Annotated in this window: 101 protein-coding genes (1 of these 101 cut by a window edge); 48 read left to right on the plus strand and 53 right to left on the minus strand. The window is 34.4% G+C overall.

Annotated elements, in window-relative coordinates; all coding sequences use genetic code 11:
* Positions 1 to 682: the 3' portion of a nucleoside triphosphate pyrophosphohydrolase gene (gene mazG / locus E0I61_RS05050; RefSeq protein WP_131996445.1), read on the plus strand. Its footprint begins 101 nt before the window's first position; only the last 682 of its 783 coding nucleotides appear in the window; its start codon lies beyond the left edge, outside the window; it ends in the stop codon at positions 680 to 682.
* 111 nt (positions 683 to 793) lie between these two features.
* Complete coding sequence (locus E0I61_RS05055) at positions 794 to 2,242, plus strand: APC family permease (protein WP_132069840.1); 1,449 nt, start codon at positions 794 to 796, stop codon at positions 2,240 to 2,242.
* Positions 2,243 to 2,386: 144 nt separating this feature from the next.
* On the opposite strand, the gene E0I61_RS05060 is transcribed toward E0I61_RS05055, so the two are convergent.
* The 7 genes from E0I61_RS05060 to E0I61_RS05090 form a co-directional block, all read right to left on the minus strand.
* Positions 2,387 to 2,863, minus strand: a complete 477-nt coding sequence (locus tag E0I61_RS05060; protein ID WP_132069842.1) for a hypothetical protein — start codon at positions 2,861 to 2,863, stop codon at positions 2,387 to 2,389.
* A gap of 102 nt (positions 2,864 to 2,965) precedes the next feature.
* Complete coding sequence (locus E0I61_RS05065) at positions 2,966 to 3,313, minus strand: hypothetical protein (protein WP_132069844.1); 348 nt, start codon at positions 3,311 to 3,313, stop codon at positions 2,966 to 2,968.
* Positions 3,314 to 3,457: 144 nt separating this feature from the next.
* A complete protein-coding gene (locus E0I61_RS05070; protein WP_132069846.1) occupies positions 3,458 to 5,482 on the minus strand; it encodes a DUF349 domain-containing protein in 2,025 nt (674 codons plus the stop codon).
* Between the two features lie 323 nt (positions 5,483 to 5,805).
* Positions 5,806 to 6,555 (minus strand): shikimate dehydrogenase family protein, encoded by a 750-nt coding sequence (locus E0I61_RS05075; protein WP_132069848.1) that lies wholly within the window; start codon positions 6,553 to 6,555, stop codon positions 5,806 to 5,808.
* A gap of 2 nt (positions 6,556 to 6,557) precedes the next feature.
* Complete coding sequence (locus tag E0I61_RS05080; RefSeq protein ID WP_131996463.1) at positions 6,558 to 7,952, minus strand: tetratricopeptide repeat protein; 1,395 nt, start codon at positions 7,950 to 7,952, stop codon at positions 6,558 to 6,560.
* 224 nt (positions 7,953 to 8,176) lie between these two features.
* A complete protein-coding gene (locus E0I61_RS05085) occupies positions 8,177 to 9,364 on the minus strand; it encodes an aspartate aminotransferase family protein (protein ID WP_132069850.1) in 1,188 nt (395 codons plus the stop codon).
* A 72-nt stretch (positions 9,365 to 9,436) separates the two neighbouring features.
* Positions 9,437 to 11,068 carry an OstA-like protein gene (locus E0I61_RS05090; RefSeq protein ID WP_131996469.1) on the minus strand — a complete coding sequence of 544 codons (1,632 nt, stop codon included), beginning with the start codon at positions 11,066 to 11,068 and terminating at the stop codon, positions 9,437 to 9,439.
* Between the two features lie 276 nt (positions 11,069 to 11,344).
* Between E0I61_RS05090 and E0I61_RS05095 the strand changes: the two genes are divergently transcribed.
* The gene (locus tag E0I61_RS05095) at positions 11,345 to 13,210 is read left to right on the plus strand and encodes an alpha-amylase family protein (RefSeq protein ID WP_132069852.1); all 1,866 of its coding nucleotides are present in this window, start codon (positions 11,345 to 11,347) and stop codon (positions 13,208 to 13,210) included.
* 83 nt (positions 13,211 to 13,293) lie between these two features.
* Here the strand turns inward: E0I61_RS05095 and E0I61_RS05100 are convergent, their stop codons facing one another.
* The 7 genes from E0I61_RS05100 to rsfS form a co-directional block, all read right to left on the minus strand.
* The gene (locus tag E0I61_RS05100) at positions 13,294 to 14,067 is read right to left on the minus strand and encodes a superoxide dismutase (protein WP_131996475.1); all 774 of its coding nucleotides are present in this window, start codon (positions 14,065 to 14,067) and stop codon (positions 13,294 to 13,296) included.
* A 92-nt stretch (positions 14,068 to 14,159) separates the two neighbouring features.
* Positions 14,160 to 14,429, minus strand: coding sequence for an acyl-CoA-binding protein (locus tag E0I61_RS05105; RefSeq protein WP_131996478.1), 270 nt, complete (start codon positions 14,427 to 14,429; stop codon positions 14,160 to 14,162).
* Between the two features lie 2 nt (positions 14,430 to 14,431).
* Positions 14,432 to 15,082 (minus strand): phosphatidylserine decarboxylase family protein, encoded by a 651-nt coding sequence (locus tag E0I61_RS05110; protein ID WP_131996481.1) that lies wholly within the window; start codon positions 15,080 to 15,082, stop codon positions 14,432 to 14,434.
* Positions 15,072 to 15,962, minus strand: a complete 891-nt coding sequence (locus E0I61_RS05115; RefSeq protein WP_132069854.1) for a phosphatidate cytidylyltransferase — start codon at positions 15,960 to 15,962, stop codon at positions 15,072 to 15,074. Before E0I61_RS05115 ends, E0I61_RS05110 begins: the two co-directional genes overlap by 11 nt.
* Position 15,963: 1 nt before the next feature.
* Complete coding sequence (locus tag E0I61_RS05120; RefSeq protein ID WP_132069856.1) at positions 15,964 to 16,566, minus strand: LUD domain-containing protein; 603 nt, start codon at positions 16,564 to 16,566, stop codon at positions 15,964 to 15,966.
* A gap of 116 nt (positions 16,567 to 16,682) precedes the next feature.
* The gene (gene ftsH, locus E0I61_RS05125; RefSeq protein ID WP_132069858.1) at positions 16,683 to 18,611 is read right to left on the minus strand and encodes an ATP-dependent zinc metalloprotease FtsH; all 1,929 of its coding nucleotides are present in this window, start codon (positions 18,609 to 18,611) and stop codon (positions 16,683 to 16,685) included.
* Positions 18,612 to 18,630: 19 nt separating this feature from the next.
* Positions 18,631 to 19,002 carry a ribosome silencing factor gene (gene rsfS / locus E0I61_RS05130; RefSeq protein WP_039109645.1) on the minus strand — a complete coding sequence of 124 codons (372 nt, stop codon included), beginning with the start codon at positions 19,000 to 19,002 and terminating at the stop codon, positions 18,631 to 18,633.
* Between the two features lie 96 nt (positions 19,003 to 19,098).
* Between rsfS and E0I61_RS05135 the strand changes: the two genes are divergently transcribed.
* From E0I61_RS05135 to E0I61_RS05185, 10 genes are all read left to right on the plus strand, one after another.
* Complete coding sequence (locus E0I61_RS05135) at positions 19,099 to 19,827, plus strand: biotin--[acetyl-CoA-carboxylase] ligase (protein WP_132069860.1); 729 nt, start codon at positions 19,099 to 19,101, stop codon at positions 19,825 to 19,827.
* A 1,780-nt stretch (positions 19,828 to 21,607) separates the two neighbouring features.
* Positions 21,608 to 22,096 (plus strand): glycoside hydrolase family 95-like protein, encoded by a 489-nt coding sequence (locus E0I61_RS05145; RefSeq protein ID WP_132069864.1) that lies wholly within the window; start codon positions 21,608 to 21,610, stop codon positions 22,094 to 22,096.
* A 280-nt stretch (positions 22,097 to 22,376) separates the two neighbouring features.
* Positions 22,377 to 22,874: a c-type cytochrome gene (locus E0I61_RS05150; RefSeq protein ID WP_131915723.1), complete on the plus strand. Its 498-nt coding sequence runs from the start codon at positions 22,377 to 22,379 to the stop codon at positions 22,872 to 22,874.
* Between the two features lie 73 nt (positions 22,875 to 22,947).
* Positions 22,948 to 24,927, plus strand: a complete 1,980-nt coding sequence (nosZ, locus tag E0I61_RS05155; RefSeq protein ID WP_132069866.1) for a Sec-dependent nitrous-oxide reductase — start codon at positions 22,948 to 22,950, stop codon at positions 24,925 to 24,927.
* A gap of 61 nt (positions 24,928 to 24,988) precedes the next feature.
* Positions 24,989 to 26,008, plus strand: a complete 1,020-nt coding sequence (locus E0I61_RS05160) for a nitrous oxide reductase accessory protein NosL (RefSeq protein WP_132069868.1) — start codon at positions 24,989 to 24,991, stop codon at positions 26,006 to 26,008.
* Between the two features lie 36 nt (positions 26,009 to 26,044).
* On the plus strand, positions 26,045 to 27,274 hold the full coding sequence (locus E0I61_RS05165) for a nitrous oxide reductase family maturation protein NosD (RefSeq protein ID WP_132069870.1): 1,230 nt from the start codon (positions 26,045 to 26,047) through the stop codon (positions 27,272 to 27,274).
* Complete coding sequence (locus E0I61_RS05170; RefSeq protein ID WP_132069872.1) at positions 27,271 to 27,984, plus strand: ABC transporter ATP-binding protein; 714 nt, start codon at positions 27,271 to 27,273, stop codon at positions 27,982 to 27,984. The genes E0I61_RS05165 and E0I61_RS05170 overlap by 4 nt, the downstream gene beginning before the upstream one ends.
* Entirely contained in the window at positions 27,977 to 28,744 is a 768-nt protein-coding gene (locus tag E0I61_RS05175; RefSeq protein WP_132069874.1) for an ABC transporter permease subunit, read from the plus strand. Before E0I61_RS05170 ends, E0I61_RS05175 begins: the two co-directional genes overlap by 8 nt.
* The gene (locus tag E0I61_RS05180; protein ID WP_132069876.1) at positions 28,744 to 29,037 is read left to right on the plus strand and encodes a cupin domain-containing protein; all 294 of its coding nucleotides are present in this window, start codon (positions 28,744 to 28,746) and stop codon (positions 29,035 to 29,037) included. The genes E0I61_RS05175 and E0I61_RS05180 overlap by 1 nt, the downstream gene beginning before the upstream one ends.
* 9 nt (positions 29,038 to 29,046) lie before the next feature.
* Positions 29,047 to 29,418 (plus strand): group III truncated hemoglobin, encoded by a 372-nt coding sequence (locus E0I61_RS05185; RefSeq protein WP_132069878.1) that lies wholly within the window; start codon positions 29,047 to 29,049, stop codon positions 29,416 to 29,418.
* A 75-nt stretch (positions 29,419 to 29,493) separates the two neighbouring features.
* On the opposite strand, the gene E0I61_RS05190 is transcribed toward E0I61_RS05185, so the two are convergent.
* The 3 genes from E0I61_RS05190 to E0I61_RS05200 all read right to left on the minus strand — a co-directional run bounded on the left by E0I61_RS05190 (position 29,494) and on the right by E0I61_RS05200 (position 31,941).
* Positions 29,494 to 30,048 carry a fasciclin domain-containing protein gene (locus E0I61_RS05190; RefSeq protein WP_132069880.1) on the minus strand — a complete coding sequence of 185 codons (555 nt, stop codon included), beginning with the start codon at positions 30,046 to 30,048 and terminating at the stop codon, positions 29,494 to 29,496.
* Positions 30,049 to 30,114: 66 nt separating this feature from the next.
* Positions 30,115 to 31,347, minus strand: coding sequence for a hypothetical protein (locus tag E0I61_RS05195; protein ID WP_132069882.1), 1,233 nt, complete (start codon positions 31,345 to 31,347; stop codon positions 30,115 to 30,117).
* Positions 31,348 to 31,941 (minus strand): Crp/Fnr family transcriptional regulator, encoded by a 594-nt coding sequence (locus E0I61_RS05200; protein WP_132069884.1) that lies wholly within the window; start codon positions 31,939 to 31,941, stop codon positions 31,348 to 31,350.
* A gap of 147 nt (positions 31,942 to 32,088) precedes the next feature.
* Here E0I61_RS05200 and E0I61_RS05205 point away from each other — a divergent pair, with 147 nt between their 5' ends.
* The 3 genes from E0I61_RS05205 (at position 32,089) to E0I61_RS05215 (ending at position 35,506) form a co-directional block, all read left to right on the plus strand.
* Entirely contained in the window at positions 32,089 to 32,463 is a 375-nt protein-coding gene (locus E0I61_RS05205; protein ID WP_235832067.1) for a hypothetical protein, read from the plus strand.
* Positions 32,464 to 32,588: 125 nt separating this feature from the next.
* A complete protein-coding gene (locus E0I61_RS05210; protein ID WP_132069886.1) occupies positions 32,589 to 33,440 on the plus strand; it encodes a hypothetical protein in 852 nt (283 codons plus the stop codon).
* Positions 33,441 to 33,508: 68 nt separating this feature from the next.
* The gene (locus tag E0I61_RS05215) at positions 33,509 to 35,506 is read left to right on the plus strand and encodes a TonB-copper family protein (RefSeq protein ID WP_132069888.1); all 1,998 of its coding nucleotides are present in this window, start codon (positions 33,509 to 33,511) and stop codon (positions 35,504 to 35,506) included.
* Here E0I61_RS05215 and nadB read toward each other — a convergent pair.
* The 4 genes from nadB to E0I61_RS05235 form a co-directional block, all read right to left on the minus strand.
* Complete coding sequence (gene nadB / locus E0I61_RS05220) at positions 35,441 to 37,060, minus strand: L-aspartate oxidase (RefSeq protein WP_132069890.1); 1,620 nt, start codon at positions 37,058 to 37,060, stop codon at positions 35,441 to 35,443. The two genes, E0I61_RS05215 and nadB, sit on opposite strands and share 66 nt — an antisense overlap.
* Positions 37,060 to 37,989, minus strand: a complete 930-nt coding sequence (nadA, locus tag E0I61_RS05225; protein ID WP_132069892.1) for a quinolinate synthase NadA — start codon at positions 37,987 to 37,989, stop codon at positions 37,060 to 37,062. The genes nadB and nadA overlap by 1 nt, the downstream gene beginning before the upstream one ends.
* Positions 37,990 to 38,151: 162 nt before the next feature.
* On the minus strand, positions 38,152 to 39,960 hold the full coding sequence (locus tag E0I61_RS05230; protein ID WP_132069894.1) for a hypothetical protein: 1,809 nt from the start codon (positions 39,958 to 39,960) through the stop codon (positions 38,152 to 38,154).
* A 102-nt stretch (positions 39,961 to 40,062) separates the two neighbouring features.
* On the minus strand, positions 40,063 to 40,743 hold the full coding sequence (locus E0I61_RS05235; protein ID WP_131996544.1) for a Crp/Fnr family transcriptional regulator: 681 nt from the start codon (positions 40,741 to 40,743) through the stop codon (positions 40,063 to 40,065).
* 112 nt (positions 40,744 to 40,855) lie between these two features.
* Between E0I61_RS05235 and E0I61_RS05240 the strand changes: the two genes are divergently transcribed.
* The 8 genes from E0I61_RS05240 to E0I61_RS05275 all read left to right on the plus strand — a co-directional run bounded on the left by E0I61_RS05240 (position 40,856) and on the right by E0I61_RS05275 (position 49,669).
* Positions 40,856 to 43,276, plus strand: coding sequence for a heavy metal translocating P-type ATPase (locus E0I61_RS05240; protein ID WP_132069896.1), 2,421 nt, complete (start codon positions 40,856 to 40,858; stop codon positions 43,274 to 43,276).
* 81 nt (positions 43,277 to 43,357) lie between these two features.
* Positions 43,358 to 43,561, plus strand: a complete 204-nt coding sequence (gene ccoS / locus E0I61_RS05245; RefSeq protein WP_131996550.1) for a cbb3-type cytochrome oxidase assembly protein CcoS — start codon at positions 43,358 to 43,360, stop codon at positions 43,559 to 43,561.
* A 28-nt stretch (positions 43,562 to 43,589) separates the two neighbouring features.
* Positions 43,590 to 45,773 carry a cytochrome-c oxidase, cbb3-type subunit I gene (ccoN, locus tag E0I61_RS05250; RefSeq protein WP_132069898.1) on the plus strand — a complete coding sequence of 728 codons (2,184 nt, stop codon included), beginning with the start codon at positions 43,590 to 43,592 and terminating at the stop codon, positions 45,771 to 45,773.
* Positions 45,774 to 45,784: 11 nt separating this feature from the next.
* On the plus strand, positions 45,785 to 45,964 hold the full coding sequence (locus E0I61_RS05255) for a cbb3-type cytochrome c oxidase subunit 3 (RefSeq protein WP_131996556.1): 180 nt from the start codon (positions 45,785 to 45,787) through the stop codon (positions 45,962 to 45,964).
* A gap of 18 nt (positions 45,965 to 45,982) precedes the next feature.
* Positions 45,983 to 46,876, plus strand: coding sequence for a cbb3-type cytochrome c oxidase N-terminal domain-containing protein (locus tag E0I61_RS05260; protein WP_132069900.1), 894 nt, complete (start codon positions 45,983 to 45,985; stop codon positions 46,874 to 46,876).
* An 83-nt stretch (positions 46,877 to 46,959) separates the two neighbouring features.
* A complete protein-coding gene (ccoG, locus tag E0I61_RS05265; protein ID WP_132069902.1) occupies positions 46,960 to 48,396 on the plus strand; it encodes a cytochrome c oxidase accessory protein CcoG in 1,437 nt (478 codons plus the stop codon).
* A gap of 40 nt (positions 48,397 to 48,436) precedes the next feature.
* The gene (locus tag E0I61_RS05270) at positions 48,437 to 48,886 is read left to right on the plus strand and encodes a FixH family protein (protein WP_131996566.1); all 450 of its coding nucleotides are present in this window, start codon (positions 48,437 to 48,439) and stop codon (positions 48,884 to 48,886) included.
* Positions 48,887 to 48,967: 81 nt separating this feature from the next.
* Positions 48,968 to 49,669, plus strand: coding sequence for a sulfite exporter TauE/SafE family protein (locus E0I61_RS05275; RefSeq protein ID WP_132069904.1), 702 nt, complete (start codon positions 48,968 to 48,970; stop codon positions 49,667 to 49,669).
* Between the two features lie 256 nt (positions 49,670 to 49,925).
* Here E0I61_RS05275 and hemN read toward each other — a convergent pair whose 3' ends face one another.
* From hemN to ric, 8 genes are all read right to left on the minus strand, one after another.
* A complete protein-coding gene (gene hemN / locus E0I61_RS05280) occupies positions 49,926 to 51,290 on the minus strand; it encodes an oxygen-independent coproporphyrinogen III oxidase (protein WP_132069906.1) in 1,365 nt (454 codons plus the stop codon).
* 283 nt (positions 51,291 to 51,573) lie between these two features.
* On the minus strand, positions 51,574 to 52,008 hold the full coding sequence (locus tag E0I61_RS05285; protein WP_131996575.1) for an RrF2 family transcriptional regulator: 435 nt from the start codon (positions 52,006 to 52,008) through the stop codon (positions 51,574 to 51,576).
* A gap of 77 nt (positions 52,009 to 52,085) precedes the next feature.
* Complete coding sequence (locus tag E0I61_RS05290; protein WP_132069908.1) at positions 52,086 to 52,550, minus strand: hemerythrin domain-containing protein; 465 nt, start codon at positions 52,548 to 52,550, stop codon at positions 52,086 to 52,088.
* Positions 52,551 to 52,561: 11 nt separating this feature from the next.
* Entirely contained in the window at positions 52,562 to 53,011 is a 450-nt protein-coding gene (locus E0I61_RS05295) for a CopD family protein (RefSeq protein ID WP_132069910.1), read from the minus strand.
* Between the two features lie 55 nt (positions 53,012 to 53,066).
* Entirely contained in the window at positions 53,067 to 53,756 is a 690-nt protein-coding gene (locus E0I61_RS05300; RefSeq protein WP_131996584.1) for an anaerobic ribonucleoside-triphosphate reductase activating protein, read from the minus strand.
* Positions 53,740 to 53,901, minus strand: coding sequence for an anaerobic ribonucleoside-triphosphate reductase (gene nrdD / locus E0I61_RS05305; RefSeq protein ID WP_131996587.1), 162 nt, complete (start codon positions 53,899 to 53,901; stop codon positions 53,740 to 53,742). Before nrdD ends, E0I61_RS05300 begins: the two co-directional genes overlap by 17 nt.
* Before the next feature lie 165 nt (positions 53,902 to 54,066).
* Positions 54,067 to 56,172: a ribonucleoside triphosphate reductase gene (locus tag E0I61_RS05310; RefSeq protein WP_132069912.1), complete on the minus strand. Its 2,106-nt coding sequence runs from the start codon at positions 56,170 to 56,172 to the stop codon at positions 54,067 to 54,069.
* A 39-nt stretch (positions 56,173 to 56,211) separates the two neighbouring features.
* Positions 56,212 to 56,943 carry an iron-sulfur cluster repair di-iron protein gene (ric, locus tag E0I61_RS05315; protein ID WP_132069914.1) on the minus strand — a complete coding sequence of 244 codons (732 nt, stop codon included), beginning with the start codon at positions 56,941 to 56,943 and terminating at the stop codon, positions 56,212 to 56,214.
* Positions 56,944 to 57,250: 307 nt separating this feature from the next.
* On the opposite strand from ric, the gene E0I61_RS05320 reads away from it, so the two are divergent.
* The 17 genes from E0I61_RS05320 to E0I61_RS16245 all read left to right on the plus strand — a co-directional run bounded on the left by E0I61_RS05320 (position 57,251) and on the right by E0I61_RS16245 (position 71,635).
* On the plus strand, positions 57,251 to 57,685 hold the full coding sequence (locus E0I61_RS05320) for a c-type cytochrome (RefSeq protein ID WP_131996596.1): 435 nt from the start codon (positions 57,251 to 57,253) through the stop codon (positions 57,683 to 57,685).
* Between the two features lie 11 nt (positions 57,686 to 57,696).
* Positions 57,697 to 59,118 carry a cbb3-type cytochrome c oxidase subunit I gene (locus tag E0I61_RS05325; protein ID WP_132069916.1) on the plus strand — a complete coding sequence of 474 codons (1,422 nt, stop codon included), beginning with the start codon at positions 57,697 to 57,699 and terminating at the stop codon, positions 59,116 to 59,118.
* A 107-nt stretch (positions 59,119 to 59,225) separates the two neighbouring features.
* Positions 59,226 to 60,005: a CbbQ/NirQ/NorQ/GpvN family protein gene (locus tag E0I61_RS05330; RefSeq protein ID WP_132069918.1), complete on the plus strand. Its 780-nt coding sequence runs from the start codon at positions 59,226 to 59,228 to the stop codon at positions 60,003 to 60,005.
* 124 nt (positions 60,006 to 60,129) lie between these two features.
* Complete coding sequence (locus E0I61_RS05335) at positions 60,130 to 61,905, plus strand: nitric oxide reductase activation protein NorD (RefSeq protein ID WP_132069920.1); 1,776 nt, start codon at positions 60,130 to 60,132, stop codon at positions 61,903 to 61,905.
* Between the two features lie 7 nt (positions 61,906 to 61,912).
* Entirely contained in the window at positions 61,913 to 62,878 is a 966-nt protein-coding gene (locus E0I61_RS05340; protein ID WP_132069922.1) for a DUF438 domain-containing protein, read from the plus strand.
* A 23-nt stretch (positions 62,879 to 62,901) separates the two neighbouring features.
* Complete coding sequence (locus E0I61_RS05345; protein WP_132069924.1) at positions 62,902 to 63,483, plus strand: cytochrome c oxidase subunit 3; 582 nt, start codon at positions 62,902 to 62,904, stop codon at positions 63,481 to 63,483.
* Positions 63,484 to 63,486: 3 nt separating this feature from the next.
* Complete coding sequence (locus E0I61_RS05350) at positions 63,487 to 63,723, plus strand: cytochrome C oxidase subunit IV family protein (RefSeq protein WP_132069926.1); 237 nt, start codon at positions 63,487 to 63,489, stop codon at positions 63,721 to 63,723.
* 109 nt (positions 63,724 to 63,832) lie between these two features.
* Positions 63,833 to 65,323, plus strand: coding sequence for a copper-containing nitrite reductase (nirK, locus tag E0I61_RS05355; RefSeq protein WP_132069928.1), 1,491 nt, complete (start codon positions 63,833 to 63,835; stop codon positions 65,321 to 65,323).
* A 52-nt stretch (positions 65,324 to 65,375) separates the two neighbouring features.
* The gene (locus E0I61_RS05360) at positions 65,376 to 65,753 is read left to right on the plus strand and encodes a c-type cytochrome (protein ID WP_131915757.1); all 378 of its coding nucleotides are present in this window, start codon (positions 65,376 to 65,378) and stop codon (positions 65,751 to 65,753) included.
* A 35-nt stretch (positions 65,754 to 65,788) separates the two neighbouring features.
* Entirely contained in the window at positions 65,789 to 66,553 is a 765-nt protein-coding gene (locus tag E0I61_RS05365; protein WP_132069930.1) for a formylglycine-generating enzyme family protein, read from the plus strand.
* Positions 66,554 to 66,571: 18 nt separating this feature from the next.
* Complete coding sequence (locus E0I61_RS05370; protein WP_235832068.1) at positions 66,572 to 67,252, plus strand: SCO family protein; 681 nt, start codon at positions 66,572 to 66,574, stop codon at positions 67,250 to 67,252.
* A 2-nt stretch (positions 67,253 to 67,254) separates the two neighbouring features.
* On the plus strand, positions 67,255 to 68,517 hold the full coding sequence (locus E0I61_RS05375; RefSeq protein WP_132069934.1) for an alginate export family protein: 1,263 nt from the start codon (positions 67,255 to 67,257) through the stop codon (positions 68,515 to 68,517).
* A 209-nt stretch (positions 68,518 to 68,726) separates the two neighbouring features.
* Positions 68,727 to 69,011, plus strand: a complete 285-nt coding sequence (locus E0I61_RS05380) for a transposase (RefSeq protein ID WP_131996626.1) — start codon at positions 68,727 to 68,729, stop codon at positions 69,009 to 69,011.
* Positions 69,012 to 70,030: 1,019 nt separating this feature from the next.
* The gene (locus E0I61_RS05390; protein ID WP_126563052.1) at positions 70,031 to 70,786 is read left to right on the plus strand and encodes a hypothetical protein; all 756 of its coding nucleotides are present in this window, start codon (positions 70,031 to 70,033) and stop codon (positions 70,784 to 70,786) included.
* Position 70,787: 1 nt separating this feature from the next.
* Positions 70,788 to 71,192 carry a DUF5675 family protein gene (locus tag E0I61_RS05395; protein ID WP_126563053.1) on the plus strand — a complete coding sequence of 135 codons (405 nt, stop codon included), beginning with the start codon at positions 70,788 to 70,790 and terminating at the stop codon, positions 71,190 to 71,192.
* A gap of 52 nt (positions 71,193 to 71,244) precedes the next feature.
* Complete coding sequence (locus E0I61_RS05400) at positions 71,245 to 71,472, plus strand: hypothetical protein (RefSeq protein WP_235832069.1); 228 nt, start codon at positions 71,245 to 71,247, stop codon at positions 71,470 to 71,472.
* On the plus strand, positions 71,459 to 71,635 hold the full coding sequence (locus E0I61_RS16245) for a hypothetical protein (protein WP_165930179.1): 177 nt from the start codon (positions 71,459 to 71,461) through the stop codon (positions 71,633 to 71,635). Before E0I61_RS05400 ends, E0I61_RS16245 begins: the two co-directional genes overlap by 14 nt.
* Positions 71,636 to 71,709: 74 nt before the next feature.
* Here the strand turns inward: E0I61_RS16245 and E0I61_RS05405 are convergent, their stop codons facing one another.
* Both E0I61_RS05405 and E0I61_RS05410 read right to left on the minus strand, forming a co-directional pair.
* Positions 71,710 to 71,889: a hypothetical protein gene (locus E0I61_RS05405; RefSeq protein ID WP_126563055.1), complete on the minus strand. Its 180-nt coding sequence runs from the start codon at positions 71,887 to 71,889 to the stop codon at positions 71,710 to 71,712.
* A gap of 29 nt (positions 71,890 to 71,918) precedes the next feature.
* On the minus strand, positions 71,919 to 72,341 hold the full coding sequence (locus tag E0I61_RS05410) for a DUF6943 family protein (protein WP_126768728.1): 423 nt from the start codon (positions 72,339 to 72,341) through the stop codon (positions 71,919 to 71,921).
* A 361-nt stretch (positions 72,342 to 72,702) separates the two neighbouring features.
* On the opposite strand from E0I61_RS05410, the gene E0I61_RS16250 reads away from it, so the two are divergent.
* On the plus strand, positions 72,703 to 72,858 hold the full coding sequence (locus tag E0I61_RS16250; RefSeq protein ID WP_165930180.1) for a hypothetical protein: 156 nt from the start codon (positions 72,703 to 72,705) through the stop codon (positions 72,856 to 72,858).
* A 340-nt stretch (positions 72,859 to 73,198) separates the two neighbouring features.
* On the opposite strand, the gene E0I61_RS05415 is transcribed toward E0I61_RS16250, so the two are convergent.
* The 15 genes from E0I61_RS05415 to E0I61_RS05485 all read right to left on the minus strand — a co-directional run bounded on the left by E0I61_RS05415 (position 73,199) and on the right by E0I61_RS05485 (position 94,326).
* Entirely contained in the window at positions 73,199 to 74,275 is a 1,077-nt protein-coding gene (locus tag E0I61_RS05415) for an MBL fold metallo-hydrolase (protein ID WP_132069938.1), read from the minus strand.
* 11 nt (positions 74,276 to 74,286) lie between these two features.
* On the minus strand, positions 74,287 to 79,011 hold the full coding sequence (gene avs2, locus E0I61_RS05420) for an AVAST type 2 anti-phage system protein Avs2 (RefSeq protein WP_132069940.1): 4,725 nt from the start codon (positions 79,009 to 79,011) through the stop codon (positions 74,287 to 74,289).
* A gap of 8 nt (positions 79,012 to 79,019) precedes the next feature.
* Entirely contained in the window at positions 79,020 to 80,267 is a 1,248-nt protein-coding gene (locus tag E0I61_RS05425; RefSeq protein ID WP_132069942.1) for a type II toxin-antitoxin system HipA family toxin, read from the minus strand.
* A 191-nt stretch (positions 80,268 to 80,458) separates the two neighbouring features.
* Positions 80,459 to 80,749, minus strand: coding sequence for a helix-turn-helix domain-containing protein (locus E0I61_RS05430; RefSeq protein WP_126462714.1), 291 nt, complete (start codon positions 80,747 to 80,749; stop codon positions 80,459 to 80,461).
* 199 nt (positions 80,750 to 80,948) lie between these two features.
* A complete protein-coding gene (locus E0I61_RS05435) occupies positions 80,949 to 81,530 on the minus strand; it encodes a hypothetical protein (RefSeq protein ID WP_132069944.1) in 582 nt (193 codons plus the stop codon).
* A 357-nt stretch (positions 81,531 to 81,887) separates the two neighbouring features.
* Complete coding sequence (locus tag E0I61_RS05440; RefSeq protein ID WP_132069946.1) at positions 81,888 to 83,606, minus strand: ATP-binding protein; 1,719 nt, start codon at positions 83,604 to 83,606, stop codon at positions 81,888 to 81,890.
* A complete protein-coding gene (locus E0I61_RS05445) occupies positions 83,599 to 84,741 on the minus strand; it encodes an SIR2 family protein (RefSeq protein ID WP_132069948.1) in 1,143 nt (380 codons plus the stop codon). Before E0I61_RS05445 ends, E0I61_RS05440 begins: the two co-directional genes overlap by 8 nt.
* Positions 84,742 to 84,983: 242 nt before the next feature.
* On the minus strand, positions 84,984 to 85,163 hold the full coding sequence (locus E0I61_RS05450; protein WP_132069950.1) for a hypothetical protein: 180 nt from the start codon (positions 85,161 to 85,163) through the stop codon (positions 84,984 to 84,986).
* 6 nt (positions 85,164 to 85,169) lie between these two features.
* Positions 85,170 to 85,748, minus strand: a complete 579-nt coding sequence (locus E0I61_RS05455; protein ID WP_132069952.1) for a hypothetical protein — start codon at positions 85,746 to 85,748, stop codon at positions 85,170 to 85,172.
* Positions 85,749 to 85,751: 3 nt separating this feature from the next.
* The gene (locus E0I61_RS05460; RefSeq protein ID WP_132069954.1) at positions 85,752 to 88,985 is read right to left on the minus strand and encodes an Eco57I restriction-modification methylase domain-containing protein; all 3,234 of its coding nucleotides are present in this window, start codon (positions 88,983 to 88,985) and stop codon (positions 85,752 to 85,754) included.
* Between the two features lie 146 nt (positions 88,986 to 89,131).
* Positions 89,132 to 89,803, minus strand: a complete 672-nt coding sequence (locus E0I61_RS05465; RefSeq protein WP_132069956.1) for a hypothetical protein — start codon at positions 89,801 to 89,803, stop codon at positions 89,132 to 89,134.
* Positions 89,804 to 90,056: 253 nt separating this feature from the next.
* On the minus strand, positions 90,057 to 90,578 hold the full coding sequence (locus tag E0I61_RS05470; RefSeq protein WP_317126163.1) for an ATPase: 522 nt from the start codon (positions 90,576 to 90,578) through the stop codon (positions 90,057 to 90,059).
* Positions 90,579 to 90,699: 121 nt separating this feature from the next.
* Positions 90,700 to 91,584: a transcriptional regulator gene (locus tag E0I61_RS05475; RefSeq protein WP_126515690.1), complete on the minus strand. Its 885-nt coding sequence runs from the start codon at positions 91,582 to 91,584 to the stop codon at positions 90,700 to 90,702.
* A gap of 185 nt (positions 91,585 to 91,769) precedes the next feature.
* On the minus strand, positions 91,770 to 92,105 hold the full coding sequence (locus E0I61_RS05480) for a helix-turn-helix domain-containing protein (protein ID WP_126515689.1): 336 nt from the start codon (positions 92,103 to 92,105) through the stop codon (positions 91,770 to 91,772).
* Positions 92,106 to 92,670: 565 nt separating this feature from the next.
* Entirely contained in the window at positions 92,671 to 94,326 is a 1,656-nt protein-coding gene (locus E0I61_RS05485; RefSeq protein WP_132069960.1) for an AraC family transcriptional regulator, read from the minus strand.
* A gap of 405 nt (positions 94,327 to 94,731) precedes the next feature.
* Between E0I61_RS05485 and E0I61_RS05490 the strand changes: the two genes are divergently transcribed.
* Positions 94,732 to 95,340 carry a hypothetical protein gene (locus tag E0I61_RS05490; protein WP_132069962.1) on the plus strand — a complete coding sequence of 203 codons (609 nt, stop codon included), beginning with the start codon at positions 94,732 to 94,734 and terminating at the stop codon, positions 95,338 to 95,340.
* 427 nt (positions 95,341 to 95,767) lie between these two features.
* Here E0I61_RS05490 and E0I61_RS05495 read toward each other — a convergent pair whose 3' ends face one another.
* Positions 95,768 to 96,613: an RteC domain-containing protein gene (locus tag E0I61_RS05495; protein WP_132069964.1), complete on the minus strand. Its 846-nt coding sequence runs from the start codon at positions 96,611 to 96,613 to the stop codon at positions 95,768 to 95,770.
* Between the two features lie 270 nt (positions 96,614 to 96,883).
* On the opposite strand from E0I61_RS05495, the gene E0I61_RS05500 reads away from it, so the two are divergent.
* Entirely contained in the window at positions 96,884 to 97,972 is a 1,089-nt protein-coding gene (locus E0I61_RS05500) for a Fic family protein (protein WP_132069966.1), read from the plus strand.
* An 888-nt stretch (positions 97,973 to 98,860) separates the two neighbouring features.
* Here E0I61_RS05500 and E0I61_RS05505 read toward each other — a convergent pair.
* The 3 genes from E0I61_RS05505 to E0I61_RS05515 form a co-directional block, all read right to left on the minus strand.
* A complete protein-coding gene (locus E0I61_RS05505) occupies positions 98,861 to 99,937 on the minus strand; it encodes a topoisomerase II (RefSeq protein WP_132069968.1) in 1,077 nt (358 codons plus the stop codon).
* A 163-nt stretch (positions 99,938 to 100,100) separates the two neighbouring features.
* Positions 100,101 to 100,352 carry a hypothetical protein gene (locus tag E0I61_RS05510; protein ID WP_132069970.1) on the minus strand — a complete coding sequence of 84 codons (252 nt, stop codon included), beginning with the start codon at positions 100,350 to 100,352 and terminating at the stop codon, positions 100,101 to 100,103.
* Positions 100,352 to 102,655: an ATPase gene (locus E0I61_RS05515; RefSeq protein ID WP_132069972.1), complete on the minus strand. Its 2,304-nt coding sequence runs from the start codon at positions 102,653 to 102,655 to the stop codon at positions 100,352 to 100,354. The genes E0I61_RS05510 and E0I61_RS05515 overlap by 1 nt, the downstream gene beginning before the upstream one ends.
* A gap of 1,751 nt (positions 102,656 to 104,406) precedes the next feature.
* On the opposite strand from E0I61_RS05515, the gene E0I61_RS05525 reads away from it, so the two are divergent.
* From E0I61_RS05525 to E0I61_RS05535, 3 genes are read left to right on the plus strand one after another with little or no spacing between them, the layout of a single operon-like run.
* Entirely contained in the window at positions 104,407 to 107,457 is a 3,051-nt protein-coding gene (locus E0I61_RS05525) for a SusC/RagA family TonB-linked outer membrane protein (RefSeq protein WP_132069974.1), read from the plus strand.
* Positions 107,458 to 107,465: 8 nt separating this feature from the next.
* Positions 107,466 to 108,860, plus strand: coding sequence for a RagB/SusD family nutrient uptake outer membrane protein (locus E0I61_RS05530; protein WP_132069976.1), 1,395 nt, complete (start codon positions 107,466 to 107,468; stop codon positions 108,858 to 108,860).
* Complete coding sequence (locus tag E0I61_RS05535; protein WP_132069978.1) at positions 108,847 to 111,435, plus strand: S9 family peptidase; 2,589 nt, start codon at positions 108,847 to 108,849, stop codon at positions 111,433 to 111,435. The genes E0I61_RS05530 and E0I61_RS05535 overlap by 14 nt, the downstream gene beginning before the upstream one ends.
* A gap of 46 nt (positions 111,436 to 111,481) precedes the next feature.
* Here the strand turns inward: E0I61_RS05535 and E0I61_RS05540 are convergent, their stop codons facing one another.
* The 3 genes from E0I61_RS05540 to E0I61_RS05550 form a co-directional block, all read right to left on the minus strand.
* Complete coding sequence (locus E0I61_RS05540) at positions 111,482 to 111,733, minus strand: hypothetical protein (RefSeq protein WP_126564146.1); 252 nt, start codon at positions 111,731 to 111,733, stop codon at positions 111,482 to 111,484.
* A gap of 116 nt (positions 111,734 to 111,849) precedes the next feature.
* Complete coding sequence (locus tag E0I61_RS05545) at positions 111,850 to 113,358, minus strand: MauE/DoxX family redox-associated membrane protein (protein WP_126515672.1); 1,509 nt, start codon at positions 113,356 to 113,358, stop codon at positions 111,850 to 111,852.
* Positions 113,359 to 113,459: 101 nt separating this feature from the next.
* Positions 113,460 to 114,365, minus strand: coding sequence for a helix-turn-helix domain-containing protein (locus E0I61_RS05550; RefSeq protein ID WP_126743106.1), 906 nt, complete (start codon positions 114,363 to 114,365; stop codon positions 113,460 to 113,462).
* A 439-nt stretch (positions 114,366 to 114,804) separates the two neighbouring features.
* Here E0I61_RS05550 and E0I61_RS05555 point away from each other — a divergent pair, with 439 nt between their 5' ends.
* Positions 114,805 to 115,098, plus strand: coding sequence for a hypothetical protein (locus E0I61_RS05555; RefSeq protein WP_132069980.1), 294 nt, complete (start codon positions 114,805 to 114,807; stop codon positions 115,096 to 115,098).
* Positions 115,099 to 115,343: the final 245 nt, after the last annotated feature.

Raw genomic sequence — 115,343 nt, forward strand, 5'->3', positions numbered from 1 at the left:
AACGTTGCGTCATCTTACCATTGAAGAAACCTACGAATTAGGCGATGCTATTTTAGATAACGATTTAAATGAAGTCAAAAAAGAATTAGGGGATTTGTTATTGCATATTGTTTTCTATGCCAAAATAGGAAGCGAGACGAACGATTTTGATATGGCTGACGTCTGTAATGAAATTTGTGAAAAGTTAATTCATCGTCATCCGCATATTTATAGCGATGTGGTGGTAAAAGACGAGGAAGAAGTAAAACAAAACTGGGAAAAACTGAAACTGAAAGAAGGTAAAAAGTCTGTTCTGGAAGGCGTTCCAAAAAGTTTACCCGCATTAGTAAAAGCAAGCCGAATTCAGGATAAAGTAAAAGGAGTGGGATTTGATTGGGAAGAGTCGCATCAGGTTTGGGATAAAGTTCAAGAAGAATTGGAAGAATTACAAGTTGAGGTTGAAGCAGGTGATCAGGATAAAATCGAAGCCGAATTTGGCGATGTTTTATTTTCGATGATCAATTATGCCCGATTTCTGAATGTAAATCCCGAAGATGCTTTGGAACGCACCAATAAAAAATTCATTAAACGCTTTCAATATTTGGAAAGTAAAGCTGGAGAGTTAGGAAAACCCTTAATGGATATGACTTTATCCGAAATGGATGTTTTTTGGGAAGAAGCGAAGCGTCTTCCTAACAAATAGGAATTGGAAATCTATGATTTCCAAATAACCCAATTTTGGGAAGAAGCGAAAAAACTATAGTGTTAAGTGTTCAGTTTTTCAATGTTTAGTATTAAATAATTAAAATATCCAATGTCAGAAAATAAAACCGAGTTAAAACGTTCTTTAGGATTAATTGACGCCACGAGTTTAGTTGCCGGTTCCATGATAGGATCCGGAATTTTCATTGTTACTTCAGCCATGGCCAGGGATATTGGATCTGCTGCTTGGTTACTGGTAATTTGGTTGGTAACGGGATTAATCACGGTTGCTGCTGCATTGAGTTATGGTGAATTAGCAGGGATGATGCCCAATGCGGGAGGACAATTCGTTTATATACAACGCGCGTACGGAAGATTAGTTTCTTTCCTGTATGGTTGGACCGTTTTTACAGTAATCCAAACAGGAGTTATTGCTGCGATTGCAGTTACTTTTGCTAATTATGCCGCTATCTTTTTCCCTGTTCTGGATCATACACTTTTTACAGTTGGTACTGCATTTGTTTTTTCGTACCAAAAAGTTTTGGCTATTTTTAGTATAATACTGCTCACGTACATTAACACTAAAGGGGTTGAAAGCGGAAAAACTGTTCAGCTGATCTTTACTTCGGCTAAATTAATTGCGCTTTTTGCATTGATTGTTTTAGGATTGTATGTTGGTTTACAAACGGATATTTTGTCCAATAATTTCGAAAATATGTGGGAAGCCAGTAAAACGGTTGTTAATCCTGACGGAACAATTACAGTTACAAAGTTAGCTGGAATGGCTATTTTGGGCGCTGCAGGAGCAACAATAATTAACTCGTTGTTTTCAAGTGATGCCTGGAATAATGTCACTTTTATTGCAGGAGAAATTAAAGAACCAAAAAAGAATATTCCACGAAGTTTGTTTCTAGGAACCTTAATTGTTACCGTTATTTATGTTTTAGCGAATGTTGCTTATTTGGCTTTGTTGCCAATGCAGGGAACTCCAACCGCTACTGATATTGCTGGTAACGGAATCATGTTTGCCAGTAATGATAGAGTAGGAGCGGCCGCTGCAAGTATGATTATGGGAAATGTAAGTGTTTTTGTTATGGCTGGCCTAATCATGGTTTCCACTTTTGGTTGCAATAGCGGTTTGATTCTTTCCGGAGGAAGATTGTTTTTTGCAATGGCAAAAGATGGATTGTTTTTTAAACAAGCTACTGAACTCAATAAAAACCAGGTTCCGGCCAAAGCGTTATGGGTACAATGTATTTGGGCTTGTGTACTTTGTGTTTCGGGAAAATTCGGGGATTTATTGACCTATGCTACTTTTGCGTCATTGTTGTTTTATATATTGACGATTTTGGGCGTTTTTATCCTTAGAAAAAAAGAGCCAAATGCAGATAGGCCTTATAAAGCGGTTGGCTATCCAATTGTACCGGCACTTTATATTATTGTAACAGTGGCAATATGCCTCACTTTACTGATTTATGATACGTTCAATACAGGATTGGGATTGGGTATTGTTGCGTTGGGAATTCCAGTGTATTATTTTGTTATGAATAAGAAAGAATAATGTAAATCCTGATGAATTACTTTCTATAAATTATTTTTTTAACGTCAATCAAAAGTAAAGTAACTGCATTAATAATTTCATGTTGAAAAAACTTTCACAAAAAAAGAGGCTTTCGAAAGCCTCTTTACGGAACATACCAGTTAGTTAAACTGTGATGCAATCCTGAATCATTCTTGCCCATTTTTTGGCTAGTTGATGGTCTTCATACAAACAAACTTGATTAATTTGATCATTTTCAATTTTGTAAAATGAAATCAATTCAACTTTCTTACCTTCTATGTGTTGAAATTCAAATTCAATTTTTAGAATGGTATCACTATTATTCTCTGTTGTTGGAACCAGTTTACAAGATTGAATCGTATTTAAGTCTACAAAAGAAACAACTTCTTCCGTTGCATTAAAATCTATCAAAAGAAATCCTTTGTTTTTTTCGTCTAATGCCAAGACTTTTTTATTTTGTGTTTCGGTTAATTCAAAATTAAAGCGATTGTTTTGGTTGAACTTGGTTTTTATGGCTTTGATTTTTGTTTTGTTAATCGAATTTGATCGAATCACATAGAAAAGAGGTATTCCCATTAATGCGGTCATTATAATTCCAATTATAGTTACGGATGTATCCATTTTTTTTATTTTTTAGTTATTTGTAAAGCATGATAAGTTGAACTGAAAACCAAAAGGAATCAATTCAAAAAGGAAGATAAGTTACGGAATCAGTGCTTCAAATCACCAAAAAAAATGGAAAGGAAAGAGTAGGAGCGAAACCATCTCACAACGATTGATGTCTTGTTTCGCGAAACGAATAAAGAATGTAGAAAGTTTAAAATCAGGAATTATGATCAGAAAATTCTCTAGATATTTTGCAATCGTATAATCTGGAGTTTTATGATAGGAAGTAAATGTGTTACTTACCTGTGGTTGTATGAAATCTGAAGAATGAATGCTGTCAACAGAAACCGAAGAGCTGGATTTTTCTAATCGAATGGTATGAATAGAATCTTCATTTGCACAAAAAGCAAATAAAACCGCTATTAAAAGCCCAATAAAAACAACTGTTTTTCGAAACAAATTCATTTTGCAAATTTAAAATTTGTCGCTCGGATTATATAATTTTTTCTAATAAATGAAAGTTAAAGTTTAGGTTCAGATAGGTTTTCTCCATAAAAAAACCTCGAACTATTTAAGATCGAGGTTCTGTTTTTTAACTTGGACTGAAATTTATTGTTGGTTTAAATTTCTCAATTGTTTTAATTTTTCTTTCCAAACATCAAGGCTTTCTTTGTGGATAGCGATATTTTTACGTACTTCTAACACAATAGAATTTTCTTTTTTTGCATTTCTGGTATTGGTAAAGAATTGAATGTTGTTTTCCAATTGGAAAATTTCATTTTGAACTTCATCAATTTTACGCATTAAGAAAATCTTTTCGTTATCCAGCTTTCGAGTATCATTGCTTTCAGACAGATGATCCATTCTATTAGCGAAACGCATCATATCAGTATCTTTTTTGCTCAAACTCAATTTTTCAAAAAGTGCATCTAAGATTTTATTAAATTTTCCTTCAATATGTCTTCTTGGGAAAGGTACTTTTCCAAAGTTTTTCCAGGTTTCGATATGCAATTTGATAGCATCCAAATCTGTTTTGTGGTCTCCGGTCAATTGAAATTCTCTCAACGTTTCCAAGTAGGATTTTTTATTATCAAATGCCTCTACTTCTTCGCCGTTTTCCTCATTCTTTTGCTCTTTTAACTTGTCAAAATAATGATTACAGGCATCTTTAAACTCTTTCCAGATTTTATCCGAATATTTTCTTGGTACATGCCCTATCTGTTTCCACTCATCTTGAATTTGTTTCATGATAGGTGTGGTAACAGCAAAATCAAGGCTTTCTTGTAACTCTTTGGCTTTGGCAACAAGAGCTGTTTTCTTGCTTAAATTGTCGTTTTGATCTTTTTTAATGTCTTTGTAAAATGAATTTTTGAAAGAATTAAAATTTCTGACAGCAGTTTTAAAACTAGCCCAAGTTTCCTCATTCACATCCGATGGAACTTTTCCAGCAGAGAAGAAAGCGGTACGCAACGCTTCTACTTTCTCTATTTGAGCAAGCCATTGTGTATGAGCATTTACTTTTTCAGTAGCTAAAACTTCAATTTTGGCAATGATTTCTTTTTTCTTTTCTAAATTCTCAAGTTCCGTTCCTTTTTGATTCTCGAACAGAACTTCACGTTTATCATGCATTTGTTTGGTCAAATCGCTAAACTTGTTCCAAATCGCATCACGATGCTCTCTGGAAACAGGCCCAATGTCTTCTTTCCAAATCCTGTGTAAATCCTGTAGTTCTCTGAACGCTTTGTTAATATCAGCTTCCTTCACCAATTCTTCAACACGCGCTACAATTTTTTGTTTTTGCTCTAAATTATGTTTAAAATCTAAATCTCTGGCTTCTCGGTCTAAATGCAGATAATCATAGAAATTTTCCACATGAAAATGGAAATTGTTCCAAACGTGGTTGTATTTATCTTTTGGAATTGGTCCGGCAGTTTTCCATCGTTCTCTTAAATCATTAAAATGTTTTAAAGTGTCTTTGATGTTTTCCTGTGGGTTAATCAACTCTTTCAATTCCTCAACAATAGCCAAACGGTTTTCTAAATTCGTTTTTAGATTCGTTTGTAAACTCTTGAAATGGGTATTTTTAGTATCTCTAAAAAGAGAATAATATTTATCAAAATTTGTTTTTAGTGGAGAATGATATTGAAAATCTTCGTTAGGGTCTTGATTTTCTGCTAGAAACTCCTCTTTTTTCTCCTCAATAAGGTGGTTGTATTTAGCCAAAAATGCTTTTTTGATTTCTTCAATATGCTCCTTAAATGACATTGCTTTTTCATTGGAAACTAAACTTTTCAGTTCGTCTACCAGTGCTTCAAGTGATAAGGTATCATAATCCTGCATTGGAATTTCATGACGTTCCTTCAACGTTTCATCCTCACTTTCGGCAGCATTTGTTTCGGTAATAGCATCTAGTACAGTCTGGTTTTCTGTCTCTGTAATAGGTTCAGCACCTAATAATTCTTCACCATTTAAAGTTGCTACATTGTCTTCTGCAGGAATAGTAGTAACGCTGTCACTAGTTTCCACTACAGTTTCCGTTTCCAAAACTTCTGGTTCTAATGCAGCAGATTCAACAGAATTGTGGTCTAAATTTCCATCTGCCTCTAGCAGGTTATCATTCTTTTCTTCTAACATTTTTTCAATGTGTAAGGTTCCTATTTTTTTTAACGAACACGAAAGATAGTAAAGGAGCATGAAATTTCAAAATAAATCCTTTATTTATAGTCGTTTTAGGTTAGGAAATAGTTTTTTTTGTAGCAATTTCCTGCTGTTCGCTGTATCTTTTTTGTCTCTGAAAAACGAGACAAAAAAGGATGCCGCTACCATCAGGGCTAGAGTTTTGAGGTTTCAAGTGTGATTTTTTTTTCGAGTTTGTTTTCTTTCAAACAAAAAACCACTTGAAAAGAGTGTTTTTTTATGTACCCAAATACGTGTAAGAAGTAAACGCTGTATTTAGATTATTTATTCCAAATCTTCCAAGCTTTTTCCGCTTGAAAAATGAGCATATCCAAACCATTTTTGATTTGTGCTCCTTGTTGTTTGGCTTTTTTAAGGAATTGCGTTTCGGCGGGATTGTAAATCAAGTCAAACGCAATGTGCTTCTCCGTAAAAAACTCATACGGAAGTAACGGAAATGCCTCCACATTAGGACTTGTTCCTACGGGAGTCGAGTTAATTATGATTTGGTAATTATCGAATGTAGTTGCGTTGATTCGGTTATAGTCGATTGCATTTTCTTTGGCTTCTCTGGAAACAAAAGTGTACGGAATATCCAGTTCGTCCAATGCATACGCCACTCCTTTAGAAGCGCCGCCTGTGCCTAAAATCAGGGCTTTTTTATGGTGCGGTTGCAATAACGGTTCTAGTGATTTTTTGAAACCATAATAATCCGTATTATAGCCTTTCAACTTTCCTTTTTTGGTGATTTTTATGGTATTTACAGCGCCAATTAATTCCGCTTTTTTAGATAATTTATCCAAAAACGGAATTACTGTTTCCTTATACGGAATGGTAACATTCAATCCTTTTAAATCCGAAGTGTTTTTAATTACCTCTGGAAAGGCAGTTATCTCGGGAATATCAAAATTTTCATAGGTACAACCTGCAAAATTTTCGCTATTAAATTTATCGGTAAAATATCCTTTAGAAAAAGAATAATTAATGTTACGTCCTAATAATCCAAAGCGTTTTCTAACTATGTCAACCATTATTATTTTTTATGTTTTGCAATATAATTCTGTACCATTTTTTTTGCCCAAACTACCGGGAATAAATCTTCTAAAAGGATATAATTGTCAAAATTCAATCGTAAGGCATTGCTCAAATGGAATTTTGCTTTTGTATTATCCGTTAGCATAAAATACAATCCTGCCAAACGGTATTCGATTTCATTCTCTTCCGGGAAATACTCAGAAGCTTGTAATAACGTTTGAATAGCACTTTCGAATTCCCCTAAAAACTGAAGAATATCTACCCAGAATAACCAAGTGTCTAATCCGTAATCACCAAATTCTACTGCTTTTCTGTATCCAAATTCAGCTTCTTCAAAGAAGTTCATTTGTTTATTAATAGTCGCAAAGCGTTTCCAATACAAACGATTTTGGTTGTCAATAGCTAATGCTTTGTTGACATAAAATAACGCTTTTTGGTAATTTTTTTGACGTACGTAAAAGTCAGTGATGGCAATCCAGCCTTTATCTAAAAGTGGATCTTCATGCACGGTTTGATTGAAATATTTTAATGCTAAAGCTTTGTTTCCTAATCTTTCATAGCATTTCCCCATTCGGAGTAAAGCATACGAAGTCGCATCATCTAATTCAATGGTTCTGCTGTAGCTTTCTATAGCTTCATCGTATTTTTTTAATCGTTCGTACGCTTTTGCTTTTTCCATGAAAGCACCAAGGAATTCATCATCGATTAAAGTGGCATAATCAAAGGCGCGAATCGCATTTTCATATTCTTTAACGCCATAATGCAAACGTCCCAGTTGATGCCAGGCGATTTCACTGTATGGGTTTTTGTCAATGTATTTGTTTAAATAGGTAATAGCTTCTTGGTTTTGATCTAAAAATTCAAAACAATACACTACGTTATACAATGCTGATTGGTCTTCCAGATCTTCTTCTAAACACTTGATAAAGCTTTCTTTTGCCATTTCAAGATTGTCCATAAAAAGATATTCCATGCCTATCAAATTATAGACATCGGCATAATCATCGGTGTATTTTAAAGCTATTCTTAGTAATTCAACTGCCTTTTCGTGTTGGTCTCTTTTAGAGCAGATATTGGCTTTTTGAATGTAAATTTCTTCATTGGTTGGTTCAATGGCGTACAACTCATTCAATAGCTTTTCAGCCAATTCGAGTTTGTCATCATAGACTAACATTTCCACTTGAACTAATTTTAGTCCGGTAGATTTTGGATGTTGTTCCAATGCCAGTTTTAGTGCTTTTTTTGCCAAAGCGGCCTTACCCATATCGAGATAATGAAGAATAATTTCTTCAAATTCTTCGGAGTCAAAAAAGAGTACTTTGTTGGTTTTCAACATGGACTCAAATTTAGACAGGGATAAGTTATAGTCTTCTTCTTCGTTGCTTAATTGCATACTGTGTGTTTTTAATTTGGCCTAAATAAATTTAGGTAATCGTGCTTATAATGTGAGGGAAAGTTAGAATTGTTGTGAACAATTTAATTAACAAAAAAAGCTTTGGTTTAATACTGAAGCCATAGCCCTGATAAGAGTGGAAATCCTTTTATTTTTTTCTTTAAAAAAGTAAAAGATTATAACGGATAGCAGGAAATAGCTCCCAATTGCTATATTTTTAACTATTAATTCTTGTTCAAAATTTCATCCATTACTTCGAGTATGATGCCGCAACCTTCTCGTATTTCTTCTTCAGAAATGGTAAGAGGAGGTGTTATCCTAATGGCGCATCCTTCAAATAATAACCAGAATAAAATGAGTCCTTTGTCTTGACATTTAAGAATCACTTCGTTTGTTATATCGGTACTTTTGGTCATTGCAGCCAGCATCAATCCTTTTCCTCTAATATCTACTATCAAAGGATGTACCAAAAGTGATCTGAATAGCTTTTCTTTCTGCATCGCTTCGGCCATGAGATTGGTCTCAGTAATTTCCTGCAAAGTCGCCAAGCAGGCTGACGCAATGACAGGGTGACCTCCGAAAGTCGTGATATGACCCAGTTTTGGATCATGGCTCAACAAATCCATCATAGCAGACGAAGCTGTAAAAGCGCCTACAGGCATGCCGCCACCCATTCCTTTTCCCATAACCACAATATCAGGAACGACATCGTAATTTTGGAATCCGAAAAGTTTTCCTGTTCTCCCGAAGCCTGGTTGAATTTCGTCGAGAATCATCATCGCGCCCACTTCAGTACAGCGTTGACGCACTTTTTTAAGAAAATCATTGTGTGGCTGAATAAATCCGGCGCCACCTTGAATGGTTTCCAGAATAATTCCTGCGGTTTTGGTGGTTATTTTTTGTAAATCATCTTCGTTGTTGAAGGTGATAAAATCAACATCAGGAATCAACGGACGAAAGATTTGCTTGCGTTCTTCAAATCCCATGACGCTCATAGAACCCATGGTATTGCCATGGTACGCGTTATGACACGAAATTAGTTGGCTTCTTCCTGTGGTTCTTCTGGCGAGTTTTAAGGCGCCTTCAATGGCTTCTGTTCCTGAATTGACCAAATAGGTTTTATCTAAAGGTACGGGCAGGAGCGAGGCCAGTAATTTGCAGTACTGAACCGCCGGACTTTGGGAATATTCGCCATAAACCATGACGTGAGAATATTTATCTAATTGATCTTTGATGGCTTGATTGACTCTTGGGTGTTGGTGTCCCAATGTACAAGCGGAAACTCCAGCCACAAAATCCAAATATTTCTTAGAATTGGTATCGTAAATATAAGAACCTACAGCGTGAGAAACTTCCATACCCAATGGATACGGTGAGGTTTGCGCTTGGTATTTTAGGAAATCGGAATTCACGGTTATTTGTTTAATCGTTTATTTGTTAATTTGAGAGAATTGTGACTGGACACTGCAACTGATTACTGAACACTATTTTTTCCCTTTCTTCTTATCGTAATTCAGCGTTTCTTTTCTAATTTTCATAGGTACATCTTCTTTAGTTTCAGCTGATTTGGTTGCTTTAGCTATTTTATCGTTATCTTCATTTTCCTCAGGAGGGAAAATATCGTCCTTGGATTTTATTCGTTCATCACCACGCCAGACTAATCCTCGTAGTTTTCGGGCATTTTCTGGCAAGTCTTTTTCAGGGTAAATATCGCCATCCACTTGCTGAAAAAAGGTGATGGTTTCGATCTCATTTTTTTCTAAAATAAGATTGATTTTACTGCTCACATTCTTATTGATACCAATAAGTTCTTGAGCTTCGTTTCGCATGTAATAGATGACTTCGGCATTTTTTACAATATCGACATCATGTAGTTTTCCTTCCTCAAATTTACCATATAGATTTTGTCCCTTGACTTGATTGTAGCCGGTTCCTATTGTGTCTTTGGAGACTATGAACGTATTATTGAGGACTTTTAATGAATCTAGTTTTTGGGTGTTGTTGTCGCCTATAAGATGCATTACATCGCCTGTGATTTGGTTTTCTGCGTTCCATAGTATCGGATTACCAATCATTTTCGTCAAAGCAGTTTTGGAACTCGAATGAATCGAATCACATTTTCCGCTCATATCAGTTTTGAAAAATCGGACATTATTGAACGCTCGTATGATTCTGTTTCCTTCTTTTCCGGTAACCATTAATTTTTTTCCGTGTATGTAAACCGAGTCATTTTCGACAAAATTCACCGCAACGGCTCTTTTAGTCACATACATAGAATCCAGTTTTTTATACACTTCGGCATAATGTCCTTTTACGATTCCGCGATTGATGGAATCCGTTATTTTTACATTTCGTGTTGCCGATGCAAATTCCCTATTTCGGTCATAATACAAACTATCGCCTTTAATCACCCGATCATCGTATCTGATATAAGATTTATTCAGGAAATGTGCCAGATTTTTTTTGGTATCATAAAACCCTTTTTCGGTATAAATATAATTGGCTTTACTGGTAATTGTTGAAGGTCCAAAAAGATAGGAATGCCCGGAATTACTGAAATAATCCAAATGATTTGATTTTATCACATACGTTGGATTTGTGATGGTAACCGCAGTCAGGAATTGGAATTTCTTTTGTTTCACATAATATCTTCCTGAATTGCTTTTTAATGTGTTGTCTTTATTGGTAATTGTCCCCGGCGTATCGTAAAATACTTCCTGTGTGTTTCGATCAAAATTAATAATATCTGTTACCAAAGTCGCATCTGGGGAACTCATCACGGCATCTCCGGAAGCAAGTGCTTTTTTTACATTTCCATTGTATTCCGCGTATTTACTGTTCAAAAATAAAGTATCGCCTTGCACCATTTGTACATTTCCAAAAGCCTTGATATAGTTTTCTTTTTTAAAATAATAGGCTTTATTACAGGTCATTACCACGCCATCATGATTAATACGTACGTTTCCCGTAAGCAAAGCAGCATCTGGAGCTTCGATTTGATTGACATCAAAAAAATCGGAATGTTCTACAATAATTTTTTTTGGTGCTTGCGCCAAAACTAAATTAGTAACAAGCAGTATCAAACAATAACGAAGGAAAAATAACGATTTCTTCAATGGATTTAATTTTTGTCAAATTTAGGAAAAAGGAAACAATCCTAATCCATATTAGGATATATTTATAATTAGCCAAAAGGTGTCCAAAAAAACAGCAGATATAATTTTAAAGTTATCAACAAATAATAGAACTCCTTCGTTGTAGTGTCTGTTTTTAAAAGCAGAATTATTTAATTCCAAACGATATAGACTTCTTTTATTTAAAAAATATTAAATTTAAAAATTGATACTCATTTTGATATAAAAAGGATTGAAATCAGCATAAATAATTATACGATGAAAAAAATAAATATTGTTGCAGGGATAAGCATGGTGCTTTTAGTAACAGCTTGTAAAACGAAAGAGTTTAAAATGAATGTAGAACAGAAAGAGTCAGTCTCAAATAAAAAAGAAGTGGTGTATCAGGTTTTTACCCGATTATTCGGAAATAAAAATACCACTAATAAACCTTGGGGAACAATTGAAGAAAATGGAGTAGGGAAGTTCAACGATTTTACGGATATCGCATTACAGGAAATAAAGGATTTGGGAGTTACTTATATTTGGTACACCGGAGTTCCACATCATGCTTTGATACGCGATTATTCGGCTATTGGGATTTCAAATGATGACCCGGAAGTGGTAAAAGGACGGGCAGGTTCTCCGTATGCCGTGAAAGATTATTACAATGTAAATCCAGATTTAGCTGTAAATCCAGCGAATCGTTTGCAGGAATTTGAAGCTTTAATTGCGCGAACACACAAAGAGGGATTAAAGGTTATAATCGATATTGTTCCCAATCATATTGCCCGTAAATATGAAGGAAAGAATAATCCGGTAGGTGTTAGAGATTTTGGAGTTGATGATGACACAACTGTTGAATACAAAAGAGACAATAATTTCTATTATATTCCAAATACGCATTTTGAAGTACCTAATACGGATAAGCCATTAAATGGAGAAAAAAATCCGTTAATAGATGGTGAATTTGAAGAAAATCCAGCAAAATGGACCGGTAATGGTTCTCGTATGGCAAAACCAGATCGTAATGATTGGTATGAAACCATCAAAGTAAATTACGGTATTCGTCCGGATGGCTCCAAAGATTTTCCAGAACTTCCTGCTGGTTTTGACACCAAATCCTATCAAGAACATTATGCTTTTTGGAAAGGAAGAGACGTTCCGGATTCTTGGAATAAATTTAAAGACATTGCTTTGTATTGGACGGCTAAAGGAGTTGACGGTTTTCGATTTGATATGGCCGAAATGGTTCCGTATGAATTTTGGAGTTATATGAATTCAGCCATTAAAGTAAATAATTCGGATGCTTTTTTATTGGCCGAAGTCTATAATCCTAAAGAATATAGAAATTACATTCATTTGGGTAAAATGGATTATTTGTATGATAAAGTAGAAACCTATGATAAATTAAAAGATATTATTCAGGGAAAATCATTGCCTGATGGATTATCAGACATACAAAACGGAATGGCAGATATTGAACATCACATGCTACATTTTCTGGATAATCATGATGAACAGCGTTTGGCAAGTCCGGAATTTGCGGGAACGCCACAAAAAGGAAAGCCTTTGATGGTAGTTTCTACTACAATAAGCACTTCGCCTACGATGGTTTATTTTGGTCAAGAAGTAGGAGAGGCAGGGAATGAAAATGCAGGATTTGGAACCCATTCCAGAACGTCAATCTTCGATTATATTGGAGTTCCTAATCATCAACGCTGGATGAACGGAGGGAAATTTGATGGGGGGCAATTAACTAAAGATGAAAATGAGTTGCGTGATTTTTACAAAAGAGTATTGAATTTCTCATTGAATAGTTCGGGGCTAATGGGGAAATATCAAGAAATTCAAACGATAAATCGTCAAACAACTCAAGGGTACGATTCTGGAATTTATGCATTCACGCGTTGGTCAGATACTCAAAAACTAATAATCGTCACTAATTTTTCTTGGCTTACCAGCAGTAATTTCGAATTAAAAATTCCTTCTGATATCATTCAAAAATGGAATTTGAAAGATGGGAATTATACAGTAACGGATCAATTATACAAGAAAAGTTCGGTTCAATTGAAGGTATTGAAAGGTGAAGGTAAAGCACAAATTACAATCGCTCCATCAGAATCGTTTATTTATCAATTGTAAATAGAGTTTTTGTAATAACAAAACGGTAAAAAAAAATGCTGATATAAATTTATATCAGCATTTTTTATAATTAAAAGGTAAAGCTATTTTACTAAAACAGCTTCGTAATTTTCTTCTACTTTTTTCCAGTTGATTACATTGAAAAATGCGTCGATATAATTTTTTCTTCGGTATTGGTAATCCAGATAATAAGCATGTTCCCATACATCTAAAGCTAATATTGGTGTTCCGGGAATAAGTGCATTTCGCATCAAAGGATTATCCTGATTTGAAGTGCTGGTTACCTGAAGTTTTCCAGTTCTGTCAACCACAAGCCATGCCCAACCGGAACCAAATTGTTTTGTAGCTTCCTCTTTGAATAAAGTAGTGAAGTTTTCAAATGAGCCAAAATCTTTGGTAATTCCTTCAGCTAAAGCATTTGTTGGTTCGCCTCCTGCTTTTGGAGCCATACATTTCCAATATAAAGAATGATTATAAAATCCACCAGCATTGTTACGAAGAGCAGCATCGTTAGGGTCTAATTTCGACAATACTTCTTCGATTGTCAAATTCTCTAAAGGCGTTCCTAATACAGCTTTATTCAAATTGTTAGTGTAGGTAAGATAATGCTTAGAATAATGCATTTCTAAAGTAGTAGCAGATATATTTGGAGCCAACGCATTATAAGCGTAAGGTAATTTTTCTAGCTGAAAAGAACCTTCTTCTGCTTTTACATCATCGGGAGATCCCATGACGGCAACAGTTTGTTCAGTTGTAGGTAAAGGGACTTCGACAACCTCAGTTAATTTCTTATTATTGCAAGAAAGTAAAGTTATAAACAAAAATAAAACAGAAATTAAAAGATTCAGATTTTTCATATGAAGATAATATTTGTTTTTTAGCGGAATATGGTATCGCCATTCTTTATTCCTGTTTGTGATTTGGAATCATGGCGATCTCATAATTTGTATTATTTTTTGATCAGTAAATGAATCATTTCTATGTATTCTTCTTTGGCTTGTTCTGGAGTAAGATGGCTAATTTGCATCCAGGCATTGGTTTTAAAAGCATCTCTCAAATGGTATGAAGAAGTTTGTTTTAAATCTAAAGTTCCAAAAGTAGCTTGTTTATAGAAAGCATAAAGACGCAATTGTACATCTTGAGGTAAAGATGCCTGTGTCATTTCAGAGGCTATTTCTACCGCTTCTAAAAACTGAGTATCTAAATCTTTTTTAATCATGCTTATTTTGTAGCAATAATAGTTTTTCCTCCGATTGCTTTTTGATTCAATACAACATTTACTTGTGTTCCCAATGGTAAAAAGATATCTACTCTTGAACCAAATTTTATAAAACCGGCATCCGTTCCTTGAACTACCTGCATTCCCTGTTCGGCATAATTTACAATTCTTTTTGCCAATGCACCTGCAATTTGACGGTATAAAATTTCACCAAAGGTTTTATTTTCAACCACTATGGTTGTTCTTTCGTTTTCTTCACTCGCTTTTGGATGCCAAGCCACCAAGAATTTACCCGGGTGGTATTTGCTGAATTTTACCAATCCACTAATTGGATAACGAGTGACATGCACATTTATTGGCGACATAAATATAGAAATCTGCAAACGTTTGTCTTTAAAATACTCTCCTTCGTAAACCTCTTCGATGACAACCACTTTTCCATCTACAGGAGCAATGATGTGATTTTCGTTTAGAATAACGGTGCGTTTTGGATTTCTGAAAAATTGCAAAATGATTATCAAAAACAACAAAGTTGCTAATTGAATAGTCATTTTAATCCAGCTCGTGTCAATAAAATTGTCTGTCAATAAAAGGACAACAGCCGTGAAAATTGTAGCTAATAAAATAGATTGGGTTCCTTCTTTATGAAACATAGTTTAAAATTTGGTAAAATAAAAATATAATTGGTGCTACAAATATAACACTATCTAATCGATCTAGTATACCCCCATGGCCAGGCATTATGTTTCCGCTGTCTTTTACGCCTGCAATACGCTTGAATTTAGATTCGATTAAGTCTCCGATAGTACCAGCTATTCCAACAATAACAGCAATAGAAGTCCAAATCAGAATGGATCTGTCGCTAAATTCAGGATTGGCTTTTATGTAGTATTTTGATATTAAATAACCCGCCAAAACTGCAAAAATGATTCCGCCTATGAACCCTTCAATTGTTTTTTTAGGGGATATTTTTTCAAATAATTTGGTTCGCCCCATAGATTTACCTACAATGTAAGCAAAAGTATCATTGGTCCAGATCAAGATAAATAATCCAATTATAATTTTTGGATTATAATCACTTATTCCGAATGAAATTTTTGTGATAAATACAAATGGGAGTATAATATATCCTAATAAATAGAGGTATTTTGATGAAGTACTTATTTTTTGAATGTTATCATAAAATAAAAAAAGGATACACTTTATGGATACGACTAATGCTACAACCAATAAAACGACATCTAATTTTTGAATATTTACTGCTATTTCTAAATCAGTATTGAATATTTGATTGATAGTATCTGTGGTAATTTGATTGTAATGGCTTACCAAAGTTACTATCGAGTATAAGGCTGTTCCAAAAAGAATTGGAAATACTTTATGTATTTGGATTAAATTGCAAAATTCATAAACTGTAATAATAAGAAAGATGCCAAAAAGAATAAAAAAGCTTTCAGTGGAATATAAAATAGAAGCGAGTAGTAATATAATATAAATAGCTCCTGATATAGCCCGTTTTAGAGTTTCATTCATATTAAAGATCTTCTAAAAGCAATAAATATAGATTTTTTGCTGAACTTCCGTATTGTGTAAAATCTTCTTCTTTAGCTTTCTCGAAATATTTTATTGTAGTAATGTTGGTAGGATAATCTCTTTCGTATTTCTTTTTTATCGCGCTAAGTCCATCGCTTTTTGCAGCAAGTATTTGGCTTGTATTCGCTATAATGATAATATTGGTAGGTAACTCGTTAGGTTTGTTTTGTTTAATTTGTTTTGACGAGAAAAGGATAGAACCTTCATCAGCAATTAAATTTTCACAACTCGCAATAAGAAACTTAGGGTTTGCAGGCTTGTCGTAGGTAAGTTTATTGTCATCAAGCATTCCAAAAAGGTTTGGTTCATAACATAAAACTTCGCTTTCAAACCAATCATTTTCTTCCAATATATTTTCAAATTGTTCTTTTACTTCTTCCGAATTTTCGCAATACAAAAATTTACCACCATTTTTTTTAAAATTGTAGATGAATTTTTCATCTATAGAGGTTGCATTATCAGTATGGGATTTACTAAATTCACTTTCTTGATCTTCCTCAGAAGCCGGATTGCTTGAACCAAAAATTTTTCTAAAAAGACTCATATTTTTGTAAAATACTATAATTTGTTATTTGAAAACGTCCAAAGATAAAAAAATCTTAATTCAAAAGTAGTTTTTGAATTAAGATTTTAAAAATAATTAAATAATTTATGTGTTTTCTAAGATACGACTTCCTCAAGATTTTTATCAAATGTTCTTTTTCCGAAAATAGCTTCTAAATCATCTTTAAAAATGACTTCTTTCTCAATTAAGATATTTGCCAGTTGATTCAGTTTGTCTTTATTTTCTTCTAATATTTGAATCGCTCTTTGGTATTGACTTTCAATTAGTAATGAGATTTCTTCGTCAATAATTCTAGCCGTTTCTTCTGAATATGGTTTAGAAAAATTGTATTCACTTTGTCCAGTTGAATCGTAATAGGTTACGTTTCCAATTTTTTCATTCAAACCATAAACAGTTACCATAGCGCGGGCTTGTTTGGTCACTTTTTCTAAGTCGCTTAATGCACCAGTCGAAATTCTGTCGAAAGTTACTTTTTCAGCAGCTCTTCCACCCATTGTAGCACACATTTCGTCCAGCATTTGATCCGGGCGAACAATTAAACGTTCTTCTGGCAAATACCAAGCGGCGCCTAAACTTTGTCCTCTAGGAACAATGGTTACTTTAATTAATGGAGCTGCATGTTCCAGCATCCAACTTACAGTTGCGTGTCCTGCTTCATGAATAGCAATCGCTTTCTTTTCATCAGGAGTTACAATTTTATTTTTCTTTTCAAGACCACCTACAATTCTGTCAACAGCATCAAGGAAATCTTGTTTGTCAACCGCAGTTTTGTTATTTCTAGCGGCAATCAAAGCAGCTTCATTACACACATTTGCAATATCAGCACCAGAAAAACCTGGAGTTTGTTTGGCTAAAAAGTCAGTATCCAATCCTTCTACTTTTTTCAAAGGCGCTAAATGTACTTTGAAAATTTCAGCACGTTCACGAATGTCTGGTAAGTCTACAAATATTTGTCGGTCAAAACGACCTGCACGCATTAATGCTTTGTCCAATACATCAGCTCTGTTTGTCGCAGCCAAAACAATTACATTAGAATTAGTACCAAAACCGTCCATTTCTGTCAATAATTGGTTTAACGTATTCTCACGTTCGTCATTTCCACCGGACATATTGCTTTTTCCTCTAGCTCTACCTACTGCGTCAATTTCGTCAATAAATATAATGGCTGGAGATTTTTCTTTGGCTTGTTTGAATAAATCACGCACACGGGATGCACCCACACCTACAAACATTTCAACAAAATCAGAACCGGATAAAGAGAAGAATGGTACTTGCGCTTCACCAGCTACAGCTTTTGCCAATAAGGTTTTTCCAGTTCCCGGAGGTCCAACCAGTAAAGCTCCTTTTGGTATTTTTCCACCTAGATTAGTGTATTTTTCAGGATTTTTCAGGAATTCAACAATTTCTTGTATCTCTTCTTTTGCTCCTTCTAAACCAGCTACATCTTTAAAAGTAGTTTTGATATCTGTTTTTTCGTCAAAAAGTTTGGCTTTAGATTTTCCAATATTAAAAATCTGTCCGCCACCGCCGCCAGCGCCACCACCGGACATTTTTCTCATGATAAATATCCAAACAGCAATGATAATAATGATTGGCAATAAACTGATTAAAATATCCGACCAATTATTTTTTGGTAAGAAATTAAAATCTTTCAATTTGCCTTCAGCAACTGCCTTTTCCAGTTTGTTTTGGAATATTTGGTCGTTACCAATATCAAAAGTATAATGAGGTCCTTTGTTAGGCCTGTCAAGAACGTCTTTAGAAACTTTTTTGTGTGCTGCAACTTTCAATGCTGTTGCGTTAAGAAAAACTTCAGCTTCTGTTTTATTGTAAACTATAACTTTTTCGATCTGGCCTTTTTCTAAATAATCGTTAAATTTAGACGAAGTTAATTGACCAGGTTCGTTTAAACCAGAACCGCCAGTTATAAAAGTTATAAACAAGAAAATTAATAATATTGCAGTATAAATTAACCAAGGGCTTATTTTAAACTTATTCGAATTTGGATTATTATCTTTAGCCATTACTAGGAGTTATGTTTCTTTAGTATTTGTTTTCAATGGTAGTTATTTTTGCATCGCCCCATAAACTTTCGATGTTGTAGTATTCACGGATGTGTTTTTGAAATACATGAACCACAATATTTACATAATCCATTAGTACCCATTCGGCATTATCGGTTCCTTCAACATGCCAAGGCTTGTCTTTTAATTCTTTAGAAACTGTTTTTTGAATGGAGTTGACTATAGCGTTAACTTGTGTATTTGAGTTACCATTGCAGATGATGAAATAGTCGCATACCGCGGTATCTATTTCTCTTAAATCAAGAATATCAATATCATTTCCTTTTACCTCTTCTATCCCCTTAATGATGTTCGCCAATAGAACGTCATTATTTATAGTCTTTTTCGCCATGAATTATTTTTATATATAAGTTTGTAAAGTTACCATTTTTTGTGATTATTTTTGAACCTTAACATAATATTAAATTCTGTTTCACAAAAAGCGTATATGAAACTAATCAAACTCGATGCCATAGATTCTACAAACGAATTCCTTAAAGGGTTATCGAATAAACAAGAGCTCGAAAACTTTACTGTTGTAACTGCTGAGAACCAAACAGAGGGGAAAGGCCAAATGGGGGCATTTTGGGCCTCTGAGACGAGTAAAAACTTAATAATGAGTCTTTTGGTCAAGGATTTTTTGGTGGATATTTGTCAGATTTTCAATCTGAATATTGCAGTTTCACTTGCTGTAATTGAAGTTTTAGAATCATTTAGGATTCCTGACCTTAGCATAAAATGGCCTAACGACATAATGTCATACAACAAAAAAATAGGTGGCATTTTGATCGAAAACAGCATCAAAAGTGACGGAACTATTGTTTCTATTGTCGGTTTAGGACTAAATGTGAATCAAACCAATTTTGAAAATTTACCAAAAGCCTCTTCTTTAGCGGTTATTTGTGATGCGAAATTTGATAAAGACGAACTGCTTTTTTCCATTTGTGATGCAATCGAAGAAAATGTGAAGTTGTGCAAACACAATTCTGCCGTTTTATGGCCTGATTATACCAATAAACTATTTAAAAAAGGGATTCCAATGCCGTTTTCAAGCCCAAACCATCAGAATTTCATGGGGATTATTCAAGGGGTTTCTGCTGTTGGGAAACTTGAAATTCTTCTGGAAGATGACAGCACTGCTGAATTTGATATTAAAGAAATTCAAATGTTGTATTAACTGCTAATTGTTACAGTTTTGTAGGAATGTCCAATGTCGGATAAACGGGGAATTCAGATACACAAGAGAGGATTGATTTAATCAAAACTTATATAGAATGGTTTGGGAAGGAAAATATAGATTGTCTCTTGGCTGATAGGGAGTTTGTCGGGATTAAAAAGTAGTGGTTTTAATATAGAAGATGCCCATGTTGCCGATTTAGAAAGATTAGAAAAATTATTTTCTCTGACAATGATTGTTTTTGTATGGTGTTATAAAATTGGTGACTATTTGGATGAAAATATCCAAAAAATAGTAATAAAAAAACATGGCAGAAGAGCAGTGAGTATGTTAAAATATGGATTAGATTACTTGTCAAAATTTCTTTTAACAGGATTTAAGTCTCTAGAAAATAATCTATTTTGCTTTTTGTCATGTACTTAAATAAATGGGACACGTTTTATTTTGATTCTGCTGATTTATTTGCTTGGTTTGGATGATTAGGTATATTTGGAAATAATCATTCTAATTTACCACTTGCAACCAAAGCAGGAATAATATTGTTTTTTAGGTATTTAGGAGCTTTGCCACCAAACAAAAAAACGCTGTGAAACATAAGTTTTACAGCGTTTTAGCTTTTTTAGTATTTCTACTGGCGGAGAAAGAGGCTTCGATACCTTTATAATAATCCCAGTAAATAAGGGGTTTTCGATATACTATTTAAGAGCAGGGTCACCAATAGGGTCACTAGACTTTCAAAGTCTTTTTTTAACTATGTAAATGTAAAGAGTAAGTATTTAATTCAATAACTATCGATGCAGAAATTAACAGCCGAGTGTTTATGTAGTTTTTAGATTTCGAGGTACAAATAGGATACTCAACTGGACAAAATAAAACAAATTATGCAATAAAAATATTGCTTTTATGATTGAATCTCAGCATTTTTTGAAACCTCAGAAGTATTTGAAAGAGCACATTCCCCAAGTGGTTATAACAAAGTTACAAAATATTATTAAACATCAAATAATTTTTCTTGTCGAAGGAGTTATTAGAAGATCCCTTGTATAAAAACAAACCTTTTATCGGAGAATTTAAAGCTTTGAATGAGGTATGAGAAGTTTAAAAGGATGGTTAGAGGATTGTCTCGTTCATGGGGTCGCCTTGACTACTGTCAAAGCAATTTTAACATTATTCACGGCAATTTTCATCCTAATGCTTTTTTTACGTGTGTTGGACCATAGATATTTTGTTTTAGTAATATTATAAGTATTGCAAATAAGAAGAATGGAAAAGGATTTCTCTTTTTGAATCAAATTTATTTAACGATCCCAATTTTACAATGGTTAGATCTTAGATTCAGCATATATAAACTGCCAAAAAATTAAGTCAAATAGTTAAAAACTATTGAGAAGTACAAAATTTAAGTGACCTAAAAACTACCATTAAATAGCAATCATTACTCAAGATATTATAGAGAGGTGAAATGAAATTTGAAAAAGATTAAATCAGGGTCAAACCATCAATTTTTATTTAAAAGCAATAGCAACTTATTTCTCATTAATACGTCAGATGCCATTTAATTAGTCTTAACAGAAATGTTGATAAAAACGGAGTTTACTATAATTATCATAACGGACAGGTTAGGAATTTATAAATAAAAAAAGTTATATGTTTTTTTTACCCGATTGTGTAATTATTTCGTTTCCGAACACGTAGTACTTCTCTTAAGGAAATACGAATATTTCGTGTTCGAACACGAAATTTAATCATTTTCTTGTTTTCCTAAAAACATATACATAGTGTGGGAGATGCTGAGGCAGCCATTAAAAATCTTGATGTTTTTGTGAAAGCTTTTGTGTTGCGAAATGGATTTCATGTCAATGGAGACCAAACCAAAAGTGGTTATTCTAAATTTACCTACAGACCATTTACCTTAGAAGGAAACTTTTTGGCTTCTCAAGCGGTTCAGGAGATGTTATTGCAAAGCTGGAGCGCCACACCTGGGCAAATCAATACAGGAGTGATTCGTTTGTTTCCTGCCACACCAAAAAAGTGGGCCGATGCTTCATTCAATGATTTAAGGGCTGAAGGCAGATACAAAGTTTCAGCCTCCCAGAAAAACAACAAAATAACTTGGTTCAGTATTACTGCAAACAAAGTTGGAACGGTACGTATTAAAGACAATTTTCAGGGTCAAAAGCCTAAATGGAGTCTTAAAAATGTACAAAAGAATGGGAATGTTTATGAGGTGAAACTGGCTAAAGGTCAAAAATTGGAAGCGGTGTTTTAATAGAATGTTTAAATTATGTATAGAGCTAAAAAAACGATGTGGTAACGATTAGTGGAAAAAAATAACGAATTGGACTTTCGATACCTCAGATAGAAATGGTGTGATTAAGTTATGGTTATAAGATCTTGATAGTTGGCTAAGATTTAGCTATTAAAAAAGGATATCGTTTGCTTTTTTATTTTTAAAAACAGAAAAAAAAGATATTTAAGTATGATTGAAATCATAATCAACAAGTTAATATAATTGGAAATTTGCTTAAGAAATTTTAAAACCAATTCTTATGTACAAATTATCTTTTTTTGTAGTTGCATTAGTAATGCTAACTTCATGTGGCGATAAAAAAACCAAATCCGAAGAGGATTCTTCAACAATCACTTCATCTGAAGAAGGAATGCCTGCGGCGGCTGAAGCGGCTCCAGATGCTTCCACTTATGATCCAAACAGGGGAATTGGAAAGCACACTTCAGTAGATTTAGGAGCGAAACTGGATGTGGCTATGGCCGCCGAAGGGGAAAAAATCCAATCGGTTAAATGTTCTTCTTGTCACAAGATGACTGATGAAAAACTAGTTGGTCCTGGCTGGAAAGGGGTTACCACTCGAAACAAACCAGAATGGATTATGAATTTTATTACTAATCCTGACCCTATGATTGATAAAGATCCAAAACTTCAAGCGCAGTTAGAAATTTGTTTGGTTCGTATGCCAAATCAAGCATTATCTGATGCTGATGCAAGAAGTCTGTTAGAGTATATGCGTAAAAATGATGGTGTAAAGTAATCTCTAGTCAATAATTTAATTTATAAAGTAGGATGAAATCAATGATTTGCGAATACAAACAACAATAGAAATTATGAGTAAAAATAAATTTTCAAAAGCAATCTTTGCTTTTGTATTGGTAAGCGCTTTCTTTAGTTCTTGTAAGCCAAAAGATTCCAGTGACGCCGTAAGCGGTGATGCTGCGCAAAAAGTATACGTTGCTCCAGGTAAATATGACGAATTTTATAATTTTGTTTCAGGAGGTTTTAGCGGACAAATGAGTGTGTATGGTTTGCCTAGCGCACGACTGTTGAGGGTTGTTCCTATTTTTTCCGTAGATCCCCAAAGTGGTTATGGGTACAGTGAGGAAACAAAGCCCATGCTGAATACTTCAAATGGATTTGTGCCTTGGGATGACCAACACCATTTAGACATGTCTCAAACCAATGGTGAAGTGGATGGTCGTTGGATTTTTGCCAATGCCAATAACACGCCCAGAATTGCACGTGTTGATTTAAAAACGTTCAAAACGGTAGAGATTATAGAGTTGCCAAACAGTGCAGGAAATCACTCCTCTCCATTTATTACCGAAAACACGGAATATGTAGTAGCAGGAACCCGTTTTAGTGTTCCTCCAGACAATGCTAATGGGGATGTTCCTATTAATACGTATAAGAAAAACTTTAAAGGCTATTTAAGCTTTGTAAAAGTTGGTGCAGCAGGTCAAATGGATATTGCTTTCCAAATAGAAGCCCCTGGTGTAAACTTTGATTTAAGCCACGCTGGAAAAGGCAAATCTCATGGCTGGTTTTTCTTCTCTTGCTATAATACGGAACAGGCCAATACTTTGCTTGAAGTGAATGCTTCACAAAAAGACAAAGATTTTATCATGGCAGTAAACTGGAAAAAAGCCGAAGAATATATTAAAGCGGGTAAAGGTAAAAAAGTAGCTGTAAAATATGCTCACAATACTTGGGATGAAAAAACGCATACCGCAAAATCAGAAATTAGAACTTCAGTTTTGGTGCTTGATTCAAAAGAGTTGAAAGATATTTGTTACATGATTCCATGTCCTAAATCGCCTCATGGTTGTGATGTTGATCCTACGGGCGAATATATTGTAGGTAGTGGAAAATTGGCGGCTTTAATTCCTGTATTTAGTTTTGATAAAATGCAAAAAGCGATTGCAGCTAAACAATTTGATGGCAATTATGAAGGAATTCCGGTCATTAAATATGAAGCCGCTTTACATGGTGAAGTTAAAAAACCAGGTTTAGGACCATTGCACACTGAATTTGACGGAAAAGGAAATGCCTATACGACTTTCTTTGTTTCTTCAGAAGTGGTGAAATGGGATATTAAAACATTGAAGGTTTTAGATCGTGCACCAACTTATTATTCTCCTGGACACCTTTCTATTCCTGGTGGAGACAGTAAAAAACCATTTGGTAAATACATGGTAATTTATAATAAAATCACCAAAGACAGATACCTGCCAACTGGACCGGAATTAGCTCAAAGCGCACAATTGTTTGATATTAGTGGTGATAAAATGAAACTTTTGTTGGATTATCCAACTATTGGAGAACCACATTATGCTCAATCTGCTCCAGCTGATTTAATCAGAAACAATGGTCAGTTGAAATTTTATAAAATTGAAGAAAACAATCACCCTTATGTTGCCAAAGGAGAGAAAGAAGCAAAAGTAGTTAGAAAAGGGAATAGAATAGATGTATACATGACTTCCATCCGTTCTCACTTTGCCTCTGATAATATTGAAGGAATAAAATTGGGTGACGAAGTCTATTTCCATGTTACTAATTTAGAGCAAGATTGGGATGTTCCCCATGGATTTGCCATAAAAGGGGCTGATAATGCAGAACTTTTGATCATGCCAGGAGAAACGGCCACTTTAAAATGGGTCCCTAAAAAAGTTGGAATTTTCCCATTCTATTGCACTGATTTCTGTAGTGCATTGCACCAGGAAATGCAAGGATATGTCAGAGTATCTCCAGCTGGAAGCAGCGTTCCGTTAACTTTTAGTTTGGGAACAAATCTACCCGCCACCAAGTAATTATAAATCTTAAATAAAAAGGGAACACTATTATTTTGTTCCCTTTTTTAAATCAACAATCATGAACAATTCAAAAATTTCAACACTTTCAAAAGGCGTACTTTTGTTAGTGATGGTGCTATTGGTGTCTTCTATTTTTGTTCCAATGTGGCGAATTGAGTTATCTGCACCACAATATCCGGAAGGATTAGTACTTAAATTACATGCCAATAAAATTGCCGGGGATGTTGATATTATCAATGGATTAAATCATTATATAGGAATGAAAACCCTACATAAAGAAGATTTTGTTGAGTTTACAGTATTACCCTATATATTTATATTTTTTGCACTTTTTGCTTTGGCAACAACAATTATTGCAAAGAAAAAAGCACTTTATGTTTTATTCATTTCACTTGTTCTTTTTGGAGTTTTAGCAGCTGTCGATTTTTACAGATGGAATTATGAATACGGACATAATTTAGATCCAAATGCGGCGATACAAGTGCCCGGAATGTCCTATCAACCACCATTAATAGGATACAAGCAGCTACTTAATTTTGGTGCGTATTCTATTCCTGATATTGGCGGATGGCTGTTGATTGCATCAGGATTTTTACTGTTTATTATTGTTATTAAAGAATCCAATCTTTTGCAAAAATTTAAAAAACCTAAAACAGCAACAGTTCTGTTATTCTTTTTGTCTTTGTCCTTTTTGTCCTGTTCGAATAATACCAAAGCGGTTCCCATAAAATTGAATGTGGACAATTGTGATTTTTGTAAAATGAGCATTGCTGACGGCAAATATGGAGCAGAAGTGCTAACTCAAAAAGGAAGAACTTATAAATTTGACGATATTATGTGCATGACGAATTATTGTAAAGAAAATTCAAACACAAAAATCAGTTCGTATTACGTTCATGATTTTTCTCAAGATAATGTTTTAATTCCCGCTTCAACGGCTCATTTCATTTCAGGAAGTACAATTCAGAGTCCAATGAGAGGAGGGATTATTGCTTTTTCATCAGAAAAAAAAGCTAAGGAATTCGGTATTAAATTTAACGCCAAACTCATTACCTGGGATGCTATTTTAAAAAAATAAAGGCATTATTATTAATACAATTTTCAACAAGAAATAATGAAAATAGTACTCTATATCTGTTTGTTTTTTTCTTCTTTACTTCACGCCAATGTGATCGAAGTAGGCCACAACAAGCCTATAAAATCAATTAAAAAAGCCATTGCTTTAGCCAAAGCTGGTGATACGGTAATGGTTTATAAAGGATTGTATAAAGAAGGAAATATAATCATCAATAAAAGAATTGTCTTTCTGGGTAAAAACGTACCTGTTTTAGACGGCCAAAAAAAATATGAAGTGCTTTCCATAAAAGCCGACAGCGTGGTTGTTGATGGTTTTAAAGTTATAAAATCGGGTTATGCTACACTCGAAGATCCTTGCGGAATAAAAGTGTACAACAAGAATTATGTTGTCATCCAAAACAATGTTTTGGATGATAATTTCTTTGGAATTTATATTCAAAATGGAAGCCACTGTATCATCAAAAACAATAGACTTACTGCTTATGGAAAAGAAGAACAAAGTATAGGAAACGGAATTCATTGCTGGAAAAGTGATAGCCTGCAAATTATTGGGAACACTATTTCGGGGCATCGGGATGGGATTTATTTTGAATTTGTAACCAACTCGGTAATCTGGAGAAATATTTCGACCAGAAATGTTCGCTACGGACTGCATTTTATGTTTTCCAATGATGATGCTTACATTTCCAATATCTTTAAGAATAATGGAGCCGGTGTTGCCGTAATGTTTACCAAAAACGTGAAGATGTTCAATAATTTTTTTGAAGAAAACTGGGGCGATGCTGCCTACGGATTGTTCCTTAAAGAAATCTCGGACAGTTACATTATTGGGAACAAATTCAGCAAAAATACGTCAGGAATTCACATGGAAGGAACCAACAGAATTCAAGTTGAAAAAAATGTTTTTAAAGCCAATGGTTGGGGAATGAAAATCCTGGCAAGCTGCTCCGATAATGTAATAAAAAACAATAATTTTTTAGGGAATACTTTTGATATAAGTACCAATGGGAGTTTGGTCCTCAATACATTCAATAATAATTATTGGGATAAATATGAAGGTTATGATTTAGACAAAAATGGAGTGGGAGATGTCCCGTTTCATCCCTTGAGTTTATTTGCCGTGCTTACCGAAAGAAATCCTTCGGCCATGTTGCTTTTTCGGAGTTTTATGATTACACTTCTAGATAAATCAGAAAGGATTTTGCCTAGTATTACTCCCGATAATTTCGTTGATAATTCGCCTTTAATGCATTCTTTACCTTTATGATTGAAATAAAAAATTTAAACAAAAAATTCGGAAAATTAGAAGTTTTAAGCGATGTAAATCTTACTTTCAAAAAAGGAGAATGCATTGCGCTAATTGGACCTAATGGTTGTGGAAAAACGACTTTGATAAAAAGTATTTTAGGAATGGTAATCCCTACTAAAGGCGATGTTTTGTTTAATCAAAAGTCTATTCTAAAAGAGTATCTGTATCGGGAACAAATAGGATATATGCCCCAAATTGGGCGTTATCCGGATTATATGACTATTGGTCAAATCATTGAAATGATTAAAAAGATTCGAAATTCGAACCAGACTTTAGACGAAGATTTATTGAAGGGATTTGGACTCGAAAAAATATTCGACAAGCAAATGCGGACACTTTCTGGCGGAACAACCCAAAAAGTGAGCGCTACACTAGCTTTTTTGTTTAATCCCGATGTGCTCATTTTAGATGAACCAACAGCTGGTTTAGATCCTTTGGCGTCAGAAATATTGAAAGATAAAATTATAAAAGAGAAAGTAAAAGGCAAACTCATTTTGATTACGTCCCATCTTTTAAGCGAATTAGACGATATGGTTACGCAGATTATTTTCATGCAAGACGGAAAAGTATATTTTCATAAAACGATTGCTGATTTATTGCAATCAACAAATGAAGAGAGAATATCCAAAGCAATTGCAAAAATTCTAAAAAGCCAAAGCAATGAATAGAATTATAAGAATTATATTTTTAGACATTTTAAAAAACAAAATTGTATTGGCTTACACTATCATTTTAGGCATACTTTCATGGAGTTCCTTTGGGCTAGAAGACAATTCTGCCAAAGGATTGCTTACCATTTTGAGCATAATTTTATTTACCGTTCCATTAGTTTCCATTCTTTTTGCGACAATCTATTTATACAATAGTTCAGAGTTTATAGAACTTTTGTTGAGCCAGCCGATCAAACGAAAAAAGATATGGTTGAGTTTGTTTCTTGGATTATCTTTGTCAATGGTTTTGGCATTTTTTATCGGTGCAGGAATACCGCTATTGGTTTATGCGCCTGATTCCGTTGGGATAATGATGCTGATTGTAGGATGTTTGATTTCTCTGGTTTTTGTGGCTTTGGCGTTCTTGAGCTCTATTCTTACAAGAGATAAATCAAAAGGAATCGGAATTGCCATAATGAGCTGGTTGTATTTTGCTTTGCTTTTTGATGGAATTGTATTGTTTTTATTGTTCCAATTTTCGGATTATCCCATAGAAAAAGCAATGGTTGCCGTTACGGCGTTAAGTCCAATTGATTTAGCCCGAATTCAAATTCTATTGCAGCTTGACGCATCAGCGATGATGGGATATACAGGAGCTATTTTCAAGGATTTTTTCGGTACTTCATTGGGATTGTTAATTTCATTTCTACTATTATGTTTATGGGTAGTTGTCCCGTTTTTCATTTCACTAATAAAATTTAAAAACAAAGATTTATAATGTTTAAAGAAATTTTCCAGAAGTTAGAAAATGCAGTAAATCCGGTAGCACAAGTAGTACAGAATACCTCTTGCGGTAAAGTGATGGTTATCGCTTTCAAAAAAGGAATGATACTCAAAGAGCATAAGACTGATGTTTCCGCCAAATTATTGGTGGTAAAAGGAAGCGTGATCTATAAAGAGCAAAGTCAACAAGAAGAACTCTTTTTATACGATGAAAAAAATATTCCGGTAGCAGTTCTTCATTCAGTTGAAGCCATCGAAGACAGTTTGTGTTTATTGTTTAAAGGATAAAATCTCCAAATGAAAACAGATATAAAGAACCGATCAGATATTGAAAAACTAATAAATGCCTTTTATGACAAAATAAAAATCGATACAAAAATTGGTTATTTTTTTAATGATGTAGCCAAAGTAAATTGGGAAAAACATTTGCCTAAAATGTATGATTTCTGGGAAAATATTATATTTTCTACAGGTGATTTTATCGGAAATCCTATGGCTAAACACAAGGAATTACATCAAAAAAGTACAATGACCGAAGCTCATTTTCAGAATTGGAATGCCTTGTTTAATGAAACGGTTGATGAATTATTTATCGGAGAAAAAGCAGAAGAAATTAAACAAAGAGCGGCGAATATTGCAATGGCCATGATGTATAAAACATTAGGTTAAAAAAGAGCTCACACAAAAAAAAAGCGCAAACTAAATTAGTTTACGCTTTTTCAATTTAGTAATACGAATTAATAATTATTTTGGAAGTATTACATCATTTATTACATGAATAATCCCATTTGATGTTGGGATTGTAACGACAATTTCGGAGCCATTCACAAAGACTTTGTCCCCTTTTTTAGTGATTTTTATTTTACCGCCATTCACTTGTTCAAACTCTTGGCCATCCTGCATGTATTCTGTTTTTAAGGCGCCAACATAAGTATGGTATTCTAGTATGTTTTTCAAATCGTCTTTTTTCTCTGGTTTTAACAATCCTTCAACTGTACCAGCCGGGAGTTTGTCAAAGGCAGCATTTGTTGGTGCAAAAACGGTAAATGGACCTGCATTGCTTAAAACATCGACTAATCCGGCTGCTTTTACTGCCGTTACAAGAGTAGTGTGATCTTTGCTTCCGGAAGCAGTTTGAACGATGTTTGGACTCGACGATTCGTCTTTTACTGCAGATTGTCCAACACTTTCGGTTGAAGTGTTTTCTGTAGTTTTTTCAGAGGGAACTTCGCTATTTTGTTTACAGCTAAAGGCGGTAAAGAAACTAGCGACTAATAATACTTGAATAGATTTTTTCATAATAAAAATACTTAGGTTTTGTTTATCAAAGTACTTAATTATAAGCGTTTTATTTTATGAGTATAATCATAAAGGAGGGTTGTTTTCAACTTTTTTTATGGAGTAATACGCAGTAAATCCTATCCCGAAAAGCAAAATTATTGCTACAGCAAAAAGAAGTTCATTTACATAAGGTATTATAGTGTAACTAAACGATGCAACTCCTTGAACGGCTAATGCAATTTCATTTAATAAAACTCCAAAAGTGAACAGGAGCAATCCAATTTTTATTCTTTTACTAATAAAAATTAAATGACTAGCGTAGATGTAGAACAGTAAAAACAGGGTGATTACTGCCAGTAAAACCAGGTGAAGATAAGCAATTACAATTGGCCTAAAACCGAAAGTCAAATCACTCAAGACAGGAATGGTTGATCCCAATTGAAGTACTAATTTGATACTTAAAGCAAGATTTACAAATAATAAAATGTAACGCAATAATGGCGAGAAGTTTTTCAAAAAATCTTTTCTGGTTTGTATTAAAATAAAAAGAAGTTTAAACCAGGTCAAAACCTGAACTATTGCCGCAATTACAGTAATTACATAAAGCCAAACGGGTAAATCCAGCCACAACGTGGATAAAAAATAAGCAGGAATACAGGAAAGTGCAAACAGTTTGAATGCCGTTTCATAAAAGGAATTCTCGGTCTTTTTTAGGTTTAAAAATCCAAAAAGCAACCCCATACAGGCAAAGAAAAACCAGCCGTTGTATTGAAAATGAAGAAAATAATAGATAGAAGACAAATAGTAATCTTGAACAATGTTCTTACTCGCCATCATATAAGCCAAGTAAAATGTGCCGAATGAGGAGATAATATTGAATACAATAGCCGCTTTAAACCAGTTTATGGATAATAAATCGTGATCAATTTTTCTTAAATCTTTAATGTAAGAATAGCCAAAAATATAAGAAATTATAATTGAAGCTGTAGAGGCTGTTATAGAAAAAAGTCCGTAGCCTTCAATAATAAAAGAGATTAGCATTACATATGAAATAATCAAGTTGGCAATAATTATTTTCCGGTATTTGTTTACTTGAAAATCAGCTGTTTTGTTTTGAAGATAATAGACCATTAAAGTCATCAGAGTATGGCTTATCCAACCAGAAAAAGCAAAATGCGAATGGGAATGTTGAAGATGTTTTTGGTCTAAATAAGGAAATTCAAAACCAATTTTATAGCGCATCAAAACGCCTAGTGCGGCAACAATACATAGATTCAGCAAAGATAGTTTTAGCCAAAAATTCACATTTAATTTCATTTAATAATATATTTTATGATTGACGATTTCTAGTTTCTCACAAGTATTCATCTTGCATAAAACACGAATGACTGTTTCTACTCTCAAACCTGTAAAATTTGCGATTTCCTGGCGCGTGTAAGGAATTAATACTTTTTCGTTACAGCATTCCGATTTTTTCTTGTGAGTATTTAAAAAAGCCGCAATTCTAAACTCGGGTTTTTGATTTATAATCTCTTTTGAAGAGTTTGATTTAGAATGAATTTTGTTGGCCAGTAAAATCATAAAAGATTTTTGAATGGACGGATATTCGTCAAGAATTTTTAAGAATTTGTCCTTAGATAACTTTATAATAGTACTGTCCAGGATGGCAATCGCTTTTGATGGATAGGGCTGGTCAATAAACAATGGTGGTTCTCCAAAACTCTCTCCTATACAAAAAAGACCTTGCGTAAACTCTTTCCCTTCGTCATTAGAATTAAACATTCTCACACTTCCGTCAATAACTTGGTAATAAAAATGCGCCACTTCATCTTCATCAAAAATGAGTTCATTTTTTTTGTATTTTTTGGCTACAGCGCCCCAAGTGAAAAGTAAATCTAAATCGATCTGCATAAAAAATAACTGATTTTGAATTAGTACCGTTTTTTGCGAACGACATTCCAAATACAAATAATTAAATACAAAGTAATTACTATAAAGATGATGAAAATATGATATAAGTCATATAAACTCTGGTAGATGTGGTTCTATCTTTGCTTTGTGAAAAAAGCAATACTCATAATAGCGTTACTCATACTTCTAAAACCAATATTTCCGGTTATAGAATATGCTGTTAGATATGATTATATTTCAAAAGAACTTTGCGTTAATAAAGACAAACCAAAATTGCAATGCAACGGAAAATGTCATTTAATGAAAGAACTGACAAAAACTTCCGAAAACGACAGCCCAATTTCTTCCAATAAGAAAATGGCCTCGCAAGAAGTTGAAGTTTTATTTTTTCAAGAAATTAATTCGTTTAAAGTTTTGCCTGCTTATTTTCAGAATACTAAAAAAGCAAATAGCAACTATTCTAATTTATATTCTCACAGGATTAGTTGCTCTGTTTTTCATCCACCCACAGTTATTTCTTAAATTTTTACATGAAAGTGTGCGTTTTCATTTGATTTTTTCAAATGGAGGAGACCTTATGGTTTCAAATGTTTGAAAGATAAAATCTTCTCAAGCAGATTCCCTATAAACTTTAATAAAAACACAAAATGAAATTTCCATTAAAAAATACAATAGCTGTAATAGCTATGGCTTTAGCTTTTTCTTCCTGTTCAAATGATGAAAATCCAACAATTGTAACAAATGAATTAGAAGGATTAAATAAAATACAAGAAATCACAAATGATACCCACATTGTAGAACTTTATTCTCCTACAGGAACTTTGCAGCAGGGACATAACGCAATTTCTTTGAGAATCAAAAACAAAACAACTAACGAGTACGAAAAAAATGTGGCAATCGCATGGGCGCCATTAATGCAAATGACAACAATGTCGCATGCTTGCCCGTTTTCGGCAGTTACAAAAACTACAGGAAAAGAAACTTTACACAATGGCTATATTGTTTTTCAAATGGCCGAAAACACCATGGAACATTGGACTCTAACCATAAATTATACTATTAATGGTGCTGCATATACCGCAAATAACCAAATTAGTGTTCCAGCTTCTACCAAAAAGAGAGTGACTACTTTTACAGGAACGGATGGGACAAAATATCTTTTGGCATTAATTGAACCAACAAATCCAAAAGTAGCTACAAACGAGATGACTGTTGGTGTTTTTAAAATGCAATCTATGAAGGTGTTCCCGGTTGTGGATGATTTTAAAGTTAAAATTGACCCGAGAATGCCGAGCATGGGAAATCATGGGTCTCCTAATAATGTTGATTTAGCACAGTCTGTTTCCGATAAATTGTACCATGGGAAATTATCGTTAACCATGACCGGTTATTGGAAAATTAACTTACAGCTTTTGAATACCGCTAACGAAGTTTTAAAAGGCGAAGCAATTACAGACGCAGTTACTACAAGCAGTATTTACTTTGAAGTAGAATTCTAGAAATATTTATTTTCTTAAATCGAAAAGGTCAAGAATTTATTTGTGGCCTTTTTTTAAACTATTTCATTATGAAAAAGACAGTATTTCTTTTATTGTTACAATTTATTGCCGCAATCTCACTTTCTGCCCAAGAACAATCTAAAGACACCATTGTTCCTAAAATCCTAAACGAAGTTATTGTAATTGGTAAAAAAGCGCAATTATATCAAAAACAACCTAAACCATTAGCCACTATTGACGAATATTTGCAACAGTCCAGTAAAGTCGAAATGATTAAAAAAGGCGGTTATGCTTGGGAGCCAATCATTAATAGTATGGCAACCGAAAGAACATTAATAACCATAGACGGAATGCGCATTTTTGGCGCTTGTACCGATAAAATGGATCCCATAACTTCCTATGTTGAAATTTCTAATTTATCGGAAGCAACCATAAAATCCGGGCAACAAGGCGGTTGTCATGGAGCAACGATTGGCGGTGCTATTGATTTAAAAAGAAATCGAAGCATATTTACTGATTTAGGCTGGGAAACTGCTGTAAATACCGGTTTTGAAACCAATAGCAAACAGAAAATCATTGGAACTGCGATTAATTATGTCGATAGTTTGTTTTATGTGAATACCGACTTTATGTATCGGGATGCCGAGAATTATACTTCTGGAAACAATCAGGAAGTTTTATTTTCACAATTCAAAAAATTTAATGTTTCCACAACTTCTGGTTTTCTATTCAATAAAAATAAACTTATAGAAGCATCGCTGATCTATGATAAAGCAACCGATGTTGGTTATCCGGCACTTCCAATGGATGTTTCTTTGGCGGAAGCCTTAATAACTTCCTTGAAATTTGAATATGCTCCAAGATTGTCGAAAATAAAAAATTGGGAAACCAAAATATATTACAATACCGTTACGCATAGAATGGATGACACAAAACGACCTTTGGTTCCCATTCACATGGATATGCCCGGTTGGAGTGATACTTATGGATTTTATTCGAAAGTAAAAGGGGTTTTTAAAAACCATAATTTTATGGCGGATTTGAATTCTTTTTATAATCGTTCCATTGCCGAAATGACCATGTATCCGAGCAATCCGAACGAAAATGTGATGTTTATGTTTACTTGGCCAGATGTGAGGACTTGGTATGGAGGATTGTTTTTAGAAGACAATGTAGTTTTGAATCCGTATTCCAATTTGAAATTTTCTGCTAGCCTGGCAAATCATTTCAATAAAGTTGCCAATCAGTTGGGTTTAGAAAGTTTACAGATTTTCTATCCCAATATGAAAGATAGCAAAAACCGAATTTTAAAAAGTATTTCATCTAATTATTTTCACAACAAAAATGGTTTTGAGTATGGTTTCGGTTTAGCGTATGGGGAGCGGGCATCTTCGGTTTCAGAAGGATACGGGTTTTATTTGTTTAATAGTTTTGACCGATATGATTATATTGGAAATCCGGAATTAAAAAACGAAAAATCAGTTGAAGGAAACGTTTCTTTGGGATATGCGAAAAAAAAAATGAGCGCTAAAATAACGTCTTCTTATTTTCATATTTCCGATTTTATTGTCGGAAAACCAGACCCAACTTTTATTCCAATGACTATTGGCGCCAGCGGTGTAAAAATGTATACGGCACTAGAGTATGCCACAGTTTTCAACGCAGATTTGAATATTGAATACCAAATTACTGACAATTTGAAAGGGAAGGGCCAGTTAGTTTACAATTACGGAAAGGACTTTGAAAAGAGAAATTTGCCATTTATAAGTCCGTTGCGATATTCAGCGTCATTAAATTACAAAGTGAATAAATTTTCCACCGAAATTATGGTTCAGGGCAATGCTACGCAAACCCAGTTCAGCCCTTTTTATGGCGAAGACAGGACGCCAGATTATGCGATTTTAAACCTTGCTTCGAGTTATTCGTTTACTATTGAAAAAAGTAAATGGAATATTAGAGCGGGTATTGAAAATATATTGGACACTAATTATTCCACTTTTTCAGATTGGAACAATATCCCCAGAAAAGGAAGAAATTTCTTTTTGAATATTAATTTTGGGTATTAATCGTTTAATTTTTTTTCTATAATTATAACTGGGTGCAAACTTCAGAAAACCACCGCAATTTTGGTCCCTTTCGATAGATTGTTGCACGATTAAATTTCCAATAGTAATCATATTACACAATTCGTACAACTGAATACTGATTTGGTTGTTTTTACTTATGGTTTCCAATTTGTCTTGCCATTGCATCAATTGTTCTTTTGCTTTACGCAAATCAACATCAAAACGCACAATTCCGGCATTTTGGCGCATTAAAAATTGCAATTCGGTTTTGATCTTAGTAATGTAATCTGGATTTATTTTAGGTTTTGGTTCTAATTCCCAATCAGAAATTGAACTGATGAAAAGGATGTTTTCGAAAGGAGTTTCTGCTAAATAGTTATAAATTTTGTCTGAATAGACCAAAGCTTCCAGCAAGGAGTTGGACGCTAGTCGATTGGCGCCATGCAGGCCTGTACGGGAACATTCGCCACAAGCAAATAGATTTTCTATGGATGTTTTTCCATTTTTATCAACTACAATTCCGCCACAGAGATAATGTTGTGCGGGAACCACGGGAATCCAATCTTTTGTAATGTCTATTCCAGTCTTTTTGCAGTGCTCGTAAATCATCGGAAAATGTTTTATAAACGGCTCTAAATCTAAGTGAGTGCAATCTAAATAGACGCAATCATTCCCCGTTTTTTTAAGCTCCAAATCGATACTTTGGGAAACGATATCCCGGGAAGCCAATTCGGCTCTGTCATCATAATCAAGCATAAACCGATTGCCTTTTTTGGTGCGTAAATACGCTCCAAAACCGCGTACTGCCTCCGAAATTAAAAACTTCGATCCAATAGAAATATCATATAACGCGGTAGGATGAAATTGAATGAATTCCATGTCTTTAATGTTGGCATTCGCTCGAAAAGCCATCGCAATTCCATCGCCTGTCGCAATTATTGGATTGGTGGTGTGTCCGTAAAGATGTCCAATTCCTCCAGTGGCAAGCAACGTAAAATCAGATTGGAATGTGATAATTTCATTCGTTTTTTGATTTAAAACAAAGGCTCCCAGACACTGATTATTTTCTGTAATCAGATCCAATGCAAAATGATGGTCTAAAACGGTAATGTTTTCTTTTTGATGTACTTGGTCTAAAATTGCACGTTCAATTTCATGGCCAGTTTGGTCTTTATGGTGTACAACCCTGTTCTGGGAATGTCCGCCTTCTTTGCCCAAATCAAAATTTCCTTTGGCAGTTTTGTCAAATTCAGCGCCCCATGCTATAAGTTCTTTCAATCGTTTTGGGCCTTCGGTAATGACCATTTCAACGACTTGAACATCACACAAACCATCGCCGCAGATTAGGGTGTCTTCTATGTGTTTTTGATACGAATCCTCTGTTTCATCTGTAACAATGGCAATTCCGCCTTGAGCATATTTAGTGTTCGATTCATCCGCATTTGACTTGGTTACAATAGTCACTTTTTTGTCGGGAAAACGATCTGCGATTTTTATGGCAAAAGTCAATCCGGCAACTCCTGAACCGATGATTAAGTAATTTGTAGTAATCATTATTTAGATAATTCTAGCATTCGTTCAATAGGAAGCAGTGCTTTTTCTCTAATGTATTGCGGAACAATAATTTCGGGGGTTTCATTAAGCAAACAGTCATATACTTTTTGTAAGGTATTCATTTTCATATAGCCACATTCACTGCAAGCACAGGTGTTATCTTCTTGTGATGGCGCCGGAATCAGTGTTTTATTTGGAACTTCCTGTTGCATTTTGTGAAGGATTCCCGCTTCGGTAGCAACAATAAATTTGTTGTTTGGGTTTGTTTTCACGTAATCAATCATTCCGGCTGTCGAACCTATGTAACTAGCGGTTTCCAGAATATGTGTTTCAGATTCGGGATGCGCAATGATTTTAGCATCGGGATGTAGTTTATGTACTTCTATTAATTTATCCAGCGAAAAAGCTTCATGCACGACACAGGAGCCGTCCCAGAGTAACATATCACGACCTGTTTTATTGATGATATATTTTCCTAAATTCTTATCGGGAGCAAAAATAATTGGCCTGCCTTTTGGCACCGATTCTACGATTTTTACCGCATTAGATGACGTACAAACAATATCGCTTAATGCTTTAATCTCGGCAGAACAATTTACGTAGGTAATGACAATATGATCGGGTTGCTGGTCAATAAATTTCTGAAATAAATCAGGAGGACAGGATTCTGCCAGAGAGCAACCTGCTTTTAAATCGGGCAGAATCACTTTTTTGGTTGGGTTTAAAATTTTTGCGGTTTCAGCCATAAAATGTACACCGGCAAAAAGAATAATATCCGCGTCTGCTTTCATGGCTTCTATCGACAATCCCAAACTATCTCCCACATAATCTGCTACATCCTGAATAGCTGCTTCCTGATAATAATGAGCTAAAATAACTGCATTTTTTTCTTTTTTCAATTTCAGTATTCGTTCTTTAAGGTTTTTCATTTTTTCATTTTTAAGAAAACATCATTTATCATGTATTCTCCTGAACAGCGGAATTAATAAGCCATGTTTCAAAAGCAACTGCAATTTTTTTAAAACCGAATTGTTTGAAATTAGGGTTCCTGAATTGTAAATGGTTTAAAAAAGATAACCTCGTTTAAAAGACTAATTCTTTACAGGAATTGGAATCGCATTTAACATGTTGCTATGAAATTCCAGTTGACTTTGAATTTCATTTTTTGTTTGTTCAAAAAAGTCATTTTCCGATAATAATTTTTTATAATATTCTATTCCGGCTATTAAATTCTCTTTAAATGTGTGTAGTTTTTTTAATTGCGCAACAGAAATTTCGGACGAGGCAGTTGCTATTTGTTCTTTGAAATAAGCCACATACATCTGTAATTCTTTTATGAATACATTTGGACGAGCTGTATTTATTATGGAAATATTTCCATAGATATGTTTTACCATATCCGATAAAGACACTACTCGATCAAAATAAGCCAAATTAGGTCCGGGACAAACAATCACGCCTTGTACTTCTCCTTTTAGTTGTATGTTATTTTCTATCAAAGAAGCATTGGCCAAACCGACACAGAGACACGCTTTTTCGGTAATTTTTCCCTTTGCATTATTAAAATCAGCTTCGGAGATACTATCTTTTTGTTGGTTTAATTCGCCTAACTTAATATCTTGATATTTTTTAGATGCCATACACATTCCTTTATTGGAATATTCTTTGTTTAAAGCTAAAAACTTTTTAGGACAAGAGCTTCCAGCTTTATTCTTATTAATACGTTGTTGTTTCAATATTTCGTTTGTTGTTCCCTTTACGGTATTAAAAGGGACGCCCAAAGGGGAAATGTGACTCGTGTAAAAATCATCTTCTTTAGCATTTGCCAATAATTTTCGGGTAGCATCATCTACTGATGTAGCCTCTGGAACCAATAAAAAAGGAGAACCCCAGCCCACGGAGTCAACCTGATAATGGTTTAATAAAAATTCATGTTCTTCGGCAGTTCCAACGCCGCCTTGCACGGTGATTTTTAAATTCAATGGAGTATTGGGAACATGCATTCCTTTTTGCTCTAACGCTTTCACCATCAAAGTGTGTGCTGCTTGAATTAGTTCGTCCTTCTTTTGTTTGAATTCCTCCATGATTGGCCCCAACAAAAGCCCATCTGTTGCAAAAGCGTGGCCTCCACAATTCAAACCGGATTCAATTCGATATTCAGAAACCCAAAGTCCTTTTTTTGCAAAGAAATTGCCTTGAATCATTGCCGAACGATAATCGCTAACTTTTAATATGATTTTCTTTTTTAAGGTATTGGAAGCATCTGGAAAAAAAGCGTCAAATTTTTCAAAATAACTATACAATCTTGGATTCATCCCCGCCGAAAGCACTACCGATGAAGTTAGTGTACTGTTAGCAAAACCACGTAAAGAGGCATGGGCATCGTTGAACTCTATTGGTAATTGTTCATTTTTATTAAAATTGTCTTTATCGATTTTAGTCATGATATTTACATCAATTTCACCAGGATAAAGATTTTCTTCGATGAAATTGATAACATTGTCTTTAAGGGCATACCCATTGTCCAATAAATCTTGTAATTTTTGCTTAATTTCCGATTTGTTAGGTAACATCGCAATATACTCTTCTAAAGCGGTTTTGCTTTCGCACAATTCCGTTTTGAAATTTTTGAATTTTTCTTTTACGATTTTATCTACCAGATTCAAATAAGATGTTACACGTTTTGCACGGTAATCATGTATTTTTTGTGTTATTTCTTGGTATGGGAGGTTAAATTGTTTGCTGTAAAAAGCATTCATCTTTTCAATTAGCTCATCATCAATAATTGAAATTACGGAAGAAATCCCATACTTTGCCACTCTTATCGGACTGTCTATCGTATAGGATAGACCCATTACAGGAATATGGAAAGTGTGTTGTGATTTTTGTACTGTTGTCATGTTATTAAATATAATTATTTTAACAAATGACAAAATTATGTAATGCGGTTATTTCAAAAAATGATATTTATCATGCTTTTATGAAGCGCGTTTCTCAAAAGCTTAGACCGTCATTTTTTTTAATTGGCTGATATCCTTTAAAATAATTTTTTTCCCTGACAATTCTATTAGACCTAATTTCTTGAATTCAGATAACAAACGAATGCAGCTTTCGGTGGCTGTGCCAATCATGCTTGCCAACTCGTCTCTTGAAAGTTGGACTTTTAAACTATTATCTTCATTTTTCCCAAAAGTATCCTGCAAATAAAGTAGAGTAACTGCGAGCCTGTCTTTTACATTTTTTTGGGCAAGATTTACCATTAGATCATCGGCCTCTTTTAGATCTCCGCAAATTGTTTTCATCACATTCATCGAAAACTGATTGTTCTTGTCGAAGAAACTCATCACTTCACTTTTTGGAATAAAACAAACCTCCATATCTTCTAGTGCAACGGCACTCAAATTCACGGGTTCATCACTAATCATGGAGCGTTGTCCTAATAATTCACCTTTTGTAACTAGTTTTACAATATGATCTTTACCGTTTGGACTCAATTTGGTTAGTTTGCATACACCATCTTTTATGCAAAAAATTCCATTTACATTTTCACCTTCTTCGAAAATGACTTCTCCTTTTTTTATAGTGCGGGATGTTTTACATTCAGCAAGATGTACTAATTCATTTTTAGTAAGTGCTTTCAATGAGCTGAATTCTCTAACAATACATTGTTCACATTTACTCATAATAGAAAGGGGATTTTATAACCCAACAAATTTAGACTTTTATATGACAAATGTCATATTTTTAACTTATTCTATTTACAACCTTTGTCTAAGGTAAAATGAGCAAAGATTTATGGACAGACAAAACTGTTTCCATTGTGGTTTAGATATTATAAAAGCGAAAGAAATTATTTTTGATAAAAAAGAATTTTGTTGCAATGGTTGTAAGACCGTTTACGAAATTTTTAGTCTGAATGATATGACTTGTTATTATGATTTTGAAAAATCCCCTGGAGCAACCCCCCAAGACAGTAATGGTAAATATGATTTTTTAGACAATGAAAGTATCGTTTCAAAACTTTTGGAATTCCAAGAGAGTTCAACCGCTATTATTTCACTTAATATTCCACATATTCATTGCAGCTCGTGTATTTGGATTCTGGAAAATTTACAACGTCTTCAAAAAGGAATAAGTATTTCTCAGGTTAATTTTCCCGAAAAGAAAGTTCGAATCACTTATAATCCAGAAGCGGTTTCAATAAAAACGATTGTGCTCTTATTGAGTTCTATTGGTTATGAGCCCTATATCAGCCTGGAAAATTATGAAACAGGCAAGAGCCATATAGACCGAAGTTTGACTTATAAACTAGGTGTTGCCTTCTTTTGTTTTGGAAATATCATGTTACTTTCTTTTCCCGAATATTTTGAAGTTAAGGAATATTGGTTAGATCAATATCGTGGTTTTTTCAGATGGCTGATTTTTGCGCTTTCCCTACCCAGTTTTCTGTATTCGGCCAGCGGGTATTACGTTTCGGCCTATAAAAGCATCAGATCTAAAATGCTTAATATCGATATTCCTATTGCTTTGGGAATTATTGTGATGTTTGTTCGGAGTACGTTTGATATCGTGATGGATTACGGACCCGGTTTTTTCGACAGCTTAACAGGATTGGTCTTCTTTATGCTTTTAGGTAAAATGTTCCAAATCAAAACCTATAGTTTTTTGAGTTTTGAAAGAGATTTCAAATCGTATTTCCCTATAGCAATTACTAAAATCAATACTGATACTTCCGAAGAAAGTGTGCCAGTTTATGATATTCAAAAAGGCGACAGACTACTCATCAGGAATCAGGAACTCATTCCAGTAGATGGTATTTTAATTTCAGAAAAAGCAGAGATTGATTATAGTTTTGTTACCGGAGAAGCCATTCCGATTACCAAACAATCCGGTGATAAAGTATTTGCAGGAGGAAAACAAATGGGCAAAGTAATCGAAATGGAAGTGTTGCATTCCGTTTCACAAAGTTATTTGACACAATTATGGAGTAATGATGTTTTCCAGAAAAAAGTGGAACAAAAGCATAAAACGATAACAGATAACATCAGCCGTTATTTTACTCCAATCCTTTTATTAATAGCTTTTTCAGGATTTGGATATTGGATTTTTATTGATGCCAATATTGCTTTCAATGTTTTTACAGCAGTGCTGATTGTTGCCTGCCCCTGTGCCTTGGCATTGACGGCACCATTCACTTTTGGGAATGTACTGCGGATTTTAGGTAAACAGAAATTTTATCTCAAAAATGCATTGGTTATAGAGCAATTAGCCAAAGTGGATACTCTAGTTTTTGACAAAACGGGAACCATTACAACCAACAAAAAATCGAATATTTCCTATGAAGGAAATGTGCTTTCAGATGAGAATTTGTTGCTGATAAAAAAGGTACTTCGGACTTCCAATCATCCATTAAGCAGAATGCTATATGATTATTTGCCTGTTTCAATCTTGCAAAACAAATCGGAAAAGGAAACTCCAAAGTTAAAAGTTGATGCTTTTGAAGAAATTACAGGAAAAGGAATTCAAGCTCAAATTTTTAACCAAAAAATTCAAATTGGTTCCGCTGCTTTTGTCGAAAAAATAGACGATAATAGTATTCAGCAAACTTCAGTTCACATTCGAATTAATGCTGTTTATTACGGAAAATTTATTTTTAATAATCAATATAGAGAAGGCTTAGAGGTACTTTTTAAAAGATTAAGCAGTAAATATCAAATCAAAGTTTTGTCTGGTGATAATGAAGGGGAACGTTTTACTCTTGAAAAACTTTTGCCTAAAGGAACGGAACTGATTTTCAATCAAAAACCAGAACAAAAATTAGAATTTATCAAGAATTTACAACAACAAGGTAACAATGTGATGATGGTGGGAGATGGGTTAAACGATGCAGGAGCCTTGGCACAAAGTAATGTTGGAATTTCAATTTCAGAAAACGTGAATGTTTTTTCACCGGCTTGTGATGCGATTTTGGATGCCAATGAGTTTCAAAAATTAGATTATTTTTTAAAACTGTCCAAGAAGTCCATTAGTACTATTAAAATGAGTTTTACATTATCCTTATTGTATAATGTAGTAGGGTTATCATTTGCGATTACGGGGAATCTATTGCCACTAGTCGCAGCCATTATAATGCCTTTGAGTACCATTACCATCGTAAGTTTTGTTAGTGTGATGAGCAGCTATTATGCACGCACTCTAATCCCAAAAGGAAAATAACGAATTAACTTATCGAAGTATGACAAATGTCATATTTTACTAAAGAACGTCAAAGTAACTTTGTTAACACAAATTTAAGGTATGAGTGTCATCTATTTATTAATCTCCATCAGTATTCTGGTTGCAATCGTTTTTTTTATAGCTTTTATAAGAGCTGTTAAAAAAGGTCAATATGACGACGATTATACACCATCGGTGCGAATGCTTTTTGACGATGAGTTAATTCAGTCAAAAATTGAAAAACCTAAAGAGGAAAGTTCAGCAATTTTAAACCTTAAATCTTAGACTTTTAAATAAAAAACAAATTTTAATTATGGAAATGCAGCAGTTTTATTATGACAACAAAATTGTAAAGAAATTCATTTATGCGACCATTGTTTTTGGGGTAGTAGGAATGTTAGTAGGGCTTACATTGGCCTTTATGTTTCTTTTTCCCAATTTAACCGATGGAATTTCGTGGTTGAGTTTTGGTAGGTTGAGACCTTTACATACCAATGCAGTTGTTTTTGCTTTTATAGGAAATGCCATGTTTGCCGGTATTTATTACTCTTTGCAAAGATTGTTAAAAGCCAGAATGTACAATGATTTTTTAAGCAATCTGAATTTTTGGGGTTGGCAGTTAATTATTGTTGCTGCTGCTATTTCATTGCCAATGGGCTACACTTCTTCTAAAGAATATGCTGAATTAGAATGGCCAATAGATATTGCATTAACGTTAATTTGGGTCGTTTTTGGTATCAATATGATTGGAACCATGATAAAAAGACGAGAACGTCATTTATATGTAGCGATTTGGTTTTACTTGGCAACTTTTATTACCGTTGCAGTTTTACATATTTTTAATAGTTTAGCCTTGCCGGTTTCACTAATGAAAAGCTATTCTGTTTATGCAGGAGTTCAGGATGCTTTAGTACAATGGTGGTATGGTCATAATGCCGTTGCTTTTTTCTTAACGACTCCCTTTTTAGGATTAATGTATTATTTTGTTCCCAAAGCGGCGAATCGTCCGGTCTATTCATACCGCTTGTCGATTATCCATTTTTGGTCTTTAATTTTCTTGTATATCTGGGCAGGGCCACACCATTTATTATATTCTGCATTGCCAAATTGGGCTCAGAATTTAGGAGTTGCTTTCTCTATAATGTTGTTAGCGCCTTCTTGGGGAGGTATGATAAACGGACTTTTAACCCTGCGTGGTGCTTGGGATAAAGTAAGAGTGGACCCCGTTTTAAAATTCTTTGTTGTAGCCATGACAGGTTATGGTATGGCTACTTTTGAAGGGCCAATGTTATCACTTAAAAATATAAATGCTATTGCGCATTATACCGATTGGATCGTTGCTCACGTTCACGTAGGGGCACTAGCCTGGAATGGTTTTCTAGCTTTCGGGATGATTTATTGGTTGATACCAAGAATGACTAAAAGTACCCTATACTCTATTAAATTGGCTAATTTCCATTTCTGGATTGGAACGTTAGGGATTATACTTTATACGGTACCCATGTATCTTGCAGGTTTCTTACAGGCTTCAATGTGGAAACAATTTAACCCAGATGGAACTTTGACCTATGGTAATTTCCTTGAAACCGTAACTCAAATCATGCCTATGTATTGGATGAGAGCTATAGGAGGAACAATGTACCTAATAGGAATGCTTGTTTTGGTTTATAATATCATTCAAACAGTACGAAAAGGGAATACTATCGAAGACGAATTAGCTCAAGCACCTGCCTTACAAGTAATCAGTACAGGAAGAATAAAAGGAGAAAAATTCCATCCTTGGTTAGAAAGAAAGCCGATTCAAATGGCAATTTTAGCAACAATAGCCATATTAATTGGTGGTATTATTCAAATTGTACCCACTATTATGGTAAAATCTAATATCCCTACAATAGCCAGTGTAAAACCCTATTCACCCCTGGAACTCGAAGGACGTGATTTATATATTCGCGAAGGTTGTGTAGGTTGTCACTCGCAATCGGTTCGTCCTTTTCGAAGTGAAGTAGAACGGTATGGACCACAAGCCAAAGCAGGTGAGTTTGTATACGATCATCCATTCCTTTGGGGTTCTAAACGTACCGGACCCGATTTGTTACGAGTAGGAGGAAAATACAATGACAACTGGCATTTTAATCACATGTGGAATCCACAGAGTACTTCTACTGGCTCTATTATGCCCGGTTATAAATGGTTATTTGATAATGAAGCTTTGGATATTTCTTCATTACAGAAGAAAATGGAAGTCATGGCTACTCTTGGAGTGCCTTATAGCGAGGCCCAAATTGCAAAGGGAGCTAAAGACTTAAGAGCACAGGCCATTCAAATTGAAGAAAGCTTGAAAAATGACCCAGATTTTGTATCGAGTTACAATGAAAGCAAAAAGAAAGCTGAAGCCAAAGGAGAAAAATTTGTACCGATGAATGAAAGAGAAATAGTTGCTTTAATTGCCTATATTCAAAGATTAGGGACTGATATAAAAGTAAAAGAGAATAAGTAAAACTAATAATTATGTTCGAACAAGTTAAACACAATTTAGAAACCATTGCAGGTATTGCCATTTTTCCAATCATTTCCTTGCTCATTTTCTTCACCTTTTTTGTAGGACTTGGAGTTTGGGTCTTTTCTTATAAAAAAGATACAATCCAGGAAATGAGTCAAATTCCTTTGGATGATAATTGTATAGTATAATTTTTAAAAAATTAGAAAATGAAAAAATCAATCCCAGTATACGTTAGAGTTCCTCTTATTTTCTTTGCTGTATTCGGCGCAATGGAATATTTTATTGACTCTGGAGATCGACCGGCTTTTATAAAATTCCCAATGGTTTCGCTCTTTTTATTTGTCTTTCTATTTCTTTTGATAGCGATAGAAATTACAATGAATGCTATTGATAATGTGACTTATCAATTGTTGAGTGAGGAAGAGAAGCTTAAACAAGAAACCACCAGTTCGCTTAGTTGGAAAGAACAACAATGGTACAAAAACCTTAGGAGTAAGTTGACCAATGCTGATTCAGACGGTGACGAAGGGCAATTATTGTTAGACCATGATTATGACGGTATCAAGGAATTAGATAATAATTTACCGCCTTGGTGGGTATATTTGTTTTATGCTTGCGTAGTTTTTGCAGTCGTTTATATGGTTCGTTACGAAGTATTAGGAGCCGATAATCAAGAAATGGAACTCAAAAACGAAATCGCTCAAGCTAAGATTGATGTTGCCGAGTATATGAAAACGGCTCCGGATCTAATGGATGAAAAAACGGTAACCTTATTAGCGGAGCCTACTGATTTGGCCGTGGGAAAAGAAGTTTTCACCACAAACTGTGCTGCCTGTCACAGAGCAGATGGTGGAGGACAAATTGGCCCCAACCTAACCGATAAAGAATGGGTTTTGGGTGGAGGAATTAAAAACTTGTTTCACACTATAAATAACGGGGGGCGTGATGGAAAAGGAATGATAGCCTGGAAAGGAACGCTAAAACCAAAAGAAATTCAAAAAGTGGCGAGTTATATACTATCGCTGCAAGGAACCAATCCCGCAGACGCAAAAGTAGCCGAGGGAGAAGTTTGGATAGATGAAACCAATTCTGGAAAATAAAAAATTAGATACCACTAAACGATGTCAAAGTTAGCAACCGAGACATCGTTTTTTTTAGATTAAAATTGTAAAAGAGCAAAAAAATGGCAAAGATACCAAACGAAGCTTTTAGTCCCGATAGCTCCTATCGTGATACCATTGGGACAATTGATGAGGAAGGAAATAGAAAGTATATTTATCCCAAAAAGCCATCGGGTAAATTTTATGACTACAGAAAATGGGTGAGTTATTTTCTATTAATCATTCTGATAGTCAATCCATTTATCAAAATCAATGGCAATCAATTTATGATGTTCAACATAATAGAACGTCGTTTTAATATATTTAGTTTCCCTTTTTGGCCCCAAGATTTTTATCTTTTTGTACTATTTATGGTCATTGGGGTGGTTTTTGTCATTCTTTTTACGGTCATTTTTGGTCGTATTTTTTGCGGATGGGTTTGTCCACAAACTATTTTTATGGAAATGGTCTTTCGAAGAATTGAGTATTGGATTGAAGGAGATCGTGGTGCTCAAATTCGCCTAGAAAAACAAGAATGGAATGCCGAAAAAATCAGAAAAAAAACATCTAAATGGGCTATTTTTCTATTAATTTCCTTTCTAATTGCCAATGTTTTCTTAGCTTATATTATAGGAAGTGATGATTTGTTCCAAATGATCAAAGATGGGCCAGGAAATCATGCCCGTACTCTTATGGCGTTATTAATTTTTACAGGTGTTTTTTATTTTATTTTTAGTTGGTTTAGAGAACAAGTTTGCATAATCGCCTGCCCCTACGGAAGATTGCAAGGCGTATTATTAGATAAAAAATCGATAAATGTAGCTTACGATTTTGTTCGCGGAGAGAAAGAAGTCGGAAGAGCTAAATTTAATAAACAAGAAGATAGAGCAGCCGCCGGAAAAGGAGATTGTATCGACTGCAAGCAATGTGTAAACGTTTGCCCAACGGGAATTGACATTCGCAACGGAGTACAGCTGGAATGCATTAATTGTACCGCTTGTATTGACGAATGCGATACCATAATGGAGGGTGTAGGATTGCCAAAAGGACTTATTCGTTACGCTTCTGAAGATGAAATTGAGAAAAAAATCAAGTTCAAGTTCACGGCAAGAATGAAAGGGTACTCAGCGGTATTAATTATTTTAACAGGGATTCTAATAGGGTTATTGTTTTTGCGTAACGATGTAGAAGCAAGTATTTTGAGATTACCCGGGCAACTGTTTCAGCACAAAGGGGATAACATCAGTAATATTTATACTTTTAAAATCATCAATAAAACGAACAACAATTTTAATGATATTCATTTCAAATTAGTTGGTATTAAAGGAACTTTAAAAGTTGTAGGAAAACAAGATTTCAAAGTACCTCAACTAGGGATGAATGGAGGAACTTTGTTTATAGAAATTAATAAGAATTTATTGGAAAGCGATAAAACAAAATTAATAATTGATGTGTATAACGGAAATGAAAAAATAGAAACCGGCACGACGAGTTTTTTGAGTCCGAGAAGTTTTGATTAATACGTTAAGTTTCAGGATTAAAATATTTAAATAAAACAATATGAAAATTAATTGGGGTACCGGAATTGTTATTGCTTTTGGCTTGTTTATAACGTTTATTTTATATTTTGTTATCAAAGTACAATCAGATTCAAAATATGACAATGAGTTAGTTGTGGAAGAATATTACAAACATGATGTTCATTTTCAAGAGGAAATGGAGAGAACTCAAAACGCATACGATTTGGGTGAAAAACCAGTGATAACATCTACTTCAGAAGGAGTTACAATTGTATTTCCTGATATATTTGACCCAAATAATATTAAAGGAAAAGTGTCCCTTTATAGACCGTCTAACAAAAAATTAGATTTCGAAATTCCGATTTCGCTGTCTAATGCTACTTTGCTCATACCTAAAAAAAGTTTGCTAGGCGGTCATTGGGACATTAATATGGAATGGCAATATGAGGGAAAGTCCTATCTGACCAAAGAAAAAATTTATATTAATTAGGGGGAAATCATGAGTTAAATGTTATGAGTTTGATATAGCACATAACAAGATAGGCCTTAACCCCAATAATCCATACCTAAAATGCTTTACACAGCTTTTATTTTCGGTTTGATCAGTAGTTTTCACTGTATTGGTATGTGTGGTCCCATTGCTATGATGTTACCAGTGGATAGAAATAATTCCACAAAAAAAGTCTTTCAAATTTCCACCTATCATTTAGGAAGATTGACCGCTTATGCCACTATTGGCTTTGTTTTTGGCTTGCTTGGGAAAGGTTTTTTTATGGCTGGAATTCAACAGAAATTGTCCCTGTTTATTGGTATTGCAATGATAGTGATCGTCTTGGTTCCCGAAAAAGTTTTTGCCCAACACAATTTCTCGAAACCCATTTTCAAATTGATTTCTAAAATAAAAACAGCTTTAGGAAGCGAGTTTAAAAACAAGAGTTACAAATCGATATTTACAATTGGGTTGCTCAACGGATTTTTACCTTGCGGAATGGTTTATGTAGCTTTGTTCGGTGCAATAGCGATGCAAAGTGCAAGTTTTGGAATTTTGTACATGATCTTATTCGGGTTAGGAACAGTTCCCATGATGACTAGCGTCGTTTATATTAATTCTTTTTTGACTGCTCCCATTCGAAATAAAATCCAGAAGGTAATTCCTTATGTGGCTGTTGTCATCGGAATATTGTTTGTTTTAAGGGGGTTAGGATTAGGAATTCCATATGTTTCCCCATCAAATATGAGTTTGTTTGTACAAGAACAACCGACTTGCCATTAATTTTTGAATTAGATTTTTTAGAGAAAGGAATTAAAAAGAAAAGCATGACGAAATAGTAGGACAAACGCTTTACACATACGCTTTACACATACGCTTTAAAAGCGCAGACACAAATTCCACTAATTTACACAATTAATCTGTGTAAATTAGTGGAATTTGTATTAATAAAAGTCAACTCAATCTTTTTTGATGTGTAAATTAAGTTTAAATTGTTTGCCTGGTTCTTAAAGGCTTGCTATTCAGTTTTTATTGTATGCTAAATCGTCATTGAAAACAATTCCGTTTCCGGTGCTTTTCTTTTTAAACGCAAGTCAAATGCCATACAGATGTTGCGAACGTAAGGTTTTCCCGCTTCGGTAACATGAAGACTGTCTTTTGAAATGGCAAGAAATCCATCTTTCTCCATTTCTTTCAATTGGAGTAAAATTTCGGGTATTTCTTCTAAATAATTGGATTCATCACTCCAAGATGTTTCAAATTGACACATTAAATTTAGAATGTGTTTTCTAATGATAAGGTCTTCACAGGTCAATGCATGGCCTCTGAAAATGGGTAATTCGTCATTCGCAATCAATTCGTAATAGTCTTCCAGTTTTTTTACATTTTGAGAAAAACTATACCAACTGTCACTGATGGACGAAACCCCTAATCCAATCATCAATTGAGTTTTTGAGGAACTGTAACCCATGAAATTTCGGTGTAATTTCCCGTTTTCGTAAGCCTCGTACAAGCTATCATTTTTTAATGCAAAATGATCCATTCCAATTTCATGGTAACCATTTTTATGCAATAATTTTTTTCCTATTTCATACAAGATTCGTTTCTTTTCATCTTTCGGAATGTCATCATCCTTAAAACCACGTTGTCCATTACCCTTTATCCACGGAACATGCGCATAGCTATAAAATGCCAATCGATCTGGTAGTAATGATTTTGTTTTTTCAATAGTATCTACTACATCTTTAATTTCCTGAAAAGGTAATCCAAAAATAATATCATGTCCAATGGAAGTATAACCAATTTCCCTAGCCCAAAAAGTAACTTTTGCCACATTATGAAAAGGCTGTTCCCTATGAATAGCTTTTTGCACTTTTTCAGAATAATCCTGAACGCCAAAACTCACTCTTCTAAAGCCTAAATCATATAATTTTTGTAAATGCTGATAAGATGTATTGTTAGGGTGCCCTTCAAAACTAAATTCATAATTTTTAGCTTTAATGGCATGTGAAAAAATACCGTTTATTAAATCTCCTAAATTTTCAGTAGAAAAAAAGGTCGGAGTACCACCACCCAAATGAATTTCTTTTATGATAGGTTTTTCTTCAAGAATTTGGCAATACAAAGCCCATTCTTTTAAAACTGCCTCAATATAGGGGCTTTCTACACTGTGATTTTTAGTAATACGCTTATTGCAACCACAAAATGTACATAAGCTTTCGCAAAAAGGTAAATGAATGTAAAGGCTAATTCCTTCCGAAGTATTACTTTCTTTAAATGATTTCCTTAATGTACGTGCCCAAATTTCATACGAAAAATTAGTTTCATCCCAGTAAGGAACCGTTGGATAGCTCGTATATCTAGGACCCGGGACATTGTATTTTTGAATTAAGGAATTCTTCATGGTAAAGACATTTATCGTTAATCAAAAGTACTATTAGTCCAAAACATTTAAAATGATAATTATCATATTAGAATGTATTCAAAAAAAAAGACTGTCTTTTGGGACAGCATCTTTCAGTGTATAATTACTAGTTAAAAGAAATACAATCTTCAATAATTTGTACTCATTTTCGATATAATTACCAGGCAATTTCGCCTCAACTTGTATATATGTGCCATTCTATCAAAATGATGGTTTACACCATAATAGGTTTTTTTTTATGTAGATATAAGATTACTTTTGATTAATACCTCAAAAAAGTATCTCCTGATTTTATTCCCATTGCTAATTCTTCCAGATTGGTATTTTCGAGCATGAATGCCAATTCATTTCTGATGGCCTTAAATTTTTCGTGAACTGGACAAGGATGATCTTCAGAACAGTAACTTAAGCCCAGACCGCAACCGGTAAAAACGCGATCTCCATCTAATGCCGTTACAATTTGGGATAGTTTTATTTGGCTCATGGTTTCTTTTGGGATTTCAAATCCGCCACCAACACCTTTAATAGAATGGATAATATTATTCTTGGATAGTATTTGTAAAATTTTGGCCGTAAAAGCCTCGGGAGAATCTATTTTTTTAGCAATATCCCTAAGTCCAACTCTATTATTTTGATAGGATTCTGATGCTATAAAAATGGTGGCTCGGATTCCGTATTCACAGGTTTTAGAAAACATAGTTGTTTTTTTACAAATTTATAGAAATAAGTGCTATTCCTTTTGAATATTTTTTATTCTTTGGGTTGACCGTTTTTTTATTTCCAAAAAAGATCATCGTTCTTCTCTGTAAAAGATTCGTCGGTATGAATTTCTTTAATTTTAGCCAATTGGTTTTCGGTGGCTATTTTTTGAATCTCAACAAATAAAATGCGTTCCTCAAAACGAATGTGTGCTTCCAATTCTTCTTCAATGAGTCCTAAAGCTTTTTCTACATCGGAAGTTTGCTTGAATAAGCGTTTCAAACGACGATGTTCTGTCAACGCTCGTTTTATGAGTTCATTTTCTGCTCCTAAAAGGGGAAATACGTGTTTTTCTTCCAATTCGAAATGGGGTTTTAAATGCGTTTTAAAAAACCAGTCCGAATATTTTTTGATGCGATCGGGTTCAATTTGCTTCGAAAAACCGGTTCGTATTTTCCAACACAATTGCAAACCATGATGATGATCGTGGCTTAAAGGTTGTAACTCCGGAGCTCTTTTTAATGGCTTATTTGAAATCATAATATATAAATTTAAAACCCGCCAAAACGGATGTAAGAGCCAAAAATGAGCAACAATACACCAATTATCGTAACTGATAGTATGTGAAAAGCCATTTCAGGCAACTTGTCTGGATTATTTTTAAGTTTGGGAATTACTCTAAATTGTGCGCTCAAGGCAAAAAGTACGGTTAACAAAAGTAAAAGTAATTTTGTGGAAACCACTTTCTCGAAAGGAGTGGTAAACTGGAACCAATATTCGATGCTAACGCCATATTTATAAGCCATTAAAATACCCGTAATGACCAGTAAAACCAAAGCCGTCATTCCTACGGGTTCATACTTCTTTTCGTAATTTAAAATGATGCTTGGGTCTTTTTCTTTAAGGGCTTGAGGCAAATGACCAAAGATTAACAACAAATGCCCGCCTACCCAAACTGTGGCACTTAAAAGATGGATAATTAGCAAAAAATGATGGTTCATGTAAAATTTTATTTGTTTTTAAAGATACGCTTTTGTCAGCAACTCAACTTTAGAATCAACCTCTATAATGTACTTTAATACGTGCGGTAGAAAGGTTCTCTCTTTCCAGTTCCTTAACAGAATAGCCCAATTTTTCTAATGTAGTGGCTCCATTCACAAAATGCTGGATGTAATAATTTCCCTGATAGTTTTGCTGCTCTAAATACTGTATCATGGTTTGCATGTGATTCGTATCAATCAAATCCGAATGTACTGTGGTGCGAACTTCAAACGGGAGCCCACTTTCTACTAATAAACGCAACGACTTTTCAAAAGGCAGAAAAAGATTGGACTGCGTTATCTTTTCAAAATGAACGGGCATGGCTTTAAAATCCAGCGCCACATAATCGATCAATTGATTTTTAAGTAATTGTTGCAAAACCTCAGGTCGTGAACCATTGGTGTCAATTTTTACCAAAAAGCCCATTTTTTTGACTTCAGTTATGAGTTGAATACAGTTTTTATGCAACAGGCATTCGCCTCCGCTAAAAACTACCGCATCCAACAAATTTTTTCTGGAATGAAGAAAAGTAAGCGCTTTTTCGAATGAAATAGTTCCTTTCCCCATTACAATTTCAGGATTGTAACAATACAAACAACGCATATTACAGCCTGCAAACCAAAGAATGCAAGCTGATTTATGCGCATAATCTAATAAAGTAAAAGGCGTTATGCTGTAAATGGGAGTACTAACATTTTCCTTCATGGAAATGGGTTCGCTGTTTGTGTTCTCCTTTTTTTCCAATATTGAAACTTTCTACGGGTCTGTGATAGCCCATTACTCTTGTGTACACTAAACATTTGGTTCTCAAATGTTGGTTTTGTTCTAAAATCGGGTTTTTTGTTTTCATGTTTTTAAAAGGTTTAAAGTTTAAAGTTTTGACGTCACTAATTTTTCTATAAAGACTAAATTTTAAAATTGAATTTTTTTTGAACCATTAAGAAAATTAAGGGTTGTTTGACTTAATGAAACTTAATATTTTAATGGTGTTTTTTTAGAGGCTTAAGGTTTCAGGTTAATTGCTCAACTTTAAACTTTTTTCTTCAATTAAAGCATTATCGCATTTCGGGCAATATTCGTGTTCACCATTCAAATAACCATGAACGGGACACACACTAAACACTGGCGTAACGGTAATGTAAGGCAATTTAAAATTGGATATTACTTTCTTCACAAACTGTTTACAGGCTTCCGGTGAACTGATTTTTTCACTCATATACAAGTGTAAAACCGTTCCGCCGGTATATTTACATTGCAATTCGTCTTGTAAAAACAACGCTTCAAACGGATCTTCGGTATGATCTACCGGAATCTGGGAACTGTTGGTGTAATAAATATTGTCGCCCTGTCCGGCTTGTAAAATGTTCGGGAAACGTTTTTTGTCTTCCTTGGCAAATCGGTAGGTTGTTCCTTCGGCCGGTGTAGCTTCCAGATTGTATAAATTTCCTGTTTCCTCTTGGAATTCTTTCATTCGATTCCGAATATGTTCCAAGATTTCTGATGCAAATTCGATTCCTGATGATGAAGTTATCGAGTCTTTATTTCCGGTAAAATTCGCAATCATTTCGTTCATTCCGTTTACACCAATGGTCGAAAAGTGATTTCTGAAATGTTGGAGATACCGTTTAGTGTACGGATACAAACCTCGGTCGTACATTTCCTGGATAAACACTCTTTTTTTCTCTAAAGTAGATTTAGAAATGTATAATAATCGATCTAATTGTTTGAATAATTCTTCTTTATTTCCTTTGAATAAATAACCCAAACGCGCCATATTAATGGTTACTACGCCAATGCTTCCTGTCATTTCTGCACTTCCAAAAAGTCCGTTTCCACGTTTTAACAGTTCTCTTAAATCGAGTTGCAAACGACAACACATACTGCGAACGGCATTGGGTTTATACGCGTTTTCGTTTTCTGTTTTATTGCCATTTTCATCCAAAACATATTGGCTTCCTATAAAATTCTGGAAATATGAAGAGCCTATTTTAGCTGTATTTTCAAAAAGCAAATCGGTGTTTTCTCCATCCCAATCAAATTCTTCAGTAATGTTTACTGTCGGAATAGGGAAGGTGAACGGCTGTCCGTTGGCATCGCCTTCGGTCATTATGGTGTAATACGCTTTGTTGATGAGGTTCATTTCCTTTTGAAAATGCTCGTAACGCAATTCGGTTACTTTTGTAACGCCTCTTTCCTGGGCTCGCAATAAAAGGTCATAATCAAAATTGTTTTCGAAAAAATGATAGTCATTTTTCGTCGGAATTTGGGTTTTCAAATCATCGGGAACCACCCAGTCCAAAGTGATATTCGTGAAAGGCGATTGTCCCCAACGTGCCGGAACATTCAAATTGTAAACAAAACTGCGAACTGCTTTCAAGACATCCTCAAAAGACAAATCATCTTTGAAAACATAAGGAGCCAAGTACGTGTCAAACGAACTGAAGGCTTGCGCTCCGGCCCATTCGCTTTGCAAAATCCCAAGGAAATTCGCCATTTGTCCCAAAGCTTCTCTAAAATGCGAAGGCGCTTTGCTTTCCACGCGTCCGCGAACGCCATTAAAACCATCGTTGAGCAACACCCGCAGACTCCAACCGGCACAATATCCGGTCAAACAATCTAAATCATGAATGTGGATGTCGCCATTGCGATGCGCGTAGCCTTCTTCTTTTGTATATACTTTATCGAGCCAATAATTAGCAATAATTTTTCCGGCAACATTGTTGACCAATCCCGCATTAGAGTAGGAGGTATTGGCATTGGCATTGATGCGCCAATCTGTTTGTTCGATGTATTCTTCGATAGTTTGTGTGCTGTCAACATAAGTGGTGTCTTCGTTTAAACCATTCACATGTTCACGTTGCAATTTGCGTGTATGCCTGAATAATATAAAGGAACGCATGACTTCGAAATACTGTTTCTCGAAAAGGTTTTTCTCGATTAAATCCTGAATTTCCTCAACGGCCCAGGTTTCTTTGGATTGTAAATCCTGTATAGTTTTTTCGAAAATAATTTCATCAAATCCTATGGAAACACTCTGAAAGCTTTTTTCAATCGCATCCTTTATTTTAAAACTTTCAAAAGGTTTGTATTCTCCGTTTCTTTTGATGACATATTTTTCCATAGCATTTGGTGATTTGTGTTTTGTATTTTGCGATTAATTTTACTCTTGGTCTGAAAATGTTTTTTCTAAAAGCATGGCGCTTGGAAACAAAATATTGTTTTCCAAATGAATGTGTTTGTGTAAATCCTGCTCAAAATCAGCTAACATAGCATAAGTCACACGGAACGTACTACAACCATCGGCCGGCGGTGTGTAATTATTGGTTAGCGATGCTATTTTAACAAAACGGTCTCCTTCGGCTTCATGTTCCTCCATCATCATGGCTATCGGATTTTTTACGGTTCCAAATTGTGGTTTCGCAATTTGTTCTTCTGTAAGCGCTGCTTTTACCATTTTTTTTATAAAAGGAAACAGAATCAGTTCTTCTTTTTTCATGTGTTGTGCTAATTCGCCTGCACAGCCAATAAACAGTTCATTGATTTCGAATAATTCAGGATGATTTGCTCCATGAACTTTACATAATTTGTCTAAAAATGGAAGCAAAATTTGCGTTTTTTCTTCCACATAACGGTGATGCGTTTTCTCAATATAATCTGCCAATAGGTCCAAAGGCCAAATTTTGAAATCTATGGTACTGTCATTTTTGGTTGCCAAAACAGTGTTTAACTGGTCCATTAATTGATCCGTGTCAATGTCTTTTTTTTCGCAAGCTTCCTCGATTGTTCGGTTTCCCTTGCAGCAAAAATCAATTCCGTATTTTGAAAATATAGCTGCGGTTCTAAAATCTTTTGCAACGTATTCTCCGATTGTTATTTTCTCTAAAGTTTCCATAAGATCTGTTTTCGATTAAAATTTATTTATGCAAAAATAACCATTATTTTTAATAAAAGATAAATTTATCCGAATTTAAATTTTTAAATTTATTTTATTTTTAATTCAGTAGTTTTCAAATAGATGTGTTTTTTATAAGTCTTTTTTAATGGATTATAATTTTACAATTTAAATAAAAATCTAAAGATGATTTTTATCATGTTTTAGCTTTTTTTAAAGCCATTAATTTGCAATAAACAAATAAAAGACATTTTTATCCTTTATTTGAATTGAAGTAAATTTATTAACTAACAAAAAACAGATACTTATGCTTTCAAAATCACAGGCAAGAGCATTTTTTTTAGGAGGAACATTGGTCACCTTTTTAATCTTTATAGGATTGACTATTTATTCGTTCATGCCAAGGAATGATCAAACAAACTACAGTAAGATTACTAAAGAGGTAGTGAGGGGAAAAGAAATTTGGGAGACCAACAACTGTATGGGCTGTCATACCATTATGGGCGAAGGAGGGTATTATGCTCCCGAGTTAACAAAAGTGGTAGATCGTCGCGGCGAAGGATACATCAAAGCGGTTTTGATGTCGCCAATTCCATGGGCACCAAATGGGCGAAAAATGGTTGCTTATCATATGAATGAAACGGATGCAAACGCTATGGTCGCTTATTTAAAATGGATTGGAAAATTAGATTTAAATGGTTTCGACCGAATCGTTTCCCCTTTAGCTAAAGAAAATAATTAAAATTTTTAAAAATGAAATATAAATCACAGAAAGTAGCCTACTGGTTTTTTGCATTGTGCATGCTTTTGTTCTCGCTGCAAATTATCTATGGCTTTATCATGGGCTTTGACCGAATAGGAATTCAAGGGTTACACGAAATTATTCCTTTTAACGTAGCACGAGCGGTGCATACCAATTTGTTAGTGGTATGGTTGTTAACTGGTTTTATGGGTGCGGCGTATTACATTATTCCCGAAGAAGCGCAACGCGAATTGATAAGCGTAAAATGGGCTTATGTACAACTCATATCACTAGCCATTGTTGGTGTTGTTACCATAATTGGCTTTCACTTCAACCATTGGGAAGGAAGGAAATTTTTAGAAATTCCTAGAGAATTAGACTATTTAGTAGTTGTAAATGTGCTGTTGTTCTTATTCATAATTTTGGGTACGCTTTTCAAAGGAAAACGTCAAACTACAACAGCGCTAGTGCTCTCCATGGGTTTGTTATTTGCAGCCCTGCTTTATATACCTGGAATGATTTGGTTTGACAGTCAGGTAATGGACTCCTTTTTCCGTTGGTGGGTTGTCCACTTGTGGGTTGAAGGTGTTTGGGAATTAATTATGGGAGGTATCCTTTCGTTCTTATTAATTAAGTTAACTGGAGTTGACAGAGAAGTTATCGAGAAATGGCTTTACGTAATTGTTGGACTTACCTTTCTTTCCGGAGTTCTTGGAACTGGGCACCATTATTACTACATAGGCGTAAATAAAATTTGGTTAATCGTTGGTGGTATTTTCTCTGCATTAGAACCTTTGGCTTTCTTAGCGATGGCATTATTTGCTGTAAACATGTATAGAAAAGGGGAAAAAAGTCATCCCAACAAAATTGCTTTATTCTGGACTATTGGTTCGGCTATCGTTTCTTTTGTAGGTGCGGGATTACTTGGTTTTGCTCATACATTGCCACAAACAAACCTTTATACACATGGAACTTTGGTAACAGCGATGCACGCTCATTATGCGTTCTGGGGTGCTTATGCGATGATTGTATTAGCGATGATTAGTTATGCTTTGCCCAATTTAACGGGACGTAAACGCTATCAAAGCGCACAGGGTATGATGGCTTTTTGGTTATCCAATATTGGAATCCTGGGGATGACAGTAGCTTTTGGTGTTGCCGGAGTTGCTCAAGTATATATGGAGCGAAAAATGAAAATGGATTTCATGGTTGTTCAAAGCGAAATCAGCATCCATTTTGTAGTGCTTCTTATTTGTGCCACCATGTTTACCACAGGAATAGGTTTATTTATTTTTGATTTTATCAAATACGGCAGACCTACAGACGAAGCTTTAGAAGGAACGCATGACGAAACTCTTTCTTTTCCTGAAATAAAAAAAGGGCTTAATCATGCCTCCAAGAAAAAAAACGCATTTTCGGAAAAAATAAAATAGAGCTCTTTAAAAATTTATTATAGCCAACGCAACTCATTACTATTGGAAACAGAACTTGTCATTGCCTGTAAACATTAGAATGGGTTTCGTTTTTTTAAAATATAATTATGACACTAAATATCCCATATTATCACGCGGTAGGCAAAGAAAAAGAGGTCTTTGAACACGCCTATAAAAACAAAATTCCTTTCCTGTTGAAAGGACCAACCGGAACAGGAAAATCCCGTTTTGTAGAATACATGGCGCATCAATTGGATAAAAAACTTATCACAATTAGCTGTCACGAAGAAACTTCTTCTACTGATTTAATTGGACGATTTATTATCAAAGGAGCCGAAACAGTTTGGCTGGATGGTCCATTGACCACTGCCGTAAAAGAAGGAGCCATTATTTATTTGGATGAAATCGCCGAAGCGCGACCGGATGTTATTGTAGCCATTCACTCCTTGACGGATCACAGAAGAGAATTATTCATAGACAAATTAGGCGAAACCGTAAAAGCGCATGACGATTTTATGTTGGTGGCCTCTTTTAATCCTGGTTATCAAAGAGGTTTTAAAGAACTAAAACCATCGACTCGTCAGCGATTTATTGCCGTTTATTTTGAATATCCGGAAACGAAAATTGAAACTGAAATTTTGGTAAAAGAAACGAATGTTGATCATGATGTAGCCAAGAAACTGGTAGCCATTGGAAACAAAATCAGAAACTTAACTGAATTGGGGTTGACAGAAACCGTTTCGACACGACTTTTAGTGGATGCCGCCAAAATTATTCATTCTGGTCTTCCAAAACGATTGTCAGTTCATGTGGCTATTGTAGAACCGTTAACTGATGATTTACAAACGGTGGAAGCATTGAAGGATTTGTGTGATTTGATGATATAATAAAAAGTAATCAGTGGTCATTGCGAGGAACGAAGCAATCACACTCGCATAGATCGCTATTTATATACTGGATAATCTGGATGAGATTGCTTCGTTCCTCGCAATGACAAAAAACAAAAAAAAGATGGGTTTCGAAATAGATGAATACATATATGGAAAGTTTGTCAGACATTTTAAAAAGTCTAAAAAAATTGATATTGAAATTCTTAACAGAACGATATATTTAAATGATATAAAACCGCGATTGACTATTTTAGCTCGTGCTTTGACGGGGAAACCAATCGAAATTTTCCCTGCCGAAAGAGAAGGAGGATATAAAAACAATAATTTTTTTCTCCCCATTTCTTTTTCCAAATTGCCTACGAAAAAAGACAATCTTACTTTTTATCTTTTTAGGATTTTGTATCTGAGCATTCAGCAGCGGTTGAATTTGAATTGGACTTTGCAAGAAAAAGACCAGCCTTTAGCACTTTCACAACAAAAAGCATTGGAAACATCAGAAACTGTTCTAACAATTTTGTTTGAAGAATTTTCTATCGATAAAAAGTTTCATACCGAAACAAGACAGCATTTCATTCAAAAAGAGAACGGGAAAAATGCTCCTGATTTTTCTTGGCTGTATGGTAAATGGATGCAAAATGAAATAGAAAAAAACAGTAACACCATTCTCGAAAATTTCTCTGATAAAACCCAAAAAGGAAATAAGAATCAAGCTTTAACGACTTTAAAATCAAAAGCGGTAGAAGAAGTGATTACTGTTGAGGTTGATAAAAAGCAACAAGAAGATTATGTCTTGCTCCATAATTTTGAAAAAGTGGAAACGGCCGAAGAATTCAATGGAACTTGGCGCGATTTTGATGGTTCAGACGAATTAGAAGAGCATCAGGAAGCATTGGAAGAGTTGAACATGAAGTACACGGTTCGGGTAGATGATACGGCACATTCCGTTTATCAATCTGATTTTATTGAGAATACTTCCATCTCCGAAAGTGCCGAAATTGATGCCAAAGGATTCCATCTTACGTATAACGAATGGGATTTTAGCAAGCGTATTTACAAAGAAAATTTCTGTAAAGTATATCCGAAATCACAACAGAAAACGGACCCTAATTATTATAAAAAGACCATTACAAAAAATGCGTCCACTTTATTAGGCTTGCGCAAAATGCTGACCAATGTCAATAACAGAATGCAACAGCAAAAACGCCAGACACAAGGTGACGAATTTGATATCGATGCCATTACCGATTTGTATATTGATGTGCATTCCAAACGAACCCCTTCGGAAAATATATACATTTCAAACCGGAAAAAAGAAAAGGATTTGTCGATTTTAATCCTCTTGGATATTAGTCTTTCCAGTGATGGATATGCCGCAGGAAACCGTGTGATTGATGTGGAGAAAGAGGTTTCTATTCTTTTTGGAGAAATCTTAAATGAGTTTAATATTGATTTTTCCATAGACAGTTTCTACTCGAAAACCCGCAATTTTTCGACCTATTTAACAGTAAAGGACTTTGATGAAAATTGGAACATCGCTAAACATAAAATTGGAGCTGTAGAACCCAGTGGCTATACCAGAATTGGTGCTGCTTTGAGACATGCCGGCGCAAGACTCGATAATAGAAACACCAAAAATAAATGGGTAATCCTGATTTCTGACGGAAAACCCAACGATTATGATAAATACGAAGGAAAGTACGGCATCAATGATGTGAAACAAGCGCTTCGGGAACTCAATAACAGGAATATTAATTCCTATGCTTTGGCTATTGAAGCTCAGGCAAAATATTATCTGCCGCAAATGTTCGGGCAAAATCACTATCAAATTTTAACTACACCAGTCGAATTATTGCAATCCTTGGTGCAATTGTACGAAAAAATTAAACATCAAAAATAAATATATAATGAACGATATTTCAAATACCACAACACTTCCCGAAGGACATCCGGTTCAGGTTTACTTTCAGGAAAACGACATTATTCATGCACTTTTAGAGGAACTCTCCGCTGCAAATCCTGCGGATGATTTACAGAAATACACCAATATTTTAAATCAGCTTCATACCATCGAGAAACGATTTGCCCGAAAAGAAAATCAGCTTTTTCCATTTCTTGAAAAAAAAGGCTGGGTTGGTCCTTCACAAGGCATGTGGTCTTTTCATGATAATTTAAGGGAGCAATTCCGTTTAATTCAGTACTATCTTAAAATGAATAATCCGGAAAGAATCAATAGCAACACTCTTTTTCTGGTCAATGGAATTTACAGATTGATGCAGATGGAAGAAACGGTTTTGTTTCCAAATGCTTTGGACCTCCTTACCGAAGCCGACTGGATTGAAATGCGCAAGGGCGAAGAAGAAATAGGTTGGATGCTGCCAGAAGCTCCTGCTCCTTATCCAAAACAAGAATACATTCACCCAAGTGAAGATTTTACCAAAAGAGAAATGTCTTTTTCACTCGAAAATACGTCTCATTATGACGAAGGATATATGACGGTGGAGCAGGTAAATTTACTTTTCAAAACGATGCCGTTAGATCTTACTTATGTTGATGAAAATGACAAAGTGATTTTCTATAATCGGGGAGAAGAACGTGTTTTTCCCAGAAGTGCCGGTATTATTGGTCGTGAAGTCAAGTTTTGCCATCCGCCAAAAAGTGTAGGGACAGTGCTTAAAATCTTGGATGAATTTAGGAAAGGAACTCAAAATGAATCTTCATTTTGGATTAATTACAAAGAACGTCTGATTTACATTCGCTATTTCGCGGTAAGGGATGCTGATAAGAACTACAAAGGCGTCATTGAAATGTCTCAGGATATTACAGACATCAAGAAAATTGAAGGCGAGAAACGATTATTGGACTGGGAGTAGTTTTATCTTAAAAACATACAAAAATGAACACACTTAAAATTAATTATAAAAGCATCTATTATCCGCCGGGGGGAATTCTGATGTGGATTATTATATTTCTGGAGCTCATTACTTTCGGAATGGCACTGTTAGCATTCGTTTATTACGGAAAAGAACAGCCTGAATTGTTTCATCAATCGCGATTACAACTCAATACAACTTTTGGAGTAATAAACACTATTTTTTTGTTGACGAGTGGTTTTTTTATGGCCAATTCAGTCTTGGAGTTTAAAAACAATAACCGTTTAAAATCATCTTTATATTTTAAATTAACCATGCTTGGTGGACTGCTGTTTTTAATACTAAAAAGCGTTGAATACTATCATAAAATGGAATCGGGTATCACTCCGGAAACCAATGTTTTTTTTGCTTTTTATTGGTTGTTAACCGCTTTTCATTTGATTCATGTAATCATGGGTTTGGTGATTTTAATCTGGACCAACTATGGAATGACCAAGAAAAATTCAGATACAGGTATTGACGATATTGAAGCCTGCGCTGCTTTCTGGCACATGTGTGATTTGATTTGGTTGTTGCTATTTCCTGTTCTGTACTTAATTTTTTAGAAAATGAAAAAAACACTTTTTATTACGTATGGTTTATTGATTGTATTGACGGTTTCAACCGCTTTGATTTCAAATACAATGTCTGTTTCTCGTATTTTAATTATTCTAATTATGGGATTATCTGTACTGAAATTTCTCTTGGTTTCTTTTGAATTTATGGATCTTAAAAAAGCGCATTCATTTTGGAAAGTGAGTTTAATTTTGGTTTTAGGATTGATTATTTTGGGAATAGTTGTGTAGAAATAAGTTCTTATAAAAAAGTTAACAACATGACAAATATCATAATAAAGGATGTTTTTGTCTTTTATATTTACACTATAAATTACGATGAATTTAACAATCTATAATTATGAAATGTACATTTAAATTTAACAGAAAAAACAAGGTAACTGCTATTGCTTTTTTTGTAGCCCTTGGTCTGTTTTCTTGTTCCAAAAATGAAGAAAAAGACGCAAAATATTATGAGAACATTAAGGTGGAAGGTCAAAAAACGGCTGAACTGACTGCGCCACCTTTTGTACCTAAACCAGTAGGTGATCGTGCGGCCACAAAATTGGTTGTGAACATGGAGATTAAAGAACAAGAGGGCGAAATGGTAGATGGTGTTAAATATACTTATTGGACCTTCGGAGGATCAGTTCCTGGAAGTTTTATAAGAACTCGTGTAGGTGATGAGGTAGAATTTCATTTGAAAAATCACCCCGATAATAAAATGCCGCACAATATAGATTTGCATGCGGTAACTGGACCAGGCGGAGGAGCAACCTCTTCATTAGTGGCGCCGGGACATGAAAAAGTATTCAATTTTAAAACGTTGAATCCTGGCTTGTATGTGTACCATTGTGCCACAGCTCCTGTTGGGATGCACATTGCAAACGGTATGTATGGTTTGATATTAGTGGAACCTGAAGGTGGTTTGCCTCCAGTTGACAAAGAATACTACATTATGCAAGGCGATTTTTATACCAAAGGAAATTATGGAGAACAAGGATCTCAACCATTTGATATGAATAAAGCGATTAAAGAGCAACCGGATTATGTAGTGTTTAATGGAAAAGTAGGGGCGTTAACAGGAGATAAAGCATTAACAGCCAAAAAAGGGGAAACAGTACGTATTTATATGGGGAATGGTGGACCAAACTTAGTCTCTTCTTTCCACGCAATTGGTGAAATATTCGATAAAGTTCATATTGAAGGTGGCGATATGATTAACAAAAATGTCCAAACAACTTTGATACCAGCTGGTGGCGCAGCAATAGTTGAATTTAAAGTGGATGTTCCCGGTACGTATATTTTAGTAGATCACTCCATTTTTAGAGCTTTCAACAAAGGGGCATTAGGAATGTTAAAAGTAGAAGGGAATGATAATAAGATAGTCTATTCTGGAACAACACAAGAAGGGATTTATTTGCCGGAAGGAGGTACCATACAAAATATGCCTAAAGTGAAAGGTACTACTCAAAGCATTGCGGCGAAAACTGTAGCTGAACACGTTAAAGCAGGGAAAGAACTGTACGGAAGAACCTGTCTAGCCTGTCACCAATCTGAAGGGCAGGGAATTCCCAACGCATTCCCTCCATTAGCCAAGTCAGATTTCTTAAACGCTAATTCTGGCAGAGCAATAAATGCTGTTTTGCACGGATTGAGCGGAGAAGTTACTGTAAATGGTAAAAAATTCAATAACGTCATGACCAGTCAAAATTTGACCGACGATGAAGTAGCCAGTGTATTGACTTATGTGTATGACAGTTGGGGAAATAATAAAACGGTTGTAACGCCGGCAATGGTTAAAACATTGAGAGGAAAAGTAGCTCCAAAAGCAAAAGATATTCATGAATAAAAACAGGATTGAATCCAAATCTAAATAAGTATTTAACAATAATTATAATAATATGAAAAAGTATATTTTATGCATCGGAATGATGGGATTGGCTTTACAGGGATACAGTCAAAGCGCTGATAAAGGAAAAGGAATTTATGCGAAAACGTGTATCGCTTGTCACCAAGCTGCCGGGCAAGGAATTCCGGGTGCTTTCCCTCCTTTAGCCAAATCTGATTACTTAAATAAAGATGTGAATCGCGCTGTAAAAGGTGTCGTAAAAGGGTTAACCGGACCAATTACTGTAAATGGTAAAAAATTCAGTGGTGCCATGCCTGCACAAGCATTAAGCGATCAACAAATAGCAGATGCAATGACCTATGTTTACGCCAGTTGGGGAAATAACAAAACTACGGTTACACCAGCAATGGTAAAAGCCCAAAGAAAATAATTCGTACAGCTTAAAAGAAATTAGCCATGTTAAATATGAAAAATTTTTTGCCAATATTTTTGTTTCTTATTACAGCATCGCTATGGTCTCAAGTTGTTAAAATGGCTTCTATTGAAGGGGGGACTTTTGTCCCCCTTTATGGGGCTACAAGTAAAAAACCAGTACAAGTTGACGCTTTTAGTCTTGATATTTATCCGGTAACCAATACCCAATTTTTGAAATTTTTGAAGAAATATCCAGAAAACAGTCGCTCCAGAATGAAAGGTATTTTTGCCGATAAAAGTTATTTATCGCAATGGGAAAGTGATTTTAATTATGGGGCTGCCAATTTAAGTTCTGCTCCGGTAACGAATGTTTCTTGGTTTACAGCCAAAAAATATTGTGAGTGCCAAGGAAAACGATTACCCACCATGGATGAATGGGAATATGTTGCCATGGCCGATGAGAAACGAATTGACGCACGTACTAAAGAAAGCTTTAATAATTATATTTTGTCTTGGTATGAAAAACCAAAAACCTATGCGAATCCGGTAGGTCGCACCTTCAAAAATTATTGGGGTGTTTATGATATGCATGGATTAGTTTGGGAATGGACAGCCGATTTCAATAGTGTTTTTCTTTCCGGGGAATCCAGAAAAGACAAGGATACGGACCGGAATCTATTTTGCGGAAGCGGTTCTGTAAATGCAACAGATTTAATGAACTATGCCGCTTTTATGCGTTATGCTTTCCGAGGAAGTCTTAAGGCACGATTTACTACTAAAAACCTCGGTTTTCGATGTGCGAAAGATAAAAAGTAGCGCTCAAAATCAACTCAAATGACAACAGAAATGAAATCAAATAGTCACAATCCCAGCTTATCTAAACAGACGAATCTTCTAAAAATAAAAGCTAAGAAAAACAGGTGTAAAACGCTTTTTTTAGGATTAGTTTTAATTCTTTTATCACTTCAGTCCTGTGTTAATAAATCAAAAGCGGAGACAATAGACAAACCTATTTCGGATTTATCCATTTACAATCTTCCGTCAAAATGGACCAATGAAGAAGGTGAAAATATCGAAATGAAAGATTTGAAGGGGAAAGTGCTGGTTATGGTTATGATTTACACTTCTTGTAAATCTGCTTGTCCAAGATTAGTGGCTGACATGCGAAATATCGAACAAAGATTGCCGAACAACATAAAGGATAATGTGAATTTTGTTTTAGTGAGTATCGATTCTACTGTAGATGCGCCCAAACGGTTGAAAGCATTTGCCATTGAGAACAAAATGGACGGCGCACAATGGGTTTTTTTACGCTCATCAGAAGAGAATACAAGAGAATTTGCAGCAGTTTTAGCAGTAAACTATAAAAAAATAGCGCCTTTGGAATTCTCCCATTCCAATATCATAAGTGTATTTAATGCTGATGGGGAATTAGCCTATCAACAAGAGGGTTTAGGTGTCAATTCAGACCAAACCATTCAGAAGATTACAGAGGAAGCTCAAAAAATAAATTAAACATGAAATTACTTAAAATAATTGGTTTGTCATTTTTAGGAATGGTAAGCATGGAGACTTATGCCCAAGAGTTGGATGCCAATCTGCAACTCAGACCGCGTTATGAATACCGAAACGGTTTCAAAAACCTTATGCCAAATGGGGAAAAGGCAACTTCATTTGTATCGCAACGTTCCCGATTAAATTTTAATTACAAACAAGAAAAATTAAAAGCCAAATTAACTTTTCAGAACATTCGCACTTGGGGTGATGTGGCAACAACAACACAAGTTGATAAAAACGGAATTGCTTTATTTGAAGCTTGGGCACAATATGATTTTGATGCCAAATGGAGTGCGCGCTTAGGTCGCCAAGTGATTTTGTATGACAATCAGCGTATTTTTGGTGAAATCGACTGGGCACAACAAGGACAAAGCCATGATGCAGCAGTGATTACGTTTCATCAGAAGAATCATCAACTGGATTTAGGATTGGTATTGAATGCTGATAAAGAAAATTTATTAGAGCCTAAAACCGCCTACACGACTAACTACAAATCCTTGCAATATGCATGGTATCACACTCAATTTAGTAAACTGAACATGAGTTTGTTATTTTTAAATACCGGTTATGAGTTTGAAAAAGCCATTGGTAATTTAGAAGTAGATTACAAACAAACTTTTGGAACGTATCTTACATTTAAAGATAAAAAATGGGATACAAATCTAGGTTTGTACGGACAAACTGGAAAAAGCAATGACAAAAGTGTGAGTGCTTGGTATGCTGGTGCAAATCTGGGATATGCCTTAACAAATGCATTTAAAGCTACTTTTGGATATGAATATCTTTCGGGTAAAAATCAAGATGATAGCAGTTCTGACATAAAATCGTTTAATCCTATTTTTGGAACCAACCACGGATTTAATGGCTATATGGATTATTTCTACGTAGGTAACCACCTGAATAGTGTTGGATTGCAGGATGTTTATTTAAAATTAAATTATACCCAAAACAAATGGCAATTTAATTTGATACCACACGTATTCTCAGCCCCAAATGCAGTTTTAGACGCCACTAATAAAAAAATGGATAGCTATTTAGGAACAGAAATGGATTTTACTGCCGGTTATGCCTTTCAAAAAGACATTGTTGCTTCAGCTGGTTATTCCCAAATGTTTGGTTCTGGAACTTTAGAAAGATTAAAAAATGGTATTGATGCCGCCAATACCAACAATTGGGTTTGGGTAATGGTTACTTTTAGCCCCAAAATATTTACTTTAAAATAGATTTTACTTAGATTAACTAGTTCAAATAAAGTTTAATTTAAGTATTTGTAAACGAGTTAGTTGAATATTTTTCATTAGTTCCAAACGGAATGTGAAAGGGGACAAAGTGTATTTTCGTTTTGGTCATACACAATTTACTCTCTACGGTCAAATGGATGTGCTAACTTAGCGTGGAGTTCCAGTTAAGAGCAAAACCTTAACTTTAGACCATGAAAGAAAATCGTAAAACTTACGACCGCATTTTCAAAGAGGAAGCAGTCCAATTAAGTTATGAAAGAGACAATATCCCACAACTGGCAAAAGAACTTGGAGTATCATCTGCATTGCTATATAAATGGCGACAAGATTATCAAGAATTTGGAACAGGAAGTTTTCCTGGAAAAAGCAATTTAAAATTAAGCCCTGAACAAGAAAAAATTCATGAACTCGAAAAAAAATTAAAAGAAGCAGAATTAGAACGTGATATCTTAAAAAAAGAAGGCACTCCGCTTTGAATTATAAAACTATTGAAGAATTTAATAAATTAACTAATTACAAAAATGTAGCTTAACTTTTTCTCTACTTTTTGTTTGCATATCCAGGTTGTTTGAAATTTTTAAGTTGATTTAGCGAGACCCTGATTTTAGGAATTTAGTAGGGTCTCGATTTTATCTCGTTAAGATTGAGATTAGATGAATAATTTGAATATGCAGTAAAAGCAAAAACCCCGTAAATCGTAAGATTTACGGGGTTTTGATACCATTTGTTTTTCTACTGGCGGAGAAAGAGGGAGTTGTTTGTTTTTCTAAAGCGCCGTAAAATAAGGCTTCGCAAAGCTTTTATTTTAAATGACTCCTCAACTGACACCTCTCAATATGTTAGCAAATTGTTCTAAATTTCAATTATCAAAGATAAGTGTTTTTTTGCTGGAATTAATAATTAATTATCATATTTTGAACTGGTTAACCGTTTTTTTTGAACAGGCATTGGTTCAAAATTTAGTTGCCTAAAGTATAATTTCTACCCAATTATCAAAGGTTCAACTTGTTCAATTTTTAAGCTGGTATATTGGCAAAACTCCTCGACAGATACAAACTCATTTTGGAGCTTGTTGAGCTCCTTTCTTATTTTTTGAAGTAGTCTAATACTTTGGCGATAACTCTTTCCGGTTATGCGTTGTATATCCTTAGGATAGATACATAATCTATTGTTTTTGGCTCTCATACTCTATCTATGACTTTGATTGGGCTTTGCCTAATCTGGAACCTCTGTGGTTCAAGTTCTGGCACTCCATAAAAATAGTAAATTATTCCTTTGGTTCAGAAGCGGAAATCTACTCCCGTCAATGTTGGTTGTAAATGGGTATTTAGGTCATTTTATGCCATTTGTGTCACAAAGTGACATATGGGATAGGGAAGTCTTTTTTATGTGATTTAATTGACTAAAATTTGTTTTATAATCAATCGAAAAGTGTTGCAACAGGATGATGATTGAGGGAATTAGAAACATTTATTAATTTAAAATTTTAGGAATTATGGCAAGACAGAAAGGCATAATTAAATTAAAAGGTACGATCGGAGATATTACCTTCTACAAAACCAAAGACGGCCACTTAGCCAGAGAAAAAGGGGGTGTCGATGCGAGCAGAATTGCGAGCGATCCGGCATTTCAAAGAACCCGCGAGAATGGAGCCGAATTTGGAAGAGCAGGAAAGGCAGGGAAGGTTTTGAGAACGGCAATGCGAACTTTGCTCATTAATTCTGCTGATAGTAGAATGGTAAGCCGATTGACTCAATCTATGATTAAAGTCATTCAGGCAGATATGGTAAGTGAACGCGGCTTGCGCAATGTGATTGATGGTGAGGCAGAATTGCTTGCTGGATTCGAATTCAACATTAGGGGCAAACTGGGCACTTCTTTATTTGCTCCTTTTGTGGGTACAATTGACCGTGCTTCAGGAGATATCATGGTTGATTTGGTTCCATTTGTTCCTGCAAACATGATTGCGGCTGCAAGCGGAACCACGCATTTCAAAATCATATCTGCAGGTGCGGAAATAGATTTTGAAGCCGAAACCTTTGTGGTTGCCACATCGGAAACGGATATTCTAGCGTGGGATTCGAATCAAACCGTCGATATCAATCATACCAATTCAGTTACTCCAGGTAGCACAAAACCATTGTTTTTGGCTTTGGGAATTGAATTTTATCAAGAAGTAAATGGAAGAATGTATCCTTTGAAAAACGGATCATACAATCCATTGGCATTGGTTCAGGTAAGCGGTCTGTAAGATGGTTTTGGTCTTGAATAGGACCTATTTTCCCGAGGGAACACAAGGAGTTTTGGAATGGAACGGCACTTTAGTTTGTTATACCATCGAGTTGCCATGGTTGGAAAATCAAAGGCGAATTTCTTGTATTCCCGAAGGTAAATATGTTTTGCAGAAGCGGTTTAGCCCAAAATTCAAATGGCATATACATTTACAAAATGTTCCAGGACGAGATTTTATATTAATTCATCCTGCCAATGATGCCAAGAAAGAGTTGTTGGGCTGTATCGCAACTGTAACACTACACACCGGAATAGGGAGAGGAAGTTCTTCCCGAAAAGCGTTTGGAAAGTTAAAAGCTTTAGTTTATGGAGCTTTGACCGATAATGAAGAAGTGAAAATAAGAATCCAATCTAATAAATTATAGTATGAATATAGTTGAACGTGCAAAAGCACCTACCCCTAAGTTTTTCCGGATTTTGAGAAGTATTGGAATGGCTCTATTGGCTATCAGTGGCAGTATCATTGCAGCTCCAGTGGCATTACCCGTAGCTGTTGTGAGTGTCGCGGGATATGCAGCCCTTGCGGGAGGAGTCATTTCAGTAATTAGTCAAATTACGGTAGATGATAAGACCAACCGAGAGCGGGCCATCACAAATCGGTTGAAAAAAGACAATCAAAATTTACCGCGAGATGGAATCAAATAACACCTTGCAAATTGGAACCGCATCCGGAACTTTGCTAAGTATTGTGCCTAATATCCTTTCTGAAGATATTATAAAGACGATTATCTTAGCGGTTGTAGGCGCAATAGTAAGTTTTATGGTTTCGCTCCTTTTAAAAGGATTGACAAAATTTAAAAAGAAATAGTCTGGTTATGATTGGTAACCTTTTCCGGACTACCTAAGAAAGCCAAGTCGTGAGTAGACTTGGCTTTTTTGTTTTTATATTTCCTCGAAAATATTCAAGGTCACTTCTTCGATGACCACTTTGGCATTGGAGCAGAACAATCCGTTGTATTTTGCGCAGTCCATTGCTTTTGATCGGCTGTCAAATATTCCGAAAAAGACTCTTGATGTTTTGCTTTTCCAAAAATCGGTTTGGTATAAAATGAACAGTTTCACAATTTAGGAGAATTAGGTTAAAATAATTATTATTTTCTGCAGTAGCGGTTTAAAATGGCTCTACGCATTTCGTTGATAAGGTTGATGTTTTTATGTAATTGATCTTCTTTCTGTTCCAGCAATCTCAGCGCTTGGACTTGTTTCTGGTGCAGGTCGTGTTCTTGCATCATTTCATTCACTTTAAAATCAAAATCTTTCTTGAAATCATTTATGCGTAAAAATGGAATTACGGATCCGATTAAAAATTGGTGCCAAAAGTTTGATTTCCATAGGCTGTAGGCAAGCCAGTAGACTGTTTCGGCATCCTTTTCGTCTGGGAACATAATCACAAAACTGTTGGTAAAGGGTTCTTTTTGGGGCTTTCCACTATTCATTCCTTTGTTGAGGATAAAGATTTGGTTTCCCTTGTAGGTGGTGTCTTTTTGGTGAGTCTTGATGATGAAATTTGGCATAATGCTGTTGGTTTAAAAAATTCGACTTAATTTTTTTGAAAAGAAAAAAAAAGAAAAAAGAAAGCCATATAATCAGCAGAAATGACGAACGGGAACGGAGGAAGGCACGACCGACTGAAAGTGAGGAATGGATGCTAAATTTGCTGGATTTTTTTCTCTTTCTTTTCAAGAAAATTGCACTATGGTTGTTGTGTAGAATTTTAACACCCCCAAGCACCACAAGGAATGGAGCTATAATGAAGCGCTAGCGGAATTGTAGCGGAATGAATGAGGAGCGCAGTGGCGGGGTTGCGGCAATCGAACAGCTACGCTAGACCGAGAACGGAACGAAGTTTACATAGTGTAGAGAAGGGATAGCAGCGTGAAACGGCGGGGAAAAAATATAAGTCAGCCTTTGGCGTTCCTTGATTTAGGGCAAAGTGACGTTTTTACGGAATGGCGCCAACCCCGATGGCTGTGCGAAGGAGCAACCGCTGAAAAAATAAAGGGCGACAGACATGATACTGCTGGAATGTAGTGGAACGTAGCTTGCGGAGTGTAATGGAATGAAGCGGTATTGTGGATGTAATAGCCCTGCCGAACGCAGGGTAGAGAACGTGTGAAGATGAGGAACGAACAGCGGAAAAAATAAGGTTGCCTATTTTTTGGCTGCCTTATTTTTTTGTGCTGTGAAGTGTCTGCGGAATGGAGGGAAACCTAACTAATGAATTGAAATAATAATTGCTTATTTCAAAAAAATGTTCTTATAAAACTGTAAGGTTGACCGACTGGAGCTGCCGAACGGAACAAAGAGAACGACCGCAGAGAGACCGCTTAATTGCCCGTGATGTTTGGAAACGAATATATACCTTTGGGAATTAGAGGTTAATAGTCACAGACTTTTGATCAGAATAAAACACTTCAAAATTATATTCCTTAAAAATGCTTTCATTTTCCACATTGAAAATGCTTCTCAATGTTTGATTATCGTAAGTAAAATGAAAATTATATTTTGAGTTTTTTGGGCGTTGTTTATTTCTTAAAATTCGGGCGATACATTCTTTAGATGGCAAATTATGCTTGTTTTCTCCATTGACGCTAAACAAATAATTATCACACTCAATTAAATTATAAAGTGCATCACTGTTGTTTCCTTTACTGCCATGATGAGTAACTTTAACCCAATCACATACTATTTTATTATCCTGATTAAATCCTAGTTTTTTTAATGAATTTACAATATCAGTGGGATGGGAATCTGCTAACCAAAGTGTTTTTTTGTTATTAAATTCTGCAAGAATAGATATACTACTTCCATTTTCAACGGAATTATCTTCTTTCCATATATCTAAATTAAAATTATTGATAAGTGTCTTGTAGTCATTTTGTTTAGGAGCAACCGCTTCGCTTACTTTTTCATCTTCTTCTCTTTCAAGTGACTTATTACTGTCCAATGGGTATTTTAATCTTAGATCATCTATTTTTATATACGTTGGAGATAAGATTGTCAATTTCAAGCCATAAAGATCAATCGGCTCAATTGAATTTGTTATATCATAATCCAAAAGCTTATTGTTTGATTTTAAGTACTCATAGAATACATCTCCTTGACCTATACTAACAAATTCACTAATATTCTTTGCGGATTTTTTTAAGTCATAAACCCTAGGGGGATTGTAAAAATATTGGTTTACAATATCATTATGTTCGCCGGTTTTGATAGTATCGATGTATTTTATAGCACCACCAATATGATCATCATGAATATGTGAAATAATCCATAAATCAATGGTTTCATTTTTGGCAACAATATTCCGAATCTCATTTTCTAAAACATGCCGAAATGTTCTTTCATAGCCCGAATCAATAAAAACATTATGATATTTATTATCATTTCCTAGAAACCTGATACATGAAGCATCTCCACATTCTGCTTGAAAAAAAATCACAGTCATAATTCAAATATTTATTCTTTATTGTAAGAAATCATTTTGCCTTTGATTTCGTTTTCTTCTAAATAGTAAACCCCGCTTAGTTCCTTAAAATAATTTACATCGTTTTTGTTGTCGTAGGACAACTTCTCTCCAAGAACAGTCCAAATTATATCTAATTTATTTTTTTCTAAAAAACTCAAGAGCTCATTCTTTTTTATCAGTAAACCAGTATAATTTATATTTTTAATAATAATATCCTGTTGCAAGTTTTTAAATTCCCCATCAATAGGAGCATAACTTAATTCCATGCCTTCAAACAAAGTTTTACATGGCATATCATAATAGGAATGAGCACCTGATTTATCATCACTCATTTCGCCAACTGCGTCAGTGGTACCAATAATTACCTTTAGATTGGTATCCTGAATAGTTTCCCATTTTTTTTCTTTATCAATGTCAAGATACGCTGGTGACCAAAATTTTTCTCTGTTTATTAAATTTAAAGGACTTGAAGTTTCTGGCATCCAGTTACCCCAAAAATTTTGTTGAGATAGCCATTTTATTATTTTTTCTTTATCTCTTTTGTTAATTATATAACTTTGTGTTTTATAAAAAATCTGTTTTTTTCTACCATCATATTTATCTTGCCCGATTGGCTTTGATTCATACCAAGCTGAATATTTTTTGAGAGATAACCATTTAGTTGAATTTTCATCTATTTTTTCCAAAATTTCTTTTAATGATGGCAAATCAATTAAATTGTCGACCCAATCGGCATCATTCTGGTTCCAATTATTATACTCTGGATTATCCCACCATTTTTTATTTTCAATTAAATTACTAATATTATTTTCGTCATCGTCAATTTCTATATTTCTTGTTGTAAATACGGGGTCAATATCTCTTGAATAGAATTGCCAAGGTCCTTTGTAAAAAGTTTGTTCTACGGACCAATTAGAATGAATTTTATAATTATCGGCAACTGCCGCTAATATTTCAAACAACGCAATCCATTGATATTTTTTTCCAATTCTTTCTATTTTAAAGTCTCGATTATGATTGAAGTTACTAATTGAATCATCATAATTACCATGTATTTTACTATTATATCCTAAATCAAATGTTCTTCTAGTAATCCAAAATTTAAAAGGTTTAATATCAATTTTACTTAATTTTTGCTCTTTTCGTTCATATTTATTCTTTAAATATTTAATGCAATCATTAGTAGAAAAATCATTAGAACTATCTTCAAAAAATTTCTCTACTTCATTTATTTCTCTAGAACATAAAACATCGATACTTTTTAATAATTGATTATAAGTATCTTCTTTTACTATTCGAGTATATGTGTTTTGCTTTTTTATAAGATTAGCTTTTAATTTTAGAATTGAAATAATATTTCTGAATCCTTTTTTTTGTTTTGGCTGTAATGAATTAAAAAATAAATTAAACTCATTCTCAAATGTGAAGCTAGTCGATTTAAAATTACCTAATTTATAATCGATAGTTTTGCTAAAATCACCATATCCAGTTATAGAATGATAAATTCGATTATTCATGTATTTATAATCAATCTTGGATTCAGGTTTATTATATGGGTAGTTAAATTTTAATACTTCCTCTTCTGTTGGGAAATAGTCCGGCATTTTACTCTTATAGGGAGGTCTAATTAAATCTAAATTGAATTTTAATTCAGGATTTTTATAAACAGCATACTCAATTATATTTCTTGCATAATCTCGTAGGAGAATATGCTTAGGAGGATTACCCTTTTTAAAGACATAATTATAGACAACATTTGCAATTTTGATAATATTTTCATTGCTTTCTGTTCTCAAGATACAGCCATAAACGACAGCATATAACCTTTCCAAGATGTATAAGTCGTCAATGTTTTTGAACACTTTTAAAATAGCCAATAGGGCCTCAGGTTGTTGTTCAAAAAGATTAACCAAAGCTTTTGTTGTTTGGTCTCTTAATTTTCGGTGCGTTGAAGCTAACACCCATACAAGAGTTTGTCCAGTCAATCTTGCCGTTTCAGTATCTATATTAAAAGATATTTCAGGTGACCAAGCCCAATCAATTAACCTTCGTATCGGATAAGCGATACCAGAATCATCATAACCGTTGGACCAACGCAGATGTTGTTGCCAATAACCATCTCTTTTTGGCATTTTATCACGCTTTAATATACCAAAAAGTCTATCACTATTAAAAGGATGATCTATGATTGGTGATAACTCTACCAGTTTTATAAATATTTCATCTCTACCTTTACTGAAATTTTTGCTAGAAAACCAGTTTGTAATTTTTTTATTATCAATACTTTCTATCTTTCTCCAATTCAAGCTATCAAACAAGAACTGATTAACGGAATCTTTATTCTGATTTCTATAAAATTCATCTTCTAATTCATCAGTAAAAACCCAGTCAAAGACTTCAAAAATCTCAATGTTATATTTCTCAGGCAATAAAACTGCAAAAGCTTCAAAAAGACCATCATATTGCCAAAATCTATAATCGATTAGTTTCCCAAATTCATTTTCTTTTTGAAATGCAATTTTTATTTCTTCAATAGTCGGGAACTTATTTATTAATTTTTCTGCTATAAAAAAGTCACCTAATCGTTCATAAGCAAAATAGATTACATCTTCATTTTGGTTGTTTTCGTAATTGTATTCAATTCTTTTAATGAATACGTTTTCTTCAATTAAATCATTTATTAGATGTATGAATTGAGGATGCTTTTTAGCAAATAGTTCAAAAGCATCATCAAGAAGTAACATTCTTCTATCTTTACCAAAACATTCATGAGCTAATAAATGAATTGCTTTTTCTACGATTTTTCTGTTTTTGTACTCCGGTCTTTTATTTTCAAATTTAGTATTAAGTGATTGTATATAAATTTTAAAAATATTGCTGATCCCCTGAAATCCCTGCGGAAAGGTTTTTTCTGAAGTTACTTTAACCGCTTCACAAATTAATTTTAGAAACAAAGGTTTTGTAAATTCCGGTGCCAGTATAGGGAAATGTGGTTGTTTTAGTCCGTGATGTTCACAAAATAATTTAAGTGCAGCATATTCGTTTCCTTTAAATCCCTCATGATCGATTACTGTTAAATTAGGATTATTTAACACGTCTATAGGAACGACATGATCTAAATATGTGGTTCTAATGGAAAGGACAAGACTTATATAAGGATATTCCTGAAAATCATTGATAAATTCAGCTATTTTTGAATACCACAAATCTTTACCACCCCCTTCATTTATAGCGTCTACCAATACTAGGACTCGAGAACCAATTTGTGTACCAATATTATTTAATTCTGATAATAGCTCCTTTTTCGAGCACACTAAACCTAATTCAGAATTAAAATTTTCCCAAATATTTTTTGTGCTGATTAAATTTTGACCCAACAAAAGCAAAGTAGGCAAATTACCATCTATTCTGGTTTTTGCAATATCGCCTAGTAGATGTGATTTACCATTTCCAGCATCTCCTTTTATAAGCAAATAAGGATTGTTTGCCAGTTTTATATTTATTTTTTTGCTTAAATCATGAATGAAATCATTATTATTTCTACTAATTTCACGAAGCCTGCTTATTTCGGTTTCATATGGAGGTCTATAACTATAATCTTTCTTAGAGCCTTTGGTTAACTCTTCTTCAGCCCTACGTAATTTATAAAGCTCGTCTGATTTAGAATTTATAAACCTTTCTAATCTCTCAAATGAGTCATATATCCATTCAATATCAATTTTTTCCGTGACTAAATTTTCTAATCCTTTTATCCATTTAATAACTTTTGATTTTAAATCTTCATTTTCATTTTCAATTTGTTCAAGATGAATATTATAGTGTACTTTTTTAGATCCATGATTTAAAATCCAATCATCCACTACTTTTAAAAATCTTTTAAAAAACACAGCATCCTTAGCAATGTCATTGAAACATTTAGCTATTGGAAGTTTGAAATTAAGTTCTTCTGTAAATCGTGGGCCAAGACCAACGATAGACCTTTCAATATGATTTTTAAAAAAGTCTTTTGCCAGCCCATGATTGCCAAAATAGTTGAATGAAATTTTTGGTAAATAATTATTATCCAATAATTCATTAATTGTTTCAATATATTGGCAATAGATTACTTTTCCTTTTTCTTCAGGTCTGAATCTAGTAAAAATACCAAATAGATAAATCTCGTTTTTTGCAATTAAAAAGATGGGACTACCCGAAAATCCTTGAGTTGAATAGGCTGAATAGGCTTGGTGTAGTTCGAGTTGGAATCTATCATTCTCAAAATGTTGCAACCAAGTGGGATATAGTACGACGATTTCCTCTCCCAAAGTAGCTTTCGGAAAGCCCTTTGTAACGAAACCATTGTAACTGCTTCTTTCTTTTATAGTAGACACTTTAGGAATCTCACCAATAATATTTTCTACTCCTTTTTTATCTAAAATTAAAACAGCAACATCTTTTTTTTCCGATGTAAACAGTAAGTCCGAATCTACTGGAACTTTAATTGTTTCATAGTCGGAGAAATTGGACTTTAATAAATCGATACAGATTTCATTTCTTTGGTTCCGGAACTGATCTCCATCTATAAATAAGCAATGTGAAGCTGTCAGTATATAAACTTTGTCTTTGAAGTTATCCTGATAGTAGATGACACCACTACCGATATAATCATTGTTTAGGAAATCCTTTAATCTTACGGTTAACGTTGTAATTATTTTGTCGAAAGATGATTCTATCATAATGATGTTTAGGAATTAAATGCTTTTACCATCAATTCTTGTTCTCCTCTTGAAATACCTATTTCACTAGCAATGTTTTTCCAATTGCTTGTTGCTTGGAGTACTTCTTGTATGATGGTTTCCATTTGTTCTTTGTTTAGGCGGAAATATTCTCCAACACTTCTTGCTAATTCGAAATCGAGGTCGTTATTATCGGTATCGATATTTAAAGCCAAACCATCCTTTTCAATTGAGGGGTTTAGGTCATAGGCTGGTGACAATATCCAACCTTCTTTGGTCAGGATAAAGCCGTGGTTTCTTAAATGGTCATCTGTGTTTGAAATAGCTATGTTAAATACTATTCTGCGCCATAATTGGTATAAGTTAGCTTCTATATTTGTTCCATGATTACTAATAAATTCGGCTATGTCTAAATAGCTTGCCGGATTGTCCCGGATTGTATCTTCATTGTTTCCAGTCATGGTCATTGCGGATGCAAAGTGTATTCTTTCTCCGTTTTCTCTGTCGAAACGTTTTGTAAAAAATGTATGGTAGTTCCCCATTATTTTTTCGATACGACATGGTGCCATTTCTATACCCGCATTTATTGCCAATTTATAGGATAGGAATTCCCAAGCCCCTTTGTCTGTGGTGTCGGTTTTGGATGGGAATTTAGCAATCCAAAGGCTTTTATCATTGTCTAAGATATTGGCTTTTGGTCTAGCTCCTCCGAGTGAAGAACCTGGTGCCATCAACACAGATAGCCATTTTTTTACCTCATCATTGTCATCGTCGTTTTCAAAATTAGCAGCTGCATTTTGTAGTTCGCGAATGGATGACCAAGGCGGTGTTGAAGCTGTTTTGTTGTTGTCTAAGAAATCTCCTTCCGGATTTATTTTGAAGCGTAATGCTCCCATACGACTTTCATCGTAAACACCTAACAGAAAATCAATATCATAGAGTGTTGGTGCTTTTTCTCCTTCTTCTTTTGCCCATTGCGCCGCTCTCCGCTTCATCAGTGTTCTTCCCCAAGTGTCGGGCATACTGTCCAAAAAGATTCCGAAGTTTTCTTTTTTGTTTGGGTATTGTGGTCCACCATATAATTGAATGTCCGGGTCTAACAGGAATTTTTGTTCTGATTTTATCCAGTCTTTATTGTATTCAAAGCTGAATGCTTTTTTACCTTTAGCTTGTTGTGCAGATAAGATGCCAATGATTTCGGGTTCAGGTAAACCCTTCCAATGTGCATATACGTATATTTCAGTTTTTATAGACATCTTATATTGTTAAATTGAGATTATACCAGACTGCCACTGGCAGTCCTCCTCTTAAAATCAAATCTTGCAAATGTGCGTAAACGTATATGTCGGTTTTGTTAGTTGCCATTTTATATTATTAATTTACCACCCCGCCCTTTGGGCACCCCTCCAAAGGAGGGGAATTTTAGTGCGAGTTAAGTAGAGTGGTTTTATTTTAGAAGTTCGAGGTCTTGGAGTTTTCTTCCGAGTTCATCGTCTGAAGCTAGTTTTAGGAAATCGTCCTGAAGGCCTAATACTCTGAGTACATTGAAATAAGCACCCATTGCCACACTTGTGTTTCCTAACTCGATTAGGTGTAATGTGGATCTTGAAATGTCGGCTCTCTCCGCGACCTGTATCATAGTGAGTTTTCTTCTTTTACGCGCCATTTTTATGTTTTCTCCCATTTGCTCCAATATCTTGTCATACTTTGGGAATACGGTCTGTTTTTTCGTTGCCATTTTTTAAAATGTTTGTTATTCTGAACAAAAATAGCCTTTATGTTTTAAATAGCAAACATTTATTTTTTATTTCTTATTTGTTATGATAATAAAGTAATGACAAAGAGTGGCTTTATATTCATCCGAAAGAAGTGTTACTGTTTAAAAAGATACCGCTACAGTTTGGGATAGCTTGAAATAAGTATATAAAATATAATAGTTATTTGTTTACTATTACTTTCAGGTTAATGTCTCCGACTTCCTTTAAATAATTTTCGGTTACCCCAAGTAATGTTAAGATACTTTGAGATGTATTCGTTATGGATAAGCTCGGTTGAACTATAAAAACTTCAAAATTCATTGGTTTACTATTCTTAGCTATTGTCAATAATCTTTCTAAATCAGGTTTAGTTCCTTTTTCTAAACGACTTCTTTCCTCACCACTTCTTGTTTTTATTAGTCTACGTAAAAGATGTTCAAAGAATTCCTTTCCTTTTTTATGTTTCCAATGAATAGATTTTTGTGCTTGACCACATACTTCATAAAAGTTGTCTACACGAGTATTCACTAAACCGTCTTTGGCAAATTTCAGATGATAAAATTGTATATCAAGTCTATTATCATACTCTTTAATTGTAATTATATCTGCAATTTCTCCTGAATAATCATCGTCATATATGATATCAAAGTCTTCTTTTTTTAATTCTTGAATAACTTTATACTGAATTGAATTTGTTTGTAAAGGAAGTACTCCTTGTGCTTCTTTACTTAAATCAACTCCTTCCCATTTCCATCCAATCAAATTTTGAATTGGATATGAATTAATTAATTGTTTTAAAACTATGTAGTAATTACCTTGGAGTGCTGAACCATCTGCAAACCAGACGGTAGGGATGTTATATTTGAAATATTCAACTATACCAATTTCTTTGGTACCAATTTTTATAGATACATTGTTTACACTGTGTTTAATTATTCTGGAAACTCCTTCATATTTATCGCCTCTTAATTAACCATCTTCAACTTTACGGAAATATTCTATTGTATTCATATATATAGTTCCATTTTTCGAATAAATCGAGAATGTTTTCTTCATTACCTAATTTTAAAAATACTTTTATTGTGTGTTCCATTAGACATTCGGGAAATAGGATTTAATTTAAAATAGAGGCGTATCTGAATTTGGTCTAATTTCTGGCAAATCTACTTTCAACATAACAGGCATTGGAAAATCAACACCCATTAAAATCGCTTCTCCGGAACCTAAAACTGGTAAAAATGCAAGAGTATCACGGTTTGCTGAGGAACAAGCATTTGCGATAGCCTCTTTATCTTGATGGTTGATTAATCTGTGCGCTATAAAAGTCCCTATTTGACTTAATGTGCCGTTTGGAATATCTCTTGGCATTTGAGTAGCGATACAAAGAAACAAACCGTATTTTCGGCTTTCTTTTGCAATACTGTCAAATGAATTTAATTCAGTTGATTCAAAATATTCATCTTTAACTTTTTTATTTAGAAATTGATGAGCTTCATCAATAAATAAAACTAATGGTTTCTCTTTAAATGATTTTGCTCTAGATTTATTTAATAAATATTTCCCGATCGCGTTAGCCAAAATTTCTCTAGCTTGAAAATTATATGGAACATCTTCAAATCCAATTCGTAAAACATTTAATTCATCATCTTTCAAAAAATCTTCAATTTCATCAATTAAATTAGATTCTTCATCAATATTAAATCCAAACATTTTCTTGAAGCTTTCGGCAGCAAGTAAATTATTTACTCTAATTATTAAGCTAGTACAATTTCCAAAATTTCTTTCGTCTTTTTTGCCCCAATTTGCCCCGTTATCATATACACATTCATTAATGATTTGCCTTGAAAGTTTATTTATATCAAAATAACTGGTATTGTCGTCTTCAATCTCAGTCTTATATTTGAAGTGAGCATTTTTGAATGGTGATGTTTCATTATATTCTTTCACAATAACACCATCTTCAATAATAATATTTTTACCACTTATTGTTAATGTTATTGTTGTTCCATTAATAATAGGATTAAACAAAGCTTGATCCCTCAGTAAACAATGTGAAATTTTTAATGATTTAATTGCTTCAAGTAATATTGGTTGTTGAACTTGACCAGAAGGTCTAAAAAGAACAAAAACATCAGAAATAGTTAATTTTTGATATGGAAAATAAGAGCTTAGGGATATAATAGCCTCCTTTGTCTTTAAATTTTTGTCAAAAGATTTATATTCACCTGTGGGGTCAATAACAATTGCTTTGTTGTTGTTATCAATAATACCTTCGACTAATTTACTAACTGTATAACTTTTACCACCTCCAGCACAATGTCTTCCAAAGATAGCTTGTTGCGATAATTCAACAATGGTAGTTTTGTCATACGTTAAATGTCCTAATTTAATTATTGGTGCAGTACCTAAATTTTCTTTCTTAACACCAAACCCTTTAAAATATCCTTTGATAAATTGAGAGGAACAAATAAAAACTTTTGCTCCAATCATTGGTAAAGAATTTAATCCTTTATCAATATTAGATGGTTCGAAAAGTTCAAAAGATAGTAAGATTTCTATTTTTCCAGTAGGATGAAATTCTTTAGTATTAAATGATTTTTCGCTTAATTCTAATCTTTCTTTTTCAGGCAAACTCAATTCTAATATCTTACCTAGAAAACCATATTTTTCCCCTTCAATAACAACGTAATTACCAACCAAACCTCCTTTTAATTCTTCTCCATAAAAAGTAAACGATTTCATTAATACTGACGACGGAAAATGAACTTTTACATACTGCGGTGTAACTTGGTTTATATAGCCAATAAAATGGCTATGATTGAATGGATTATTACTCATTATTAGTTGTGTTTAAATTGAGAATAATCTTTTTTGCATCTTCTTGATTATATGATTTTAGATCGGGGAAGTGATTGGCAAAATCTTCAAATAATTCATCAACTAAAACAATATTATTATGTTTTTTTGATGCTTCAAAAATTGAAATAAATGTTGCTGATTTTGTATAGATATCTTTATTAACTACCATTAATTGAAAGCCAGGATTTTGTTCTAGTGCCTCAATTATTGCAGTTACTATATGTTTATCGCTAAAACTAAAACCAATGCAAATTAATAATACATTCTCATTTCTTAGGTTTTGTTGAAAACGAGACATCATTTCGAAATATGGTTGCTCATAAGAACTTTCATATTTACTGTCTTTTGGAAAAATCATTAATGAGTTTTCAACTCCATCTTTTTGTATAATTTCATTTCGATCTTTAGTCCAATCAACTGAACCGTGTGGCTTATATAAATGAAAAACTTTTTGAACAAAATTGTCTTCTTCTTTTACTCTACTAGAATTTCTCGAAACAATATCTAAATCAAAATTTCTTCCACTGAATGTTCTTGGATGCGAAAATGAAAAACCATCAATTATTGTAAAGTTCTTTTTTCTACCAGCTTGCTCAAATAAAGTATCATAATTCAATGTAAACACTTTTACTCTTGGTAGTGTAACTTTTCGTTTCGTTATCTTTTCAATGAAAACTGAATGTGCAGCGTTTTCTGGAAGTTTTAAAGTGCAATTGACTTTAATGATTTTTTCAATTTGATTTATTATATCTTCAATATCTAATGCCTTTTGCTCTTCTGAAGGAACATCAGTTACATAATTTCTAGCAATATTTGCAAGAGATAAAAGCTTTTCTAAATTTTTAATATATTTTAAATCAACATCTTCTTCCTTTTCTTTGTACTTGTCATCATATTTTACCAATACACAAAATCTATTCAGAATTGTCTCGGTAATTGCCATAGATACATCATCCCAAAGTTGAGCCAATAATCTTCCTTTTCTTTCCGTTGAAATATCTTCGATAAGGATGTTTTCACCTACACCAACAGATGAACCTGCTCCAGTTAGAATTATTAAATTTTCAAATTGATTGTTTAAAAATTCTGCATACTTCTTTCTCTTTGTAGCCAAAGCATACGCTAGCTTATTTAGATTATCTTCATCTTTTTCAAACTTGTGTATAGCTCCATCGATATAAACATTATAATTAATTAAATCAACAATTTCATCTTCATCAATAGTCTTAATTGTTTCAATTTCAACTGATTTTTTTCAATTGATGTAAATATATTTTCTTTCCATAATAAAGCATTAACTATTTTTTATTATCCCAATCATCTCCATACTTAAAAATAAATAACTAATTATTAGTTCTATTTATCCTCCTCTTTATTAGGTTTGACAATAGGTTTTGGATTTAATGAAAAAGATGGTGTTGGGTTGACACGGCCTGCAGTAATTTTTTGTTCAAAATTGCGATTGGTTTCTATGCCAGTCAATTTCTCCGCTAAGTCTAATAGAATTTTAGTTTTTTTGCTTGTTTCTTCATTCATACGTATTTATTTTTTAGGTGTTGAAGATGGATTAGTTCGTGGCGGTGTTGGATTTGCTCTACCTCTTTTTTCTTCAGTTAGTGGTTTAGGGTTTTGTCTAGGATTATCACTTGGTGATGGTTTTTGATTTTCATTCATTGCGAAAAGATTTATTGATACAAATGTTAATATTAATATTGTCCCTGCTATTAAACTCCAAATGGAAGTTTTATTTAATAGATTAATTGGTTTATTTCTTCTTTCAATATTCTTAAAAATATCTTCATATTTTTCTTCATCAATTTCTTTAATAATCAAATCAGAATCTTCAATTGATTTATGATGAGAGTAAAGGTTTGTAATTAGTGTAAAAACCAATAAAACCAATCCAACCAAATAAAATATTACATACTCAATTTTTACAACTGCTGTTATTTTTTCTAGAAAAGTTAACGAAACAATTATTCCTCCAGAAGCCAATAAATTAATGTATTTTTCAAAATCATCTTGACTCTTGTTTTTATTTTCAATGACAGCGTTCCTATATTCTTCCCAACCATTTTGGGTTGAATTTTCATTTGTTTGTTCTTTATCCTTTTTACTCATCGCTTAACTATTTTCCACAATACTTATTTCTTCTTCATTCAAACCATACAACTCATACACCATTTTATCAATACTTTTTTCGGTGGTATCTATGTGTGATTTTAGGTTTTGGGCTTTGGTTTTGTTTTCTTCAAATATATCCAGCCATTCGAACTCGTCTTTTTTGGTGAGCAATAGCACTTCTTTTTGCTCTGCTTTTATAAGTCCTTTATTCTTTATTTTAATAGCTTTATTCAACTCATTTATAAAACCTCCAAACTCTAAATTGTGCCAGGTCTTTAATTTTTTAGATGGTATTGTACCCAGATTGGAAAACTCTATAAGTTTTAAAAATTTATTAGTTACTTTTTTTTCTTTAAGCTGTAGTTCTCTTAATTCATGTGTCAATTTTTCTAACTCTATCTTTTCTCTTTCATTTGGATATGCAATGGGTATTTCTGCTAAATATTGATAAATAAATCGGAGATAACCCCCACGCACCTGAGGTGATATGCTTTTATAAAAAAAAGTAATCAACTTAGAATTAAGAATTCCTAGTAAAAATAGATCTGCATTTCCAATTATATAAGCAGTGTTCACCAAATAATAATTTTCCTTCTCATCTAACTCGAAATTCCCGCGTTTTGAAATATCAGGTAATAACAATTTAGGTTTGTTAAATTCATCATAGTAGGCGCAAGATCTAAGTTCCCACCAATATTCGCCTTGATCAGATCTTTTAAATGCTTTGTTTTTAAAATCTAACAAATGAAGAGCGATCATAGGGTAATTGCTTGTTAAAAAATCCCAAGGCTCTTGAATTTTACGATTAGCATTTGTCCAACCGTTTGGAATCAAAATCAAATATGTATCTTTAAAATCAACGGCATACCTCTTTATATCTCTACCAGCTAAAAATGGTTTAATTAATTCAATTGATTTCGGATTATTTTTAATTATTTCATCTCGTTTATTCTTATCAATAACAAAAGCCTCATTAAGTCCTGTCTTAATTCCATAAAAGATTTTGGAATCACAATAGTTTGCTAAGTTATTCCCCGTGTTTTTCAATTTTCGTGAAAGGTTACTTATATTTTCATTAACCAATGCCCAAGAATTATCATTAAGATTCTCTTGAATAATATTAAAATGGTTTTGTTCCACATATAAATTTAAATCTGAAAAATTTAAATCTTCAGGTATGGTTACCTTGAAGGAAATGTCAGGTGGTTTTGGAGAAATAGTAATTATACAAGGATAGGCAGCAACATTTTTGAAAACTTCTAAGTCACCAAAGTCAACAATCTCTATAATTCTCTTTTCCCTTAACCAGCTACGTAATGGCTTTGCGTAGTTTGCCTGCATCCATTTGTTAGCAACAATAATACTAAAAACGCCCTCATTTTTGATTAGCTTATCAATACTTAGCTCAATAAAATATGTGTACAAATCCGCCATTCCTTGGTAGGATTTATAATTTTTTTCTAAATATGGCTTGATCTCTTTAAAAAGTTCTTGTCTAACATAAGGCGGATTTCCAATTATCACATCAAAACCTCCTTTTGCAAATACTTCTGGGAATTCCTCTTTCCAGCTAAAAGCTTTGTCTCCAGCAATGGCTTTGCTTTCAATAAGCGAGTTGCCGCATTTGATGTTGTTGTTTAGGCTTGTCAGTTTTCGTTTGGGTTGGGCAGTGCGCAGCCACAAGGAGAGTTTTGCAATCTCGATGCTTTCCTCGTTGAGGTCGACCCCATAGATGTTGTGTTCCAGAATTTGGTTTTCGATGTCGGGAAAGACAAAGAAACCTCCAAAGAGTTGTTTGTTGAGTTCGTCCAGGTAGGCGTGTTCCCTAATCAAGAAATCTAAGGCTTGGTTCAGGAAAGCTCCCGAGCCACAAGCCGGATCACAAATGGTGAGTTGTAACAACCAATCGCGGTAATCCTTGAGTTGCTGGTCCAGTTTTATAATGGTGGTGGTTTGGCGATTCTTGCGGCCTTTAGCATATTCCTCATCAATTATTCCCAGTTCTTGTTTTTTCTCCGTACAAAGTTTACCAATGGTGTTGTCGACTATGTATTTGGTAATGTATTTCGGGGTATAAAAAACGCCGTCTTTCTTACGCTTGGTTTTTTGTTTGTCGAAATCGGTTCCTTCAATTTCGGCATTGACACTTTCGATTTCGTTTAGTGAATGTTCGAAAATGTGTCCCAGAATGTTGACATCTACCTGACTTTCGAAATCATAAGTAGAAAGTTTTAAGGTATGACGGTACAACATTTCGTTGTCGATGATCACGGCATCAAGAATGGTGTCGGGCTGGAAGAGTCCTCCGTTGTAGGCAAAGATTTCCTCTTTCTTGTCGGTGCCTTTGCGTCCGGTATCGAGATAGCCAAAGTATTGTTTGTAGCGATCGTAAAGTGGCATTTCTACATCCAAATCAGCCAATGCTTTCCATTCTTTAAGCACGGTATTAATGGAGTTTGGAGCCAGCAGTCCACGGTCTTCTGCAAAGAGAATAAACAGAAAACGGTCGATCAATTTTTGTGATTTTTGGAAAAGAATCAGTTTAGTAGTCTTTTCGGGTAAATCATTAAGTAAGATGTTAGATCGGTTTTGCTTGACCAAATCCCGGTACAATTCGCGTTTGAATACGGAATAATCCCCATAGAATTTTTTAGTAATGTTTTCTTCTTCCACCACCGAAGCTTCTTTTATGCTGAGTGGTTTGTTGGCCAAGATATTTTCTTTGGCCAGACAGAGGTAGAAGATTTCGAATTCAACGTGGGTGAGGGTAAAAAGGTTGAATTCCTCAAAGTCCACCGCATTGTTGATGTAGAATCTCAACTTTTCGAAATTGGAAGTGATGACATAGATGCAACCCGTTTGGTTGGCTTTGTAATCAAATGCTTGTTGGCGGATGCTTTCGAGGTCTTTTGTATTGGTTCCTTTTAGTTCAATTACACCGAGGGCATTTCCGTCTTTGAGAATAGCGCCATCTACTTTTTTGGCACCTTTTATGTTTTTAAGTTCCGTGGTCAGATTAAAGTTAGCTGCTGGATTTAGTGTGTAGCCCAAAATGTCCACAAATAATTCGCGCAAGAATCCTTCTTGGAATTGTTCCTCCTTACTGTTGCGAATATTTTCCTGAATGGCCGCATTATGAAAATACTTGACGTATTTTTTATAGGCTTTTTGGATTAAGGCAGAATCTTGTTGGCTCAAGTATTTCTTGAGTACGGAGGGCTGAAATAATGACATTGGTAACGCTTTTGTTTGAGAATCTAAAAATACACAATTTGAAAGTAGTGTAAGAATTTTGTTATTAACAAATTAGGTTGATAAATAACACTACTTTCAAAGTTAGAATAGGATTGATTTTTCAAAGTTATGCGGAGTAAATGGGATTACCTTACGGTTTTCCACATTTTGAGAAAATAATTATTTAATTCCACACCGTTTAGATTGTCTAGAAACAATTGAAAATCGTACAATTGAATCAATCCCTCCTTGTTTTCCGGTATTTGTGCCAGTTGTACAAAATTGATGTTTTGGCATAGGGATTTTTCTCCTACAATGTCTTGCATGATGATAAAAATTGCTTGCTGTAACGTCTTTGAATCGCAATACAAATTATAACTTTTTAAAAAAACTACAATGTCTAACTTATGCGATAATTCATTATACTCAACAGGTAAAAAAGTAAGTTCGCTGGCTTTTAATGAAATCTCATGGAAGATATATGGTTCGTCAAGACCATTTATAATTTCGTCAATTCTTTCGGTTGGTTGGATGAATGCGGTAAATTTCCAGTTTTTTAAATGCGGTGCATTGTCGACTAAATCAATTACCTGGTTAAAGTATTCTGGGTTGCCGTTGGCGGTTAAAATTAGCTCGCATTTTCCGTTGGCGGTTTTCGGATATACAATCATAAAGTCAATTTCCTTGCAATAATAACCGAGGTTTTTGTTTATCCAAAAGCTGATGTGTTTTTGGTTTTTAGGGGTTTCGTTGATGAGGTTTTTGATGGTTTGATTGTTGTCTTGGAACCAGTTCCAGAAGGTGTTGATTTTTCTCATTTGTTGTTTTGTTTCAGGTTTAAAGTTTCAGGTTTTTGATTTCTATTTTTTCTTTTTTGCATTGCCCAAAAAAGAAACAAAAAACGCTAGCCCAGGACTGTTCGCCGACCCGCTATTTTCTCAATTCTGAAATCCAACGAACTCGCTTCGCTCAAACAGCGTTGGATTTTTTCAGAATTTTCGAAAAACGGGTGCCCGGCTGCCACAGTCAAAGGGCGGGTTGAACTATGATTGTCAGATGTATTTGTTTGTATTAACGTTTATCCTTTGTTTCTTTATCGAAGGTGATGAGGTTGAACATGGCTCTCATTCTGGAGCGGAGGCGGTTGCCGTAGTTGTTTTCGATTTCGGAGGCGGAAAGGTTGGTGGTAATGTGCGTGATGGATTTATTTTCGACAAACTGTTCATAACGGCTAATGAGTACTTCAGCCATTACGTTGCAGTCGTTGCCGAAGTGTTTGATTTGCTGTTCGGCACCCAAGTCGTCAAAACAATAACCGGTTAGTTTTGATTGATTGGATTGCTTTAGCGTGTAGCAGTTGATGGCCTCAAAGCCATTTTTGGCAAATTCAAACGAGACTTCCCTACATGTTTTGATTTTGTACTCGGATGCATGATAAGCAAAAGGATGTACTAAGTTCATTAGGGATGTTTTTCCGCAACCAATTGAACCTGATACTAAAATGCCTTTTGTTAAGTCTATATTTTGGTTTATGGCTGCTTTCTCGTCTTTTATCATATAAATCAACAATTTGTAGATGGTGGGGTGATCCATTTCACTGATTTGAAACGAACTTCCATAGGTGGTTTTTCCTTGGTTCTCTAGGTATTCGAGACATTTTTGAAAATTATACACTTTGAAACCTTTGTGGACCAAGAAGGTTTCATGGACTGATTTACAATGGTTCGTCATAGTTTTTCTGGGTTGCTGTGTGCAAGTGCATCGGTTTTGGTTGGGCGTTGTAATCGGTTTTTTGGGTGTTAGCAGCAAACTTAGCTGTGTTGAGCATCCAGTTTCTTGCTGCAGCTTTCCAATCTTTCATTTTTGTTTTTCCGCCTATGAGCCAACCAATGCTGGAGTAGTAATTGAAAAATTTATTGGCTTCTATTTGGGAGCTTTCCTTGAAAGAGAAGTATTCCAGTATCATTTCGAGTGATGGCACTGTGGTTTCAAAAAATAAATCGAGTTCAACCACTTTTTCTTTTTTGGCGCAACTTTTTTCTTTTTGCTGCCCGGTCTTCGTTTTTATTTCTATCTCTTTTGGAATTATTATAGGATTCAAATTTTGAACTGGTTGATTTATTAAATTTTTTTCTATATCTATTTTTGTATTGTTTAAATTGTTTTTAACTGTTTGTTTTTTATTATATATATAGAGCTGTTCATTTACCTGTTCAATGACATGTTCATTTTTTGATTCGGTCAAATTGTGAACGGGTTCATTTTTTGAATGGGTTGAGTGTGGTATTTTTGAAATTGTTTTTTCTTTTTCAGAAAAATTGGTCATAATGATGTTGGAGCAAGCGTGTGGATTGAATGTTGGATTGTATACCATAAACCCTAAAAGTTCTAATTCTTTCATGCATTTATGATACGTTGCTTTTGAATTGATCTTGCTGGCTTTCATTATTTCTTCCCTTGAAATGCCTGTTGGATTCTTGAATCGATTTACGTTCCAACATTGGAAAAGTGCCAAATAGAGCGAAATGTGTGTTGGATTTAGGTTGGGTTCATAATTAATTTTATTGAAAAATCCGGTGAGGTGTTTGATGTAGTTCATTTTTGTAGTGAAAAGTGAGTTGTGAATAGTGTCTCTCGACTGCGCTCGAGATGACTGTGAGAAGTGAGTAGTGTCCTTCGACAAGCTCAGGATGACAGTGAGTGGTGAGTAGTAAAAAGTGTCTCTCGACTGCGCTCGAGATGACGAGAAATGATAATTTGATTGCTTCGTTCCTACCAATTATTTTACTTGAAAAGTGTAGGGAGGGCATTTACTTTATTTCCGTTTAAAAGTTTTTCTATATCAGTTTGGTCGTAATACATAATTCCACCGATTTTGGTATAGGTCAGTGTGCCGTTAATGCGAAGGTTTTGTAAAGTACCTGGTGAAATATTTAGCAGTTTCCGGACCTCGTTGGATTTGAGCCATTGTTTCTGCTGGAGTGGTTTGGATTGTATGATTCCTTTTAAATCATTGAGAAGAAGACTTCGAAATTCGTTTAAGTCTTCCATTGTAATTAATTGCTCGCGGTAGATTCTGTTTTTAGTAGCGTTGGTGGAGCTGTTGCTTTCAAGTGCCATAACTTATGTTTTAGGTTGTTATGGTACAAAAGTGTTGGTATTGGTTGATTTTATATCACAAGTGGTTCACAAGTTGTGAAAGAAAAAAGGAGCATTTATTTTGAAATGGTTGTGGTTATTGACTTTTTTTAATAAAAATATAAGAGCGGATATAAGAAGTACGTTTACGTAAGTACTGATTTTTTGTTTGAAGAAATCTTTACTTTTTTCCTTGATGAAAAAAGTAACAATAAAATCAAGCCTGCGTACCCCTGTCGGTCAAATTAGTTTTCGAGTGCTAAAAGAGGCAGCACTCGCTGCGCTCAAACAGCTTTTCTTTTTGCGCATTCTTCAAACATTTGACACTCGACTGCAGCTGCTAATTACGTTTGGGTCTGGTAAATATTAGCGAGTTGGCTAACATATTTAAAATCTTAAACGTCATTTTATATTGCTTTTTTTGGAATAAAATTTATGCCTTGAACTGACGTTTTGAATAATTATACCCAGCGGGTTATATGAGTGAGTAGAGCTAATTTTTTCTAGTGTTTTTTGAGTGTATAAAAATCATACCAAAAAAATATTTTTAATTGTTTACTGCTATTGATTTGTTTAATTCCGTACAGAAGTAGCTAGGGGATATTCCTGTACGGGATTTAAATGCTCTTGTGAAGTTTTGAGTAGAACCAAATCCAGCTTCGTCTGCTAGAGATTTGTTTTTGTAAATACGGTATTTATTCTCACTTTTAAGCAATTCTATGATATGATCAATCTTAAGATCAGTGATATATTCAATAATTCCTTTGTTACGGTATTTTGCAATTATTTTTGAAGCATATTTGGTATTTGTATTCAATAAAGAAGCCAATTTCAATAAATTCATCTCTTTTTCGAGATACTTTTTACTGATTTCGAATTTTTCCAATTTTTTTAGGATTGCAGCAACTATTTGAGGATTGATATCGAGTTCCTTACTTCCGTTTGCTACAAATAATTTCGATGTTTCCGGTTGGCGGTTCATCAGCTCTTGAAATAATTTTTTAGATCTAAAATGTCTGTAAACAAGGAATGAAATTATTGACATCAAGACTGCTGTGGTACTAATGGCAATATTAGTTATGGAATTATTGGAGTTTTCTAAATTACGTTGCGTTTGCAGTAGTTTTTCAGTATCGTATACTTTAGTTATTTTTCCTGAAAGGTATTTGTAATTGTGTTCTAATAATTGATCGATTTTTAAGAGTTGATCGACGTAAAGTAAATGTGATTTTTTATCATTTTTAATTAGAGAATAATCAATTAGCAGTTCATAAGCCTCCCTTAATTCCGGACTTATATAGTTTTGCTGTTGGAAAATTATATCTACTTTTTTGAAATAGACTACGGCTTTTTCTTTTTGATTTTGAGACCAATAATTTTTACCGATATAAAAATAAGCGAGAGTTTCATTGGCAAAATCTTTATTACTCTTAATATCCGGTAATGCCAACGATAATTTTTTTATGGCATCGACATAGTTGTGTTTAAAAGAGTGGTTTATACCTTCAGAAAATAGAAAGTACGATTTCATTCTAAGAATTTCAAATTGAATTGCCGCTTTTATTCCTATTTGATTTATTTGACTGCTTAATTGGTATTTATTAACTCTGCTGTAACATTGGCCTAATGAATATAATGAATTGACATAGGCGTGATCATTTTGCTCTTTAAAATAAGTAACGCACTCTTTGAATAAACTTATTGCTTCGTGATAAAATCCAAGATAATATTTAGTTAGCGCTTTACAGTATTTTAATTTGTAAATAAGATATTCGTCATTTGTCTTGGAAATATAGTCCTCGGCAATGAGGTAATTGTCCAGTGCTTTCATCATCTTTTTATCATCATAATATACTATTCCTTTTGTCATATAAGCGGATCCAATCAATTCAGCACTGTTTGTTCTTTTAGCAGCAATAACCAAACTGTCAGCATATAGGTGTCGGAGTTTTTTATCGAATTTATATATTAAGGATTTATAGGCGAGAGCCATTTGCTTATCGTTTCTTTCGGATTTGGCTTTAGCTAACCAAGACTGTGCATATAAGCGTTCTTTTAAACTATCACTTTCCTTATAATTTATTTTTTCATTGAAGTAGTTACAGTCTTTATTTGAGAGACTATCTGGAATTATAAACTTTTTTTGAGCGTTTAAGCTGATAAAAAAACAAAGTAAAAGTAAGATTAAGTAGTTTTTTTTCATGTTCTAAAATGGGGATTATAGCGTTTTAAAAACAAAATAAAGGAGTTGGGTCTCTATTTATCAGGAATAAATGTAGCTAAAAAACTTCAATAATTAAGATAATTACCCTGAGAGACCCTAAATGTATTTTTTGAATGTTAAGTTGTTGGTTATGTACTAATTGTTCCTGAATTGACTGTTGTCAATTCAGGAATTACACCTATTAAATTCCCGAATTGAACAGCAGTTGCGTTGTGTGTTACGGACTACACATTTAGTTTTGCCCTGAATTCGAATGGTTTTGTTATGAGCAAAATCGCCACTGTTCCCATTACCCCGGGTGAAAAGAACTGATGAAAAAAGTAATCAGTAACATTTAAAACATTTACAAAAATGAAAAAAGTATTTTTATTCCTAGCCATTTTAATGTGCTATTCCATTTCGCTTATTCTGCAGTCTTGTAGTACTGATTCTGAATCAACTATTGACAATGTACCCAATAGTTTTGAAAAGAGAACGCACTACACTAAATACAAATCAATAAGTAGTCGTATCATTCCTGCTAATAGTGCCAATCCTTATGATGAGGCAGGAAGAAGACTTAATAAGCAAAAGTCTTATGTCATTCTTCAAAATCTACAAAAAGGTAGTATAATTAGCAGCGTGAAGAGTAGTGATACCAATTCTTTATCATCAGGCAAAGTATCGCCTATTCTTTTGGATAGTCTGTCTGAATTAGTTGCTAATGAGGATTTATCAGTAGAAGCCAAATTAAGTTTTAGTCGGTTTATTAATTCCTTGCTGCTTCTTTCAAAAACGGAAGAACGATATGAAGTTCTATATGATTTTATAGTTGCTTATGAAGCGAGTGTTTTGATAAATGAGACGTTTACGGAAAATGATAAAGAGGTTGTTTTAACGAATTCATCTGTTGTTCGGTATGAAACTTATGAGGAGTCAATAACACCTCCAAAGAATAAAGATCCTGATTGGACTATTCTTTTTAGAGAAGTTAGTTCATCAAAAAAGTACTAGCTGTTGATTTGTAATAGAAATTTTATTTCTAAATAATTAGTTTGATACGGCTGTCCAGATGGGCAGCCTTTTTTTAGTTTGTCAGATTTTTATTTTAAATGGTGTTCGCAGGATCGTTGATTTGTATTTTCAATAACTAATGGTCTCTGATTATAGTTTTTACTTTTTTCCTTGATGAATAAAGTAACAAGAAAATATTCATGGTTTATTATTTTTTTTTGGTATTCATGACCCGAGCCTGAAAGGCGAACGGATGAAATAATCTTCGATTTCACTGCCTGAAAATTCAAAACGTAAAAACTACCTCAAAATTCCATTCCGCGCCCCTGGTCGTTCGCCTTTCAGGCTCAGCTTGCGGAGAACTGCCATTCCGTTTTTCGTTGTTTTTTGATGTTTTTAATTTAAGGGCGGATTTAAAAGCCCAAATTTAATTCTCATCTGCATCATCCATGCGGATTATGAGTTTGTTTTTGAGTGTATTCATAAATTTTGTCCTATCGGATTTCCTGTTGCGAATTTCCAGAAAAACCCTGTTGAATTGGCCTAATTCGATTTCTAAAGAAGACTCGAAAAAGGTTATGACTTCTTTGAGCCCTGTGGCTCCATTATTAAAAACGCCTTCTGAATGCAGTGCATAAATCAATTCTATCAGATCTACTTTTGATCCAGTCCATTTCAGGCTTTTAGAGAGTGGAGAAGGCGATTGTGTGATTATTGCCTTTCTTTCTAGTTTTTCCATTTGCTCCACCAGAAAATTTTTTATTTCATCGTTCGCTATTATGCGAGCCATCTTATAGTCGTGAGAGGTCGCGAATCGATGGTCTATTTGAAAATAAACACTGTCCATCATTAATTTAAGGTCGTATTTTTCGCGTATATAATATTTGCTATCGAGACAGTTGTTAGCCGTGCGACAGTAACGATAAAATTCCTGGTTTTGTTTGAAGAAAACTTTTAATTTAAGAAGTTCAGAGTTATAATATTTAGCTATTGTTTTATGGGAACCCAATGGCTTGTTGGTTTCTATAGTATAGATTTCGCTATAGTAAATCAGTTTAGCCGCAAACTTTGGTTTGATATCGCGAAAGAATTCTATTTCTTCTTTCTTGTTCAACGATTTGTATTTTATGAAAGAGGATTTTAGTCTCTCTAAGGCAGTAACGCTACTTTTAATTGCCAATTCAGCCGATTGAATTGGATTTTCTGTTTGCAGATGGATTACTTTTAATTGCTGTTCTAATTGAGACATCAAGGATTCAGAAAATAATTTCATTGAAGCGGTTTAAGATTTACAAATTGACTTATTTGGTAATTGAATTGGGCTGTAAATCTATTTGATGCTTGCTACCGTTGCAAATGGAGTAGTGTGCGATTCCCGAATTGAATAGTGAAATTCCCGAATTGCATACTTTGTTTTTTGTACTAATGCGGTGATTGTATTTTATATTTACCGCAAAAATGCGGTGATAAATAGAAATAATCACCGCATTTTTTTTTATTTGCGGTAAATAAGTTTTATATTTACCGCAAAAATGCGGTAAATATGTATATTCATCAAAAAAATGATTGGCCAAAATTCACTTGGGATGCAGATGTAATTACGCCCCTGCTAGGAAACGTTAGACATAGGCAAGGCAAAATACTTGGAATGATGCAAGGACTTGGATTTCGATTGCAAGAGGAAACTGTGCTTAAAACATTGACTTTGGATGTACTAAAGTCGAGCGAAATTGAAGGAGAACAATTGAATCCAGAACAGGTTCGTTCTTCAATTGCAAGGCGTTTAGGTATTGAAATAGCCGGTGCTGTTCCTGCGGAACGCAATGTTGAAGGTGTTGTAGAAATGCTATTGGACGCTACACAACGATATGAAGAACCTTTAAGTGATGATCGTTTGTTTGGATGGCATGCTGCTCTTTTTCCGACCGGGCGAAGTGGAATGTATAAAATAAAAACTGCAGCTTGGCGAGACGATGCCATGCAGGTTACTTCTGGTCCAATGGGAAAAGAAACTATACATTTTGAAGCACCAAGCGCGGATAAAGTACCTACAGAAATGAATGTTTTTTTAGATTGGTTTAATTCAAATCAAGATATTGATCCTGTATTGAAGGCCGCTTTTGCCCATTTGTGGTTTGTTACCATACATCCATTTGAAGACGGTAACGGACGCATCACAAGAGCTATAACTGATATGCAACTGGCTCGCGCCGACCAAAGTAAACAACGATTTCATTCGATGTCCGCTCAAATCCAAGCTGAACGTGATACGTATTATGCTATATTGGAAAGTACACAAAAAGGTGATTTAGATATTACTGACTGGTTGGAATGGTTTCTTGATTGTTTGTTGCGTTCTATGGCACAGACCGATGAAACTATTGCTGCAATCTTAAAGCGTACTCAATTCTGGGAAACTCACCGTACTACCAACTTTAATTCCCGTCAACAAAAAATGCTTGAACTGCTTCTTGATGATTTTTTTGGCAAGCTTACTGTTTCTAAATATGCCAAAATCACTAAAGTTTCTACTGATACTTCTCTTAGAGATATTCAAGATTTAATGGGTAAAGGTATTATTGAACAAGAAGGAAGCGGTAGGAGTACTTCGTATAAGTTGATTACTATTTAATAGCATAGTTTATTCTATATTTTTTAATTGTTTGTTGAAGATTTTGCATCCGCATGACTACAGTAATTCTGTTTCGTAGCTAAATTGTCAGTTTTGAACCTCTAATTTTCGGGTTGAGATAAAAGATACTGGTTCGAGGTTGAGAGACATCGAAGAGTAGGATTTATAGCTTAATATATAATGAAATTGCTACAATGAAGTAATTACATTACTATCTGAATTCTAATAGACATGTTAACAACTGTGTTGATAAAAATTCTAAAATGTTAGAAGTGAAAAATTACACATAAACAGTCGCTTTTTGGTGTTAATGGGGTGGTTATTGCGCATTTTATTGTAAATAATGCATCGTTTTTAGCATTATGGGGAACATTTCATATTTTCTTCATTATGGTTTATATTTGTAACACTAATGAACATCATTAGCACACATAAAAAAACCAAAAGCTCCAACTTTTGGTTTTAAGTGGATTTGTTCAATCCTTATTTTCGGTCATATGAAAATACTATATTTAATTTGTGGGTCTTTGATTGTATCACAGGTTACACACCTTGTCAAGGAATTACGAAAACTTGTTCTTGCTTGTAAGAAGTAATTCTTTTTTAAACCACTAGACCTTTTCTCAGGTTCTGGTGGTTTCTTCTTCTATACAAAAGTAATAAAATATATTACTAAATAACATAATATGTTACTTTAACAGTAGATGAACATGTCGTCGAGCGGGTATATTATTTGATGCATAGTTTTTTTTAGCTGGTGTACTACGTTATGCCACTTTGAGATGGCTGGAAGTTTGTAACCACTCAATTTTCGGCGTAACGAAAACTTGATGCGAAATTATAATTTCACTAAACTCCAGCTAGCTCACATGGCTATTGTAAAACGTTTTATATTCTGCTTATTCTTTTCATTTGGTCTAAAACGCTTGTTTTTTCTTCAGACCTTGCTTCTAATTTTTCTTTAATTATGTTCCAACAGGAATCAAAATCCTCCAACATTTGCTCTGTGAATGTAACTGTTGTAATTTCAAAGCTCTCGAAGTAATCATTTCTTTTCGTCATTTCTTTATGCCATTTCTCACTTAATTCTTTGTTAACTTCTTTTTGTTTTTCTTTGTAACCACTAACATTCATATGTGATGAAGACGGACTTATTTCAAATCCAGTGTATTGATATGTATGAGGATTCAGAACCGTAAAATCAAGTCTGTATTTGTGTCTATGTTCTAATCCTAAATATCTTACTTCAGGAATAAGGAATGGCTCGCTCTCTATATCTTCTGAGTTATGGAGATATTTAACATATCTGTCATAAATTTCTTTTTCATAATTTGAACTTGATAGCTTTTTTAGGATTGAAAGGTAAATACTCTCAAATTGCTCAAGATTTTTAATATTTAATGTTTTACTTGAATCATTATCAATTAATCCTACTTTAAAAATGTGACCAATTGTCCAATATTCATAATTAGCTCTTCTAATCTCGCTTTTATCAATTACCCATTGACTTTCTTCAAAATTTGGTGCAATTAATAGCCCGAAAACCACTTTGTAACCAAACCAAATAGACCATAGTTGTTCATTGGGTTTTAGTCTAGTTCTAGCTTTTAGGTTTCTGTAAAAATTTCGTTCCAAGAATAGACGGACAAATAATTCTACATCATTATCTTTTAATAATAGGGCATTATGGTTTGGTTGTAATCCCCAAATTTTTCTTTTTTCATATTGGTCAATTAAACCTTTCAACCATTGGGAATAGAAATCATTGAAATCTGAAAATTGCGTTCTTACACTATCAACATAAATATTATTTTTGCCTCCAAATAATCCGTTAAATCTTTGAAAACTATAACTTTCTTGATTTAATCTGACCCTTAATTTTTCGAGAATATAATCTTGTTTTGAACGAATTTCCTTTGTCAATTCATCTTCTAGTTCGATAAGGATGTTTTCGTTAATATTCATTTATCGGTAAGGTTTTTTTAAATGTTTTACAACGGTTAGTATATGAAAAGTAGGCGATTACGGAGCACTAAACTTTTGGTTAAGCACAAAGTTTGATACGAGTCAAAAGTCTTTATTTTATTACTACTTCGCTGTTTTTTATATACATTGTTGCCAGTCGTCTTTATTTCGTTTCGTGATCAGTTTCCTCTCCATCTTCTTCGTCTTTATTAAAAATTTCAGAAATCTTACCTAGTATTTCTTCTAAATTTTCTTTTTCGTCATCCGATAGATTCCCAAAATCCGTATCGTCAATTGTGTTGTTTTCTAACAACTGTTTTATCATTTCAGTATAAGTGAACTCAACTGGTACAGTTCCCTGCTGTATTTTCAAGGTTATATCGTTGTTATCTTCTTTAGTAAATAGTAATTTCATTATTCCGTAAATTTTTTGAGATTATATTTCTTGACTCTTTTTTTGATTGAAGATTTCCCTCCGTCCGTAATTGAAGCAATTAAGTCAACAACACTAGTTCCATCTATTTCTCCCTCTAAAGAACCTGACTTGATTATAAGTTTGTTGTTTTCATTTTTGCACAGAATGATGTTTTGAGCATCTGCGAGCATTGGAATAGTCGCATTGTGGGATACCAAAATTATTTGCTTTTTGCTTTTTATTTTCTTTATCGCATTAACCAAACCTTTGTTAATATAATCGGTAGCTAAATTATCTTCAGGTTGGTCAATTATTATTGGTGCACTATCTTTATCATAGCCTAGTATTATGTCTAAAATAACAGATGTTTTCCATCCGGGACTTAATCTTTCAAATTCGCGTCCATCATTGGTAATAATTTTATATTTTTTCTTATTTAATTCTTCGAAGCTATTATAGATTTTGCTTTCAAAATCGTCATAATCGTGAACTTTGGGTTGTTGCTTTTTGAAATTAGTTTCAAAAAGCAATTCTGGTGTAATACTATCAAAATCTGGAATTTTGATTTTTAGATAGTAATTTACAACTTCAACAAATTTTGTGGTATTCAACACAAAATCATTCTCAATGAATAATTTATGACCCATTGATTCAATTTCTTCTGAATCAAAGTTTAATGTATAACTTGATATTGAGTTGATAGTTCTATGAAACTGTCTATATGCTCGGACATATTTCTTTAATGTCTCAAGAAGTTTATTGAAATTTTGTCTTTTTGTTTGTTCTTCTGAATTTGAATGTTTTAGTGCTTGATTGTACGACTCTTGATTTTGCTCTAATAATTGTCTTACTTTTTTCTCTCTGTTTGAAATCTCTAAAAGATCATCTAATTCACTTTTTAAATTCTCTGTTAAACTAGAATCGTGATTGATAAATGGATAATTAGATAAAAATGTTTCCAAAGAATTCAGAGATAAAATATAATTGTCATAAGTTCCTTTTGAAAAACGTAGTTTTTCATTTTCGACTTCTGTTGGTTGTAAATTATCGTAAATATTAGTTTCTAAATTAGATCTTGTTAATAATCTTGAAAGGATTGGAATAGTTAATAGAGTTTGGCTTTCTTCTTCCAAAATTTTGACACATCTAATTAGTTCTTCGATATTCTTTTTAAATTCTCTTAAACCATTATTGATATTTAATTTTATTTCATCATCTCCGGGGAAAACTCTTTTAATAATATCAATATTTTCGATTTTGTCCTTACTGATATTATTAACAACACCCATTATATAATTTTGAGAAAGATAATGAGGCATCATTCCTGAGGGGTTTACAATCGTAATTTGGTCAATATTGTATTGATTGTAAATAGATTCTTCCGTTTTTTTATTTAGACATTTGACAATAGAATCAACAAGAAGAGTTTTACCACTTGAAGAACCGCCAATTATTACATTTAGACCTGACGTCAATTCAATGTCTATTTCAATATTATCTTTTTTATGAGAAACGGACTGTATATTTTCTGAATAGTATTTAGGTTTAGTTTGAGAATAGATAAGTCTTGATTGTTCGGATAAAGAAAGCCTTAAACCGTTAAATGTTGGTTCTGCCAACATCCAAGTAGGATTAAACGGATTTTTGTCTTTTCCATTTGGGTAAGTAATTGGTGTGTAATTATCACTACAAGTAATTAGATTAACAAATTCGTTAATTCCTAATTTCTTAAAATATTCTTGAGTTTTTTCAAGACCATTGTCTCCTCTTGCAGTAAAGCCTTCAAAGTGATTATAGTAAACATTTCTTTCTAGTGTTCCATCAAGTCGTGTATCTCTTGGAATTGAAGTGTTAAACGTGGCGTGTGATTGTCCTCCGTGAGGAAGAAGCATAAATTCATAAGAATCGAACTTGTTAATAATGTCTTGAATAGACGGAATTTTAGGGTCAATCTTCTGCACAATCTTGTCAGGATATAATTCGTCAAGTTTTTTGTTTACATCATCTAAAATTTCGTCTGTAATAACTTTGATGTCAAAATAAATGTGACAATGATATGCTGGACAACCATCATAATTCCTGATGTGAAGTTCGACACCAAGAATTATATTAAGATTTAAAGCACTTGCTTTTTGATAAGCATTTTTGTTGACCATATTATGGTCAGTAAGAGAGATTAAAAAATCTGAATTGCCATTGAACTCGTGGATTTTTTTAACCAACAGTTCAACATCGTAATCATTATTGACCTCATTCGGATTTTCAGAAGTATGTATATGTGTGTCTAGGTAAATTGGATTCACTATTTTTTTTTTTAGATTATTGGCAATTTGCATAGAACATCAACAAGTAACGCTTTTTTTAAAGTTTTACCATATCTGAAGCTATATATTCTAGTTCGTAAATAAAGTCTTTTTTAACTATTGTTACAATACCCACATTTAGTGATATTTTGACTTAAATTGAATATACAATAGAAAGCTAATTCTACAACGGCATTTTTTTCATTTCTTTTGTCTATCCTTCCAACTATCATTATAATACCTATTCCTCATGGACTCATAAAACTTCCCTCTCATATAAAGACCTAAAATCCATATCACAATCACTCCTATAATTTCGTGCCATTTCATATTTTGAATCTTTAATTAAGTTCAAAATATGTGTTTTTATTTTTAATACGATATGCAATTTGGAAAATTCAATATGCAATTTGGGAGTTTTAAAAAATAAAAAAGATGCCTCTCTGAGCATCGTTTTTATATAATCTTATTATTTTCTATAATTCTAATAATTTAAAAAATTCCGACAACTTGATATTTCTTGATTCGCAAATTTTTTTAAGAGTATTAACAGGAATATTATAATTTGATCCTTCGATATTAAGCGAAGTGTTTTTAATTTTTCTAACGATGCTTTCTTCAATATTATGATCCAATGCAAATGACCTCTGAGATTTATAAGGTTGAATCCAGTTACTGAAAATATAGTTACAAATAATGTTGCTAGTCTCTGTCATTAATAACAAAGAAAAGTCAATCAATAAAAAATAGTGCGTACTTTAGTGCGCGTTTCAAAGTATTTTGTTATATTTGTTTTATCATTACGAATATGTAATGTATTTTTGCGACTCTTCATATAAAATATTTGAAGCATTCGCTTTGAATCTCGGCTCGAAACTTGGCAGTTTAAAACCACGAGATGATAAGTAAGATGCTCACGTCTATAGGCGTGGGCTCACTTATTCGTGGTAGGTATGCCAAGTACCAGAGACGTTTATGCTGAGTTCCATGCCTTTTTTATTTTCAATAGGCACTACTTAAGCTTAATTTTCTCAGCACCGCTTCATCCTTTTTCATAGTCTCGCAGCAGTTTTAAGCGCTAAAAAAACCATAACTATGAAATAAAAAAAAATACTATTTATTTAATGCCTGTGCTGTTTCTTTATTTTGAGTTAGTGTTTCAGTGCAGGTTCTTTTTTTGATTCAGATAAAGGAGCAAAGAAGTTATTATTGTTTTAAATTTTGAATTGTGATGAAGAGTGATGGCAATAATGCAAAAAATCAATCTTCCTTTATATAATTCTTACACCAAATTACCCTAGCAATACAACTGGATTTACAACATCTAAATTTTTACTATGAAATACTACAAACAAATACAAATAGGAATAATTATACTTTTTATAGCAACGATGTTCATGTGGTTTTATGGTTATAATAGCGTGAACTGAACTGATGTTACAAGTCATATTGTCAGAAGTATAGAGGTCATTAATTATTTTAAATTTTGAATTGGGTTAAAGAATTTAGAACGTAGAATATAGAGACAATAACATCGAATATAAATCTAATTAAAAAGTATGCCTATGATAGAATAATAATATTGAGATTGCATCGTGCCTCGCAATGACAGAGGCAACGCTTCGCTCGAGTGCTTTGCTTAGTGCCTCGCAACTCTTCGCAATGACAAAAAAGGCCCTCCAACCGTCTGGACAACTGCATAGAGGACCAATGCTAACAAAACTAACGTTTCATTTAACTAAACCAAAATTATGAATATATTTTCATTTTACAAGGGATGGCCGGCGATTCCTTTGCTTTTAGGAATTTGCTTAAGCGATTTTCCTGCCCATGCCGCAACAATCAACCCTTCCGCTTTTGCGACGGTAACAAAAAAAATTATACCTCAACAGCAAGTGCAAGTCAGTGGTACTATCACTAATGGTACAAACCCTTTAGCCGGTGTGACCATTTCCGTAAAAGGAAAAGCTACAGCTGGAACTATTTCGGACTTTAACGGGAACTATACGCTAACTGCATCAGCAGACGATATAGTAGTCTTTAGTTTTATGGGATTTGTAACCGTTACAGAACCTATAGACGGACGTAAAATACTAAACGTACAATTACAAGAAGATGCTACCCAACTACAGGAAGTTCACATCAATGCGGGTTATTATTCTGTCAAAGAAAAGGAGCGCACCGGAAGTATTGCCCGTATTACAGCTAAGGATATTGAAAAACAACCAGTAACAAATGTGCTTGCTACGATGCAGGGAAGGATGGCTGGGGTTAATATTACCCAGACAACGGGAATGCCAGGTGGGGGATTTGATATCCAGATACGGGGACAAAACAGCCTGCGGTTTGATGGTAATAGCCCCATGTATATCGTGGATGGTGTGCCTTATGCTTCTGAACCCATTGGAAGCCTTTTTACGTCGGTACATTTGCCACGAAGAACGAGTCCGTTAAATAGCATTAATCCTGGGGATATAGAAAGTATAGAAGTATTGAAAGATGCCGATGCAACCGCTATTTACGGGTCGCGCGGTGCCAATGGTGTTGTGCTTATCAGCACCAAAAGAGGAAAAGCAGGCAAAACTAAATTCACGGGTAGTGTCTCTAGTGGTTCAGGCCATGTCACCCGCTTTATGAAGCTAATGAATACCGCGGAGTATCTTGCAATGAGGCGTGAAGCGTATGCCAATGATGGCGTTACGGATTATCCGGCTAATGCCTATGACATTAACGGAACATGGGATCAAAACCGATATACGAACTGGCAAAAAGAATTATTGGGAGGAAACTCCAGTATTAATACCATGCAAACCTCATTGTCAGGCGGTTCAAAGCAAACGCAATTTGTATTAAATGGTACTTATAATAAAGAGACTACTGTGTTTCCGGGTGACTATAAGTACGAAAAAGGCAATGTTCACCTGAATCTTAATCATGAGTCGGAAGACCAACGGTTCAGGATTAATTTTACGACGGGTTATGTGGTACAAAACAATACTATGCCGACAGCTGACTTTACGGGAACAGCTCTAAGCTTAGCACCCAACGCGCCTTCGCTTTATGATGCCTTAGGGAATTTGAATTGGGAAAACGGTACTTTTGAAAACCCGCTGCAATTACTTGCGACGGATTTTAAAGGGAGAACTAATGACCTTATTGCTAACTCCCTGCTTTCCTACAGTCTGTTTAAGGGATTCGAACTCAAATCGAGTTTTGGTTATAGCGATTTGCGTTACAAAGAATTAAATCTGTTGCCTTCAACGATGTATAACCCCGCATATGGTTTAGACAGTTCCTCATCGTTGGTTTTTGAGAACAATACCAGCCGTAATTCGTGGATTATTGAGCCGCAGGCTAACTACCAGTTGACAGCAGGGCAAGTCAAGATAGATCTGCTTGCCGGTAGCACTTTTCAACAGCAGATGTCGAACCAAGTTGTGCATATGGGCTATGGATTTTCAAGCAATGGTCTCCTTGAAAATCCGGCATCGGCATCTCTATTCTCTATTATGAACAGTGATGCAACGGTGTACAAATATCAGGCTTTTTTCGGCAGGGCAAATGTCAATTGGAAAGGCCGCTATATCATCAACATGACGGGTCGGAGGGATGGATCAAGCCGGTTTGGGATTGCTAACCGGTTTGCAAGCTTTGGGGCTATTGGGGCATCATGGCTTTTTGGTGACGAACCATTTATAAAAAAACATGCAGAATTCCTCAGTTTTGGAAAGCTACGAGCCAGTTACGGTACCACTGGAAATGATCAGATAGGAGACTATCAGTATCTTGATACCTACAGTACATCTGGTAGCAATTATGAAGGCATAAGCGGTTTACAACCGACAAGATTATTCAATAAGGACTTTGGATGGGAAACCAACAGGAAACTTGAAGTAGCACTAGAAACAGGATTTTTGAAAGACCGTGTTTTTTTGACTGCGGCTTGGTACCGAAATCGTTCGAGCAGTCAATTACTAGGTGTGCCTTTACCAGGAACTACCGGATTTAACTCGATACAGGCAAATCTTGAAGCAGAAGTACAAAATAGTGGTTATGAATTGACCTTACGTACATTGAACCTACAAGGAGATAAATTGAGTTGGACAACGAATTTCAATTTTACTAGTGCTAGGAATAAACTGCTCTCTTTTCCGGATCTGAAAGGTTCGTCTTACCAATCTCAATTTGTCATTGGTCAACCTTTGAATATTGTTAAGGTATTCCATTATATTGGTCTTGACCCGCAGACTGGTACTTATCAGTTTGAGGACTTAAACGGTGATGGCCTACTATCGGCTAATGATGACAGGGGGTTTGTAAAAGAACTGAATCCGAAGTTTTATGGGGGATTGCAAAACCAGTTGAAGTACGGAGCGGTGCAACTGGACTTTTTGTTTCAGTTTGTTAAGCAGGAAAACTATACTGAAGCATTTGGAACCCTTTTGCCGGGAACCATGTCGAACCAGCCAGCATCATTTGTGTCACACTGGCAAAATCGGGGAGATAGTGGTCCTAATCAGCTTTATAGTACAGGAATCAATCCTACTGCTCAGCGTGCAAACACCCTTTACTCCCAAAGTGATGCGGTTATAACGGATGCTTCTTACATCAGGCTGAAGAATATTTCACTGACCTATGATTTGCCGAAACAATGGACAAAATCCTTTAGTTGCAAGCTGAGCGTGCAGGGGCAAAATGTACTTGTCCTCACTTCTTATAAGGGAGGGGATCCTGAATTTAAGACTGCAGGTTTCATGCCTCCTTTACGCGTTTATACTTCTACATTACAAATCACTTTTTAACTGAAGCCATGAAAAATATACTATCAAAGAAAGCAATGTTATCTATTTTGATTCTAAGTATTGCTATACTGTTTACAAGCTGCGATAGCTTCACAGAAGTTGACCTTCCAGATTCACAACTTACTGCTGATGCTGTTTTTGAAGACCGTCTTACCGCTAATGCCGCGATGACTGATATTTACACAAAAATGCGCGATAATGGACTATTTACAGGCCTATTTACAGGGTTTTCGAACCAGTTGGGGCTCTACAGTGATGAACTTACCTCTTATTATAACCCAGGTAGTTTATCATTTAATTTCGGTACTAATGCTTTGCAAGCATCGGGAACGGAAATAGCGCAATTATGGAACAGTAGCTATAGCCAAATTTTTGCTGCCAATGCTGTGATTGAGGGTGTGGATCATTCTGTTTCTCTGCCAGAACCTGACCGTAACCAATTGAAAGGAGAAGCTCTTTTTGTACGAGCGTTGATTCATTTCTATTTGGTAAATTCCTTTGGTGGTGTGCCGTATATTAGCACTACCAATTATGCAGCCAATCGCATTGCGCATCGTATGGGTGAAAATGATGCACTACTCTTAGTTAAATCTGATCTTGAACAGGCTATTGCACTTTTGCCTGAATCGTATATTAGTTCAGAACGTGTAAGGCCGAACCGTTATGCGGCTTATGCAATGCTGTCGAGAGTTAATCTTTATCTCCATTTATGGGATCAGGCTTCCAATGCTGCTTCTGCCGTTCTGAACCAAACAGACGTTTATGTTTGGGAGAATGATCTTGATAAAGTTTTCCTCAAAGAAAGTACAACTACGATTTGGCAATTGATGCCCGCGATGATGGGAGACAATACAAAGGAAGCTAAAACATTTGTGTTTTTTAGCGGACCGCCACCTTCATCATCACTCTCACCGACCATTCTTAATGCGTTTGAGTCTAATGATCAAAGAAAAGTGCACTGGACAAAAATGATTACAACGGGTGTTAATAGTTGGACTCACGCTTATAAATATAAAGAGTTTTCCAACACGGGGAGTTCTGTAGAATACTCGATTGTTCTCCGACTTGCTGAGCAGTATCTGATTCGTGCTGAAGCCAGAGCGCAGCAAGGTGATTTGATTGGCGCTAAAGAAGATTTGAATAAGATAAGGAATACAGCAGGTTTAGGGGATACACCAGCATCAACTAGTGCAGAAATTATCACTGCCGTGCTAAAGGAACGCCAAACGGAACTTTTTTGTGAATTTGGACACCGCTTCTTTGACCTAAAAAGAAATGGCTTATTGGATACTGCATTGTCTCCTGTGAAATTGGGTTGGAATACTACAGATAGATTACTTCCGCTACCTCAAAAAGAATTGTTGTTAAACCCAAATCTGGCCCCACAAAATGATGGTTACTAGAATAGTTCAGAGAAAGAAAAAACTTCGTCATTCTTTTTTCTTTCGCTTAGTTGCTTCTTGTTTTTTGCTAGTGAGCTTCCCTTCAATAGGGCAGGTTTTACAAAAGAAAACGGTACCGGAAGAAGATTATCATTTATGGAGTGATATGCTATCGCACAGTATTTCTGATAAGGGAGGTTGGGCAAGTTACAGCCTGCAATACGATAGAGCTGATACGCTATTTGCTATAGCAACAAAAAGCAGAAAAAAATACGCATTTCCTCATGGTACAAATGGGGAGTTTAATGGTGAAAATTGGTTTGCGTGTAAGCAGAATGATACATTGGTTTTGCAAGACTTAACATCAGGAAAAGTGAATTACTTCCCGAAAATTAGCAGCTATTCATTTTCGGGCAATGGTAAATACTTAATACTGATTAGTGATGATCAAAGTGGCAACCAACGCTTAACTGTAAAAAACATGCTTGGTCAAACCGTGGCTAATGCTGATAATATCAACGAATGGATATGGAATATACGCAAGGATGCAATTGCCTACGTTACTGGAAAAGAGAAAGTGGAAATACTTGAAATCTTTGACAATTTTATAAAAAAAGAGATACCGGTTTTAACAGATGGCGCGATTAAAAACCTGAGCTGGCTTAACCAAACTATTGCCTTTATTCAAAATAATGGCTTGAGAGGCAAGCTGTATGCCTATCGGTTAGATACTGGGAAGCTTTTATCATTTGATCCGGAAAGCTGTTCCAATTTTCCTAATGATATGAGCATAGGTGCTGGTTTTAGTTCGATTACTATTTCAAATGATGGAAATCGGATCTTTTTCAAGTTGAAAGAAAATGTGCCGAATGAAGATACAGCCGAAGTTGTTCAAGTATGGAATGGAAATGACAAGCAAATCTATCCCAATTTAAAAATGTATGGAGACTTTACATTACAGGATAAAGTCGCAGTATGGTTCGTAGAATCGGGTCGGTTTTTGCAGATTAGCAACAGGGAAGAGCCCTCTGCACTAATTGGGCGTACCGCAGAATATGCGTTGACTTGGAATGAATTCGAATCTGAGCCACATTTTGATGGTATAGGATCGAGAGATATTTATGTAACTGCAGTTCAAACGGGTACAAAGCGATTATTGCTCAAAGGATATCCTGGGACGGGGATGGCGCCGGCATTTTCTCCCAAGGGCAATTACTTATCTTATTCAGTAAATGGTGACTGGTGGGTGTATGATTTCAAGAAGGACGAACACCGAAATATTACTCAAGATTTGGGCGTTCCAGTTCGTGATATCAATTATGATCGTGCGGGGCAAGTTCCTTTATATGGTATTGCAGGGTGGAGCATAGACGACAACTCACTTTTCATTTATGACCAGTTTGATATTTGGATAATTAGCGATGACGGAAAGACAAAGAAACGGTTGACTAAGGGACGTGAAAATAAAACTACTTTTCGTTTTGCAACTGCCCAACGCAGGCTCCTCTCTAAGTACGATTACATGGATCGGACCAATGCTACCATCAGTAATTCAACGCAGTGGATTTTATCTGCCCAAAATGCTACGACAGGGTATAGTGGATTTTATAGATACGATGGGACAACTGGTGCGCGTCCAATTTTTTGGGAATACAAAAGAACTGACCGTGTGGTAAAGGCGAAAAATAGTAACGCTTTTACTTTTATCTCGCAGCATTTTGATGCGCCCCCTGAGTTGCTGTTCGTCGATGCTCTGGGGAAACCAAAAGAATTGTATCGCAGCAATTTGCAGCACCACAACTATTTGTGGGCTAAGGTTGAGAAGGTTTCGTATGTTGTAGATGGAAAACCCTTATCGGGTGTTTTAATTTATCCTGCGGATTTTGATCCTACGGTCAAGTATCCTATGATTGTTAGCATTTATGAAAGACAAGGAGGTAGTTTACATCGGTATGTTAACCCGACGCTATTGAACGAGAATGGGATTAACTTTTCGGTATTGTCGTCAAAAGGTTATTTCATCCTGTTGCCTGATATTGTCTATGAAATGCGGCAAACAGGTGAATCAGCAAAAAAATGTGTATTGGCTGCAGTTGATGCGGTGCTTTTAAACTTTAGTATAGATCCTGCAAGAATTGGATTAACAGGGCATTCTTTTGGTGGCTTTGAAACGGATTATATCATAACGAAAACAAATCGGTTTGCCGCGGCAGTCGCCGGGGCAGCTATTACAGATTTGGTATCAAGTTATCTTTATTATAACAGTAATTATGCGACTTCAGATTTTTATCGATATGAAATTGATCAGGAACGTATAGGAATGTCTTTATTTGAAGATATGTCAAGTTACCTCAACAATTCACCGGTGTTACTGGCTCAAAATGTAACGACACCTTTATTGGCATGGACAGGAGATGAAGACAAACAGGTACATTATTTTCAAAGCATCGAGTTTTATTTTGCTTTGAGAAGGTTGAAGAAAGAACATACTCTACTTATTTATCCCGAGGAATCTCACACAATAATAGACAAGGAGAAACAGGCTGATCTCACAAAACGAATTGAGGCTTGGTTTGCGAAATATTTAAAATCTTAAATTGAAAAGCCGTCACATTTTTTTTGTGACGGCTTTTCTTTAATAATTAAGGATTACTTCTAAACAACATGGTCGGACATTGGTTGTCGCTTATGCGACGATACAACTGCGAGTTATCAATGCTTGACTTACAAAGCTGACCTTGAACGTTATCACACGATTCTACAGGTTGACAAGGTTGGGCAGCACCAATTACCTTTTTATAACCCGTTTCACTAGCAAGTACGGTTGCCTTTTTTTCCATCGCATTTGAGGATAAAGCACCAACTAATCCGAGAGCAACAAATGCTACCGGCATACCGAATTTAAAAATTTTAGTTTTCATAATCGTAAAAATTAAAAGTTTTGATCTACTCTTTTTTACAGGTTTTCGATCTTGTCCTGCTATTTGGCCAATAGATTGCTTAGTCGGGTTTACGACCGACTCTGTTTTTTATAATTAGCTGTAATTATGGGCTGTAGTTTGTAGCTTATAAGGTGATTTCCCACTAGGGTGTAAAGCTTATCACCATGTACTATTATATCACGTAACTTTTGTTTGTCGACATCGTAGACATAGAAGCTTTCGAGATAGCTATTTGAAGAGATATCATAGCTATCTACAATACTGGCTAGTTTCCACATTTCTAAGCTTTCATATCGACCGGGGATATTACTGTTTACAAAGAGTACATTACCATAAACAGCTGCATCTTTATTTACTAGCAACGGCTTTTTTGCAAATTTTCGCTCCCCACGTTTTTCTAAATCTACCAATTCAATATTTGAATGTGCGATCGTGTCTATTGTATTACCTCTATAATCTAAATTTAGTTTAGGATCGACGACGATAAATTGATTGCGATAGGCATACAAGTAAATTATTCTGTTAATTTCATTACTATACATTAATGAGCCATCAGTATCGAACAGGCCATCAATCTGTTTTTGCAATAAATTAGGGTTTAACACTGTCTTTTTAGTAGAGAGCAAGTCAACTTTACCTAATATACTTTCACCACTACCCCGTTTTTGAACGCGAACTGCCAAAGAGGTTGAGTCAATTGCTTCTGCATAGGTAAAGTACTCAGAGCCACTTTTGTATAACTTAGCCTTCCAGTCCGAAATTTTACCCCTAAATATGCAAGGAACCGTTCCGTCATAAATATAAAAATAGGGGCCGTTTACTCTAATTGTCAGTGAACGAAATGGCAGGTCGATTTTGTCAAGCGTAATATTGTGTATCGTTGTTTTATTTAACGCTGTATCTACAACGGTCATTAATAACTGCGAGGTTGTATTTCCCAAGTAAACATGATCACCATCTGCCCCAGCAAAATAGTACGACCTTAATTTGAGGTTATAGTCCTTGATTTTGGTTGCAGGGGCACTTGATAAACGCCGCACAAATTTATTGTGATAACTATGGATATTTTCCGAGATTAAAAATAAAGCAATTACTATAATAATACCTGTCAATGCAGAACTGGACACCACAATTAATTTCCTTTTTATAGTGATAGATGGTGTTGGTTGCAACCACAATCCAATCAGTGCCAAGAAAACAAATCCTATGTTAAAAATCAAATGCTCGTGCCAATTCATTTTTTCTAAAATACCTCCACAAGAACAAGGAACAAATACGCTATGATTTAAAATAATATAGATGTAAGCTGTAAACATTAGCATTAACACGAAAGATGATACCAAGGCTGGATACCTAAACTTTGGTAAAACCAATAAGATGACAATTAAAAATTCAGCTGACGGAACCGCCCATGCTACTTGTTCGGCAAAAGAACTCAACAGCGGTGACTGTCCTAGTTGCTGTTTGAAATTTTCGAAATCAAGTACTTTGTTGGTCGCTGCATAAGTAAAAAGCAAAATAAAGAGCCAACTTATGAAATTTACTATAACACTTTTAATTTTTTCAGAAATTTTCATAAGTTGCTTTTTTAGTCTTGTAAAATTCTACAATATAAAAGTATAATGCTATGCAAATCAGAACTTTCGTTATCCAAAATAGAGTTGAAGCTGTTCAGTATTTAATTAGCTTCATTCGGGCTACGATCCACTTCACTCGGTGCATACTTAAATTTTTTTTTAAATGCTTTATAAAAGTTGAGGTAGGTATTAAAGCCATTCATTATTGCAATTTCTTTGAGTGGAATCTTTGTTTGCTGGATCATCAAATGTGCTCTTTTTAATCTTTCATCGTGATAAAAATTATAAATACTTGTTTTGAAAAACTCGCGAAATCCAAGTTTCAATTTGTATTCATTACAATCAAAAAGCACAGCTAATTCTTTAAGAGTAGGCAGTGGTTCTTCCAAGTGATTTAAGATGTAATCATAAAGATTTTGCATGACGATAGCTTCGGATTGTCTTTCTGGATTTATTTTTATTACATACTTCGGGTCTGACAGCAATTCTTGCAATATCGTAGTAATTGAGTTTACTATTATTTTGTCACTGTAGCGCAGCCGTGAAATGGTGCAAAAAGCAGGAAGTAATTTATTATTACCCGTAACAAAAATAAGCTGAACGGTGCTATGGTAATTGTCATCTAGTGACGCTTCCTTCTTTTTTTGATTCCAAATACTGAAGGATTGTGGTGCGATAAATTTTCCAAAGTCTACCTGAAATAATTCTTCAGATTCATAGTATAGTGCTTGTAGAGCGTGTGCATTATAATTGCTGATAAGAAAGTTACCGTCTAAGATAAATGTTGTTTGTACTAAGTTTTGATAACTGTAATGAGGGTTAACGTAACCTGATTGGAGTAGTATATCATGCATTTCTCCAGCGAGTTTATTAAGCATTTCAGACATCTTGCCGACTTCGTCGTCTTGATCTGTTTTGATAATTCTAAAAGCGAGATTACCAGTTGCCATTTCAAAAAGCATTTGGTAAATCGCCTTTATGCGTTGTTGTATTTTTTGATTTTCCATTAGATTATATACAGAGGAATTGAATGCGGAATATCAAGACAAGTGCTTGAAAAGACAGACAAAACTATATAATGTAATTTTTATTTACTAAAAGTATAGTATTCAATTCGGGAATTGAATAGGTGTTTTTTAGAAAAAAATGAGCGGTGAATCGTTTTTTAATTTCATAAATCAATGTGTAATTCTTGAGGCGCTCTATAGTTGAGGTGTGGAGTAATAGGATTTATTGTAGTTTGGTTTTTAGGTGTTTAGCTGAGATGGAATGTTTTTGAGTTTAGGAGGAATTATGATAAAAACGGTAGTTGGAAGAGTAAGGGGAAGAGGTAGAAAGATGCTGAGAGGTGTCTTTTTCTTGACATTTATTTTTTGATAATGAGGAAAACCGTAAAGTTTGGTGTTTTAGAAAAGATACATTTGATGAATTTTAAAAATATAAATTATGGTAAGCTATGACGAAAATGACTTGATTAATAATGATTATGTCAACACAACTACAAAAGGAGATAACCCCAATTATACCGCTATTCGTGATCGAGAAAGGGTAAGTAAAAAAGAACTTTACGAAGTCGTGTGGTTCTGTGATGGTTTCGTAAAGGGTTATAAAGTGCCTAAAACCAAAGAAAGCTTTCAAAAGGTTGAAAAACTATTGAGGCTTCCACAAATAAGCGGCGTTGTAATGCGTAAAGAACTTATTGATTTTGTAGCTAAAAATTGGAATTCTAAGTTGGTTTAGGCGTGTTTTTTAAGATGTTAAACTCAATCATTCAAAGAGCTCCTGTAAAAAGGGCTTTTTGATTTCATACTAAAAGAGAACCTGTATGATATAATAGGAGTTGTTGTGATTTGGGTTGCTAGAATATGGTTAAGAGGGAAGATTTATGAGCGTTTGAGGAATAGGCATTATAATGATAGTTGGAAGGATAGACGAAAGAAATGAAAAGATGCCGTTATAGAATTAGCTTTCTATTGGATATTCCA

Source organism: Flavobacterium ranwuense, from assembly GCF_004349315.1.
In the GTDB taxonomy this organism is placed as follows: Bacteria; Bacteroidota; Bacteroidia; order Flavobacteriales; family Flavobacteriaceae; genus Flavobacterium; species Flavobacterium ranwuense.

Excerpts from the sequence above, each read along its gene's own strand:
- E0I61_RS05055 (WP_132069840.1), top strand. The coding sequence starts at position 794 with ATGTCAGAAAATAAAACCGAGTTAAAACGTTCTTTAGGATTAATTGAC.
- E0I61_RS05060 (WP_132069842.1), bottom strand. The coding sequence starts at position 2,863 with ATGGATACATCCGTAACTATAATTGGAATTATAATGACCGCATTAATG.
- E0I61_RS05065 (WP_132069844.1), bottom strand. The coding sequence starts at position 3,313 with ATGAATTTGTTTCGAAAAACAGTTGTTTTTATTGGGCTTTTAATAGCG.
- E0I61_RS05070 (WP_132069846.1), bottom strand. The coding sequence starts at position 5,482 with ATGTTAGAAGAAAAGAATGATAACCTGCTAGAGGCAGATGGAAATTTA.
- E0I61_RS05075 (WP_132069848.1), bottom strand. The coding sequence starts at position 6,555 with ATGGTTGACATAGTTAGAAAACGCTTTGGATTATTAGGACGTAACATT.
- E0I61_RS05080 (WP_131996463.1), bottom strand. The coding sequence starts at position 7,952 with ATGCAATTAAGCAACGAAGAAGAAGACTATAACTTATCCCTGTCTAAA.
- E0I61_RS05095 (WP_132069852.1), top strand. The coding sequence starts at position 11,345 with ATGAAAAAAATAAATATTGTTGCAGGGATAAGCATGGTGCTTTTAGTA.
- E0I61_RS05100 (WP_131996475.1), bottom strand. The coding sequence starts at position 14,067 with ATGAAAAATCTGAATCTTTTAATTTCTGTTTTATTTTTGTTTATAACT.
- E0I61_RS05105 (WP_131996478.1), bottom strand. The coding sequence starts at position 14,429 with ATGATTAAAAAAGATTTAGATACTCAGTTTTTAGAAGCGGTAGAAATA.
- E0I61_RS05110 (WP_131996481.1), bottom strand. The coding sequence starts at position 15,082 with ATGTTTCATAAAGAAGGAACCCAATCTATTTTATTAGCTACAATTTTC.
- E0I61_RS05115 (WP_132069854.1), bottom strand. The coding sequence starts at position 15,962 with ATGAATGAAACTCTAAAACGGGCTATATCAGGAGCTATTTATATTATA.
- E0I61_RS05120 (WP_132069856.1), bottom strand. The coding sequence starts at position 16,566 with ATGAGTCTTTTTAGAAAAATTTTTGGTTCAAGCAATCCGGCTTCTGAG.
- ftsH (WP_132069858.1), bottom strand. The coding sequence starts at position 18,611 with ATGGCTAAAGATAATAATCCAAATTCGAATAAGTTTAAAATAAGCCCT.
- rsfS (WP_039109645.1), bottom strand. The coding sequence starts at position 19,002 with ATGGCGAAAAAGACTATAAATAATGACGTTCTATTGGCGAACATCATT.
- E0I61_RS05135 (WP_132069860.1), top strand. The coding sequence starts at position 19,099 with ATGAAACTAATCAAACTCGATGCCATAGATTCTACAAACGAATTCCTT.
- E0I61_RS05150 (WP_131915723.1), top strand. The coding sequence starts at position 22,377 with ATGTACAAATTATCTTTTTTTGTAGTTGCATTAGTAATGCTAACTTCA.
- nosZ (WP_132069866.1), top strand. The coding sequence starts at position 22,948 with ATGAGTAAAAATAAATTTTCAAAAGCAATCTTTGCTTTTGTATTGGTA.
- E0I61_RS05160 (WP_132069868.1), top strand. The coding sequence starts at position 24,989 with ATGAACAATTCAAAAATTTCAACACTTTCAAAAGGCGTACTTTTGTTA.
- E0I61_RS05165 (WP_132069870.1), top strand. The coding sequence starts at position 26,045 with ATGAAAATAGTACTCTATATCTGTTTGTTTTTTTCTTCTTTACTTCAC.
- E0I61_RS05170 (WP_132069872.1), top strand. The coding sequence starts at position 27,271 with ATGATTGAAATAAAAAATTTAAACAAAAAATTCGGAAAATTAGAAGTT.
- E0I61_RS05175 (WP_132069874.1), top strand. The coding sequence starts at position 27,977 with ATGAATAGAATTATAAGAATTATATTTTTAGACATTTTAAAAAACAAA.
- E0I61_RS05180 (WP_132069876.1), top strand. The coding sequence starts at position 28,744 with ATGTTTAAAGAAATTTTCCAGAAGTTAGAAAATGCAGTAAATCCGGTA.
- E0I61_RS05185 (WP_132069878.1), top strand. The coding sequence starts at position 29,047 with ATGAAAACAGATATAAAGAACCGATCAGATATTGAAAAACTAATAAAT.
- E0I61_RS05190 (WP_132069880.1), bottom strand. The coding sequence starts at position 30,048 with ATGAAAAAATCTATTCAAGTATTATTAGTCGCTAGTTTCTTTACCGCC.
- E0I61_RS05195 (WP_132069882.1), bottom strand. The coding sequence starts at position 31,347 with ATGAAATTAAATGTGAATTTTTGGCTAAAACTATCTTTGCTGAATCTA.
- E0I61_RS05200 (WP_132069884.1), bottom strand. The coding sequence starts at position 31,941 with ATGCAGATCGATTTAGATTTACTTTTCACTTGGGGCGCTGTAGCCAAA.
- E0I61_RS05210 (WP_132069886.1), top strand. The coding sequence starts at position 32,589 with ATGAAATTTCCATTAAAAAATACAATAGCTGTAATAGCTATGGCTTTA.
- E0I61_RS05215 (WP_132069888.1), top strand. The coding sequence starts at position 33,509 with ATGAAAAAGACAGTATTTCTTTTATTGTTACAATTTATTGCCGCAATC.
- nadB (WP_132069890.1), bottom strand. The coding sequence starts at position 37,060 with ATGATTACTACAAATTACTTAATCATCGGTTCAGGAGTTGCCGGATTG.
- nadA (WP_132069892.1), bottom strand. The coding sequence starts at position 37,989 with ATGAAAAACCTTAAAGAACGAATACTGAAATTGAAAAAAGAAAAAAAT.
- E0I61_RS05230 (WP_132069894.1), bottom strand. The coding sequence starts at position 39,960 with ATGACAACAGTACAAAAATCACAACACACTTTCCATATTCCTGTAATG.
- E0I61_RS05235 (WP_131996544.1), bottom strand. The coding sequence starts at position 40,743 with ATGAGTAAATGTGAACAATGTATTGTTAGAGAATTCAGCTCATTGAAA.
- E0I61_RS05240 (WP_132069896.1), top strand. The coding sequence starts at position 40,856 with ATGGACAGACAAAACTGTTTCCATTGTGGTTTAGATATTATAAAAGCG.
- ccoS (WP_131996550.1), top strand. The coding sequence starts at position 43,358 with ATGAGTGTCATCTATTTATTAATCTCCATCAGTATTCTGGTTGCAATC.
- ccoN (WP_132069898.1), top strand. The coding sequence starts at position 43,590 with ATGGAAATGCAGCAGTTTTATTATGACAACAAAATTGTAAAGAAATTC.
- E0I61_RS05255 (WP_131996556.1), top strand. The coding sequence starts at position 45,785 with ATGTTCGAACAAGTTAAACACAATTTAGAAACCATTGCAGGTATTGCC.
- E0I61_RS05260 (WP_132069900.1), top strand. The coding sequence starts at position 45,983 with ATGAAAAAATCAATCCCAGTATACGTTAGAGTTCCTCTTATTTTCTTT.
- ccoG (WP_132069902.1), top strand. The coding sequence starts at position 46,960 with ATGGCAAAGATACCAAACGAAGCTTTTAGTCCCGATAGCTCCTATCGT.
- E0I61_RS05270 (WP_131996566.1), top strand. The coding sequence starts at position 48,437 with ATGAAAATTAATTGGGGTACCGGAATTGTTATTGCTTTTGGCTTGTTT.
- E0I61_RS05275 (WP_132069904.1), top strand. The coding sequence starts at position 48,968 with ATGCTTTACACAGCTTTTATTTTCGGTTTGATCAGTAGTTTTCACTGT.
- hemN (WP_132069906.1), bottom strand. The coding sequence starts at position 51,290 with ATGAAGAATTCCTTAATTCAAAAATACAATGTCCCGGGTCCTAGATAT.
- E0I61_RS05285 (WP_131996575.1), bottom strand. The coding sequence starts at position 52,008 with ATGTTTTCTAAAACCTGTGAATACGGAATCCGAGCCACCATTTTTATA.
- E0I61_RS05290 (WP_132069908.1), bottom strand. The coding sequence starts at position 52,550 with ATGATTTCAAATAAGCCATTAAAAAGAGCTCCGGAGTTACAACCTTTA.
- E0I61_RS05295 (WP_132069910.1), bottom strand. The coding sequence starts at position 53,011 with ATGAACCATCATTTTTTGCTAATTATCCATCTTTTAAGTGCCACAGTT.
- E0I61_RS05300 (WP_131996584.1), bottom strand. The coding sequence starts at position 53,756 with ATGAAGGAAAATGTTAGTACTCCCATTTACAGCATAACGCCTTTTACT.
- nrdD (WP_131996587.1), bottom strand. The coding sequence starts at position 53,901 with ATGAAAACAAAAAACCCGATTTTAGAACAAAACCAACATTTGAGAACC.
- E0I61_RS05310 (WP_132069912.1), bottom strand. The coding sequence starts at position 56,172 with ATGGAAAAATATGTCATCAAAAGAAACGGAGAATACAAACCTTTTGAA.
- ric (WP_132069914.1), bottom strand. The coding sequence starts at position 56,943 with ATGGAAACTTTAGAGAAAATAACAATCGGAGAATACGTTGCAAAAGAT.
- E0I61_RS05320 (WP_131996596.1), top strand. The coding sequence starts at position 57,251 with ATGCTTTCAAAATCACAGGCAAGAGCATTTTTTTTAGGAGGAACATTG.
- E0I61_RS05325 (WP_132069916.1), top strand. The coding sequence starts at position 57,697 with ATGAAATATAAATCACAGAAAGTAGCCTACTGGTTTTTTGCATTGTGC.
- E0I61_RS05330 (WP_132069918.1), top strand. The coding sequence starts at position 59,226 with ATGACACTAAATATCCCATATTATCACGCGGTAGGCAAAGAAAAAGAG.
- E0I61_RS05335 (WP_132069920.1), top strand. The coding sequence starts at position 60,130 with ATGGGTTTCGAAATAGATGAATACATATATGGAAAGTTTGTCAGACAT.
- E0I61_RS05340 (WP_132069922.1), top strand. The coding sequence starts at position 61,913 with ATGAACGATATTTCAAATACCACAACACTTCCCGAAGGACATCCGGTT.
- E0I61_RS05345 (WP_132069924.1), top strand. The coding sequence starts at position 62,902 with ATGAACACACTTAAAATTAATTATAAAAGCATCTATTATCCGCCGGGG.
- E0I61_RS05350 (WP_132069926.1), top strand. The coding sequence starts at position 63,487 with ATGAAAAAAACACTTTTTATTACGTATGGTTTATTGATTGTATTGACG.
- nirK (WP_132069928.1), top strand. The coding sequence starts at position 63,833 with ATGAAATGTACATTTAAATTTAACAGAAAAAACAAGGTAACTGCTATT.
- E0I61_RS05360 (WP_131915757.1), top strand. The coding sequence starts at position 65,376 with ATGAAAAAGTATATTTTATGCATCGGAATGATGGGATTGGCTTTACAG.
- E0I61_RS05365 (WP_132069930.1), top strand. The coding sequence starts at position 65,789 with ATGAAAAATTTTTTGCCAATATTTTTGTTTCTTATTACAGCATCGCTA.
- E0I61_RS05370 (WP_235832068.1), top strand. The coding sequence starts at position 66,572 with ATGACAACAGAAATGAAATCAAATAGTCACAATCCCAGCTTATCTAAA.
- E0I61_RS05375 (WP_132069934.1), top strand. The coding sequence starts at position 67,255 with ATGAAATTACTTAAAATAATTGGTTTGTCATTTTTAGGAATGGTAAGC.
- E0I61_RS05380 (WP_131996626.1), top strand. The coding sequence starts at position 68,727 with ATGAAAGAAAATCGTAAAACTTACGACCGCATTTTCAAAGAGGAAGCA.
- E0I61_RS05390 (WP_126563052.1), top strand. The coding sequence starts at position 70,031 with ATGGCAAGACAGAAAGGCATAATTAAATTAAAAGGTACGATCGGAGAT.
- E0I61_RS05395 (WP_126563053.1), top strand. The coding sequence starts at position 70,788 with ATGGTTTTGGTCTTGAATAGGACCTATTTTCCCGAGGGAACACAAGGA.
- E0I61_RS16245 (WP_165930179.1), top strand. The coding sequence starts at position 71,459 with ATGGAATCAAATAACACCTTGCAAATTGGAACCGCATCCGGAACTTTG.
- E0I61_RS05410 (WP_126768728.1), bottom strand. The coding sequence starts at position 72,341 with ATGCCAAATTTCATCATCAAGACTCACCAAAAAGACACCACCTACAAG.
- E0I61_RS05415 (WP_132069938.1), bottom strand. The coding sequence starts at position 74,275 with ATGACTGTGATTTTTTTTCAAGCAGAATGTGGAGATGCTTCATGTATC.
- avs2 (WP_132069940.1), bottom strand. The coding sequence starts at position 79,011 with ATGATAGAATCATCTTTCGACAAAATAATTACAACGTTAACCGTAAGA.
- E0I61_RS05425 (WP_132069942.1), bottom strand. The coding sequence starts at position 80,267 with ATGTCTATAAAAACTGAAATATACGTATATGCACATTGGAAGGGTTTA.
- E0I61_RS05430 (WP_126462714.1), bottom strand. The coding sequence starts at position 80,749 with ATGGCAACGAAAAAACAGACCGTATTCCCAAAGTATGACAAGATATTG.
- E0I61_RS05440 (WP_132069946.1), bottom strand. The coding sequence starts at position 83,606 with ATGAGTAATAATCCATTCAATCATAGCCATTTTATTGGCTATATAAAC.
- E0I61_RS05450 (WP_132069950.1), bottom strand. The coding sequence starts at position 85,163 with ATGAATGAAGAAACAAGCAAAAAAACTAAAATTCTATTAGACTTAGCG.
- E0I61_RS05455 (WP_132069952.1), bottom strand. The coding sequence starts at position 85,748 with ATGAGTAAAAAGGATAAAGAACAAACAAATGAAAATTCAACCCAAAAT.
- E0I61_RS05460 (WP_132069954.1), bottom strand. The coding sequence starts at position 88,985 with ATGTCATTATTTCAGCCCTCCGTACTCAAGAAATACTTGAGCCAACAA.
- E0I61_RS05465 (WP_132069956.1), bottom strand. The coding sequence starts at position 89,803 with ATGAGAAAAATCAACACCTTCTGGAACTGGTTCCAAGACAACAATCAA.
- E0I61_RS05470 (WP_317126163.1), bottom strand. The coding sequence starts at position 90,578 with ATGGATCACCCCACCATCTACAAATTGTTGATTTATATGATAAAAGAC.
- E0I61_RS05475 (WP_126515690.1), bottom strand. The coding sequence starts at position 91,584 with ATGAACTACATCAAACACCTCACCGGATTTTTCAATAAAATTAATTAT.
- E0I61_RS05480 (WP_126515689.1), bottom strand. The coding sequence starts at position 92,105 with ATGGCACTTGAAAGCAACAGCTCCACCAACGCTACTAAAAACAGAATC.
- E0I61_RS05485 (WP_132069960.1), bottom strand. The coding sequence starts at position 94,326 with ATGAAAAAAAACTACTTAATCTTACTTTTACTTTGTTTTTTTATCAGC.
- E0I61_RS05490 (WP_132069962.1), top strand. The coding sequence starts at position 94,732 with ATGTGCTATTCCATTTCGCTTATTCTGCAGTCTTGTAGTACTGATTCT.
- E0I61_RS05495 (WP_132069964.1), bottom strand. The coding sequence starts at position 96,613 with ATGAAATTATTTTCTGAATCCTTGATGTCTCAATTAGAACAGCAATTA.
- E0I61_RS05500 (WP_132069966.1), top strand. The coding sequence starts at position 96,884 with ATGTATATTCATCAAAAAAATGATTGGCCAAAATTCACTTGGGATGCA.
- E0I61_RS05505 (WP_132069968.1), bottom strand. The coding sequence starts at position 99,937 with ATGAATATTAACGAAAACATCCTTATCGAACTAGAAGATGAATTGACA.
- E0I61_RS05510 (WP_132069970.1), bottom strand. The coding sequence starts at position 100,352 with ATGAAATTACTATTTACTAAAGAAGATAACAACGATATAACCTTGAAA.
- E0I61_RS05525 (WP_132069974.1), top strand. The coding sequence starts at position 104,407 with ATGAATATATTTTCATTTTACAAGGGATGGCCGGCGATTCCTTTGCTT.
- E0I61_RS05530 (WP_132069976.1), top strand. The coding sequence starts at position 107,466 with ATGAAAAATATACTATCAAAGAAAGCAATGTTATCTATTTTGATTCTA.
- E0I61_RS05535 (WP_132069978.1), top strand. The coding sequence starts at position 108,847 with ATGATGGTTACTAGAATAGTTCAGAGAAAGAAAAAACTTCGTCATTCT.
- E0I61_RS05540 (WP_126564146.1), bottom strand. The coding sequence starts at position 111,733 with ATGCCGGTAGCATTTGTTGCTCTCGGATTAGTTGGTGCTTTATCCTCA.
- E0I61_RS05545 (WP_126515672.1), bottom strand. The coding sequence starts at position 113,358 with ATGAAAATTTCTGAAAAAATTAAAAGTGTTATAGTAAATTTCATAAGT.
- E0I61_RS05550 (WP_126743106.1), bottom strand. The coding sequence starts at position 114,365 with ATGGAAAATCAAAAAATACAACAACGCATAAAGGCGATTTACCAAATG.
- E0I61_RS05555 (WP_132069980.1), top strand. The coding sequence starts at position 114,805 with ATGGTAAGCTATGACGAAAATGACTTGATTAATAATGATTATGTCAAC.